The sequence below is a fragment of the Thermoleptolyngbya sp. C42_A2020_037 genome (assembly GCF_015272455.1).
Taxonomy (GTDB): Bacteria; Cyanobacteriota; Cyanobacteriia; order Elainellales; family Elainellaceae; genus Thermoleptolyngbya.
The window spans coordinates 114440-228514 of record NZ_JACYLP010000045.1 but is presented as its reverse complement, the minus strand read 5'-3'; the positions used below and the strand labels follow the sequence as shown (position 1 = coordinate 228514).

The window sequence follows — 114075 nt, the reverse complement described above, 5'->3', positions numbered from 1 at the left end:
GCACAGCGGGTTCTTCCACAACCTCAGCGCTGATGCTGGCCTGCGGCGCAATTGGCACAGCAGACCGGGCGGCTGGGCGCGGCGTAGCTGGGCGCGGCATAACAGCAGGGGCAGCAGTCGCAGCCATCGGGGTCACATCGCCCTGCGCGATTTGCCCCTGAATCACCACCCCCTCGCCGCCCGTGGTCGGGTCTGCCTGCACCGCCACCCCCGGCGGCAGCAAAATCGGAAACCGTTCCCCGTTGGCCGCTGCATAGGTTCCTGCCGCAAGCAGAATGACCGTATTGGGCGGCGCAAGTCGGGCAGCGTGGGTAATCGTACGGAAGGGCGATCGCGGCGATCCGTCTCCTGTGGCATCGCTGCCCAACACCGGATGCACAAAGATCAGTTGGGAAACGGCCGCTTGCACCACAGGTTCATTGGCCTGAGCAAATCGGCGAGGCACACCCTCCAGCGCTCCCAACGTCCCCAACAGCCCCAACATTAGAACGGCCAACTGGCTCCCCTGCTGGATGTGCAGCGTCACCGGAGATTGCCGAATCGACCGAATAGATTGCACTCGCATCCCGACTGGCGGCCGTACCCATCCCTTTAGAGTCATCGCTGCCCTCCCAAAAAAGCTGGAAATTTTTACGGGTTATGGTGTTTAGAAATTCAGCCATTCATACTAGCGAATCTCTCAAAATCTGCTCACTTTTTTATGTAAAAAAGTTCTGAAGCAAGTCGAATAAAGATAACTTCTGGCGATCGCCCCCATCATTTTTCCTGCTCCTTCTAGCGCCCTCCGCCTCAATTTCTCCCCTGCAACATTCACACTTCCCCTCCCGCCTTTGCCCCTGCTGCTCAAATTCGCTACGATCGCTCTCGGCTTTGTTTTGCTGCAACTTGCTCCCCGATTCAGCCCAACCCCTCCGCAGTCTAATCATCTTCACCCTCATCCCTTGTCGTATGCACCACCCAGCCGACCGCCCCCTCACTGCTATTTACCGCATTTTGGATGCCAACCTGGATCGGGCCCGCGAGGGACTGCGAATCGTAGAAGAATGGTGCCGCTTTGGGCTGAACGATGCCAGCCTGACCGCAGACTGCAAAGACCTGCGCCAGCGCCTCGCCCAGTGGCACACCGCCGACCTGCGAGCCGCCCGCGACACCCCTGGCGACCCCGGCACCGACCTGACCCACGCCGCCGAAATGGAGCGTCCCAGCCTCGATGCACTGCTACAAGCCAACCTGTGTCGAGTGCAGGAGGCACTGCGGGTGCTGGAGGAATATAGCAAAATTGACCGGCCCGAAATGGCCGCCGCCTGCAAACAACTCCGCTATCGGGTCTATGCGCTAGACAGCCAGCTCATGGGGCGATCGCACGATGGACGGATGCACAAACTGCGGCGATCGCCCCTCTACCTCGTCACCTCGCCCCACGAACACCTGCTGCCCATTGTGGAAGCCGCGCTCCAGGGCGGGCTGAGCCTGGTGCAATATCGCGACAAAACCGCCGACGACCCCACCCGGCTCCAGCTTGCTGAAAAGCTGTGTCACCTCTGCCGTCGCTACGATGCCCTGTTTTTGGTCAACGATCGAGTAGACATTGCCCTGGCCGTCGATGCCGACGGCGTGCATCTGGGTCAGCAGGACATTCCCATCGCCCTGGCCCGCCAAATCCTCGGCCCCAGCCGCATCATCGGCCGCTCCACCACCAACCCCGACGAAATGCAGCGGGCCCTCAGCGAAGGCGCAGACTACATCGGCGTGGGCCCCGTATACGAAACGCCAACCAAAGCAGGCAAAGCCGCCGCCGGCCTCGACTACGTGCGCTACGCCGTAGCCCATTCGCCTGTGCCCTGGTTTGCCATTGGCGGCATCGATGCCGAAAATCTGGGCGACGTAATCGCCGCTGGCGCAACCCAGGTTGCCGTCGTGCGAGCCATCATGCAATCCCAGCAGCCGACCCAGGCGACCCAAGCGCTGCTAACCAGGCTGGGGGTTAGGACATAAAGCTTAGGCGCTAGAACCGGGTTTTGCTGAAGAAATGCCCTTCTCAGTCGCCTCTATTTTTCAGGTTTTCAGGCACTTGGCCGGGCGGCAACTGGTCTGGATCAAAGCCGTGCGATCGCAAAAATGCCTCCAGTTGCTCTCGTCGCTGCCGTTCGGCTTCGGCTCGCTGCCGTTCGATTTCAGCTTCACTCAGGTAGCGATCGCCCTTCGCATCAAACCACGCCAACTGCTCCTGCGGCAGATTGCCAAACACAGCTTGATGCCGTCCAATGCCCAACCCCACTTCCGGCATCCAGTACGGTTCCCCACTCTGCAACTCGTACTGTCCGTTCGTTAATTTGTACACCTCAAACGGCTGATGCCCGTCCCGCTGCCAAAACTCTGGATTGTAGATGACATAGTAAAGCACCCCCAAGCGGGCGTAGAGGTTCATCTTTTCGTCATACTCCCCGCCATAGCTATGAGACACCAACTCCAGCGTCAAAATCGGCGGAATGTTGTTCTCTTCCCACAGCACATAGCTGAGCCGTCCTCGTCCCTTGCGGCTCGGCTTGCGACGGTCAACCCCCAAACTCAAAAATCCATCCGGAATCACAGGCACTCTCGGATTTTTGCCAGTCGTGTGATAAATGCCCATGTCCACGCCAAAATACCAATCGTTGCGGTTCGCCCAAATCGAATTGAGCAAAAACAGCAGGATATTGGGCAAAAGATTCTGGTCTTCATTGTCCACGGGCGTATCATCCGAGCAAGGTAGCTCTTCGCTGGAGGGCAAATGCTGTAGGTCGATCGGCAGCATAGCGAAACCTCAAACGTCCTTAGAATGTATCCATTGTAGGCGGGCAGGGGAATGAAGGCGGCTCGGGATGCAAGGTCACATGCAAGATCGCAATAATTGCCGGGTTTCAAGCAAACCTCGCAGCGCTAAATCGCTCAGCGGTCATATCAATCTTCTGGAATCTCGTTGATTCTGTGGCGATCGATCAAGTCTTGGTTATCTGGCCGAGCGAAATGCTCCTCTAGCGCAATTTGAACGGTTTCGCTAATACTCTGATTTTTAATTGCACTCAGAACCCTCAGAATTTTCTCGACATCAGAGGTTAAATATACTCTGAGCGTTTTTTTCTCTCCTGCCATAACCAGCGTCTTAAACAATACTCTCTCCATAGTCCTATGCGGGTATAGTCACTTGTGCCCAAGTGTCTATAGGTGTAAAATCGGTTTTGACGTACTAACAACGGAGTTTCAGCAAATGGTGGTCTTGTCTGACGATGAAGTGGCGCTGATTCGCGCCCTGCTGACGGCAGTGCGGACAATTAAAGTGCGGGAGATTGACAAAGCCCTGGTGATTTTAGCGAAAGGCGAAAAACGGGGAACACCGCCGAATCCAGGTCACGGCTAGACTAACGGGCTATGGCAACTCTGGTGACGGTCGTGTGGGATGATGCAAGGGCAAACGCTGTGGCGAACCTTGTGACGGGTAGATGGGAGTCAGGCAAAACGTGGGGGCGCGGCTGGGCAGGCAACTGAAGCAACAGTGGGCAGGCTTGCGGCGGCTGGGATGGGTTTGGGCGGTGGCGTTGCTGGTGCTGGTAAGCGGGCTGGGGTGGATGCATCCTGCTCAGGCCGCGGCTCCGCTGCAAGATCAGCAACCCCTGACGCTGGAACTGTTGCAGCAGCGGCTCAAAAAGCCCGTGACCCTGGACGACGGCGCAGCGATTGATCTGCGGAACGTAGCGATCGACCTGCGGCCAGAAAATATCGCCTTCCGCGACCAGTTTTATCGGCTGGTGCAGGCAACCTTGCGGCGATCGCCCACACCCCTCGGCCTCGACCTCAGCAGCAGCCTGATCCAGGGCAAGCTCGACATCGCCCAACTGGGCTTGCAGGCTCCGGTCTTTGGCGACGAGCTATCTGACCTGCTGACCGAAGACGAGCGCAACCAACTCAAGCGCGATCGCCGCCGGATTACCCAACTCAGCCAGTTATCCAGATCCCTGCTGACCCAGGACCCACCCCCAGTGCTAAAGCTGACCGTGCTGCGCGGGCCCCTGCTGCTGGCCCAGGCGCGAATCGAGGGCGTGGCGGATTTCAGCAACACGTTTTTCTTGGGTAAAGTAGACGCCGCCGGAGCCGATTTTAGCCAGGAAGCGGATTGGTCTGATGCCCGCTTTGGACAGCCCGCCAGCTTTGCCGATGCCCGCTTTCGTCAAGAGGCGCGGTTTCGCAGCGTCATCTTTTTTGAGCGAGCTACCTTTGGGCGATCGCGCTTTCAGGGTGGAGCCACGTTTCAGAGCAGCGAGTTTCAGGGCGCGGCAAACTTCAATCGGGCAAACTTTCAGCAGGTCGCCAATTTCAGCCGGGTACGCTGGCAGGGGAATGCCGACTTTGCCCAGACCCACTGGGAAGCAGCGGCAGTTTTCAACCAGAGCCAGTTTGCCCAGTCGCTATTTCTCTCGGATGCAGTGTTTGAGCAGGCAGCGACCTTCCGCGAGGTGCAGTTTGGGCAGCCCGTGAATCTTCGCGGTGCAGTCATTCAGGCGCAGACCGACTTTGGCGATGCCAGCTTTGCCCCAGGGGCCTACCTCAACGTTGCAGGGCTACAATTCAACCCCGATCGCGCCAAAATCTTGGGCAGTCCAGGACAGATCGGTCGAGCCATTTCTGTGCCCACCCTGCAAGGCAACGAAACAATCTTGCGAAACCTGGTGCGAAACTTCCGCTCCATCGAGCAAATTGCCGATGCCAACCAGATTGGCTACCTGGCGCAACGACTGCGATCGCGCCAAATCGAGCGCTCCCTCTGGGGCCTGAACCTCAACACGGCATCTCAAGCGCAACTCCAGCAGATTGGCTTTTCGGCAAAACAGGCCGAGGCGATCGCCCTTTCCCGCGCCCAGCATCCCTTTCGCAGTCTGGGCGACCTGCTCAAACTCGACAGCATCGACCTGGCCACCTATGTCAAAGTGCGCGATCGCGTCGTTGCCAGCGAACCCCGCTCTATCTTTGGCTGGCTGGGCACTGCGCTAAACTGGGTTGGGCTAGCGCTCCTGCTCACCCTGACCCGCTACGGCACCAGTTCCGGACTCACCTTCGGCGTGGGGCTAATTGCCGTCGCCTACTTTGCGCTCGTATTCTGGCTAGTAGACCGCGTGCGGCGGCTCCATCCCCAGCCCATCCTGCCGACCCCCAGCGAAGCCGTGTGGATGCTTAGCAGCACCGGGCTACTAGCCACCATCGGACTCTCCATCGTCTTTCGGCTCGCAGAATCACCCTGGCTCACCCTCGCCTGCCTCGGCGCAGTCATCATTCCCGTCCCGGCAACCCTGCTATTTTTGCTCTATCGCGGCGGGCGGTTCCATCCCAAAATGGACGTGAGCTACTTTGTCGAAGAGGGCACGCTGCGCCAGTTGCGGATTCTCATCGGGCGCTTGCCCACCATTCCCCGCTACCCCATGTTTCGGGAGCGTTATGCACCGCTACTGTGGGATCGCCGCTGGAACTGGCTCAACTATCTCGACCTCAGCGCCAACAACCTGCTGCGCTTTGGGTTCAACGACATCCGCCTGCGCGACGAGCACCTGCCGGGGCTAATCACCACCCTGGTCTGGTATCAGTGGGCCTTTGGACTGATCTACACCGGACTATTGCTGTGGACGCTCTCGCGCACCATTCCGGGGCTAAACCTGCTTATTTACTTCAAGTAAATTACCTCAGGTAAACTACTTTAAGTGAACTGCTTTAAGTAAGGTGCTTCAAGCAAACTACTTCAAGTAACTAATCTTCAAAGGATTCACAAACACCCTAAGGCAAGCAATCCAGATACATCTCCACATCCCAGTCCGAGGTCGTCGCCAGAAACTTCTCCCATTCATCCCGCTTATACCAAGTGTAGAGTTTGTACATCTCACCCGGCAGTGCAGACCGAATCACCTCATCCTCATCGAGACGGGCCAGCGCCTCCCCCAGCGACATCGGCAGCTTCTTCACCTGCTTTCCAGCCTCCATCGCTTCGTAGAGGTTTCGGCTTTCCGGCTCACCCGGATCGAGATTGCGCCGAATCCCATCATCAAACGCCTTCAGCAGAGCAGCCGCCATCAAGTACGGATTGACCATCGAATCCACCGCGCGATACTCAAACCGACCCGGTGCCGAGACTCTTAGCCCACAAGTGCGATTCTGAAAGCCCCAATCCGCATAGACCGGGGCCCACAACCCCTTGTCCCACAGGCGACGATAGGAGTTGACCGTAGAGCAGCCAATCGCCGTCAGCGCCCCCAAATGCTCAATCACGCCACCAATCGACTGTAGCCCGATCGGGCCGGGCTTGGTCTGGCTAAGACTCGGATCAGGCAGGAAGGTGTTTTCGCCGCCCTTGCGATAGCTAAACGTACCAGGCATTCCAGGCAGCGAATCCAGCCCCAGGGCGTTGACCTCATCCTGTCCGCCATACCACAGCGACAGGTTGTGGTGACAGCCATTGGCCGATAGCCCCATAAACGGCTTCGACATAAAGCAGGCAATGAGATTAAATTCACGGGCCACCTGGGCACAGATCTGGCGATAGGTCGTGAGGCGATCGCACGTCCGCAGCGCCTCATCAAACATGAAATTCAGCTCCAACTGCCCTGGCGCGTCCTCATGGTCGCCCTGAATCATATCCAGCCCCATCGCGTTTGCATACTCAATCACCCGCAACACCACCGGCCGCAGTTCCTCAAACTGGTGGATATGGTAGCAGTTGGGCTTCGTCACTCCGCCATCCGGCTTGCCATCTGGCCCCTTCTTCAGCCACATCATCTCCGGCTCTGTGCCGTGGCGCAGGTGCAACCCATCGTGATCCGCCTGAAACTGGGCGTGAATACGGCGCAAATTGCCGCGACAGTCAGCCGTTAGATAAGATCCGGGCGCTTCCGGCTCTTCGCGGTTGCGGAAACACGTACAAAAGACACGAGCCACCCGCTTATCCCACGGCAACTGACAAAAGGTATCCGGGTCAGGAATCGCCACCAGTTCCGACGCTTCGGGCCCGTAGCCGATGTAGTTACCGTAGCGGTCGAGAAACAGATTGGCCATCGCCCCATACACCAACTGGATGCCGCGCTCTGCAACGCTTTCCCAGTGAGCCGCAGGAACCCCCTTACCCGTAATCCGCCCCGTCACCGACACAAACTGGTAATAGATGTACTGGATACCCAGTTCATCAATCTTGGCGCGAACCTGGGCCACCAGTTCTGCACGTCCCGGCTGAGCGACGTAGGCTTCTAGGTGGGTCAGGGTTTCCGGCTTAGGAACGAGAGCAGTCACGGGTCAATCTCCTTATTGCAAAATTGCAAATTCCAGGTCAGTTCAAGTAAGCGTCAAGCAAGTCTCAAGTAAGTTCGATACAAGCGGCGAAGCAAAAAGAACTAGGGCTGCTACTTCCCTAAAAAGCTAGCCAGCGAGTCGTCCATCGCCTCAATCCACGGAGTATGATGTACCGTTGCTTCCGTCCCTGTGCAGGGAGATCGAAACGCCTGATCTCGATAGCCCAAAATGCTCTGTTCCTTATCGTGTTCCCATTCCTTGAATAGCTCCGTCGTCAGTTCCCAATCGCAAGGGGGATAGTCTACATGATCAGCCATCTCGACGATGTAATCCTTTTGAAAGTCAATCTGCTCGAAGGGATTGGCCAGACTCTCTTCCCGCGCCTGCCAGTGGGCAATGTCGGCAGCCATTTCCTCATAAGACGGCAAGGCAATGCGCCCCAGCATCACATCCCGGGCATACCACGCCTGCACATCAAACATGCTGAAGGTATAGAACTGATCCTGCATTCCCAGGTACATCAGCTTGGGATTAGGCAGCCAGAAAATACCTTTGTAGAGAGAGCCAGGATAGAGGCGGTTCTTGGTTCTTAGCCGCAGACTGTCTTCCAGAAACGGGAAGCTGTGCTGATAGCCCACACAGAATATGATTGCATCGACCTTTTTGCTGCTGCCATCCTGGAAATGCGCCACTTTGCCCTCCAGCTTGGTCAGCAGCGGCACTTCCTCAATCCCCTCCGGCCATTTGAACCCCATCGGCGCAGTGCGATAGCTAATTGTGACCGACTTTGCGCCGTACTTGTAGGTTTGCAGCGCAATATCCTCAGCCGAATAGCTGCTGCCCACCACCAATAGATCCTTACCTGCAAACTCACGGGCTTCCCGAAAGTCGTGACTGTGCAGAACGCGGCCGGGAAATTGCTCAATCCCCTCGAATTTGGGCAGGTTGGGGATTGAAAAGTGCCCCGTTGCAACCACCACAAAGTCGAAGGTTTCAACGCGCTCCTGGTCGGACACCAAGTCTTTAACGCGGACGCGAAACTGTCCCTCGCGAAACTCCACCTGCCGAACGACCGTACTGAACTGGATGTAGCGCTGGAGATTATTCTTCTTAGCCCGTCCTGTGATGTAGTCGTACAGCACTTCGCGCGGCGGGAACGAGGGAATTGGGCGCTGGAAGTGTTCGTCAAAGGTGTAGTCTGCAAATTCCAGGCATTCTTTGGGCCCATTCGACCACAGATAGCGATACATACTGCCGTGGACGGGTTCGCCGTATTCGTCCAGCCCGGTGCGCCAGGTATAGTTCCACAGTCCGCCCCAGTTGGACTGCTTTTCAAAGCACACAATTTCTGGAATGTCGGCCCCCTTCAGCCGAGCTTGCTCGAAGGCTTGAAGCTGAGAGAGTCCGCAGGGGCCAGCCCCAATGATCGCCACACGAGGAGTCATCGCTTGGTTTTACCTCTTTCGACTGATAGTTTTCGACGGATAGTTGGGTTTGGGGTCAGGGTTTGGAGGTTAGAGCGATCGCCCGCTCTAAATACTGGGGTTTATAGCTTGTTCCGACAAGTTGATTTTGCTAAAACGGATACTGAATGCCGTCGGGAGTCAGGGGACGGGATGGCGGCTGGGTCTGGGGTGCTTGCGGTGTAGGGCTTTGTGAATTTTGACCCGCTTTCAACGGGGGTTTGCTCAGGTTGGCTGAGATAATTTTGCTCTTGGCAGGATTATGGCACCTGGCTACGGGGCGATCGCCCGCCGTTCCTCTCCCAGCCCAGCCTTTGCAATGTGCGCCTGCACCAGAGGCAAATCAGCGGTGGCCATGTGAAGTTCTAGCCGAGGCTGGCCAAGCCATTCGTGATGCCAGACTAGCAGGGCAATGCCCTCCAGTCGGGCAGGAACCGCGCGATCGCCCAGCAGCGGTTGCAGCCTATAGAGGGGCTTGGTCGTGGCCCGCTGATAGAGCCAGCAGAGACCCGGCTCCACAGGCAGCGAGAGTGCAGTCAGGTAGGGCGATCGCGCCACCCAGACCCGCCAGCGCAGCGGACGAATCAGCCCATCGAGCGCCAACACCTGCGGCAAGGCAACCCGAAAGTTATTTTCACAGAGCCGCAGCACAGCGCAGGGATAGCCTTGCAGCGTAGTTGTGAGGGATTGGAACGGGCTGATATGGGCAATGGACTCGCCAAACAGGTGGCGGGCGACTTGCAGTCCGTCAATTCCAGCAAAGTCCCAGAGCGTGCGATCGGTGGAGGGGGCAAGGGGCATAGCGCATAGCGTAAATGGAATGGAGATAGAAGCCTTGCTGAACACCAGAAGTCGGAGTCTGATGGCTATGCTTTGACCCGGCTTTTGCTGGGGTCGTAGGGAGAGAGGGGACCGACCGTTGCGCGATCGCGCCGCTTGATGCCATCCAAAAAGCCAACCTCAACGACCGTGCCGAGTTGGGCATAGTCTGGCGCAATCTGGGCGATCGCAATGCTGCGGTTCAGCACGGGCGAAAACGTCCCGCTCGTCACCTGTCCAATCCGCCAGGGCTGCCCTTCGGCATAGACCCCCTGCCCGCCACAGGCGACCTCATTCCCCGCCAGAGTTAGCCCAACCGCGACAAAGGGGGGGCGCGATCGCAGCGCTTCTAGAGCCGCCCGACCGATAAAATCGCCCTTACTCTTCAGCGCCACGCTCCACCCAATGCCCGCCTGATAGGGCGAGATCAGGTCATTAAATTCCCGACCAGCCGCCAGCAGCCCAGCTTCGATGCGGGCACAGTCGATGGCCTGCATTCCCATTGGCAACAGCCCAAACGGTTTGCCCGCCTGCATCACTGCATCCCACAGCGCCAGTCCGTTGCGGGGGTCTACAAACAGTTCATAGCCTAGCTCACCCGTGTAGCCCGTGCGCGAAATGAACACCGGGATGCCCTCCAGCGTCCCCGTGGCAAAGCGAAAATAGCCCAGTTCCGCCAGCGTCGAGAGGCCCCACTGGGGGTCGAGCCGGATCAGCGGGGTCAGCAGGTCGCGAGAGTGAGGCCCCTGCACAGATAAATTATGGAGGCGATCGCTCGTTGGCGTAATCTCCACCGCAAAGCCCCGCTCCTGGGCAACGGTTCGCAGCCACAGTTCATCAGTGTCGCAGTTGCCCACATAGCGAAACGCCGCTTCCCCCAAGCGAAACACAATTCCATCGTCCACGATCCCCCCGTGGGGATTGAGCAAGCAGCCATAGGCAGACTGCCCCACCGCCAGTTGAGCCACATTGCGCGAAAACACCCACTGGAGCAGCGCCAGCGCATCGGTTCCCGTCAGGTCAAACTTTCGCAGCGCCGACAGATCCATCACTGCCACCCGCTCCCGCAGGGCCCAATAGTCCGCCGCCTTGCCCTGCTGAGGATAGGAGAGGGGAACCCAAAAGCCGTTGTAGTCTGCCAGATGCCGCGTCAGGTCTCGAATGCGCGGCGTAAAGGCGCTGTCTTGCGTCAGGCGCAGCGGCAGACTGGGCGCAGCGCGATGGCCCCTCAGCCTGGGGAACGAAGACTCCGCTCCATAGATGCGGACGTGAATAGGCGTGGGATGCCAGCCATTTACAGGGTCGATGTCGTCTGGACAAGCCGAACTCGCACAGAGCAAGTCTTGGTGCGCCCTCAGCAGCACATAATCCCCTGGACGCGACCAGGCTTCTCCGGCAAGAATCGCGCCCGTGCTATCCACCTCGGTATTGAAAAAGAAATTGATCGCAGGCCAGCCCAACCGGGGCGCAATGCCGTAGGGCCCAAGCACCTGATTAAAATTTTCGCTGCAACTGGGATGCCCTGGATAGCCCGCATCTTCGTAATAGCGGCGGGTGCAGGCCAGCATGAAGCTATCATGGCGACCGCAGGTATCTTGCACCACCTCCACCAACGGCCGCATCTGCTGAGAAAAATAGTGGCTGAACAAACCCACCTGGGGCATCGCCAAACCCAGCAGCGTCCGCGTTACGGTGCCGTCCAGTTCCTCTTCATAGCCCTCGCCCGCAAAGGCCAGAAAATCTGAACACTGGCTGCCGTCTACGTCAATAATCTGGATAAATTGACCCGCTTTGACCGAATAGGCGATCGCCGTTCCTGGGGCAATCCGATACTCCGCCACGACGGGCGCAAGAGGCGCGGGCAGGTCATCATAGCGGTCTGGCGCGGGCACCCAAGCTTGTTGCATCACACCCCCCACTACACAAACGGAAACGGTCGCCAGGGAATCCACTGGCCCCACAGCGCGGCCAGCGTGCCGTCGCTGAGCAGCGCCTCTAGGGTTTGATCCAGCGCTTGTCGTAAGGCTTCGTCAGTCGGTCGGAGGGCGATCGCAAACGGATGCCGCGTTTCCACCGTAAACGCCAGCCGCAGCGACGGGTCAGCCTCGGCCGCCGTGATCAGCACCAGTTCATCATCCACCAGCGCGTCAATTTCGCCCGCCCGCAGCGCCGCCAGCATCTCCGGCAACACCTGATCGCTCCCCGGAAACGGCACCAGCGTCACGTCGGCAAATTGCTCCCCCAGCGCCAGGTTCGTGCTATCCGCCAATCCTCCCAGTTTCCTTCCCCGAAGATCGTCCACCGCGTAGATAGGGCTATCGGCCCGCACAATCACCGCTTCGTTATAGATCCCGTAGGGCCGGGTAAAGCGGCTGTGGCTGAGGCGTTCTGCCGTCACCGCTTGGTTAAACCACACCACATCACACTGCCCCGCGTGCAGCGTGGAATAAAACTCAGACATGGGCAGATTTTGCCACACGGGCACCAGCCCCAGCTTGGCACACACGGCCCGGGCCACGGCGGGTTCATATCCCAGCCGCTCGCCGTTTTCAAGGTGGCTCATCGGGCGAGCATCAAAATCACTGGCGGCAATCGTGAGCTGCCCCGGCGTTAGCGTTGAAAATTCCATAATCCTGCACAAACGGACGCACCCCATTGTGCGGAACTTGGCCCTTGCAGACCGTAGCGAATTTCACAATATAGAGTGGGCAGGCAGCGCTACAGTGGCCATCGATACCGGGGCTGTATTCCGCTGGTGATCCAGACAGGCTCGATTCCCTCCACGTTTCATCACGTTTCATCGCGTTTCATTCGGATTTCTGCGATATGGCTTATTCTCCCCTTCAGATCACTGAGGACGACATTCAACGCTTCCAGACAGACGGATTTGTCATCCTGGAGCAATTTATTGATCTGGAGCTAGTGCAGCGGCTGCGCGATCGCATCGAGCCGCTGTTTCGGGGCGAATTTGAAACGACGGTCTACCCCGACGAGTGGCACTGGCGACCTGGGCTGAGCCTGCCAGACGTGACCCGCGAAATTTGCAATGCGTGGAAGAGCGATCGCACGATTGCCAGTGTCGCTCTATCAGCAGAGGTTGGCCGCATCAGCGCCCAACTGGCGGGCTGGCCCGGGGCACGCATCGGCCAGGATAGCCTTTGGTACAAACCACCCGGTGGCGGCAAGGAGATTGCCCTGCATCAGGACGGAGCCTACATTAACTATCTCACGCCCGCCGAAATGGTTACCTGCTGGATTGCGCTGGATGATGTGAGCCTGGAAACGGGCACGCTTCAGTATGTACGCGGGTCCCACCGCTGGCCCTTGCTTGAGGTTGCAGGAGAGTTTCATGCGCCCCAAAAAGATTATCGCTGGGCCATGCTAGAAACCGCAAAAGCAGCCGGGGTCAGCGAGCCAGACATCGTGCCCTTGACGATCCCCGCTGGGGGTTGCGCTTTCCACCACGGGCTGTTGTGGCACGGCTCTGGCAAAAACCTGAGTGAAACCACGCCGCGCCGCAGCCTGGGCATTCACACGATTAGTTCTGAAGCGCGGTTTAGCGACGTTCCCCCTGGCTATATCTACGGTCGCTACAAGCGGATTAACGACAACACCCTGGATGAATCCTTCTTCCCTATCCTGTGGACGCAGGAGGGCTACCGATCGCCCCATCTAGCCAGCTATTGCAGAGATGCGATCGCCCTACCAGCCCTGGTTTAACCCATCTCTAGCCCATCTCTAATCCAATCCCAAATCTGCCGAAATACCCCCGATCGGTCTGCGCTACAGGCAGTAGAAGTTGCGCTCCGCCAAACTGGAAGATCGCATCTTGATGATTCCGCTGGGCCCGCTGTCCCCTAGCTGTGTAAGGCATTTGGCGATAAATTCGATCGGTCAGGGCATCGTCAAAGTAAAGCTGGGAGGTGAACTCGTAGCGGATTGGGGCGATCGCCCCTGATGTAGAGACGGTACGAATCTTGAAGTGAATATGAACGGTTCTGCCAGGATACCAACCCGGATAGATAGTCATAAACTCTGCAACCCCGTCTTGATCAGTCACCTGGTAGCCCCGTAGAAATGCCTGACCTGTGGTGTCTGACTGGCGATCGCGCACGCCAGAGTAGATACCCGCCGCATCACAGTGCCACACATCCACGACGGCATTGGGCAGCGGCATACACATGCGGGGGCCTTCCGGCTGAATGTTCCCCACCTGAAAGATTTGAAAAGACAGCCCCAGAGGCACGCCTGAACTGATCCGCCCTGTGGCAGGGTCAGCGCGAAGGTCCGCCCGATTGAGTTGCGTATCCACAAAGAAGGGCCCTGCCGTCTGCTGAGGCCGCACAATGCAATCGAGCAGGTCATCTGCCTGCGCCGAGCCAGAAGACGCAACGGGCGGCAACCCCTCCGGCTGACGGGAACACCCAAACAGGGCCGTACCCGCAACGCCGCCTAAAAAGCCGAGGACTTCTCGCCGAGATCGCGCAAGCCTGCCGACTGGGGAGCGTGAAATTGCTGGCGATCGCAGGTGGTTCATGACGCTAGTTCTTTTGGATACAGGCTCAGTCATTTGTAGACAATCGCACTTAATCCATACACCTACCATGTTAAACCGCCTGCACGAAGACCTCTTTGAGGGTTTGAATCGTTGCGCGGCGCTACCACACAACGATTCATGCAGGAGAGCCTGAGTCGATCTCCCTTAAACCCTCCTTTTTAAGGGGGACTGCCAGAGCGGTTCGGCCCGGTTCCCCCTCTTTTCTGAGGGGGGCTAAGGGGGATCAAAGGGCTTTCAAGCACGCCCTAGGAGTGCTGCTTGAAAGAAGCCAGCCATTCGCGGAGCTGCTCTGCGGCAACCTCACGTCCGCCCAGCCCAAAGGCGATCGCCAGCGCCACGGCGATCGCCCCCAGCAGCAAACCAAACGCCAGCGCCACAATATTGGTCGCAATGCCCATCTGCTGGAGCGCCATCGCAGAAACCAGCGCAATAATCGCAATCCGAGCCGCCTGCGCCAAAATTCGCGCCTGCCGACCGCCCGATCCCGCAATGAGATTAAAGGCCAAATTCGCCAGGTATAACCCCACGCCAAAGACAATGACCCCCACCAGCACCCGCGCCGACACTGCCAAAATGCCATTCACAATAGCCGTTAACTGCTGGAATTGCAAAACCTCAGCCGCTGCCACGGCGGCAAACAGCATAATCCCCACCAGCGCCAGAATGCCAACGATTTCCGAAGGGGTGCGCCGAGGCAGCGTTGCAGCAGGCTGGACAACAGTAGGCTCTCCTCCCGGCGTTGCATCGTAGGGCGGGCTGGACGGCGGAGGGGAAACCGCAGCTACCGTTTGTCTAGGCAGCCCCATCCACTCAAACACATTGTTGAAGCCGAAGCTGGTCAACAGGTTCGTCACCAAGTCTGCAATAAATCGCCCAATGACGTAAAACACGATCAACAGCACTGCCGCCGTGAAGATGCGAGGCAACGCGGTCAGAATGTCGTTCAGCATGGCGATCGCCGGATCGGAAATCGCCCGAATTCCCAGCGCTTGCAGCGCGGCGATCGCCGTCGGGATCAAAATCAGCACATAGACCAGCGTGCCAATCAAGCTAGAGAGCGACAGCGCCCCCTGAGTCCGGGAAAGGCCAAACTGAGTACCCAGCCGATCGACCCGCGCCGCCCGCAGCAGGTTCGTAACGATATTCCGCACAACCTGGGCAATAAACCAGCCCGCCGCGCCAATGGCGATCGCGCTCAAAACTCGCGGCAAAATCACCAAAAAATCGTTGAGCAGGGTCTGCACAGGCTGCAACGGCCCCTGCAATTGCAGCACATCTAAAATCAGCGGCAAAAAGAACAAAAAGACAAACCAATACAGCACATTGCCCAGCGTTTCACTCAGGAGAAACGGGCTTTCGGCTACAGGCTGTTGGGATGGAGCAACCGCGCCTACCTCTGCGCTTCTTGCGGCCACGTAGGGATCAGCCACCCCCGCCTCTGATTCTCTTGGGGCGACATTTAGCTTTTCGTCTAATCCAAATCGCGCCAATCCGCGAGTCACCAAAACCTTGACTAGGCTAGCCAAAACCCAGGCCAGCGCCACCAGAATTGCAGCACCGCCCAGCCGAGGCAGATAGCTAAAAATCTGCTGGAGGAAATTATTCAAAGGTTGCGAGACTACATCCAGCCGCAGCGCATTCAGAAACGCCACGATAGCAAAGATCATGATCACCCAAAACACCAGCGCCGCGCCCCACTGCTCCACACGGGGACGAGCCGTTGATCCGGCGGGCAAAAAGGTAGATGCCAGTCGGTTGTCCAGGTTCGTTTGCAGCAGAATTCGCTTGGTAATAGAAGCCGCGATCGCCGCCAGAACCCAGCCGGCAATGAGAATTAGAATTGCACCCAGCAGACTGGGCAGAAAGCTCCCCAATTGAGTGTTGATATTCGTCAGAAAAGCAGGATCAAACGCCATAAGACCATTTGGATACAAGGAGAACTACAAAGAGAACAATCAAGCTACGCAAAAAAATCTCAGAGAACCCCCTCAAGAAGCTCCCAAAGATTGACAGTATTTCTAAAGCGAATGAAGAGTGTGAGGGGCAAATCTTGCAGCCCTGACCACGAACAGCCAGAGCGCAACTCAGCTAGAACCAGCTAGAAATACAAGCCTGTCAAGAGTAATGTTAATAGCTTCCCAAAGGAAATCCGTCATCCCATCGACAGACAAATCTTTAAGATAGGGAGAAAAAATAGACCAGATCAGCATATCGGTTTTGCTTCCTAGATCGGTGAGTGCTAGAACACATTCACGCACCGTTGCCATACCCTAAACAGCACCGTTGCCATACCCTAAAAGGGCTAATCCCTCTTCGGTCACTCTAAGCAGATGAAAAGACGAGTTGTAGGTTCAACCTGCACTAGTGGGCAGAAGAACCCACTCCTCTTATACGTCAATTGCTCAAATCCGGTTTGCAGTGAAGCGACAGGAAAGACTTGTAACCAACGTCTGAGCGCCCTGTTTGAAATTTTCGATTGGGGAGTTTGGATTTTGGATAGGCAAACTAAACCGCCAAAATCCAAAATCCAAAACCCAAAATCGCCCTTATCTGTTCTTACTCATTCGCGCCAGGGTTGCTCCGCATTTCGCGGTGCAGGCAGCGCAGCACTTCGCCGGGTTGCTCGGCATTGAGGACGATGCCGTTGGGCGGAAATTCCAGGGCGCGAGTCCACTCAAAGCGTTCGGCATAGCGGAGCAGGTGCAGCCGGTCAATCGCCATCTGTGCGTCTTCGGGCAGGCCGATGATGCAGTGGCGCAGGCGGCGACGGTGGGGCAGTTCGCAGGTGAGCGGGGGCAGCGAAAACTGGGTCGCCTCCGAGCGTGGGGACGACCAGGTGTATTGAACTGTCAGCATTTGGGGTTTCCTCCTTGGAAACGAGGTAGGGAAACCCCGAAAAGATGGCCGCCCAAACGACGCAAAGCAGGTTTCAAGGCGGCCATACAATAGGCAAAGCCCTGAGACAGCTCACTCTGTCCTGGGGTCAGGCGTTGGTAGGTGTTGGCGCATCTACCAATGCCGTAATCGACGAACCGGCCAAATTTTCGGGGAGTGGAATAAGCTGCGTGTTGGAAAAATTACAGCTTGATGGACGATTGTAGTGGATACCCCTGATCGACGCAAGCAAAATTTTGCTACGGAATGTGAAGGGGTTTGTGGCAGCTTTGGAGGCAAGATTACCCTGCCGAAGCTTGCACGCCGAAACTTGCACCTCAACGGCGACACTAACTTACCCGCAGCCCGTCTGATCGGCGCAGCACCGCTAGGTCTTCCTCATCCAGTTCTGCGGGGATGCCGCTGCGGATTAGTTCGGCAAAGTCTTCATTAGGCACCATGATGCACAGGGCATACAGCCGCCCCGGCCCGGTGTTTTCAATTTCATGCGTGCCCGTTGCGGGAACCAGAATGCTATCTCCTGCGGAAATATCCACCGTCTTGCCGTCGCAAGTGGCTCTCCCCTCGCCCTTCAAGACAAAAAACATTTCCACAGCAAGCTGATGCCGATTGGGCGGCGTTTTTCCACCCACGTCAAAAATTTCTACGCAATAGGTCAGCGACATATTTGCACTGATCGGGTCAAATACGATCGCCAGTCGATTTGTATCCTGTGGACTAATGCGAAACGCCTGATAGTCCTTGGGCGTTTTGATCACCGGAATGACACAGGTTTCGGTAGTCATGGGTAGGCAGGAGGGATAGGGTATAGAGTGACAGGATAAGGAGTGACCGGGAAAGATAAGAAAGCTTGTTCCCACCCTCCAAAAACTTACTTCACGGCATCCAGAATTGCGTGAGAGTGAGTAACGAAGCCAAAGCACTGATTCACGTTGTAGACTGTGGCTTGCCAGCAGTATTCGGGCGACGTGGTGGCAGTGCAATCGCTAACCAAAATGCAATCGTAGCCAAGAAAGTTGGCATCTTGCAGCGTGGTCATGACGCACTGATCAGCATTGACCCCGCCAAAGAACAGGGTCGTCCGCCCCAGGTTTCGCAAAATGCTGTCGAGCGGCGTGTCCCAAAAGCCGCTCATGCGATACTTATCGACTTTGATATCTTGCGGCAGTTGCTCCAGTTCGTCTACGACGGCAGCGGCCCAGCTATCTTTTTGCAGGACGGGTGCGCCGTTTTTGGGCAGGGGGTCGCCCAGCCCCACGCCATCGCCAGAACTGTTGTAGACGTGGCGCAGTCCGGCGCTGATGTTGAGCAGGTCGGGTCGGTTGCCCCAGTTGACCCAAAGGATAGGCACGTCGAACCCACGCAGCACGGGCAGTAGACCTTGCAGCGGGCCAATGGGGGCGCGGGCGGGGGTCACATCTACGCCGATATGTGCCAGCCAGCCGTCGGGATGGCAAAAGTCGTTTTGCATATCGATGACCAGCATGGCCGCTTTGGCCAGATCCACCCGCAGCGTTTTGGTGTCTGCTTTGAGCGAGATCGGGCGGGGCGACAGTGGTGGGCGCGTTAGATCAGCATTGTGGGCATCGACAAGCCAAGCGTTGGGCGGCGTGCCAAGCGATCGCATAGGGAAACCTCGTCCAAAGTTGTTATGACAAGCCAGTATCGACTAGTCCTACGATAAAAGGCGATCGCCTTCAGTATTCACCGACACTTCTGCGATTGGCAGATTTGCACCACAAAGCTTAATGTGCCGCGCTGATTTTAGATTTCTAGATTGCCGGTTTTAGATATGGAATTGGGGATTTTGCACTGCAAAACCAGGGACAGGCTCTCTTGGCTTTGTTCCCAGAGCCGATCCCCGCTCCTCAACCCCTCAAGCCTACTCCCCGCAGTAGGCAATCAAATCAATTTCGACATCGCCAAAATCTGCCAGCGCCGACACGCCGACTGTGGTGCGTCCTGGCAGTCGTCCTGCTTCAAAGTACGACTTGTAGATATCATTCACTGCATCGTAGAAGCGAAAATCGGTGACAAAAATCCGCGCCATCACGACCTGGCTAAAGCTGCTACCCGAAGCCTCCAGCACCATCTTCAGATTTTCCATCACCCGCACTGTCTGCTCCTCAATGGGGCCGCGCACGACCTCGCCAGTCTTGGGGTCTTCTGCGAGTTGCCCCGTCACAAACAGAAAATCGCCTGCCCGCACGGCATGGCAATAGGGCGCAACACAGGGTAGACCGTCGAGGGTGATGTACTGAAGCATAGTTGGGAACGGGTAGATGAGAAGACAAACAGAATATAGTTTTGTAGGCAGTAATCCAGAGAATTTATTAAATCTGACTTAAATCCGACTTAAATCTGACCTGGATCTAGTTTTAATCACCAATTACTCAAAGCACTGGATATTTTGAACGGTTTATACCCATTTGCAACTTGAAAGTTTGCGCTTGAACGCTGGAACTTACAAAGTTGGAACTCAAAAGTAACTGCATTCTCCTACAAACATCCGGTCACTCTATCGCAAAACGAGCATCCCTTGAAATAGGTACTTTACGGAACTCGCGTGCGTGCCGCAGGCAAGAAATGTCATAATCCTGCTGTGCAAAGGTCAGCATTTTTGAAAAGTTTTGGATGCTTTTGCGAATGCTGTTCCAATCTCCTCTGTAATAACCCCAAGGAGGATTGAGGCAGTTGGCGAATTTTTGATACGGTGTTTTTGCAGCGCGTGAGATATGCAAGTGGTTACGAAGTCTCGTCCTGTTCAGGACAGGACAATCTCACCCTGCAAGAAAAGGCAGTATGCCATCTGCCAAGCCGAGGGACGAAATTTTCTATACAGCGATTCTGAGGGTTAAACCATTGACAGGCTATACGATTCGGCAGGCATGGATTGCAAGTGAAACGGGTTACGACACAGTAGACGTACAAATTGAGGGCGGGCAAATTGCGAAGATTGCTCCCCAGCTTGACCCCGTGGGAACCGTTGTGGATGGACGCGACAAGCTCTTGTTGCCAGGGTTTGTCAATGCCCATACCCACTCCTCGGAACTGTGGCAGCGGGGGGCAATTTTGCCTTATCCCTTGGAGCTATGGCTGGCGGAACTCTACGACTTTGCGCCTGCCGATCCGGAGCAAGTCTACCTGAGCGCTATTGGTACGGCGGTGGAAACCTTGCTCTCTGGGGGCACCACCGTTGTCGATCACCTGACCATCATGCCGGGTCAAGAACTGGAAACCATTGGCGCGGCGGTGAAGGGCTATCGCGAGGCGGGCATTCGCGCGTTTGTCGCGCCGCTGATTCAGGATCAGTCGCTGCCCTCCAGCATTCCCACGGGAGGAACTGCCCAGGTCTACGAGCCGTATGCCCGCACAGCCCAAGAAACGCTAGAGATGATGAGCGAGGCGATCGCCCAGTTTCATCGTCCCGACGACGGTATCTATATTGTGATGGCTCCGACTGGGCCCCAGCTTTGCTCTGACGAACTATTTGTTGGGTGCAATGAACTGAGCGATCGCCACGGACTCTGCCGCCACACCCACCTGCTAGAGAGCAAAGCCCAGAAGCTCCTGGCCGAGGAGAAATATGGCTGCACCGCCGTGGAATATCTGAAACGGCTGGAGTTCCTGGGGCCACGCACCTCCCTGGCTCACTGCATCTGGCTTAACGACCAAGACATCCAGCTTCTCGCCGCCACAAACTCCACCGTCGTCCACAATCCCCTCAGCAACCTGCGCCTGGGCAGCGGCATCGCGCCAATCTTGAAATATCGGCAGGCCGGGGTGAACGTCACTTTTGGCTGCGATGGCTCCGCCAGCAATGACTCCCAGGACTTGCTCGAAGCGATCAAAATCGGCTCTATTTTGCACAACGTCACCGACTTTGACTATCGCCACTGGATCACCCCTCGTCAGGCCGTCACGATGGCCTCCCTTGGCGGCGCAACCGGGCTGGGAATGCAAGACCAGATCGGCTCCCTAGACGTCGGAAAGCTGGCAGATCTGGTGCTGTATGACCTCACCAACCTATCACTGCTGCCGCGCACCGACCCCATCGGGCTGCTGGTGCTGGGTCGCCCGGTGCAGGCTGTTCATAGCGCCTGGGTGGGCGGCCGCCAGGTCATTGCCGAGGGCAACATGACGACGGTAGATGTCCACCATCTGCGTCAGGAACTCTTTGCCCGGAGCCAGTGGGATTTTAATCGAGAATCGCCAACTCGGAATGCGCTGGAGTCCCGGTATCGCGACGTAATGGGATTGCAGGGGGGATAGGCTGGCAGGGCGATGGAGCCTGGGGCAGGCTGATAGAACCTGATTCAACACTTCATCACTCCCGCCTGCCGATCACAGAACTTGACACGTCATCCCACGTTTGTTGCGCTAAAGTTTCTGAATCGGAGTTTGTGCAACATCCTGGGATTTCGTCATGCTAGGCTTTTTCACCAAATCGGATTATCTACTGCGAGAAACGCTGCTGGGGCTACGGCGGGGCGGCTGGATGAACTGGGCCGCCATCAGCACCATGACCGTGTTGCTGTTCCTATTTGGCATCAGCTTGCAGGCATCCTGGCAACTGGAAGGGTTGCTCAATCAGTTTGGCAGCCAGCTTCAGGTGTCCGTATTCCTCCAGTCGGGAGTGCAGGCCAACATGCTTGCGCCCCAGGTGCAGGCAATGCCGGAGGTGGCAGAGGTGGTCGCTGTGTCTAAGGAGGAAGCCTGGGAGCAATTGGTGAAGGAGTTGGGCATCTCCGATATTCGCGGCGCGACGCAGCAGCTCAATGGCAACCCGCTGGTGGACGAGCTAAAGGTGCGGGCGCGGAGTTCTGAGAGCGTGGCAGTCTTGGCGCAGCGGCTCGAAAAAACGCCAGGCGTGGATGCGGTGCAGTATGTCGATGAGGCAGTGCGCCGGATTGCTCAACTGCATCAGGGCTTGGGCTGGATCAGCGCGGGGATTATTACCGTGCTAACGCTGACGGCGATCGCCGTTCTCACCACCACTATTCGTCTTATCGTCATGGCCCGCCGCCGCGAGATTGAGGTCATGCAGTTGGTCGGCGCAACCTCTGCCTGGATTTATCTGCCGTTTATTTTGCAGGGCTTGGCGTTTGGCGTGGTGGGGGCGATCGCCTCCTGGGGCCTCATTTCGGGCGTTCAGGGCTTTATCCATGAACTGCTCAGCCAGCAGGCAGACTTCATTCAGTTTTTGACCGAAGGACTCCGCCTCAGCCCAGAAAAAGCGCTTATCTTGCCGCTAGCATTGCTGGCTCTAGGTAGCTCCGTTGGGCTGCTCGGCAGCCTGTTTGCAGTGCGCCGTTTCGCCACCCGTTAGAAGCCCATTCGCCAGCAAGTAGAGCCTTTACTTCATCGCTATTCTATAGAGCAATCCAGATTTCCGTATCGCCTGAAGCAGCAATTGCCACACAGGCTCAAACTCGCGACGGATTTTTGTTTTTGAACGGGCTTTATGATTGCTTCAGAATGACGGCTTCAGGCTAGAATGCTATGTGGGTCATGACTTAACACTTAAATTTTCGAGGTCACCATGAAGTTGATTGCTCAAATTTCACGGAGTCTAAGTCTTGCCCTCTTCGCGCTTGTGCTGATGGTTGGCAGCTTCGTGGCAGTGGTTTCTCCCGCCGCAGCTGAGACCTTCACCGTCAAGATGGGAGCCGATAGCGGCTTGCTCCAGTTTGAGCCTGCCAATATCACTGTTCATCCTGGCGATACCGTGAAGTGGGTGAATAACAAGCTCCCTCCCCATAACATTCTGTTTGATGACAAGCAAGTTCCCGGCGCTAGCAAAGATTTGGCCGATAAACTGAGCCACAATCAACTGATGTTTTCTCCTGGCGAGTCCTACGAGATTACCTTCTCCAGCGATTTCCCTGCCGGAACCTACACCTACTACTGCGCTCCTCACCGGGGGGCTGGCATGGTGGGCAAGATCACGGTTGAAGGCTAGTTTCCCTTGCCGTAGCTCTAAAATGTGTGGCGCTTGACGCACGTCTACACATGGCTTGCTCTAGTCAAACGCTAGTCAAAGTCTAGTCAAACTTGATTCAGAATTAGGGCTTGTGAGTCCAGTTGGGTTGATGGTTGTCATCGACCTTTCTTGGAGCACAAGCCTTAATTGTTCTTTAACTGTTGGAGAGAATACTCCGGCAAGTTTTGATGCACCTTAAGCAATATCGTTCGCAATAGATATTCCCCCCTGAGCGTCCCCATAGTAGAGTACTCGGTATGAGTTAGCCGGAAAATTTCTTGTGGTTCCCTTAAACGACGACAATCCAACCCGAATCACCCCCTATGTCACCTACGGGTTGATTATTGCGAACGTTCTGGTCTTTTTGTATGAGATTTCGCTGTCGCAGCCAGAGCTAGAGCGGTTTCTGCAAACCTGGGCAGTCGTGCCTCGCCAGCTTACGGCAAGCTTCGGAGATGGCACAGCAGCCATCTCTCCGACTCCTGTTCCAGAGTGGGTGACGCTGTTTACCTCCCAGTTTCTCCACGGCGGCTTTTTGCACCTGGCGGGCAATATGCTCTACCTGTGGATCTTCGGTAACAATATCGAAGACAAGCTGGGGCATGGCAAGTTCTTGGTTTTTTATCTGGCCTGCGGGGCACTGGCGGCGTTGTGCCAATGGTTTGTTGCGTCGGGATCAGAGATTCCGTCGCTGGGCGCGAGTGGGGCGATCGCCGGAGTGATGGGAGCCTACATCTTGAGATTTCCTAAGGCGCGAATTCTAACGCTGGTGCCGCTGGGAATTATTTTGATTCCCTTCCGAATCCCGGCACTGCTGTTCCTGGGTTTTTGGTTTGTGATGCAGGCGTTCTCGGGTCTGGCCAGCCTAAACGTGACCACTGCGGCGGAAACAGGCGGCATTGCCTACTGGGCCCACGCGGGCGGCTTTATTTTTGGCATGATTTTGGGGCCGCTGCTGGGGCTGTTTAGTGATGGCACTCGCGAGTTTCGTTGAGGCGCGTGTGGGTCGAGCTAGGATAGGGAGAGAAGGGAAAGAACGAAGAACGAAGAGGGAAGAACGAAGAGGGGAGAGCAAAGAGGGAAGAACGAAGAGGGGAGAGCGAGGTTTTTGGGGGTGCTTAGTCGCCTGATTGAAGTTCGGAGATCCGGCTATGTATTTGGAGCGGGCGATCGCTATACTGCATGAAAGTACCTTTACGAGGGTGCTGTTTTAGAATTGCGGAGAACAGGGTGACGGCAGATTCGTGGCGTACTTGGCGATTCCCGGTTTTCCTGTAGACAAAACTAGACCATATTTTTAGACCATACTCCTTAGACAAGTCCAGACAAGTCCTATGACCTCTTACGCAACTGCTTCTGCCAGGGCCGATTTGAGCGAACTGCGCCGACTGAAATCGCTGCTGCCGCCTGAGTTGCGGAGCTGGGTAACGATCGAAGCGTCGCCTGGAGTCAATCCGCCGCTGATCACCAGTGAGGAGATTGGCAAAGATCAGGTCGAGGTTCAAGTCGATCTGGCCAAGTGGGATGCGCTGGCGCTGGATCAGCGAAACCTGCTGTTCTGGCATGAGGTGGCCCGCATCCAAAACGACACCATTCCTAAGGATGGCTGGGAAATGGCGGCTCTGGCCATCGGCTTGGGCGGCGCGGTCGGCGAACTGTGGGTTCAAGATGGGCTGCTGCTGCTTTTGGCGCTGGGGTTGTGCGGCGTGTCGGGTTGGCGGCTCTATGCCCGAAACAATGGCGAGAAGACGCTGCGAGAGGCAATTGAAGCGGATGAAAAGGCGATCGCCCTGGCCACGCGCTTTGGCTATTCTCTGCCCAATGCCTACAAGAGCCTGGGCAGTGCGCTCAAGATTCTGGTGGAGCAAAGCAAGAACAAGAAGGAGCGCCGCCGCTATGAACTGCGTCTGGACGCGCTGAAGAAGAGCGCTGCTAAGGCAAAAGCTCGCTCGAAGGGAGAAGCGTACTAAGGCTTTGCGACGCTTGACGGCTTCGGTTTGACCCGTGAGAAACTTGTTAAAAAGCTTGTAAAAAATGCGATCGCCTTTCATGAGTGCGATCGCATTTTTTTGCTTTCTCTTTTTGGCAGACCTTTCTGAGTGCTTAACGGCAGCCTTACTTGTTAGAAGCCGTTTCAGAAAGCTGGTAGGCATTTTCCAAGTCTGCAATGGACTTAGCCGGCGTGCCGCCCCACATTGCCGTCAGCCAGCCCGACAGCAGCGCATCCACCGAAAACAAGCCCGCACCGTTGATGGTGAAGAACAGGAACACGGCTGCATAGAGCGTCGAGAGTTCCAGGTAGGGAATGCTCAAGCCCGCCACCTTAACATGGTGATACATGGCAACCAGCATCGTCGAGAACAGGCCCAGCGCAGCGGGGCGAGTGAACAGGCCTAGCGCCACCAGCGGCGATGCCAGCAATTCGGTGTAGGCAGCGAGGTAGCTAAAGAAAATCGGGAACGGCAGCCCAATCACTTTGACGTAGGCTTCCGCGAAGCTGGGAATGTCGGACAGCTTATCAAGTCCGTTATGAATCATCACCACACCAGCAATCACACGAAGCACTGTCCAGGCAAGTTGTGAGGGATAGTTCGGCGTGAGGTTTGGACGGAGGACGGCGGACAATAGCCCGGTGGCACGCTGGATTGTATTCATAGGGGGTGCGACTGGAGGTAAACGAGATTAAAGTGGATACATATCTTCATTAAGTAATATAACGAAAATTAATAGTCAAGACCAGTTCCCAAATGCAAATTCTTAGTGAGATTTCCCCACCTCGAATCTGCATCTTGCATGAACTCTATTGCAAGGCGGCATTGCAAGGCGGCATTGCAAGGCGGCCCTATTGAACGGCAGACTGACTCAACGGCGGCCCTACTGAACGGCAGCCCTTAAGCTTCAAGCACCCAGCCCAAATTCCAGCCCTTTGGCACAGTCGCGGCCTTGGCGTTTTGCGTCCTGCAAGGCTTTCTCGGCGCGTTGCAGAACGCTGCGGGCGTTGCGATCGCCCCTGGGGTCTTGCTGCGCCACCCCAAAACTAACGGTGACCGAAACCGGCCCCGCCGATGTGTCAAACGGGTGGCCATGAATCGCATTCAGCAGACGCTCGGCCACGTCTAGCGCGGCAGTCAACGAGGTGCGCGGCAGGATAATGGCAAATTCTTCGCCACCATAGCGGTAGGCTAGCGTGCCCTGACGCAACTGGCGACGCAAGCGCTGAGCCAACTGGCTCAAGATTTGGTCGCCGACGCTGTAGCTGTAGGTCTCGTTAATCAGCTTGAAATAGTCAATATCGCAAATAATCAGGCTAAAGGGCGGCTGCACTGTCCACAGCGCTGGACGACTAAGCTGCTGAAGCTCCTGGTCGAAGGCTTCGGCATTGAGCAACTGCGTCAGCGAGTCGCGCAGGGACGTTTGGGGAACCATGACTTGCAGCCGCAGCGCCGTGGTTTGCCGATGGGAATCATGGTGGTGTTGGGCGCTGGCGAGGGCGATCGCCGTATGATCTGCCACCTGTCGCACGGTTTGCACCTCATCCAGGGCATACCACCGCACTTTGAAATAGTCGAGCAGGCAAATCGCGCCAAAGAAATCGGACTGAATCAAAACTGGAATCAGCAGGGCAGACGTTGCGCCCATTTGTTGCAGCCAGTGTTGGAGAGCGCCAGAAGTCGCATCGGGGCGAACCGTCAAATAAGACGCACCACCGTCTAAGAAGGTGTCGATGACGGGCTGCCAGACCTCGCTGCGCTCCAGATGTTCTAGCGCAGGCAACGCAACCTGCGATCGCTCCCAGTGAGCCACTGGCGCAACGCCTGTCGCCTGGAGACGCATCACCAAGCAGCGATCGCCCATCAGCCCCTGGCCTAACTCAGCGGCAATTTGCTGCAAAATGTCATCTGTTTCCAAACCAGAATTCAGCAGGTGGGCAATCCGGCCCATCAGGGCGATCTGTCGCTGCGATCGCTCAAACTTTTCTCGCCACAGCAGCGAACTGTAGGTCAACCCAAGCTCATTGGCTAGCCGCTTGATCAAGCTAACGTCGTGAGCCGTCCAGCCCTCTAGTTGATTGACATCGGGAGAGGCTCCCGTCGGCGGCACAATCGCAGCAGGATTGCTGAGTTCCAAATCTGCGGCTGGGTCAGAAGTGGTCGAGTCTTGAGGCGATCGCCGGACTTGCAGCAGTAGTTGCAGATTGCCGCGAGTCCCGCTGTAGGTTTCTGGGGTGAATCCATCCACATCAAACGCCTGCGCCAAAATTGGCACGATCAGGTCACCTGGCTCTAGCTGGGTCAGCCGGGGCGCGTCGAGTTGGTCAATCAGCCATGCCGGAAAGTCCCTCGGCACGTAGCAGGCGATCGCCCCCTCATCCTGCGCGGGCTGATCAATATCAGAATCGGCATCCGAATCGGCGAGGTTAGGGACAGCAGGCTCTACCCCAGTAGGCTGAACCTCCACATCATGGAGCATGGCCCCTGCACCCGGTGAACCATACACGCGGGACTCACCCGGTTCGCCCTCCAGAGCCGTCCACAGCAAACACTCAACCTGGAAGTAGGAGGCGATCGCCTGAACGGCCCTTCGCAGCAGCAAGTCGGTGGGGCTTCGGAGAGCGATCGCCCGCTCCTCAAGGCTGACCAGTTGTTTTAAGGGTTTCACTTTTTCACCAAACGGTCTGCGCCGCTCAAAGCGCAGAGGACAAGGAAAAACGCCCAAACTCAAACCCGAAACCTCAAACTGCGTCCAAGCACTCGCTCACAAGGTCACTGAGCTAACTACCTGGCTAATCGCCAAACCGGAACCTGTGTACAGCATTTTTGAAGCTAGTGAGGCACACGGATGGTCAATAAGCCCTTGCCTCATGAGGGCAGCGTGTGCCTCACCCCGCAAGAAAATGCTGTAGCACTTAAAGCCTAGCCTCAATCGCAATTCTGCGGCATCCTTCGATGAGGGGGTATCAGTATCCTCCCAAAGGATGCAGTCCTGTGCATGTGCCGTGCCACCTATTCGTCTTTAATCGTTGGATCTTGTTTGCTTTTTGGTTTCATATTGTTAAGCGAAACAGCCGCCGCTTGCGACAAAATTTTGTGAATTTCATCTGGTGTGAGATCACGCGGCGGAGGTGCAGCTTTTTGGGGCTGTGCGGCGGCCTGGCGCGGCTTATCCGACCAGCCACATTTCATGCAAACCTGACGACCCGAAGACTTCAGCGGCGGCCCCAACCGATGCTGGCATTTTGGGCAATTGTCGAGTGGCATAGGCAATTGACAGCAAATCAACGAAACACATCAGTCAGAGCAACCAGGATTAACGGCGAGGGTAAACCAGCCTGCCCAGTCCAGTCTGCTAAGACTATCCTTGCTTAAATCATAGAATAGCCTCCCGACGCGGCAGGCTGCTTGAAATTTAGAATGCTCCAATACCCCATAACCCACTGCCCCATAAAAGGAGAAGGCTCGTCTCAGTTGGCTAGGAGCCGCAAGACGAGCCTCACACTTGTAGTTTTCACACGGATCTCAAAACAATTGAATAGTTGGGATTGATCTTGGGATTCGTCGTTGAACATACCTGCTGAGAATTGCGTTTGAGAAAGGATTGAGAGAACGCCGTTTCGCCTTCTCTCAGTTAACTTTCTCTCAGGCAAGCTTTCAGGCAAGCCTTGCTCAATCAACCCAGAGGACTTATTGCTCGGCGCTGCCCACCAATTCCAGGCTGTCGGGATCTACGTAGTGACAAGTCGCGTCATCCACGCAGATCAGCGCCCAACCCGATTGGTCAATGCCCATGAACTTGTATTGACCTTCCTGGATGAAAAAGCCCTTGTGATTGCGAGTATCCGGCTTTACTTCGACATTGTCATGCGACATAGCTGCCAACTCCTTGAATATGAATATGCTTTGTAGGCGATAAGTCATAGCCGAAACTTATCACCGATTTCATGAAATCTTATCATCCGCCTCGCTGAATCATAGTTAAAAGTCTTGAGGAAAGATTGCGTCTTCTAAATAATTAAATGATTGTGTAAGTGCCCCAATTCAAAATGGCAAAACCTCCATCCTCTATCGGGTTGAGCAATATTAACCCGGCAGAAAATGGAGGCAGTACAGCAGTTCAAACTATTAAGCGTTGTAACTCAGCTCTCGAACAACCACGACTGGACGCGCTTTAGGCTCTTCCAGTCGGGGCGGCGGCTTAACCCTTCTTTAAAGTTGCCTTCGACTTCTTCCTTGAGTTCGGGAGCGATCGCCACGATTTGCCCCGCGATTTCCACATGCTCCCGCACGCCCTTGCTGGCGGTTTCCAGCATGGCGATCGCCAGATTGACTCGCGCCTGTGGGTCTTGGGGGTTTAGCTTGACGGCTTTTTGAGCAGCCTTCTGGGCAGGCGTGGGCTTGCTGTCTAGCAGGTATAGCCACGAGAGGCAGGTCCAGGCGGCGCTACTCTTGGGCGAGCGATCGCACACTTCCTTGAACAGCGGAATCAGAACGTCTGGACTTTCACCAGCCTGATAGCGCTGCACCCCCTGCTCAAACAATTCTTCGACGGTCAGTTCGGTCATGGTTTAACGGATAGTTGCTAACTTAGGAGTTCTAGCTTAGGAGTTCTAACTTAGGAGAACGACTTCCCACAGCCGCAGGTTTGGTTGGCGTTGGGATTGGTGAACTGGAAGCCGCCGCCAATCATCGCGTCGCTATAGTCCAGCACCAGTCCGTAGAGATACAGCATACTCTTGGGGTCGCAGACGACCTTAAACCCGTCATAGTCAAACACTTCGTCGGTGGGCTGGATGTTGTTGGGATCTTCAAAATCCATCATGTAGGACATGCCAGAGCAGCCGCCCTGGCGCACGCCCACCCGCAGACAAAGATCCTTGCCCTGCTTTTCGCGCAGTTGCAGCACATGCTGAAGCGCTGCGTCGGTCATCAAGATACCGCGCTGTTGGGATTGTGGTGCTTGAGTGGTCATGGGCTTGAAGCTCTCCTTGGCGAGGTAAATGAACTTCTCAAACGTTTCCAGAAAGACTTGAGGTAAAGACACGCAAACGGCTCACAGGTCGGTTTTAGCGCTGCGAGCGTGAATTTATGCTAACAAAACCTGGGTTCTTCGGTCTGCCGAATCATCTAGGATTAGTATCATTTAGCATCTAGATATGCCGTATATGCCGTTGAGCAGGCTTTCAATAGCTAAGTTTTCAAAGACGGTGTATTCAGTTTGCAGAATCGCTATATCTACCCAGCCCCACTGGGCTTGCTCTGGTTAGACTATGACACCATTGACTCCTTCCACTCGGCGACGGCTGCAACAATTGCCCCAGCTTTCTAGCGTGTGGGAGGGCGATCGCCGGACGCTGATGCCAGAGATTGCCGAAACCCTTGATGCCGGCGATATGCAAGGGGACTGTATTCTCTGGGTGGATGGGGTGGAAGAAGTCGTGCGGGCAATGGATGTTGTCCCTAGTGAAACTGGCTCGGAAGCCATCGTGCGGGCCCTGCTGCGGGCGATGGAAAATCCCCACAGCGGCAGCGCCCGGCCCGGGCGACCCCAGCGCATTTTGGTGCGCGATCGCGAGCTTCAGTTTTTTCTGCGCGGCGTGCTGCAAGGCCTAGATATCGCCGTGGAATATGTCGCTGAGTTGCCGATTATCGACGAAATCTTCCACGGCTTGCAGGATGCTGCCCGCCAGCGCCCGCCGTCGCTGCCCCCGGACTATGCCAGTGCTGTGCTAAAAGCAGCCGCAGAAATCTGGCAGGATGCCCCGTGGGAAAACCTAGATGAGGAGAAGATTTTTGCGGTCGAGCTGAACTACGGCGATGTGGGCACGCTCTACATTTCCATCTTGGGGCTGATGGGCATGGAGTTTGGCGTGTTGATGTATCGCTCTATCGAATCGCTCAAACAGTTTCGCCAGCAGGTGCTTGCTGCCGAAGATTCGCCCCGCGACTTGCAGCAGGCCTTTTTGCAGCAGGACTGCCTTTTCCTCACCTTTGACCCAGCAGACGAGGAATTTTTGGACAACGGGGATGGCCCCGAGTTGCACCCGGAGGAGTTGGGAGAGTTGCGCCTGGAAGCGTTGGGGGAGATGAGCGAAATGATTCCGACCTTCGGCAATCTGCACCCGCTGGAGGGAATGCGGTCGGTGCTGTATGAGGAGGAGGCGATCGCCGTTTTGCTCACCCTCCAAGCACTCCACAAGTTTTTTGGGCAGCACCTCGATCGGCTCAGCCCAGAAACCTTTCCGGCGTTGACCAAGAACTATCGCCTGCCCGATCCCAAAAATCCCAAAGCAAAAGTCTCGGTCAAAGTGTCTACCCTGCCCGATGTAGCCGCAGAACTGGCAGAAATGTCGGGCAGTGACCCTTCCGACTATATGAACTATCTCAACTCGCTGGGGGTCTTGGAGGATGAGTCGGAGCCAGTGCCCGTCTTGCTGGACGACCTAGTGCCCAAAGATGCGATGTACAGTCTGGGGGCAATCCCAACTACGCTGGTCGAAACGCTGCGCCTGAGCGTGTCCCATCACCAGCCTGGCCCCGCCCCACTCCCTGCCAAAGCCAGCGAGTTTCCCGTTATCATGATCCAAACTTCGCGCCCCAAAGCGAATGAACTGCTGGCTGAAATTCAAGCGTTTGGCGGCGTGAAAGGCATTTCCTTCAATCCTGGCGAAGACCCGTCTAGCCAGAGTCACTTCGACCTCGCCATTTTGCACACCAACGATGGCAAGATGCATCTGCTGGGCGAGTTTCGTGACCGAGATCCGGTTCACCTTGCAGCGCGGCGCAAGTGGGATCAGCGCTGCAAAAAAACCAAGGGACAGTGTGGGCTAATTGTGGCAATGGGGCTGACGGGCAAATCTCGCGGCAACCCGGCTCTGCAACACATGCTGGGCTTTTTTGAAGCGCGATCGCTCTCCTCCGAAGAAGTTGGACTGGGGACGCTCCAGCTTCTACCAAGACCACTTGACGAGTTTTAGCCCACCAACCTTTAGCCCACCAAGTCTGTCGCTTAACAGGCAATCAACAGGCTTGACAGGCGTGCCCCTGTTGCCTCTGAATTTCCACCTATGGATGGGGGCATCGCCTCGGAATCCCTTCTGCCTAAAGAACTGTAACAGTTCCTCAAGAATTTGATTCGGGGGTTCAAACCCAGTGATACGATGCGTAAAAACTGTTCAGGGAAATACTTTTCATGACAGAGACGCTTACTGGACAAACGCCCAAATTCGGCGGCAGCACCGGCGGCCTGCTGAGCAAAGCTGATACTGAAGAAAAATACGCCATCACGTGGACCAGCCCCAAGGAGCAGGTCTTTGAAATGCCCACGGGCGGCGCGGCCATCATGAACCAGGGTGAAAACCTGCTCTATCTGGCCCGCAAGGAGCAGTGCATCGCGCTGGGTGGACAACTTCGCACGAAGTTCAAGCCCAGGATTGAGGACTACAAGATCTATCGTGTTTATCCCAACGGTGAGATCCAGTACCTCCATCCGGCCGATGGCGTGTTCCCCGAAAAGGTGAACCAAGGCCGCCAGCAGGTGGGCACGGTGATGCGAAACATTGGCAGCAACCCCGACCCTGCCACGGTCAAGTTCAGTGGACGGAATACCTTCGATCCTTAGGCGATCGCCCTTGGTCTGTCCTCATTTCTGGTCTAAACTTCTTAGTTTATTTCTGTCTAATCTCTATAGGTTTTCGCGACGGGGCAGGCTCAGGTCTGCCCTCTTTTTTTGCGGGTTTCCTCTTAGAATGGGGGGTCAGAGGTTAGGGAGTGGTCGGCAGGGGGAAGTTCCGCCTTCACCCCAACCCTTGCTCTCTCACCGGTTTCTAATCTCCTCACCCAACCCCTTATTACTCCTTTCCCAATGATCCTCCCTGATTTTCAGCTCTTCACCGAACTCGCCGCTCAGGGCAACTTTGTCCCGGTGTATCAGGAGTGGGTCGCCGATCTGGATACGCCGGTGTCGGCGTGGTTTAAGGTGTGCGCGGGGCAGCCCTACAGTTTCTTGCTGGAGTCGGTGGAAGGGGGCGATCGCGTCGGGCGCTATAGCTTTGTCGGCTGCGACCCGCAGTGGGTGCTGGAGGCGCGGGGGTCTCGTACCGTGCAAACTCATCGGGATGGCGCTCAGGTCGCCTTTGAGGGCGATCCCTTTGAAGCGCTGTCGGCCTGTCTGGAACCCTATTGCCCCGTGACGCTGCCGCAGCTTCCGCCAGGAATTGGCGGGTTGTTTGGTTTTTGGGGCTACGAGCTGATCCACTGGATCGAGCCACGAGTGCCTGTGTTTGCTGCCCAGGAGGACGACACACCGGACGGGCTGTGGATGCAGATCGATCACCTGCTGGTGTTTGACCAGGTGCAGCGCAAGATCTGGGCGATCGCCTATGCCGATTTGCGCGACCCGGCAACTGATTTGCAAGCGGCCTATGAGCAGGCGGGCGATCGCGTTCGGCAGATGGTAGACAAGCTGCAACTGCCGCTGGCAGGCAAAGACACGATCTTGGAATGGACCCCACCGAGAAAAGATGCGGGCGCAAAGGTAGACGCAGGAGCTTTGCCACCCGACTACCGCAGCAACACGACGAAGGAGCAATTCTGCGCCAATGTGGTCAAAGCAAAGGACTACATCCGCGCGGGAGACATCTTTCAGGTGGTGATTTCCCAGCGGCTTTCAACGCAATATCGCGGCGATTCCTTCTCGCTCTATCGCTCGCTGCGGCTGATCAACCCTTCGCCCTACATGGCCTATTTCCACTTCCCCACCTGGCAGATTATTGGCTCTAGCCCAGAGGTGATGGTGAAGGCAGAAAACGGCGAGGGCGGAAGAATTGCCACGGTGCGCCCCATTGCGGGAACCCGGCCGCGCGGCAAAACCCCCGCCGAAGACAATGCCTTTGCCGAAGATTTGCTGCAAGACCCCAAGGAAATTGCCGAACACGTCATGCTGGTAGACCTAGGGCGCAACGACCTAGGGCGTGTGTGCAGCAGCGGCACGGTGCGCGTGGATGAACTCATGGTGATCGAGCGCTATTCCCACGTCATGCATATTGTCAGCAACGTGGTAGGCTGCCTCGCGCCCGGAAAAACCGCGTGGGAACTGCTGAAGGCCTGCTTTCCCGCAGGCACCGTCAGCGGCGCACCCAAGATCCGCGCAATGGAAATTATCCATGAACTGGAGGGCAACCGTCGCGGGGTCTACTCTGGAGCCTATGGCTATTATGACTTTGAGGGGCAACTGAATACGGCAATCGCCATCCGTACAATGGTTGTTCGCAATCAGCCCGACGGCTCCTCGATTGTCAGCGTGCAGGCAGGCGCAGGCCTCGTCGCCGACTCTGACCCCGAAAAGGAATATCAGGAAACCCTGAACAAGGCGCGGGGAATGCTAGAGGCAATCCGCTGCTTGCGACAGAGCTAGGCAATCGGGACTGGGCCAGGAGTCAGGGGTGAGGCCGATATCGATTTTGGATTTGCGGTTTTGGATTTGTGATTTTGGATTGTTGGTCAAGCCTCTGAAAGCTTCCAGCAATTCTGTTCGGCTCGCCACCTCAGACCATTAATCTAGTTAATCACCTGCGCCTGGGTGCTGATGGGTTCGGCAGCAGGGGCGGCCAAGGGTGTGGGCAGCGCGACGGGCTGCGCGGTGGCGGAGGGCAGATGTTTGGCGGCTTGCTGCACCAGGGTTTGCAAAAAGTCTGTGCGCTGGTTGTTTTGAAAGACGGCTTTGATGGACTGAATCAGGCGATCGCGCTTCAGGACAAATTCGCCCGCCGGGGTCGCCGTTGGGCTTTGTTCTTCAAAGTAGGCAACTAAGCTGAGGCCAGCGACGCGGGTCAAATACGCCGCACTTACACCTTGCAGCGCCCCGCCCACAGCAAAGGTGGCCAGATGGCTCTTCAGCAAGGGGGCGATCGCCTGGGTAGACACTTCCACTAGCCCTAGCTTCAGCATCACTTCGGCCATGGTGGTGGCGATCGCCTTGGCTTGCTCCATTGAGAAAGCCTGCTGATACACCGTTCCCAAGTCCATCACCATCTGCGCGTTGATGGCTCCGGTCGCTACCAAGTCGAGGCTGGGCATCGGCGTGGCAAAGGCAGCCGCGCCCGCAAGCCACTGCGCCTGCTCGATCATCGGCATCGCGCGATCGCGCCGCAATTGATTGAGCGCGGCCAGGATCTCGGCTTTCAGTGCAGTGGCGCGGCGCAGGGTCGTATTCAGCACCAACTGCGGCCCCGCAACGGAGACGATTCCCGTCAATCGCTCGGTCAGCGCGGACAGATCCGGCGCGGGCTGCTCCAGTGTTTCTTGAATCGTGCCATCGGGCTGATGCTGGCGCACTTTTAATGGTGCAGGCGCAGCGGCAATGGCGACGACTTCCTGCACCGGAACCTGACCCAGCAGCCGCTCTCGAATTTGCTGAAGAATCAGCGGGCGATCGCCCGGTAGGTACTGATCCTGCTTATTAAACGCCAGCACAATTCGCTGCTGCTGGCGCGACAGTTCCTTCAGCACTTGAAATTCCGAATCGGTGATGTCACCCGCTGTCACAAAGACCACCAAATCAGCCGCCGCAGCCAGGGCGACTTCTGATGCGGCATCTAGCTCATCGAACAGCGCAGGCGTATCGGTCAGCGTCACTGTTTGGGCAATATGGGGCAACCAATCGGCAGTGAGGCGCTCGGCAAGCGTGGTTTTGCCAACGGACTTGCCGCCGATCAGGGCAACATTCAGCGCGTCACGGTCTAGCTCGGTTCTCAGGAGGGCGAGGCGGTCGCGCCAGCGTTGTGGAGTAATCTCGCGCAGACTGGGTTGCAGCGACAGCATAACAGTGCTACGGGTCGGGCTGTTGGAGGTTGTCGCCGATTCTCGCTCTAGCTGATCCAGCAGCGGCTCTAGCGCCTTCAGCGCTTGCTCAACTGTAGTGCGGTCTAGCGGAGCCGTGGTGTCCAACTCTGGCGCGGGCTGCTGTTGCCGAAACCACCACAGGCCGCCGCCGAGGGCGATCGCCCCCCAAACAATCGTTTCGCCCCAATGCGCTCCGGTAGGATGCCCTAATTGCAGCAACCAGGCGCTTGCCGTCAACCCCACACTCCCCACCACCAACGGTCGCCGAATCTTAGGAACCATGCTCGTTTCACCGCTTTCGCATCACCTGTTCTATTCTACCGGGCTGGCTGAACGCGCTGGGAGTGTGGAGTCCTCTACAAAATCAGGCAGCTTTCCCCTGAAAATCGCAAAAAGCGGGGAAACTGAGTCATACAAAATGGGTCATAGAAACAGATTGTTTTTTAGTCCGAAAAATTAAAAAGAGAAGCCAGCCTTGATGCTGACTCCTCTTAACCTAGAAACCCATTACAGGGATCAATTTGGTGGCGGGAAGTGGATTTGAACCACTGACCTTCGGGTTATGAGCCCGACGAGCTACCAGGCTGCTCTATCCCGCGTCGCCTTTTCAAGTATAGCGAAAGATTGGCGGGCGTGGCCAGGTTTTTCAGAAAACTCTTGGAAACCTCTTAGAAAACTCGCTGCGACTCCTAATTAACCTAGTCAGGGTGGGGCTTTTGTTGAACAATGTGGGAGTGTGACGGAGAGGGCGATCGCATCTGATTCGACCAGCCCACTCGTCTTGTTGGTTTTCACCTGTTGATGTTTATAAGCAAGGAGGACAAAGGCAATGACCCAAGCCGCCAACCCGACCTCCAGCAGCGAGCTGCGTGACATTGTTCGCGATCAGCTTCAACTACTGCTGGAGCAAAAAAACTACGAAGGCGCAAAGATGCTGCTGGTTCCGGTTCCTCCTGTCGATATTGCCGAAGCGATTCAGGGATTGTCGAAGCCAATGCAAATGCTTGCGTTTCGCCTGTTGAGCAAGGCGGAGGCGATCGCCGTTTATGAATATCTCGACAGCGATGTTCAGCAATCTCTTCTCGAAGAGTTTCGCGATCAGGAAGCGCTCGACATCGTAGAGAGCATGGCTCCAGACGATCGGGCCAACCTGTTCGACGAAATGCCCGCGAACCTGGTGCGGCGAGTACTGGCCCAACTCGACCCCAGCGAACGCCAGGCCACGGCACTGCTGTTGGGCTATAAGCCCGACACCGCTGGCCGCGTCATGACTCCCGAATTCATTTCAGTGCGGGCCGATATGACCATCAGCCAGGCCCAAGAGCGCATTCGAGAACTGGCCCGTGACAAAGAAGTGGCTTACTACGTCTACGTCACCGATCCAGTCAAGCGGCTGTTGGGCACTGTGTCGCTGCGCGATCTGATTTTGGCATCGCCCGATCAGCGGGTAGAAGACGTGATGGAGCGCGACGTGATCTTTGCACGAGCCGATGTAGACCAGGAAGAAGTGGCGCGGCTGATTCAGCGCTATGACCTGCTGGCACTGCCGATTGTGGATCAGGAGGGCATTCTGCTGGGCGTGGTAACCGTGGACGATGTGATCGACATCTTAGAAGAGGAAGCGACGGAAGATATTTACGCTATCGGCGGCGTGCGGGCTGAAGGCGAAAGCTACTTCGACAGCGGCTTTTTGTCAATCTTGAAAAAGCGATCGCCCTGGCTACTGGTGCTGGTGGTGACAAACATTGCCACCGTGTTCATCATGTCGCAGTACGAAGAGGTGCTGGACAGCGTGGTGGAACTCGCCTTCTTTACGCCGCTGCTAATCGACACGGGCGGCAATATCGGGGCGCAATCTTCTACGGTGCTAATTCGCGGGCTGAGTACCGATGAGCTGCGAAACAAGAAGCCTACACGGGTGATTTTGCGAGAACTGTTTGCTGGGGCCGCGCTGGGGCTGGTGTTGGCAGTACTGGTGTTAGGCATTGCGATGGTATTTGTCGGCAAGATCGAGATTGGGTTGACCGTGGGACTGAGTTTGATTGCGATCGCCGCATTGGCTGCTACTGTCGGTACACTTCTGCCCTACCTGTTCCACAAAATGGGCTTTGATCCGGCATTCATGGCATCGCCCTTTATCACCACAGTCGCCGACATCCTAGGCATTTTAATCTACCTCAACATCGCCAGACTCCTGCTCAACATTGGCTAGCTCTCTCCGGCTGGATATCTCTAACTAGCTATCCCCAGCTAGCGCTCTCCGGCTAGTAACTCTGGCTAGCGCTCTCCAGCTAGACAGCTTCAGCCACGCTTCTACGCCCTTGCAAAAAGTTCATATCCTCAAACACAGCGAACTAATCATAGTATGATTGCTATCAATGGGTATTTGATGATTGAATTAAGTCTATAGTTTTGGCTCGCTCCAGACAGCATGGGTTGAAGCCATTGCCGCAGGGATTGGGCTGCGGCGGGGCTAAAGGGGTCAGGCTTGATTTGGACAAGGAGGATGCTGTGTTAGAGGCCTTTGTAATTGCCACCATTTTGTGTGGGTTCTTTGGCATCGTCTTCAAAAAGAATCTGGTGATGAAAATCATCTCGATGGATGTGATGAGTACGGGCGTGATCGCCTACTACGTGCTGATTGCTTCGCGAGAGGGCTTGAAAACGCCAATTCTGACCGAGGGACTGGACAGCGCAGCAGGAACAGCCTATGCCGACCCCGTGCCCCAAGCCGTGATTTTGACCGCAATCGTGATTGGATTCTCGATCCAAGCGCTGATGCTGGTTGGCATCATGAAACTGGCGAGAGACAACCCCATTTTGGAGGCCAACGAGATTGAAAGGGGGAACACGCCATGAACCATCTCGCCGGCCTCTTGGAGGGGTTCAATGGGTGGATGAGCGGGTTTTCGTTTAGCAGCCCGATTGCCACAGATCTGAGCATTAGCAACGCCACGATGAGTCGTTTGACCATTGGCTGGGTGGCGTTGCCGCTGTTTGCTGGATTTGTGGTGTACCTGATACCCCGTCTGGCTCGCCCTCTGGCGCTGGCAGCAGCACTCGCCTCTGCGGTTTACGCCACACTGCTGTTTTTGCGCGAAGTGCCGCTCAGCTTTGGGCTGCTGGATCGGTTTGGCGTGACGCTGCTGCTCGACCCGCTCAGCGGATTTTTCATTTTCACCAACGCGCTGGTGACCGCAGCCGTGATTCTCTACTGCTGGGATACAGGCAAGTCGGCGTTTTTTTATACTCAGCTCACGATTTTGCACGGCAGCGTCAACGCAGCGTTTGCCTGTGCTGATTTTATGAGCCTCTACGTGGCGCTGGAGGTAATCAGCATTGCAGCATTTCTGCTGATTGCCTATCCCCGGAGCGATCGCTCGATTTGGGTGGGCTTGCGCTATCTCTTTGTCAGCAATACAGCAATGCTGTTTTACCTGATGGGGGCGGTGCTGGTCTACCAAGCGAATCACTCCTTTGCCTACAGCGGGCTGAGCCGTGCGCCACTAGAGGCGATCGCCCTGATTTTTCTGGGGCTGCTGGTCAAGGGCGGTGTGTTTGTGGCAGGGCTGTGGCTGCCACTCACGCATTCCGAATCAGAATCGCCTGTGTCGGCGCTGCTGTCGGGCGTGGTGGTGAAGGCAGGGATTTACCCGCTGATGCGCTGCGCCCTGCTGCTGCCGGAAATCGACCCAATGGTGCGGGTGTTTGGCGTGGGGACGGCGCTATTAGGCGTGGCCTACGCCGTGTTTGAAAAAGACACCAAGCGCCTGCTGGCGTTTAGCACTGTCTCGCAGTTGGGTTTTGTGCTGGCGGCACCGGAGGTGGGCGGCTTCTATGCGCTGACGCACGGACTGGTGAAGTCGTCCTTATTCTTGCTGGCAGGCAACCTGCCCAGTCGCAGTTTCAAGGAGCTACACCAGGTGCCGATTCGCAGGTCGCTGTGGATTGCGCTGGCGATCGCCAGTTTCTCAATTTCTGGGTTTCCGCTGCTGTCGGGCTTTGGCGCAAAAGTGCTGACGATGAAAAGTCTGCTGCCGTGGCAGGTCGTTGGCATGAATCTGGCAGCCGTCGGAACGGCGATCGCCTTTGCAAAGTTTATCTTTCTGCCCCATCGCTCATTTCCACCAGACTCCCAGAGCCAGCCGCTCAAGCCCGGATTTTGGGCGGCGATGCTGGTGCTATTGGGTGGATTGGTGCTGGCTAATGCGGTCTACTACGAAGCGTATACGGTCGAAAATATCCTGAAGCCGCTGCTCATTATTGGAATTGCCTGGATTGCCCACAAGCTGATCTTCCGGCAAGCCAATGTCAAACTTCCCCGCACGGCTGAAAAGTTCGAGCATTTAATCGGCGGCATGAGCTTAATGTTAATCCTCGTATTCTGGATGGTCTTTGCATGGGTGGCAAACTAGCTCGGCAGCTTATCTTAAGGCTCACAATTTGGTTTTTGCTCACCGCAAATTTGAGCTTGGCAAATATCGTGATCGGCGTGACTGTGGCGCTGCTGCTGCCCCGGGGTGATACCGGCCGAAACGACCGCCTCAGCGAATGGCTGCGGGTGTTGTTCAAGGTTTTCGCATCTATTCCTCAAGCCTATGCCGAAGCCTTCGAGATGATTCTTCGTCCCCACAAACGGGAGGAAATTGTCTTGCAGCATGTGCAGCCTCGGCGATCGCCCCATCTTCTGTTTCTAGACATTTTTCTGATTACCTTCACACCCAAAACCATTGTGTTGAAATATCACGAAGCGGGCTGGTTTGAAGTGCATCGTGTAACGCGAGGAGGGCAATCATGAAGCTCATTCTCCTAATTATGCTGGTGGCGTTGCTGATTCCACTTTATGAAGCATGGCAAGACGATAATATCTGGCAAAAAATGTTAGCTTTTGCCAGCATCGCCACCAAAACCTCAATCATGATTTTGATTGTGTCGATCTTGCAAGACGACTGGATGATTGGTGTAGTGGGTGTGCTAATTCTCAGTGTAGGAAATGCGGGCTTGATGCTGCTAGCTCACGTCATCAAGCGGCTGAATGATTTGTCACAAACCCTCTAGAAAATCTCCAGAAAATCTGTCTAAACGTCTGCCTAAAATTGCCTTGCCGCTGATTGGAAGCCTGCCATGACCAACATTCCAGTTGTGAGTACATTGATAGACCTTTTGAGCTATGGCTGCATCGCGCTGGGGCTGGTGTTTTGGTTTTGGGGAACCTGGCCGCTGGTGGGCGATCGCTCAGTTCTCTACAAACTGCACAGCCTCTCGATCGCCGATACGCTGGGATCGCTCAGCATCGTCTTTGGGCTGCTGCTAAAAATTCCCCGCGAGTGGCCGCTGTTGCTGCTGGCCATCTTCTCATTGGCGCTATGGAACACCATGCTGGGCTATGTTCTGGCCTATTGCGCCAGCGACCTGCCCGCCGAAGAACGCTGGGGAGAAGCTGTAGAGCCGTTTAGCAGCATTACGAGTAGCTTGACGAACGAGCCGCAGACTGATCGGGGGGACGCATGATGCCACACAGCATATTCGGACCCCACGACGAATACGTGTACGCAATTACGGCGCTTCTGCCTCTGTCCGCTGCCATGCTGGTGTTTCAGGTGAATCCCTACCATGCGCTGGTGATTCGCGGCATCCTGGGCGCAGTGGCGGCGCTGGTATACACGCTGCTGGGCGCAGCAGATGTGGCGCTGACGGAGGCAATGGTGGGCACGATGCTGGCGGTAACGCTTTACGCGGTGGCCGTCCGTTCCTCAATGGTGCTGCGGCTGGGCGTGCTAAAGGATGAGGCGATCGCCCTTCGCCTGTTTCCAGAAGCATCTGACCAACCCTCCAATCCATCATCGCCATTGCCGATTGAATCTCCCCTCAAGTCGCTCATCGATGACCTCCGGATCACATTTGGTAAATACCACCTGCGACTGGAGCTAATTCCCTATCTCAGCCCGGAAGATTTGCAGCAGGCGCTCCTCGAAAAGGAGGTGCATCTCACCTGCACCCAGCTTGAGGCAGACGACCCATCTACCCCGCACGATGTCGCGGTCAAGACGGCCTACCAGACGGCCACGCGCCTCCGCCGCATCTACGACATCTTGCAAGCCGAGTTGCCGTCCTCCCCAGCGATCGCCTACGTTGGCCCACCCACTCCCGGAGCAAAGCAGCCATGATCTGGATTTATCTGCTGGCAGGCGTTGCCATTTTTTTGAAAATCCTGCTGATGCCCCAGCCTGCCCCTAGTGAACTGGAGTTCTCCATCGTTGAAGCCATCGTGCAAGATAGCGGCGTGCCCAACGCCGTCACGGGCATCATCTTTCGCAATCGGCTCTACGACACCATCTTTGAAGTCGTGGTGTTCACCATTGCCATCATGGGAGCCTACTTTTTGCTGGCAAACGAAAAGCCTTCGGCCAAGTTTCGCCGCTTTACCGACGAACCCTCCATCGTGCTGGCACGGTTGGGCGCGACGATCGCTGCCCTAGTGGGCATTGAACTGGCGATTCGCGGACACCTCAGCCCCGGCGGCGGCTTTGCGGCTGGTGTAGCAGGCGGCACGGCCATCGGACTGGTGGCGATCACATCCTCTTCCGAACTGATGCAGGGCATCTATCAGCGCTGGCACACTGCCCGCTGGGAAAAAGTCTCGGTGATGATTTTCATCGTGCTAGCTGTGATGACGCTGGTGGGACTCGAACTGCCGCACGGCGAACTGGGCAGCCTGGTTAGCGGCGGCGTGATTCCCATTCTGAATATTTTGGTGGCGCTGAAAGTGGCGCTGGGTTCCTGGGCAGTCATCTTAGTATTTATCCGCTATCGAGGTTTGCTGTAGCAAGGCTGAACAATCAAGGCTTTGAGAGTCAAGTTCTTGTAATACAAGCAAAGAGCCGATTCCAAGTTGAGAATCGACTCTCTGCAACAACTCTAGCCTGAATTTTTATCTCGAAGCCTCACCCTTCGCTCTCGATTGCTGGGAAAAAACTTAATTGTGAAGGGCGATCGCCTGTTTCTAGAACAGACGCTTTCAGTAGCAACGACGAGAAGATGAAATCTTAGTCGATGGACACTGCTTGCACATCGACAGGCGTGTCCGCAGACGCAACCTGCTCAGAATCCACCACTTCTTTCTTGTTTTTCACGCGCTCGATCAGCAGTTGAGAAACTTCTGTGAACAGCAGCGTGATAATGATCGCATCATCAATTTGACCGATGATGGGAATGAAATCGGGCGCGATGTCAAACGGCATAACGATATATGCAATCGTGCCTAAGATAATCCACCAGCGGTATTTGGGATTGCGAATGACATCGCGATACCAGTCGTAGAGACTTTGCAGGGAGAACGCCATCGGGAATGTCCTTTACTCAACATCTTCATTCTGCGAGATTGTGCCTGCGCTGTAGAGTGGGAAAAACCGTCTGCGTTGGGATAGGAACCCCACCCACTCTCGGTCTAGCTCCGCAGGAGGATGCGTTCCAAGCTTCTGTAGCTTACGATACAAAATGGAAGTTTATTCGATATGATTAGAGGTGAGCCAATTTTTCAGCCTGTTTGAACGCTGAAACGGCTGCCCCCCAAGGCACAAAAAAAGATTCGCACATGCCCCTGCTGCCCAAGTTCGCCATACTTGGCTGCATCAAGCATGGTGACAGGTTTGGATGTGCCTCCTGATCGTTGATTTACCAGGAGGTTCGCAATGCGAAATCTAAAATCTGACTGCTCCAGTTTGCTTGCTTCTGATGCTTCACTTCGAGATCGCCTGCCCGTGACCGCGGGCGATCGCCATGAACTAGGCTCCATCCGCCATCCTGCCCTGCCGCGCCATCTGCATCCCAACTATCAGCACTGGCATTGGCTCAGCCGCTGAGCCTGATTCGCAAATCAGGGCCGTAAGCTGAACAATGCTAGTGGGCGATCGCCCTATTCCAGTCCTTCCAGTAGCTCCGTCGGGTCGATGCCGCGCCGCCGCAGTTGCTCCAGGAGGAGCTGGGTGCGCTGGCGCTCGGCAGCGAGTTCTGCTTCTGCCTGGGCTGCGCGTTCTTCAGGCGTGGGGTAGCGATCGCCCGCTTCAGAATACCAGTACAGCCATTCCCGCGTGATGCCTAGGTACGTGCCGCGATCGCGCCCCAGCCCCAGCCCAATTTCCGGCATCCACAGTGGATTGTCGCGCTGAAGCGTGTACACACCGTCTTGCAGGCGGTAGATTTCTAGCGGCGGTTTGCGGCGGCGGCGCGTGGAATAAACGGCGTAGTATTTCACGCCCATCTCAGCATAAAAGGCTTTTTTGCTGCTGTATTCGCCCCGATACTTGCGCGAGACAACCTCCAGCACCAGCACTGGAACGATGTTCTGCTCCTCCCACAGCACATAGCTAAGGCGCAATTCTTCGTCTACAATCCGCTCTACGCCCAGGCTCAAAAAGCCGTCGGGGACGATGGCTGGCTCCTCTGGGTCGTAGTAGATGCCCATGTCTACGCCAAAAAACCAGTCCTGCCGATCGGCCCAGATCTGGGCCAGGATTGCTTTCAACAAACCGGGCATCAGGTCTTGGAGTTCGTTATCCACGGGCGTTTCGTCGGAGTCGGGCAGTTCTTCGGACGAGGGCAGGCAGAGGCGCGGATCGTAGAACTTAAGCATGGTAGCTGGAGTGAGAGCAACAGCGCGAGGGGCTTGAGAGTCGGTGACTTGATTCTAGCGGCTGAGAAACGGTCGCTCAATGATAGAATGCTTCTCAAGCTAGGGGTGCCTGCCTTGTCTGAATCAAGACATGAATCAAGACAGAGCGGGCTGAGATTACACCCTTGGAACCTGAGACTGGGTTATGCCAGCGGAGGGAAGCGAGGTTTGCATCGACGACATCCGAAGGGTTGGCAGAATTAGGTGAGTGAAATGGGTGGGGGCGATCGCCCTCTACCCTACCCCAAGCTGCCCTCCAATCCATTCACGTCACCGTTCGCGATCGCGTCTTCAACGTCAGTCTATCCGATTCGCACAAGCATCCGAGTTGCATTCACGAGGGCTTGCGTAAATCCTGGCAAAAACCTGCAAGGACAGACTAGATTCAGCGACACTCGCTTGCAACAAGCTGCGACAATCCCCAAGACCAAACCAGCCTCTAGCGACTTTACCGAACAATTCCCAGAGGAGGGTTTGAGCATGTCGGTTCAATCTGTGGCGCTGCTGGTGACGCTGGCAACGGCGGGCGGGTTTGCCCTGCTGGGGCTGGTGCGGGCCAGCCAGCAGACAATGAATTTGGAAGATTACATGGTCAGCCGCAATCGGTTTGGCCCCTGGATGTCCTTTGCCACCGTCGTTGCGTCGGCGCTGGGTGTGTGGATTTTGTTTAGCCCGCCCCAGGTGGGAGCCAGCAGCGGCATTGCGGGCATTGTGGGCTACTGTCTGGGGTCGGCGGCTCCCTTGGCGCTGTTCACCCAAATTGGCCCGCGCCTGCGCCAGATTTTGCCGCAGGGACATTCGCTCAACGAGTTTGTGCTGTATCGCTTCGGCAATGCGATGTATCTGCTGGCGCTGGGCGTAATTGTGTTTTATATGTTCATCTACCTGGCGGCAGAACTGACGGCGATCGCCAAAGCGGTGCAAATCCTGGCAGATGTGCCCCTCGGTTGGACGGCGCTGGTGGTCATCGCCGCAACGTTCGTCTACACCACCTACGGCGGCTTGGGCGCGACCATCTTCACCGACGCGATCCAGTTTGCGGTGATGGTGCCGCTGCTGCTAGTCAGCTTTCTCGTAGCGCTGGCGGCAATGGGCGGATGGGAAGCGGCGCTGCAACCCTTGCGGCTGAATGCGCCCCAGTTACTCTCGCTGGGCAATGTGGACGGCATCAAGTTTGGCGCAACCCTGGTGCTGGCAATTGTTGCTGCTGAGGTGTTTAACCAGGCAAACTGGCAGCGGGTCTACGCCAGCCGCACCGACAAGACCGTACAGCAGGCGTTTTTGGGGTCTGCGGTGATTACGCTGCCGCTGCTGATGGTAGCGGGGGCGCTGGGGCTGCTGGCGGCCAGCTTGGGCTTCACGGACGATCGCGCCTTCTTCTCCCTATTGCAGCAGTTGTCCCTGCCGCTAGGGTTCACGGTACTGGTGCTGGTGTTGGCGTTGGCGCTGGTCATGAGTACGCTGTCTTCGCTGCTGAATGGCATTGCCAGCGTGTTTACCATTGACCTGATCCGCCTGTTTCCGCAAATGCGAACCAGCGGACTGCTGCGGGCCTCGCGGCTGCTGACGGTGGCGGTGGGGCTTCCGGCGATCGCCATCGCAGCGCGGGGCTTCGACGTGCTGTACCTGTTTCTGCTGGCGGATTTGGTCTGCGCTGGAGCCGTGTTCCCAGTGCTTTGGGGTCTCTATTCCCGTCGGCTGACGGGGCAAACCTCCTTCCTGAGCGCCCTCGCAGGCATTGGCTCAGGGGCCCTGTTCTTCCCCAAGCCTAACTTTTCGCCCTGGAACAGTCTGCCTTTCGCGGGCGATTTGCTGGTTAGCTTTGCCGTGGCGATCGCCGTTTCTGCTGGAATAGCCCTCCTTGGAAGTGCGATCGCCGACCGCCGCCAGCAATTTGACTTCGCAACCCTGGGCGATCGTAGCCGCGCCTACGCCACTCCCGCGCCCGATCAGATTAGCATCGGGAAGTAAGGGGTTGGGTAACAGAACGCAAACTCCAACCCCCAACCCCTCCTGATCCCCATCCCCCTTCCCCAACATGGACTGGAACCTGATTATTGACCTCTGCATCGGCATTGGCCTCAGCGCGGCGGCTGGCTTTCGGCTGCTGGTTCCGTTTTTGGTGCTGAGCATGGCGGCGCTATTTGGGCATTTCCCCGTCGCGCCCGATTTGCAGTGGGTGGATTCGTTCCCAGCCCTCCTGACGCTGGGCGTGGCGGTGCTGGTGGAGGTGATCGCCTACTTTGTGCCCTGGCTGGATACGCTGCTGGATTTGGTTGCCTTTCCCGCGTCGATTATTGCGGGGACACTGCTGACGGCGGCGTTTTCCAGCGGGCTAGACCCGTTTTTGCGGTGGAGTTTGGCGATTTTGGCGGGGGGCGGTGCGGCCGGCGCAATGCGGGGGCTGTCGGGGTTTTCGCGGCAGTTAACCACGATCTTCACAGGCGGACTGGCGAATTTTTTGATTACGTCGCTGGAAATCCTGATTGCGGTGGTGCTGTCGGTGCTGGCGATCGCCCTTCCGGGCGCAGCGATCGGCTTGCTCCTAGGACTGTTGGGGCTATTGGGGCGGCTATGGCTGCGAGTGCGGACAGGGCTGCTGGGACAGCCCGCGACGGAATCGCCTGCGCCTGATTCCGACATGCCGCCCCCGTCCACCTGAAGCGACTGCTAAAACACGCTGCTAAATCACCAGGATATTCGTCGCCGCTAGCGCCGCGCCAATGGGGAGTTGAGCAATCTGCACCTGGGGAGCGCTGCCGCTGCCGTCGGGGTCAAAGAACAGGTTGCCCGTGCTGCGGTCGTAAATGAAGCGATCGCCCTCTCGCACGGCCCGCGTGCCTTGGCGTAGAAGCGTTGTGGGCAATGTCCCTGCTAAATCTGCGAGATTAAACTCGGCGGCGGGAACCAGCAGCACATCTTCACCGGGTCGAAAGTCAATCAGCGTGTCCAGTCCGTCGCTGCGCGTGGTAGATAGGTCAAAGGAGTCGCGACCTGTGCCGCCAGTCAGCGTGTCACGTCCTACGCCACCCACCAGCAGGTCGTTCCCCCCATTGCCGATCAGCACGTCATTTCCGGCTTCCCCTTTGAGCGTGTCATTCCCGCCCTCGCCGCGCAGGGTGTCGCCGCCGCCACCCCCCCAGAGCAGGTTATCGGCTCCATTGCCAATGATCAGATTGCTCATCTCATTGCCGCGCCCCGTGAGGGCATCGCCGCTGAGGGTGAGGTTTTCTACAGGATCGCCCAGCACCCAACTCACTAGAGCGATGATCGTATCAGCTCCCGCCCTGAGCAGTTCGATGACCCCATCGCCGAGGCTGGCTACGACATAGGTATCGTTGCCGCGACCGCCCTCCAGCGTGTCGTTGCCGCTGCCCCCATCCATCCAGTCGTGTCCGTCGAAGCCGCGCATCCGGTCGTGGCCGCCCATGCCCCTCAGCATGTTGCTGCGGCTGTTGCCCAAAATCACGTTCCGGAGCGCGTTGCCGCTGCCCTCTAGCGCTGTGCCCTTCAGCGTCAGGTTCTCTACAGGGTCGGGCAGGGTGTAGCTGATGCTGGCTTCCACAGTGTCGATGCCGCCGTCGGCTTGCTCAATCACGCGATCGCCCGCATGATCCACCCTGTAGGTATCGTTGCCCTTGCCGCCGACTAGCTCATCGGCCCCAGGGCCCCCGTCGAGGCGATCGCCCCCATCGTGCCCCATCAGCGTATCGTCGCCCGCACCACCCATCAGCGTGTCGCTGCCTGCGCCGCCGATTAACCGATCGTTGCCGTCGGTTCCCGCTAGGTTCAGCGGGTCAGACGGGCGGGGTGGTTCTGGCGACACAGTGCCCAAGTCTGGTTCTGCCCACCAGCGGGGATTGGCGCTCATGAAGGCTTGCAGGGCGGTATATTTGGGCGCATCGGTCTGATAGAGGCTCTCCATCATGCCCCAACTGCCCCATTTGCTGGGGCGGGCAATATCGACGAAATGATTGAACAGCGTGCCGCCTGACTCTTTCCAGCCGTCGAGCAGTTGTTGATAGAGTTCACCCATTTCGGGGCGACGGTTGAGCGCAATGAAAAACTCGGTCAACTGCGCGTCGTTTTCGATACCCGACGTGCCGACGATGTGCTGCCCGCCTTCGTAGGCCACCAGTTGCAAATTGTGGCGCTTGGCCACGTCGGCATGGTACTTAAATAGGGCGATCGTGTCTTTGACGGAATCTTTGCTGTCGCCCAGCAGGCCGCCCTCGCGGAGGTGCTGAAAGGCTTTGGCAAAGCCGCCGTCGGGTTCCGAGAGCCAGGAGCGCACCGTGTTGGCATGGGTGGGGCTGCCCAGGTTGTTGCCAAAGTAGCCCGTAACGGCGTAGGCATCGACGGCTTTCCAGGCGGGTTCGTTGCCCTCGGCAACCCAGGCGGGCGTGTTTAGCGCATAGGTTTCTAGCCCTTTCCAGCCCGTTTGCGTAGCCAGCACAGCGATGACGCGATCTTGCGCTGCAAGGCGATTGCCACTGCTCTTTTCTGCAAAGGTGTCCTTCCAGATCTTGGCGGTCTGCGCCGCCCTCATGCCATACCACTGCATCCAGCCGCCCTGCACGTCTTTGCCCCAGCGGGCTTCGGCCTGCGCCTGGGCATAGTGGGCCTGCTCAAACTGCCAGTTCCACACCTCGTTGGAAAATTCCACATACACTCGCAGGTTGGGGTCGAGATGGTCGCGCACGTAGGCAGCAAAGTTGGCAATGTATTCATCCGTCGCCTGGTGCGGCATGTTGAACCAGGGCGACACCTGCATTTCATTCGCCAGGGCCACCATTGTTTCCACCGATGCGCCCTTCCAGGCCCAGCTTGCGTCGGTCGGTTTGGGGCGATCGCGCCACTCGCGCTGGGTGGAATCGTTGGTCTCCATCCAGTCCATAAACCGCAGCGTGCCAAAGTTGCGAATCCGCTCCTGAAACGTGGGGTTAAAAATCAAACCCTGCGCCACCAAGGGCAGGTCATCTTCGTGATAAACGCGGATGTTTCGCAGGTAGTCGCCTGTTTTCTGCGGGTCGGTCGCGGTGATCGAGAGCAGAATGCCCGCGTCTTTGGTGGGATCGACCTGGATTACGTCGCGGCCGGGCCGGGACAGGTTCTCTAGTTTTGCGGCGTTAAAACCGTATTCCAGCGTGCCCTGCCCGTCATACATCACCACATAGCGACCGGGGCGATAGGCTCCGGGGATGTCGCGCAGCAGCAGCGTGCTGAGCTTGGTGTAGGTCGTGCCGTTGGGGGCGGTGGGCAGGCGGGTGGGCCAGCCGTGGGCATCCAGATTTTGCACCGCCTCGCCGGTATTCCAGACCTGGCTGGTTTGCGGAATCCAGGCGCGGGCTGTTTTGAACAGATCCAGAAACGGAAGCTGGGGCGAAAAGTCGTTGATGCTGGTTAGACCGATGCCGAGCGATCGCCCTATAGATCGCCCTGTGATTGACCGCTCCTCCTCCAAACGTGCTGTTGGCATGAATGCAATCCTCCCAGACTGTCGTAAAGCTGGCTGCAAGCGGATGCGACAAGGCACTGGACTGACCGTTGTCCCTGTCTAACCGCGAACCCCTGAGAGCCAATCTCTAGTACTGACCCCCTTGCCGAAATCCGGGCAGACGACCGGAGAACTGCATAAATTCGGCAAAATACCGGAGATGAGAACCCCTGACAATACAAAGTGTGCGGTGCTGCTTTAGACAAAAACCTCCGAAAACTTTGGGAACTGGATTTTTCACCGGAAATGCTGGAGGCGATCGCCCAACTCCCTTCTAGAAAATGGTTTCAACACTCTGCGCGACACTTCAAGCAGGCTTCATACCTGTTAATCTCCGTGTCTGTAGGTTGCTAACCTCATCCGTGCTTTACCTTTTGAACCCGGTGAACCTACAGAACCGCATTACTCTTTGGCGAAGGCATCCCATTCTCTGCGTCAAACCACGCAGACGAGAGCGATCGCCCAAATGCGGATTTGCTCGATTTCTCAAAAATTTCCTGAATTATTCGCAAAATTATCCCAGCTTGATGAAGCCGAGTCTGCTGATTGCAGCGGGTCACAAAGATTACGGAGGAGCCTGATGGGGAAAATGCGATCCAAAACTGCGACTTGCAAAATCCGAATCAGGGCGCGGGCGTGGGCGAGGGAGTTCTAGTAGGCGCGGCTTCTGTGGGTGAAACGCTGGCGGCAGGAGCTTCGGGAGTGGCTGGTGAATTGGGAGGGAACGGATCGAGGGGAACGGGGCAATCATCGTGGGCGATCGCCCCATCGGGCATCGTCGTGCGGCAAAGAATCGCCCCGTCCAGCTTTGCGCCGTTCAAGCTTGCCCCCGTTAGATTTGCGTCGGTCAGGTTCGCCCCCGTCAGGTCAGAGCGCCGCAGGTTGGCCGATTGCAGGTTTGCCCGTTGCAGGGTCGCCCCTGGCAGTTGGGCCCGCCCCAGGTTGGCCCGCAGCAGACTGGCGGCCGTCAGGTTTGCCTCACTCAAGTTGGCTGCCGTCAGGTCAGTATCATTGAGTGCAGTCTGTTGCAGCCTGGCGCGGCGCATGTCGGTGCGGGTCAGGTTGGCCCGCGACAGGTTGGCATTGCGAAGCCGCGCATCCTTGAGTCGTGCATTGCCCAAGTAAGCCCGCCGCATATCGGCATTTCGCGCATCCACGCCGGTCAAGTTGGCCTCGCCCAAGTTGGCCCCAACCAAGTAGGCTCGGTTGAGCGTGGCTGCCCGCAAATTTGCCCGACTAAAGATCGCTTCCCCCAGATAGGCCGCATTGAGCCGGGTCCGCTCTAGGTCGGCATCCCCTAGATAAGCCCGCCGCAGGTCGGCTTCTTCTAGTCGCGCGTCCATCAACACGGCTCCACCCAGCGTCGCATCCGTCAGCAGCCCCTTCCGCAGATCGGCTCTGTCCAGGGCGGCTCTGGTCAGGTTGGCACTACTCAGGTTTGCCCGCTTCAAGTCAGCCCCGCGCATCAGGACATCCTGGAGGTTGGCATATTGCAGGTCTACTTCATCGAGTTCTGCATTATTCAGCCTGACGCGCTCTAGGTCGCAACTGACGCAGGCTTTCGTCCGCAAGAGCTGGTTCACTCGCCCGGCCTTTGCGGCATTGCCCATACGAACCAATCCTACGGCGGTGAGCAGCGATCCCAAAAAGACGGCGACCGTTAGCAGCGCCATGATATCTTTTCGATCCATAGCAGGAAAAAGGGAAGAAATCGGCTTTAGCACGGAACTCCAGGCCCCTAGCAATCGATCAAACACCTCCAGCCTAACCGATGAGGGATTGCCCGCTTGCGCCTCTTGCGGGAATCATTCACGCTAGAACACGAACGGGGGGCTATTCATATTACATCCCCCATCACACCACCCATTACAACACTATGGCCGACTATCACGAGCGTCGCAGGCTGATTCGCGAAAGCTTGAAAATTCAGCCCCTCAGCCACGGACAGGTCTATACCTACACGGTGGGCGTGCGATCGCAGCCAGAGATTTCTCCTGAACGCTATGCGGAGTTGCGGTGGAGCCTGGAGAATCACAAGAGTAATTTGATCCCCATTGTGGTGCGCCGCACCGATAGCCTCGGCGATGAGAAGGAATACGAAGCGATTTACGGAGCCGATTGGGTTAAGGTTGCGGAGGAGATGGGCATTGAGACGCTGTGGGCGTGGGTGTTTGACTTGAGCGATGAAGAGGTGAAGGTGACGCAAGCTGAATTCGCCATGTTGCTAGACACTTCTGCCGATAAACCTGCCTCGCCCCTTCAAGCAGCGGCTGAACCTCAAGAATCTGCTCCCATGCAGCCTAGTTCTACGCCCCAGCCAATCGGATCGGTGCCTAAAGGATTGGTGTCTGAAGGATTGGTGTCTGAAGGATTAGTGTCCGAGCTAATGCTGGAAACGTTGACGCGATCGCTCAGTTCTATGCTCGATCAAAAGCTAAATCAAACGCTGGATCAAACGCTGGATCAAACGCTGGCGCGGCTGTCGAGTTTGGTGGGCGCTGGGAATGGGGGCGGAGGGGCGATCGCCCTCCTAGAAAACAAGCTAGACCTCTTGGAAAGACGGCTCAACCACCTCACCGATGCGATTTCCAACCTCACCCACAGCGTAGAAAGCCTCAAGCAACGTCCCGCTGCCTCGCGCTCTACGGGTAGAAAGACCGTCGATCTCAGCGAACTTGCAGCTAGGCTTAAACAATTCCGCCAAGACCCCAGTTCTGTGCCCGCGGCCCAGCTAAAAGCCGACCTAAATCAAAAGCAGGTGACAAAAAATTGTCTTCTCGCCTGGGCAAACGAATTGGGAATAGGAGTCCCTAAAAGAATAACCAAAGTGCCCCTAATTGATCGCCTTTTGACTTTCTAGGATTTAGATACAGCGTTTTTGAAGCTAGTGAGGCACACGGATGGTCAATAAGCCCTTGCCTCGTGAGGGCAGCATGTGCCTCACCCCGCAAGAAAATGCTGTATCGGTTCGATATTTCGACGCTTTCCTGTCGTTTTTGTTGTTATGAGTTGGCTGACGCAAAAAACCTCAGCACGCTTCTAAAAACAGCCCCTAAGAACCCTTAGAGAACCCTTAGAGAACTCTTAGAGAACCTCTATAGAACCCTCTCCATCGGTTAACCTGAAACGTAGACACCCTGCTCATTGCTGCTCTAGAGACTCCCATGACCCTTGGCCAACCTCATGCCTATTTCACCCCGGAAGAATATCTAGAAATTGAGCGGATTAGCCCAATCAAGCATGAATACTTTCGGGGACAATTAGTTGCGATGGCAGGGGCTAGCAAGGCTCATGTGATTATTGTTGGAAATCTTTCTGCTCTTTTGGTTAATCATCTGCGGGGAACTGGATGTATTTCCTACGCGAATGACATGAAGGTGCGTTTGCCCAAATTGAATATCTTCTACTATTCAGACTTAGCCGTCACCTGTGATGAGCGAGATCGAGCGTCCAATGAGGACTTTATTTTGCATCCAAAACTCATTGTTGAGGTTTTGTCAGAGTCTACAGAAGCATTTGACCGGGGAAATAAGTTTGCCGACTATAAAACCATCCCAGAATTTGAGGAATATGTCTTGATTCATCAAAAGCAGGTATTGGTGGAACGGTTTCAGCGCCAGACAGATAGCCTTTGGATACCCAGTGTTTATCACAATGGAGATGCCGTCGAGTTTGGCAGCATTGGATTTTCTTGTGCGATCGCAGATCTTTACGAAAATATCAGTCAGTTGTTATGACCCACAGACGACTGTAGCGATTAGCCATTCAAGGGCCAATTGCTGCATAGAATGCTGCCAGGGATTTTCGCTTTTATTCGTTCATCCTTGTGAACTGGAGATAAACCAGCAGCAGCGTGACGAGCAGCAGCAGGGTCGCCGCCGCCGCCGCATAGCCAAAATCAAACTGGGCGAAGGCTTCGGTGTAGACGTAATAGACCAGTAGGTTCGTGGTATTCAGCGGGCCGCCACCTGTGATTACGTAGGGCTGCTCGAAGCTGCGGAGCGTGAAGAGGGTCGTTGTGACGATCGCGAAAACCAGGGTGGGCCGCAGTCCGGGGAGTGTAATGTGCCAAAACTGCTGCCAGTCATTGGCTCCGTCTAGCTCGGCGGCTTCGTAGCGGCTTTGGGGAATGGTTTGCAGCCCTGCTAAAAAAACGACGAGGTTAAATCCAAGCTGCTTCCAAATGCTGAACAAAATTAGCACAGGCATGGCCCAAGTGGTGCTGCCCAGCCACGGAATTGGCGCAATCCCCAGCCAGCCCAGCGCCGCATTGACGGGGCCGTCGGTCTGAAATAGCCAGCGCCAGCCCAGACCCACGGCGACTAGAGACGTAATCGAAGGGATGAAATATGCCGCTCGCAGCCAATCCCGAAACTTCACGGCTCGATTTAGCAACACAGCCAATCCAAGCGGCAAGATCAGGCTGGGCAGGACGGTTGCCACGGTGAAGTAAACCGTATTGCCCAAGACCTGCCAGAAATCGGGCGTAGCCAGCAAGCGTTCGTAGTTTCCTAAACCCACCCAATGCACGCCGCTGCGCGTGAAACTGCCCTGGGTCAGGCTGAGATAGGCGAGATAGGCAATTGGAAAAAATACAAAAACGCCTAAAAACGTCAGCGCTGGGGCGAGAAACAGCCATGCAGTGAGGGTATCCTGCGAAGGGCGATCGCCCCCACCGGGCCTTTGAAACCTTGGGGACATCAGAAGCCGTCGTGGTCTATTAAATGCTTCACAATGCCAGAGATCACCTGCTTCACAGCGGGTTCGCTGGCGGTGTAGTTGATGGCGACCGAAATGACGTAGCGTTTGCCCTTGATGTTCACGCCGACGGTCGTGCCCAGTACGCTGGAGTTTTGCCCCGTTTTTTCGCCAATCCACACGGCGGGTCGCCGAATGGCCTCATAGCCCAATTCCCAGTCGTACTGGTTTACGAGTCCTTCCAAAATCAGGTCTGCACCGGGGACTTCATTGTTATAGATGCTCACCATCATGTCGGTGAGTTCGTCCATGTTGATTTCGTTGGGCACGCCGCCGACATTATCCGTAGGACTGATAGAGTTTCCTGTAAGCTTGGTGCTGATGCGAGTGTACTGATAGCCGCGATCGCGCAGGGTTTGTTCAATGCTTTGCCAGCCTACGTAGTCAATCAGTTGATTCGTGGCGATGTTGCTGCTGTGGGTAATCATTTGCAGCAGCACTTTGCGGATGGGATATTCGGTGCCGACCCAAATCTTGGCTGCGTCTTCGGTGTAGTTGCTAGGATCGATGAAAATCGGCGTGTCGGGGTCGATCTTTTCGCGGGTCAGCTTGTCCATTGTGGCGATCGCCAGCGGCACTTTGATCAGGCTGGCGGGGCTGGCGGGTGGTTCTTTGCCCTGATAGCGGCGACACTCGCGCTCTAGCGTGCAGACTGTGACGTGAACTTGACTGCCCATGCCCGTACTGTCGGCGATCGCCTTCAGGAATCCAGAGCGGACAGTGTCGTATTCGTAGGCGACCACGCTCAAGATGCCCTCATATTCCTTCAGCTTCTTGGCAGCCTGTTCCCCCACAAACGAATCGGCGGACACTTCTCGCAGCGAATCAGTTGCCGATTTCCAGAGCGCATAGCGCTTGGCAATGGTTTCCTCGGTTTGGTCTGGCTGTTGCTTCAGTGCAACCGCCTGGTTTGCCGTGCGGATGGCTTGCTCCCAGCTTGCTTTGGCAGATTCTTCGACCCCAATGCGAATTTCGACCGCTTGCAGCGTTTCCAGCAGCGCAGTTGGGACAGAATTTGCTCTAGTGGCCACAGAGACCAGGGTCGGCGGCTGGTTCTCAATGTCTTGCTGGAGGCGATCGCGGATTTCGTATAGCTCTGCCAGCGACTTGGCTTCAGAAATGAGAGATTCCCCCTCTTCGGAGGGACGCTCCAGCACTGGTGTCAGGGCTGGATAAGAATGAACCAGGACAGATCCTGCCATTACTCCGACTGCGCTGATGGGTGCAACAAGGGCATACCACCACCAGCGATGCGCCACTGATTTCATGATTGCGACCACGGATTCACTCCTCACCACGCAAGACCAGATGCGTATCCATCAGTGAAACTTTGAAGTTCGACGAAGGAAGTTCGACGAAGTTCGACTTTGAACGAGCAACTCTGTAACTGAACTTAATTAAAGTTAAATAATAAGACCATTCTCCGTATTTAAATGGTGCAGTGTGACGCAATCTGGCAAGAAGTTGTGGCGGAAGCAGCTGCCCAGGGCATTGCGGTCAGACCACTAGACCAGTTCAAGTATATGGCTTGCGGATTAAACCGGAACGCTCCAGTAGATAGACGTTGGGGCACTGGGGAATAGAGGGCGCAAAGCCATAGGAGGTCAGGGTGGCTCGGCTTGGGTGGGGCGATCGCCAAAAAGCGTCTGGAAATCGTCTAGAGTGAGGGTTGGAGTTTTTTGCCATCTGCTCCGATTGCCGTCTACGCATCGTGTTTCCGTTTCATTTTGAGGTTCTCCAATGGCATCCATCCGTGAGTTGCACCAACAGCTCGTCCGCAAAGAGCGCTCGGCCGTCGAAATTGCCACCGAAGCCCTAGAGCGGGTTCAAGCCCTGGAACCCAAACTGCACAGCTTTATCAGCGTGACGGCCGACCGGGCGATCGCCCAGGCGCAGCAGGTGGATGCCAAAATCGCCGCCGGGGAAGCAATCGGGCCGCTGGCGGGCATTCCCATCGGCATCAAGGACAATCTGTGTACCCAGGGCATCCGCACCACCTGCGGCTCCCGCATTCTGGAAAACTTTGTGCCGCCCTACGAGTCCACCGTGACGCAGCGCTTGTTCGATGCAGGCGCGGTGATGGTGGGCAAAACGAATATGGACGAGTTTGCGATGGGCAGTTCGACGGAAACCTCTGCCTATCAGGTGACGGCGAATCCGTGGGATTTGGAGCGCGTACCGGGTGGATCTTCGGGCGGTTCTGCCGCAGCGGTGGCCGCGGGGCAGTGCGTTGTGGCGCTGGGATCAGATACGGGTGGTTCGATCCGTCAACCTGCGTCTCTCTGTGGCGTGGTGGGCATGAAGCCGACCTACGGGCTGGTGTCGCGCTATGGGCTGGTGGCCTACGCCTCGTCGCTGGATCAGATTGGTCCCTTTGCTCGCACGGTGGAAGACGCGGCAATCTTGCTGGGGGCGATCGCCGGCCATGACCCGCAGGACTCCACCAGCCTTAAGGTCGAAATCCCTGACTACGCCGCTGCCCTCAAGCCCGACTTCAAGCCGCGAGGCAAACTGCGGATTGGCGTAATTCAAGAAACCTTTGGCGAAGGGCTGGACTCTACCGTAGAAGCGGCCGTCACCAAAGCCGTTGAAACCTTGCAAGCACTCGGTGCTGAAATCCAGGTGATCAACTGTCCTAAGTTTCGCTATGGGCTGCCTACGTACTACATCATCGCCCCATCTGAAGCCTCGGCCAACCTGGCCCGCTACGACGGCGTGAAGTATGGCTTTCGCGCCGACGACCCCGAAAACCTGCTAGATATGTACGCCAAGACCCGCGCTAAGGGCTTTGGCGCAGAGGTGAAGCGGCGCATCATGATTGGCACCTACGCGCTGTCAGCGGGCTATTACGACGCCTACTACCTCAAGGCGCAAAAGGTGCGGACGCTGATCAAGCAAGACTTTGAGATTGCCTTCCAAAAAGTGGACGTGCTGGTGTGCCCAACCTCGCCGACAACGGCCTTCAAGGCGGGCGAAAAGACCGATGACCCACTCAGCATGTACCTGTCTGACCTGATGACGATTCCGGTGAACCTGGCGGGATTGCCTGCCCTCAGTCTGCCCTGCGGTTTTGACGAACAGGGCTTGCCGATTGGCTTGCAGATGATTGGCAACGTGCTGCGGGAAGATCTGCTGCTGAGCGTAGCCCACGCCTATGAGCAGGCGACGGAGTGGCACAAGAAAGCGCCTGTAGTCTAGGACTGGCGCGGGCGGGCTGTCCCATTGGCTGAGGCTGATCGGTGTTAATCCTGCTTTCGGGTCAACCCTGCCAGAGAACCCAGGTGGTGGCGATCGCCAGGGTCGCCAGCGTCAGCGGCAGCCCAAACCGCAGGTGCGTCCAAAACGACAGCGAATATCCCTGGCTGGCGGCGGCTTCGGCGGTAATCAGGTTGGCCACCGCGCCAAACAGCGTCAGATTGCCTGCCAGCGTGGAGCTAACCGCCAGCAGCAGCCAGGATTGGGTATCTCCCCGGTCAATCAGCGATTGCAGCAGCAGCACCGCAGGCACATTGGAAATCAGGTTTGACAAGAGCGTTGTGATGCTGACTAGCCCCACGGGATGGGCAATCCAGGGGAGCAGTCCCGACAGCAGGTTGAAGGATTGCAGGCTGCGCGTCAGCACGAACAGGCCCGAAAAGATCACCAGCAGGCCCCAGTCCACATCCTGCAACACGCGCTGGGGCTTGATGCGGCGCGTAATCAACAGCGCGCCCGCCGCCGCCAAAGCCGACTCGGCCAGCGGCAATCCCACCACAAAGGCAGCCAGCATTAAGCTACTCACAAGCAGCGTTTTTCGCAGCAGCGGGCCATAGGCGCGGGGGCGAAAGGTGGGCACGTAGGGGCGCGGTTTGAGCGATCGCACGTCTGGATACATCCACCCCAGCAGCCCAATTTGCAGCAGCAGCCCCATCAGGGCAATGGGGATCATCACCCGCGCAAACTCGGCGTAGGCAATGCCCGAAAAGGAACCGACCAGGATATTTTGCGGATTGCCGTTGAGCGTAGCGACGGAGCCGATGTTGGTGGCGGCTGCCAGCGCCAGCAGGTAGGGAACCGGATTAAGCGACAGGGTTTGGGCCAGGCTGACCGTGAGCGGCGTAAACACCAGGGCAATCGTGTCGTTCAGGAACACCGCCGAGAGTGCCCCGCAGCCCAGCGTCAGCGCTACCAGCAGCCCAAAGGGGCTACTTGTGAGGCGGATGAGATATAGCAGCGCCAGCTGAAAAAATCCGGCATAGCTGAGGTAGGCGTTGACAATCATCGTGCTGAGCAGAAACACAATGGTCGTTGGGTCAATGGCCTGCCAGGCCTCCTTGAGGGACAGCGTGCCCAGGGCAATGAGGGCGGCCGTTCCGGCGATCGCCATCGTGGCCCGATTCATCCGCAGCCCTGGCACCGACCCCAATGCCAGTCCCACATAGGTCAGCCCGATCACCACCGCCTGGGCAACGGGAAGCCATTGGGCGAGGGCGCGAAACGCGATGCCAAAATATAGCACTGGTTTTGATGCCCAAAGTTCAGGTGATACAATAGTAAACCCCAGGGTGACTAGCGCAACGGTAGCGCATCGGACTCTTAATCCGCTGGTTCTGGGTTCGAATCCCAGGTCACCCATCACTTTGAGAGGTTGAATTGAGAAGCTGAGTTGTGTCGGTTAGGGAGGGCAATCCCTCGCCCAATTGCTCCCCTTCGCGATCGCCAGCCTAGCGGGTCGCCACCCCGTCGGCGCGGGCAGCCCGCTGAACCGCAGCAGAGACGGCAGTCGCCACGCGCTCGTCAAACACCGATGGCACGATGTACTCCCGGTTGAGGTCGGCGGCGGTAATGAGCGAGGCGATCGCCCCTGCTGCCTCCAGGAACATGGTCGTGGTCATGGTCTTTGCGCCACAGTCCAACGCGCCGCGAAAGATGCCAGGAAACGCCAGCACATTGTTGATCTGGTTGGGATAGTCGCTGCGGCCTGTCGCCATCACCGCCACGTCATCGGTCACCAGTTCCGGCTGAATTTCAGGAATTGGATTGGCCATGGCAAACACAATCGGGTCTTTTGCCATCGACTTCACCATGTCCACCGTTACCACCCCCGGCGCACTCACGCCCATGAATACATCCGCGCCCACCATCGCATCCGCCAGGGAGCCGCTCTGGTCTACGGCAAATTCTTTCTTTTGGTCGGTCAGGTCGCTGCGGCTGTGGCTGAGGATGCCCCGCGAGTCGCAGATTACAATCTGGGTGGCTCCGGCTTTTTGCAACAGTCGGGCGATCGCCAGCCCCGCTGCGCCCGCGCCGTTAATCACAATCTGCACCGACTCCATCGATTTATTCACCAGCTTCAGCGCGTTGTAGAGCGCTGCCAGCGAGACGATTGCCGTGCCATGCTGGTCATCGTGAAAAATGGGAATATCCAGTTCCCGCTGGAGCCGCGCCTCGATTTCAAAGCAGCGAGGGGCGCTGATGTCTTCCAGGTTCACGCCGCCAAACACCGGCGCGATATTTTTCACCGTCTGCACAATTTCGTCGGTGTCTTGGGTGGCCAGGCAAATCGGGAAAGCATCAATGCCGCCAAATTCCTTAAACAGCATGGCTTTGCCCTCCATCACGGGCAGCGCTCCGGCGGGGCCAAGATTGCCCAAGCCCAGCACGGCGCTACCGTCGGTGACGATCGCCACAGTGTTGCTTTTAATCGTCAGGGAATAGACCTTGGACGGATCTTCGGCGATCGCCGTGCAGATGCGCCCCACCCCCGGCGTGTAGGCCATCGCCAGGTCGCTCTGGTTTTTCAGAGAAATCTTGCTCTGGACGCTGATCTTGCCGCCCCGATGCAGGTTAAACGTGCGATCCGACACGTTCAGCACCTTGATATGCTCCAGTCCCTTCAGCGCGGTGACGATTGCCTCGGCATGTTCCACGCTCGACGCTTCAATCGTGATGTCGCGGATGATGGTTTTCAGCGTCCGCTCGATCACCTCGATCTGGTCAATATTGCCACCCGCCTCGCCAATGGCCATGGTGACGTAGGCCAGCATTCCCGCCTGGTTGGGCAACTGCACGCGCACCATGAGGCTGAAGCTGGGATTGGGAGTGAGGCTGACCATAGGATTCTCGATTTTGGATTTTGGGTTTTGGATTTTGGGGACGCTGAATGTCTTCCCTATCCGCAGTGCAGTGATCATCTTACCGCTACGGATCGTCCCTAGCGTAAGGGAGTTGCCGGACTGCAATTGTGCCAGAGTGAACAATCGATTAGGGTTCGGGTTCTGGTGGGCAAGGCGGCCAACCGTTGGTGCTAATGGTGCTGGGGCTAATGGTGCTAAAGACTGAAACCTGAAACCCACTTCTAATAAGCTTTAACTCTTAACCTCTAATTCCTGCTTCGGGGGGGCAACTAGGGCGATCGCCCGTTGCAGCGCAGACAGGCGCGTAGGAAACACATGATTTTCGTCCATGGCGTTCAGCAAGTTGAGCCGCTGGAGGCGATCGCGCACGCTGCCCTCCACGCCTACCAAAAGCACCTCCCGCCGCTGCCGACAGGCCTCCTGCACCATCGCCTCGATCGCCAGCGCCGCCGTCACCCCCAGTCGCGGCACTTCCGTCAGATCCAGAATCAGCACGTCATACTCTTGCACCAGGGTCATTTGCTGCGAAATTGCCTTTGCCGCGCCAAAGCTCATGGGCCCGCTGAGTTGAAACAGCATGATCCGACCCTGGCCAGCTTCCAACAAGGCCTGTTCTTCTGGAGCCAGCGCTTCGTCTGTCGGGTGAATAATGGCGCGGACACGCTTGCTCTGCAAGTCACTCAGGCTTTTTACAGTCAGCAAATTGGCGAAAAACACGCCCACCGCCACCGCCGTAATCAGGTCCACAAACACGGTTAGAAACAGCACGCCATACATCAGCCCCGTTGCCTTCAGCGACAGCCGATGCGCTCGCCGCAAAAAGCTCCAGTCGATGATGTCAATCCCGACTTTGATCAAGATCCCCGCCAGCACTGCGTTGGGAATCGGCTCCGTCAGCCTGCCCAGCCCCAGCATCACCAGCAGCAGCAAAACACCGTGAATCATACCCGATAGCCGCGTTTTGCCGCCCGCCTGCACATTCACAACCGTCCGCATCGTCGCCCCGGCCCCCGGCAATCCCCAAAAAATGCCCGACAGCAAATTGCCGATGCCCTGGCCAATCAATTCCTGGTTGGAATCGTGCTGTGTCCGGGTGATGTTGTCGGCAACGAGAGAAGTCAGCAGCGAGTCGATCGATCCCAGCGTCGCCAGCATCAGCCCATAGCCCGTCATCACGCGCAGCGCCTCCCACTCAAACGCTGGCCAGTGCGGCTGTGGCAATGCTGTGGGAATGGCCCCAATCCGCGTCAGGTTTGCACCCTCGCCAAAAGCCAGCGATACGAGTGTCCCGACCACCAACGCTAGCAGCGGCGAAGGAATGATGCGATTCAGCCGACGCGGCCAGGTAAACACAATCGCCAGCGTCATCAGCCCCAGCCCCAGCGCGAACCCGTTGGGATGCGTCAGATACGTCGGCAGGTTCCGCAGAGATTCCACGACTCCACTCGACCCTTTGTAGCCAAACAATGGCCCAATCTGGAGGGAGATAATAATGACCCCGATGCCCGACATAAAGCCAGAAATGACCGTGTAGGGCATGAGCGTGATGTACGTTCCCAGACGCAGCACCCCAAACAGAATCTGGAACAGCCCCCCCAGCGCAATGACGGTAAATGAAAGCGCCAGGCCGGTTTCGGGATACCGGCCAATCAGTACCGTGAAAATCGTTGCCACTACCACCGTCATTGGCCCAGTTGGGCCAGACACCTGAGCGGGCGTGCCGCCAAACAATGCCGCGAAAATGCCGACGAAGATTGCGCCGTATAGTCCCGTCACCGCGCCCGCCCCAGACGATACGCCAAACGCCAGCGCCAGCGGCAACGCCACGATTGCTGCGGTGAGTCCGCCCCAAAAGTCATCTCGAAAATTACGAAAATGGAGGTCTGGGGGTTTCAGAACATGAGTAAACTGTTTTAGCCAGGAGTTGATCGCAGTCACAATGGCAAGCCTCCAGCATATGGCCGAGATGTTGCGGTAGGCCCTAGCCTCGCAGGATACGGCTGGAAATCTGGTTTGGGCGTTTCTTTCAAGATGTCTTTACTTCATTCACCTATTCGACATGCATCCACTGATTCGACGCAGGCACTATGGCAGACTCTCAAGACTTTAGGGATAACCGGGATCAGATTATTGTGCCGCTGGATGCACCAACGCTAGAAGAGGCGATCGCCCTCGTAGACCAGATCCCCGCAGTCCGCTTTTGGAAAGTCGGGTTAGAACTCTTCGTCAGCACGGGCGCAACCATTCTGGCAGAACTGAAGGCGCGGCAGAAGCGAATTTTTCTCGACCTCAAATTTCACGACATTCCCAACACCATGGCCGGAGCCTGTCGCGCCGCCGGACGCTATGGCGTAGACCTGCTTACCGTTCATGCCACAGCAGGCAAAGAGGCCCTCGTCGCCGCCAACGCCGCCGCCCAGGAGGGTGCCGCTGCTGCGGGCAGCCCGCCCCCCAAGGTCATCGCCGTAACGGTGCTGACCAGCATTTTGCCCCGCACCCTCGCCTTCGAGCTAAAAGTTCCTCTAGAACTGCCCGACTTTGCCCTCCAGATGGCGCTGCTGGCGCAAGACAGCGGGCTATCCGGCGTGGTCTGCTCGCCCCAGGAGGCTGCCCACCTGCGCCAGGTCTGTGGCGATCGCTTCCTGCTGGTCTGCCCCGGCGTGCGTCCTACCTGGGCCAGCGCCAACGACCAGCGCCGCGTCATGACTCCTGCCGAAGCGCTCCGGGCGGGCGCAAACTATCTAGTGATCGGTCGCCCAATCACCGCTGCCCCCGACCCAGCAGAGGCATTTGCGCGGATGTGTGAGGAAGCGGCAGGCTGACAAAGCCGCTTGCCCCAGTTCTCCTGAGTGGCGCTTAAGTAGCGCTATTGACCAGCAATCCAAAATCTAAAATCCAAAACCCAAAATCGGTACTATGCTATCCCTGTCACTTTCTAACCCTCTCCCCCTCATGCCTGCCGAGCGCGGCAAATGCCAAACACCGACGTATAGCCATGCAAAAACGTCGTGCTGCCAACGGGGCCAATTTCGCCATTGCAGAAGAAGCCGCTGACGGGCGCGTGGGCGATGTAGCGCCGGAACAGGGCGGAGTCGAAATTGGGTTTGCCATACAGCCCTTCGCCGCGCCCCAGGCAAGAAAACATCAGCGCTCCGGCGGCAGAGGCTTGTCCCGATTGGGCCTGATAGCGGCGCAGCAAGGTTTCCAGGTCTGTCGCCGAGGCATCGGCATCGCGCAGGTGAAACTGGATGCGCTGGCCTGGCCGGACGCGATCGCCAATGGCCACTGCCCCAGCGCGGGGATCAACCCCCAGCAAATTGCGAATCAGAAAATCGCCCTGCTCGAGCTGCTGCTTGAACTCACTCTGGGCAATGCCGACAAACAGCGAATGCTGGGCCAGCTCCCGGTCTTCTTCGCTAAGGTCTTGCAGTAGCTCTTGCAGCGCCTCTAATGGCGTGCGGTCGGGGGTGGAACCCGGTTGAGCGGTTTCTGGTGCGATCTTGATCATGATGTTGCGATCGCCCTCCACTACGCGAAACGGCTGACCAATGGGGCGACAGCCCTGCGCCACAATGGTTTCCATCACCAGGTTGCCACTCAGCGCCACGCCCACCACGCCGTCTCGGTAGAGCTTGCCGTTGCAAAACAGGTTGCCGTGGCCCATCCCGCTGCCGTCCGTCAGCCCACCCACTTTGATTGCGCCCGGATAGGCATAGTCCAACCCTTGCAGCAGGTCGTTGATGCTAGAAAAGACAGGCTCCGCCATCAGGATGAAATTAGGCTGCTCCGCCGGGTCAACGCCGACCAACTCAGCCCAGGCATCGGGAGGGCTGTCCAAATCAGGCAGATCCTCCGCAGACAGGTGAAAGGCGTGGAGCTTTACCCCTGGCAGACGAGCGAGGGTGAGGCTGAGGGCGGTTTCGCCTTCGATTTCCTGAATGCGGTTGGGGCTTTCCATCCCCACAATGCCACCACCTCCGCAGCCCACCAGCACAGGCAAATCCAGCGCCTCGCTGAGCAGGGGCAGCAGGCGGGGATATTCGCTGGCAAAGGTGGAGGAGATAAAAACCAGCCCCAAGTCGGCAGGGGACTCGAGCTGCGCCTGCGATCGCTCTACGACCTCTCGCACCGCCGCTTCTAAAGACGGGCGCGTGGATAATGCATTGACCCATCGCATCGTGTCAGCCACGGGCAGTTCTCCCTCGTATCAGTGACAACCAGCTACTCATAGAAAAATGGTAGTGCCGAATGGGACACTCGGGATATCTCGACCCACGGGAAAGGGCGATCGCTTGCTAGCATAGAGACGACAACAAAAACCTGATTGATTCCCGCTTTAGGTAGACAGACCCCTTGCCTTAAGACCTTAAGACATTCCCGCCATTCTCTTGACGGCTCCCGTCCTCAGGGTACTCTAAGAAAAAGGATACCGGCCTGCTACCGAGAGGTTCCTCGCACGATCTGTCTGGAAGCTTTCTACCGAGATGCCTGTTCTGAACGCTGCTGTTCAGATATATCTCAGATGAGATGTCTCTCAGATTAGATGTTTCCTATTCTCCCTAGTAGAGCTTGAAGCTCGAACCTTAGAATCAAATTTGCAACTTTAGAGCCACTGAAATCTATGAGCGATATCCAAGCCAAAATTCAACAAGAGCGCCAAGAAGCTCGCGAAGTCTGTGAACTCAAGGGTGACGGATCTGCCGAGTGCGCTGCCGCCTGGGATGCTGTGGAGGAACTTCAGGCAGAAGCCGCCCACCAGCGCGACAAGGAAATAGAGAAGACTTCGCTGGAGCAATACTGCGACGACAACCCAGAAGCCGCAGAGTGCCGCGTCTACGACAACTAAAGCGATTGGCAGCCCTTTGGGGCAAGTGACAAGTTACTGCGGGCGAGAGTGGCTGCGGGCTAGCTCGTTCTCAGCAGCGACTTCCAGCAGTTAGTTTAGGTGATGGGCAGTGAGAGGAGAGCGATCGCCCGCTCGATTCTCCCTGCCCATTGCTGTTTCTGCCCTCTGCCTTTTGCCCCATCTGGCATTAGCATGAAGAAAACTCGGTTCTACCACTCGGTTTTTTCAAACGCTGTGCTGTGATGGTTGCGCTGCTTATTTTAATGATTGGACTCACGCCTTCGCTAGTATCGCTATGGATTATGCGCCAGGCCGATGCCCAAGCTCAGGAGCGACTGCGCCATGTGCTAGAGGCGATCGCCCATCGAGGACTCCCCTCCCTCCAGCCCACGCCAGACCTGCGCTACATCGAAGGCATTGGGCTGCTGATTGGAGATTTTACCTGTCGCTACAACGCGCGATCGCGATACCTCCGCTGCGCCATCAACCCATCGGGCCCCTGCGAAGGCTGCCGACAATACGACCCGGTGATTCCCGATGAATCGGTGATGCTCGATTCCTGAGCAACGCGCACAATTTCCTAAGGCGAATTGCTCTATAGTGCAGAGGTCAAACGTAAGGTTCAGGCAGGCAGCAGGCGGTCGAGCAACTTTGAGTAACGCAGAGCAAAATCTGGAGCCGCCAATGACCGATTTGGCGGCAAGTTCGGCAGCCGGTTCGACGGATCTAGAATGGCAGGCAGCGACAGATTCTCCGGTAGGACGGGCCGATCCTACAGACTGGCAGGCGGCCGCAGCGCTGGGATTGGCGCTGTTCGGCATTTCCATTGGCTCCATCTTTTTTGTGGCGGCGGGGCGCGAGATGAGTCCCAATGCGATCGCCCTCAATCGCTTAGCCATTGCGGCGATCGTCTTTGCTGCGCTAAACGGCATTCAGGCATTGCGCCAGCCCGATTTGATTCCGGAGCTTCGTAAGACCAATCCACCAAAAGTTTCGGACTGGCTGCTGCTGCTGGCAGCGGGCGTTTGCTTTGCGCTGTCGCTGGTGCTGCTGGCCTGGTCGTTTACCCAGACGAGCGTTGCCAAAGCCTCGCTGTTTACCCACATGATGCCGCTGTTCACCACGCTGGGCGCGTGGCTGGTGCTGGGGCGGCAGTTTAGCAGGCGATTTTTGATCGGCATGATGGTGGCGGTGGTCGGGGCGATCGCCATTGGCATCGACGACTTTGGCGGCGGCGACAACAGCCTGTGGGGGGATGCAGCGGCCCTAGGCGTGGCGCTGCTGTTTGCCACCGAAATTTTGATTATGGAACAGTTGCGATCGCGCTTTGCAGTGTCCCTGCTGGCGATGATTGAATGCGCGATCGGCAGTCTGCTGCTGCTGCCCACCGTCCTGCTGCAAGGTGAATCGCCCCTGCCCCCCAGCGGAACGAGCGCAGCGGCCGTCGTGGGGCTGGCGCTAGTAACGCAGATGGGCGGCCACGGGCTGATTACCTACAGCCTCAAGCGGTTTTCGGCGGGTGTGGTGTCGGTGGTGCTGCTGGCGGTGCCGATAATCTCCGCAGGGCTGGCGCTGGTGGCATTTTCGCAGACCATTAGCCTGATGGATGCGATCGCCTTTGCGGTCGTGCTGACAGGCATTTATCTGTCAATTACTAAGTAAGATCGCGGAATGTAAGATCGCGGAATCTCTCTATAATTAGCGTCAAAAGAAAAACATAAGTTACGATTTAGAAAATTGACTAAAGCCATCGCTATACTTTCGCTTGAAGACTGCAAGAATCAACCCTGAAGAATCAACCCGGAAAAGCTAAGTGAGCAGCATTTTACCGTCCAATCTGTATGACACACTGGTCTATGTCATTCCAGGATTTCTAATCGGCATTTCTTTGCTGTTTCTATTCTCACCAGAATCCCTAAGCCTAGATAACGACAAGATTGGACTTGGAATGCTGACCCTTTTTTTGATTCTGTCCTATGTATTGGGCATCATCGTTCATCGGCTCTCAGGAGCGGTCATCTATCCGCTGTACTACCTGTTTGGAGAGGGAGTCCTAGAGGGGATTATTAGAGACTTTCCAGATATAAAAACGGTTCGAGCGCTGATCGACAGCAGCCTGGAAATTACTCCCCTGGGCGATGTTGACTACTATCGATATGCATCGCTCATTGTCTATGAAAAGCTGCCTAAAACCGCCGAAATCGCTGAAAAGATGATGGCTATGAGTACGATGTCCAGGAGCCTTCTCATCTGCTTCCCCATTTTTGCCCTATCTGCAACAAAGGCGTTTACCCGAAAGTTTTCCAAGAGGATGGAACTCTCAATTTTCTTGTTTTTGGGTGTTGTTTTGCTATTTATCGAGGTTGTCTTGCTGAGGAGTTTTTTGTCCTATTGGTCTTCTTCTGTATGGGAAGTTTTGAGGGGATATATCGTCTATAGTAAGCTGGAGAATTAGGATAAAGCTGTCCTGAAGATTGATTCAAGTCCCAATCCGAAATTAAGCCCCGATTCATCATCAGGTTGACTCACTATGCCCCTCCAGACACCACTCTTCTCTAGCCCGACGCAGTGGGTGCAGGTGCCCAACGGCGATTTGCAAATTGATGCTTATCTGGCGATGCCTGCGGGTGACGGGCCGTTTCCGGCGGTGGTGGTGATTCAGGAAATTTTTGGGGTAAACGAGCATATCCGCGACGTGACAGAGCGCATCGCAGGACTGGGCTACGTGGCGATCGCCCCCGCCATCTATCAGCGACTTGCGCCGGGGTTTGAGGCGGGCTATACGCCAGAAGACGTGAAGCAGGGACGGGTTTACAAAGAGCAGACGAAGCGAGAAGACCTGCTGAGTGATATCCAGGCGGCGATCGCCTTTTTGCACACGCTGCCCCAGGTCAAACCCGGCGGTGTTGGCTGCATCGGCTTTTGCTTTGGCGGGCATGTGGCGTATCTGGCGGCGACGCTGCCAGAAGTTCTGGCTACTGCATCTTTCTACGGGGCGGGCATCACCACTTGGTGTCCTGGCAACGGCATTCCCACCGTCAGCTACACGCCGGATATCAACGGCACGATCTATCTATTCTTTGGCAAAGAGGATGCCAGCATTCCCCAAGAGCAGGTAGATCAAATCGAATCGACCCTCCAGGAAAACTACATCGCGCATCGCATCTTTCGCTACGACGGTGCGGGGCACGGCTTCTTCTGCGATCGCCGGCTCGACTATCGGCCCGAAGCGGCTGCTGATGCCTGGGAAAAAGTCCAGCAGCTTTTTCAACAGCTTCAGACCGACAGCGAGACCGACAGCGAGACTGACAGCGACACCGACAGCGAGTAGTAGGCTGCGATTCCGAACCGCTACTCTGGATCGAGTCATCGGAAACGCCAGCGCTTCTGCTGCTAAAGGCTGAAGTTGGCAGCTGCTTCTCCGGGCATGACCAGCGGCAGCGTTTCAATAAACTCCACCAAATCGTTCATCTGGCTGTAGGGACGACCAATAAAGTATCGACTTTCGACCCAGTACAGAAGGCGATTGTCCATCATGCTGATGCGGAGGGTGCAGCCCCGGTCTTCCGCGAGGCGAAACACGTCTGCAATATTCACGGTACTACCAATCATGTGAGTCTTGACTCCATCTAGGCTTGGACTAAGTTTGGATGAACCTACGGCTGAGGGGATATGCGAACGACTCAGCGTTCCATGTCAGTGAGATTTGGCAACTGTTGCGGGGTCTTAGAACAAAAAAGGTTCTTTGGATTTTGCATGTCCGTGGTTTTGCGGCAGGCGTTCCGAGAACCTGAGCAGAGACATTCCTGAATGATCCTATTTTTTATATTTTTTTAATCTTTAGGACTCCGTAGTTTCAACGATTTTTTCTTTGCAGACAAGCTTTTCTCCGTGGAATACGCAGGTATCAGTATTTGGAGTGAAAGATTTTAATCAGTAGCTACGCAATTACGACGAATTTCTGGGGTTTTGGATTATTTTCTATCAACTTCCATAGACTGAATCCACTAGAAATCATTGAACCTTGCCGAGCCTGAATGGTGTGAGGGACTGCTAAAGTAGCGACCTGAAGTCGCGATTTGAGACTAGTATCTAGGTATTACTCAGTTCAATCCCCGCAGGTTCGCTATGACGCTCAAGCCTTCCCAGATTTTGCAACTGCTGGATGCTCGACGAGAGCAGTTCACCGCGTTTGACCAGTCGGCGGTGCAGCAGTTTCAGCGCTATCGGGCGGCACTGTGCCAGTTTTGCCAGCTTTCTGACGAAGGGCGATCGCACTTGCTGGCCCAATATCCGGGCAATGACCTGGGCGCACGGCCGATCGAAAGCCTGTCCGACGCGCCGCAGTGTGTCGTGCCCTGGCCGTTTCAGTGGGATAACCGAGAGCAGAGTTTGGCCTGGGCCCGCGATCGCCTGCTGAATGTCACCACCTTTGCTGTCGATGGGTCGCAGATTTACCCCGGCAAAGACCTGTCGATTCCTGTGGCGCTGGTGCAAATTGGCTGGTATGAAAATCGCCACAGTCCCAGTGGAGCCTACGAAAAGGACGTGGCGGTAGACCTGATGACCCCACAGGATTTGCGCGAGGGTGGCCAGGGCAACCCGGTGGATCGGCGGGTGAATATGCGGCGATTTCAGCTTGAGACGCAGCGGCTGACGGAGTACATCCAGAGCCGCAAAGCGCAATCACAGAGCCTCTCCGAGAAAACGCTGGTGTTTCTAGATGGGTCGATGGTGGCCAGCTTTGCGGAGCCGTTTGACGAGGCAAACCAGCAGTTTTACGTAGACTGCCTGCTGCCGCTGCTGCACGCCAGCGAAGCCCAGCGAGTGCCCTTGGTAGCCTACATCGACACGTCCTATGCCGATGACCTGGTGCGGATGCTGCGACTGTTGTATGACCTGGAGCCAGCCGACGCGATTCACGACGCGCAGATTTTGAACGCGCTGATGCGCTGGGGCGATCGCACGCCGCTGTTTCTCTGCGAGCGGCCGGGCATTTTAAGCCGCTATGGCCACCATCGCCGCCGGATTGCCTTTACGTATTTGAAAACCACCCGCGACACCTATCCGGCTCGGCTGGAACTCCCGCTGTGGGTGGTGGAGGCGGGTCTGGCGGACACCGTGATCGACTGGGTGCGGGCGGAGGTGATCGCAGGGGGCGGCTACCCCTACGCCATCGAAACGGCGGATCAGACTGCGGTGCTGCAAGTGGGCGATCGCCAGTTGTTCTTTCGCCTGCTGCAAGAATGGGCTGACCAGCAGGGGCTAGACCTGCGCTTTTCTCGCAAGATGGTGAGCAAGGCCCGGCGGCGCTAGCTCCACCAGCCCGTAGCCGATTCGAGGAATTCAGGATCAATAAAATTTTCTAGAGATTATCCCCAAACGGCCCGCAATGACGCTATCTATGAGGTCGGGACTCTCCAGCGTACACCCTGGTGGAGAGCTACCGTGAGGAGAGCCATTCATGCAAAAGATTGGGCAGACCATTGCCGCTGCTGGCGTTTGGGTGCTGCTGGGGTTCCGGTGGGGCGAGATGCCAGGCGGGGCGATCGCCCTGGCCCAGGCGGTTTCGCCTCAGCTTGCGCCGACCCAGCCAGAGCGCGATTCGCAAAGCGATCCCTACAGGGATCGCCTGCCCGCGCCGACCCTACCCGCCGTTCCCCTGTCGCCCGAAGAGCAGTCGCCCATTCTGTCGCCTCCCGATGGATTTCCCCAGCCGCTGCCGACGGATGAAACCGTGCAGATTCCCATCCGGCGGATTGAGGTGCGGGGCAGCACGGTGTTTACCGAACCAGACTTTGCGCCGATTGTGCAGCCCTACGAAGGGCGATCGCTCACGCTGCGGGAACTGCGCGACATTGCCGACCAGCTCACCCAGCTCTATCTTGACCAAGGCTACCTAACCTCGCGGGCCATTCTGGGCGACCAACTCGTGGCCGATGGTGTGGTGCAATACCGCATTGTAGAGGGCAGCCTGGAGCGCATCGAGGTGGAAGGAACCAATCGTCTCCATCCCGACTATGTGCGGAGCCGCATCTTGCTGGGCGCAACCACGCCGCTGAATCAGGCGCGACTAGAAGACCAACTGCGGCTGCTGCGGCTGAATCCGCTGTTTGAAACCGTAGAAGCCAGCCTGCGGGCGGGCAGCGGGCTGGGGCAGAGTATCCTGGTGGTGCGCGTGACGGAGGCGCGTCCCGTCAGCGGCTTTGTCAGTGTGGATAACTATTCGCCTCCCGGTGTCGGCTCCGAGCGGCTGGGCGCGGAGCTGGTGGCTCGCAACCTGACGGGCTGGGGCGACGAGCTTTCGGGGACGTACTATCGCAGCACTACGGGCGGGTCGAGCAGCTTCGACTTTGCCTATCGCCTGTCGCTCAACCCGATGGATGGCACGGTGCAACTGCGCTACGCCCCCAGCGAATATCGCATCACTGACCCGGAATTTGTAGACCTCGACCTCAGCGGCAGTGCCGATGAATACGAACTCAGCTTTCGCCAGCCCTTGTTCAAAACGCCCCGCGAAGAATTTGCCCTGTCGCTGAGTCTGCTGCACCGCGACGGCAGCTCGTTTTTTAGTGACAATCGCTTTTTTGAGGATTTTTTGCTGAAGAGCGAATCTACCAGCCTGATTGCCTTTGGGCAGGATTTTGTGCGGCGAGATGCGTCAGGGGCCTGGGCGCTGCAATCGACGCTGAATGTGGGCGTGGGGCTGCTGGATGCGGATGTGGGGGGCGATCGCGACAGTTTGTTTGTCTATTGGCTGGGACGGGCGCAGCGGGTGCAGATTTTGCAGCCGGGGAACGTGCTGATCGTGCAGGCGGATGTGCAGCTTTCGGGCGATCGCCTCCCGGCCTCGCAACAGTTGGCGATCGGCGGCGGACAATCCCTGCGGGGCTATCGGCAAAATGCGCTGCTGGGCGACAGCGGCTTTCGCGTCTCGGTGGAAGATCGCATCACGCTGGGGCGCAACGAAGCGGGGGAATCGGTGTTTCAGGTTGCGCCGTTTGTGGATGCGGGAGCCGTCTGGCTGAACGGCGAAGACGACGATAGCCCGTTTCTCATCGGGGCGGGCGTGGGGCTGCTGTGGGAAGCGCTGCCCCGGCTCAACCTGCGGCTAGACTTTGCCATTCCCATCACCGAGTTTGACGGCGCAGGCAAAAACGCCCAGGATCGAGGGTTCTATTTTTCCGTAGACTATCGGTTCTAATGGGTGGTTTTAATGAGTCTGCTGCGCGTTCACGAAGTGTCTCGCAGAGAATCACACCCTTAATGTTTCCGATGAGAAATTATGAGAATAGGTATGGGAGATGGGTTGGTTTCCGTGCCCTACTCTTCCAAGACTTCCACCAAATCTTCAATCGGAATTTCAAAAGCGCGGGCAAGTTTCAGAAGCGCGGTGTAGTCGATCGTTGAAAGGCTAGGAGCGGAGGCATAATTTGTGACCGTGCTATAGGGAATTCCGGTTCTATGCGAAACTTCTTTCAGCGTCCACTGCTTCTCAGACGCTAACTCTCGGATTTTTAGCCTGATCCGCCCCATCCGCTTGACAGAAACTACGATCGTAGTTTTGAATAGTCTGAACATCAAAAAGCGATCGCACTCAAGTTTTCGAGGCTAGAAGTGCGATCGCTGTACCTTATTACAGGTGACACCATGATAACCCCAAAGTCCGTACCCGATTTACTGCGGGTGCCCGTTCCGATTGCGCCCGATCAGCAGCCCGTCCGCATCTTGCTCTGCGGCGTGTTGCCAGGAGTGAATCACATCGTTCATCAACTTCATGTCCGCCGCTTTGCCGAAGCGGGCGAGTGGTCGCCGCCGCTGCCCTCGCCTGTGCAGGGTGAAGTCATTCGCATTTTGGTGCGCTATTGGCGGAGCGCAGACTGACGTAGCCCTCGCCCCTCTGTCTCTCTCAGCAAAGGCGAGGGGCGAGTCCAGGTGGCGATCGCCCTTACTGACGCACCGGAATCTGAATCATAAACTCAGTGCCCTGGCCCACTTCTGAGCAGCAGCGCAGCGTACCCTGATGCCGCTCTGTGATGATTTGGTAGCTGATCGAGAGGCCCATGCCCGTTCCTTTGCCGACGGGTTTGGTCGTAAAGAATGGGTCAAATAGCCGCTGTTGGACGGCAGCAGACATGCCGATGCCGTTGTCGGCAATGCGAATTGCAATCGAACTGGGGTCAACCTGTTCGGTCTGGATCGTGATCATCGGCCCGCCAGAAGAGTCTGCGGGGCGATCGCCCAAGTTGGGCAGCATGTTTGGGTTCCAGCGGCCGAGCGCGTAGGATTCCTCTAGCGCATCGATGGCATTTGCCAGAATGTTCATAAACACCTGATTCAGTTGGCCGGCGTAGCATTCCACCAAAGGTAAGATGCCATAGTGCTTATTGACCTGAATTTCTGGGCGATCGCCCTTGGCTTTCAGGCGATTTTGCAAAATCATCAGCGTGCTGTCGATGCCCTCGTGAATGTCCACTGCCTTGCACTCCGCCTCGTCCATGCGAGAAAACGTCCGCAGCGAAGCCACAATCTTCTGAATCCGCTCGGCCCCCACCCGCATCGACGACAGCAGCTTGGGCAAATCTGCGAGTAGGAAATCTAAATCGACGTGCTGAATCTCTTGCTGAACCGCAGGCACTGGGTTGGGATAGTGCTGCTGATACAGCCGAACCAAGTTCAGCAAATCCTGTGTGTAGGCGTTGGCGTGGGCCAGGTTCCCGTAGATAAAATTCACGGGATTGTTAATTTCATGCGCCACACCGGCCACCAATTGCCCCAAGGATGACATTTTCTCGCTCTGCACCAGTTGCGATTGGGTGCGCTGTAGCTCTCGCAGTGCTTCTTCTAGCTCCTGGGTTCGCTGTCGCAGTTGAGCTTCCGACTGGCGCAGCGCCGCTTCCGATTTTCGCCGCTCGGTGATATCGTGCATCGCCACCACTGCGCCAATCTTGTGCCCGCTTGCGTCAAATAGCGGGTCACCGCTGGCCAGAATGTAGCGCGTTTCCTGGCCCTGAGCGGCGATCGCCATGCCCGCCTGCCGCACCGACTCGCCCTGAAATGCCCGCAGCAGCGGAATCCGTTCGGTCGCCAGCGGCGTTACGCCATCTGCTTCGTAGAGGTCATATAGCGTCGCCCACAATTCTGGCGGCACCTCTCGCGGGTCGCAGCCATGCCACTCGCGGGCCGCCCGGTTAAACAACTTTAGCCGCCCCTCGGCATCGCAGGCCACCACGCCATCCGACACGTTTTCCACGACTACCTGGGTAAATTCCTGCTCTCGCTGGAGTTGCAGCACCGTCGCCTGGAGTTCCAGCGTGCGTTCCTTGACGACTGATTCCAGCGCGGCTTTTGCCTTCCGCAACTGCGCCTCAGACTGTTTGCGATCGCGGATATCCACAATCGTAGAGCGGCTCATCACGTAGTTGCCGTCTGCGTCGTAGACCGCAGTGCTATTCAGCAGCACAGGTAAGATAGAGCCATCGGCACACACCAGGTCAAATTCCACATCTTTCGCTTCGCCTCGCCGCTTAAACTCTTCAAATCCCGCCTGAAACTGGGCAATCCCTTCTGGAGTCAGCAACTCTGTGACATGCATCTTACCCACCACTTGCTCGCGGGTATAGCCCAGCCACGCCAGTTCTGTGTCGTTGATCTGGATAATCATGCCGTCTGGATCGATCGAGTGATAGCCGCAGGGCGCGTGATTGTACAAATCGGCAATTTCATTCGCGTATTGCTGGAGAGACGCTTCGACCTGCCGATGGTGAGCTTCTGCCTGCCTGAGCTGCTCAACTTCCTGGATAAGGGCACGATTGGCCTGCGTCAGGTGTTGCAGCTTCTGCTCTAGCGCCTGATTCTGCCGCTGCAAGGTTTCCCATTCCAAGGCTTGATCGGTTTGCTCAGGCATATTCACGGGTAGATTCACCATCGATGCTAATCAGAGATTGAAATTGGCTTTCATGACTGATCTAAAATTTCCCTATTCGAGGGAATTCTGAACACCGAGGACAGTTATAGGGTTGCAATTTATACAATCTAAATTTCTCTGTACGTTCTCTATAAGCGTCCTTTACTAAAGCGGCTTTGTCCCAGCGCAGTTAGAGATTCTCGCTTGCTGTGACTGGGGCAGCAGTTCACCCAGCCGTCGCCCCAAGAACGGCGGCTAACCCAAGTTACCTTGCTAGAATGACCGTGAATTAACGATGACCGTAAATCCCAGAGACAGCCTGATCTCTCCAGTATGACGGCGGAACGACTCATCAAAATTCCTCCTTTAGAGAGCGGCGATCGCCTGACCCGTGATGAGTTCGAGCGGCGCTATCGGGCCATGCCAAACCTCAAAAAAGCTGAACTGATCGAAGGAGTGGTTTACGTGGCATCCCCACTGCGTGCCGAAGCTCATGGCAAGCCGCACGGCGACATCATGGGCTGGCTGTGGACGTATAAAGCCGCTACTCCGGGCATTGAGCTTTACGATAATCCCACGGTGCGCCTAGATGCAGACAATGAACCCCAGCCTGATGCAATATTGCGGCTCAAGGAAGGGGGAGGCTCCTGGATTCATGAAGAGGACTATATCGAAGGTTCCCCCGAATTAGTTGTTGAAGTTGCCGCCAGTAGCGCATCCTACGACCTGCACGACAAGCTTCGAGTCTATCGCCGCAATGGGATTCAAGAGTACATTGTCTGGCGCACCTACAGCCAGCAGATTGATTGGTTCTGCCTGGAGGCTGGAGAATATCGATTGCTCGCCGCCAATGCGTCGGGTATTCTGTGCAGCCGGGAGTTTCCGGGCCTGTGGTTAGCAAGTGAAGCTCTAATATCTGGCGATCTCAGCCTGGTGCTTCAGGTTCTTCAAGCTGGCATTGGCAGCCCAGAACACCAGGCGTTTTTGAGTGCGCTTCGTTGACACTCAGATCTGACTAGAACTGACGCAATTGGCGGATGGTTTGCGGGCCGAGTTTGCAGGGGGGCTTAGCTGCTAGGAAGATTGACGATCGCCATCGACACAGCGCGATATTGGCGGGCGATCGCCTCTGGAGTCACGCCCAGTGTCGGCTGGCCAAAGGCATAGGGCCGCGTTTCGTGCAGCACCACCAGCAGATCGTTTGGGTCAAGAATATAGGACAAGCTGCGAACGATGTCGCCGTGCAGCGGATAGACCGAATCCTTCAGTTCGCTTTTGAGGGAATCGAGGTGATTGGTGGCGATCGCCTCGTCTGACATGGCCAGCCCCAGCACAAAGGTCGCCTTTAGCCCCGTCGCCAGCCCCTTCACCAGCGCCAGCGCATCGGCAAACTGCGGCGAGGCAAAGTCTTCCGCCGTCACCACCAGCAGCACCCGCTTCACCGTGTTCATCGGCTGCATCAGTCGCGTCACCAAAACGGGAATGCCTGCCCGCCGCACCACGTTGTCGATCACGCTGCCAAACAGGTGATCCCGGTAAGTAGAAAACCCCTTCCAGCCGCAGACGATCAGGTTCGCATCCCGCTCCTGCGCCGTTCGCAAGATGCCCCGGTCGATCGCGTCATCGATGCGTCCGATGGGTTCCACCTTTGCAGCGGCAGCGTTGGCCAAGGTTTCTGCTGCGCCCAACAGCATGGCTTGCTGGCTGCGATCTGCCGCTGTCACCCAGTCTTGCGAATCGGGCAGGACGTGCAGCGGCAGCAGCGTCCCCTCCGTCGAGCAGACCAAAATCAGCGCCAGTTGCAGCAGGTTTGCTTCCGTATCGGGATTCGCCACGGGCACCAGCACCCGCAGCGGCACAGTTTTCAGTTCTTTCTGAGAATCGGCCACCAGCGTTGAGGCGGGTTCGGCAGCCATGTCGGAGGCAACGGGGATGCGATCGCCCCAGCGCGAGGTAATCCACGGCGACGCGATGCAAGTCACCAAAATCATCATGATCGTGCCATTCACGGTCGGCTGATCCACGAGTTCGATATTGTAGGCAACGGTGATTGCCGCCAGGGTGGAAGCCGCCTGCGCCACCGACAGCCCAAACATGACCATCATGCTGGGGGGGCTGAGGCGAAACCACTTGGCTGTCATCCAGGCAGGCAGATACTTCGCCACAATCGCCACGCCCACCATCACCGCCGCCACCGCAATCGACTTGGGTTCCTGAAGCAGAATCAGCGGATTCACCAGCATCCCCACTGAAATCAGAAAAAACGGCACAAATAGGCTGTTGCCGATGAACTGAATCCGGTTCATTAGTGGGCTGAACTGGGGGATCAGGGGGGCGATCGCCACGCCCGCCAAAAACGCGCCGATAATCGGCTCAATCTCGATTAGCCGAGCCACGTAGGACACCAAAAACAGCGCCGCCACCACAAAGGTAAATTCGGCCCCTTCGTCGTGTCCAAACCGCTGAAAAAACCAGCGCCCGATGCGCGGCACGCCCCACAGCGTCGCAAAGGTATACAGCGCCAGCGACGGGATTAGAAATAGCCAAAAGCTGAGCGTTAGGTCGCCCTGGTGCGCCTTTACCACCACCGCCAGCACCAGCAGCGCCAGTACGTTGGTAATCAGCGTGCCACCCAGCGTAATCGTGACGGTCTGCGTCCGCATGATGCCCAGCTTGCTAGCAATGGGCAGAGACAGCAGCGTGTGCGAGGCAAAACAGGATGCAACCAGGATTGCCGCCAAAAACGAGTAGCCCAACAGCAACATCGCCACCGTGCCCATGATCATGGGAATCAGAAACGTGGCCATGCCAAAGGAAACGGCCCCTTTCGCATTGGTCTTCAGGTCATCCAGGCTGGTTTCCAGCCCCGCCATAAACATCAGAAACAGCAGCCCTACGGTTCCCAGCAGAACGATTGTGCTGTCGCGCTCCAAAATGTTCAGCCCGTAGGGCCCCACAATCAGCCCTGCCAAAATCAGCCCCACGATTCCCGGTAGCCGAATCCGCTCAAACACCAGCGGCGATATCAGCATGATGGCGATAATCACCAAAAACACTGCCACCGGGTCGGTAATCGGCCGGAAAATGAACGCCACGAGGGCAGGTTGAAGAACCACAGGCAACCCTTGGATGTGCAAACGTGTCAGCCTCATCCTAATCTGCCTGTTGGAATTCTTCACCCTCCTCTCAGGAGGAAATTCCCCCTGTCAGCCAGAGCGCCAGCACGATGCCCAGTTCTACGCACAGAAACCCCGCCAGTGGACTGCCTAGCCAAAAGAGTAGCGCCGGGGCGATCGCCCGCCGCCGAAACAGGGAATACACATCCAACGCATAGGTGGAAAAGGTCGTGTAGGAGCCGAAAAAACCAACCATCAACAGGTGATCCAGATTGGGCAGCGCAAAGCGAATGCGAAACAGCCCCGCCGCCACGCCCATCAGCAGTGACCCAGACAGGTTCACCAGCAGCGTCCCCACGGGAAAGTCCAGCCCAAACCGCTGGGTGCAAAATCGGGTGACATAGTAGCGGCTCCATGCGCCCAGCACCGCGCCCAGGGAAATGAGCAGCACAGTTAGCGGTAGCGAATCTGATCCAGCAGACATGATGAGGGAGGGGTAGTTTGGATCAATCTTTGGGTCAATCTAGGCTGACAGGCGGAGCGATCGCCCTGGCGACCCACACCCCCAGCAGCAGGCTCCCGAACCCCAGCAGGGTACTCGCGCCCCAATATAGCCCGTCGGCCAACAGTTCTCGCCGATAGGCCAGCCGCGCCAGGTCTAGCTCATAGCTGGAAAAGGTGGTGTAGGAGCCGAGAAACCCGGTCGTCAGCATGAGCTGAAGTTCGGGCGCATGACCCAGCACCCGCTGGCTAAACAGCGTCGCCAATAGCCCCATGCCAAAACAGCCCGTCAGGTTGACCAGCAGCGTACCCAAGGGCAAGTCAGACCCGCCCCAGTGGGAAATCCAACTGCTGAGAAAGTAGCGGCTGAGGGCACCGAGGATAGCACCCAGGGCGATCGCCATTGGGGTTCGGAACGCGAGATTTTGCAGCATGGGTTTGCAGAAGGAGAGAGGGGCGATCGCCCCAGCACAGGTTGCTGGATCGAGGCTGCTTGATGAGAAGCAACCAGGAAGCATCATAGATCTTTTACAGATTTCTATAGATCCTTGCTGCTGACTTTGCTGCTGACTTTACTGCCCGATTTGCTGTTGGGGAGGGGGCGATCGCCGTTTGAATCCACTGTTTGTGCGACTGGCTCCTCGTCTGGATCTCCTAGATTAAACAAAAACGGCACACTCCCGGCATCCTTACCCATTACCAGCACGCGAGGCATCTGGGCACCCCCCTCTCGCCACGCCTCGATCGCCTCCTTTTGCAGCACCAGTTGCCCGCCTGCGCTTTTCAGCGTTTCTGCCAAAAGCCGCTGTGCTTCTGCCTTGCCCTTGGCGCGGTTGATTTCTGCCTGGGCCTCTTGCTGCGCCTGTTGGGCAATGTAAACCGCTCGCTGGGCCTGCTGTTCGGCAATTTGCTTGTCTTCTACCGCATGGGCAAATTCGTCTGAAAATTTGACATCCACCACGCTGGTATCCAGCAGCAAAATACCGTATTTCTCTAGCCGCTGGCTGAGGGCAATGTCAAAATCCTGCCTCAACTCCTCTCGCTGGGTAATGGATTCTTCGGCCGTGCGGCGGGCGGCGGCAATTTTGAAGGCTTCTTGAGTCTGAGGTGCAATGACTTTTGTGACAATGTTGGCTAATGTGCCCTGTTTGCGGCGAATTTCCACAATTCGCATGGGGTCAAGCCGGAAGTTAATCGCAAAACTGGCGGAAAGATACTGCAAATCCTTGGTGGAACTCTGGGCAGGCACTTCAAACTTTTGCACCGTGACATCGTAAATATCCACTTTAGAGACGAACGGCGGCTTCAGGTGGATGCCCTCCAGCAGCGTGCCGTCCTGGGCCTTGCCGAGAATGCTCAGCACGCCGGCCTGACCGGGATTAATCACCACGAAGGAATTGAATGCCAAAAAGAGGGCGATCGCCCCCGCCGCCAGCAAGCCCCAGGCTGTATTGGTCGGTGCAGATTTCATCATCCGTCAATGCTCCAAAACTTTCCTATACCTTGTTTCCACTATGCGCCAGGCAGATTCCAGATGGCAGTGTGAAATTAGGCTGAAATCAAGGGCAGGTAGCTCCTCAAGATACTCTGAGGCAGAAGTTTTGCCCCTAGTTTGTAGTGCAGACTTTAGTCTGCCTCCGAAAAGCCTTGAATCGGGCGACTGAAGTCGCCACTACGAACGAGTCACCACTACGAACCCTTGAATCGGGCGACTGAAGTCGCCACTACGAACGAGTCGCCACTACGAACGACCTTGCACTAGGTAGACCATCAAAGACAACCCGCCAGCTTGGGTAAGCTTGAATCAGTGCTGCAAAAATTGGGGACGATTCCTCACCCCAGCATCCCTCACTCCCTCTTTATCCATTCTCATGCCCACTCCCGAAGAAGCCCTCAAATTCTACTTCGGCTATGATGCCTTTCGCCCCGGACAGCGGGAGATCGTCGAAGCGGCGATCGCCCGACGCGACCAGCTTGTAATCATGCCAACGGGCGGCGGCAAGTCGATTTGCTACCAGCTTCCGGCGCTGCTGATGAACGGCGTGACGATTGTGGTGTCGCCGCTGATTGCGCTGATGCAGGATCAGGTGCAGGCGTTGCAAGACAACGGCATTGGCGCGGCGTTTTTGAATAGCAGCCTGGGGCTGGCGGAACTGCGATCGACGGAACAGGCGGTGCTGGCGGGCAAAATCAAGCTGCTGTATGTCGCGCCAGAGCGATTAATGGGCGATCGCTTCTTGCCGTTTTTGGAACGCATCGAAGCCGAAGTGGGCATTGCCGCCTTTGCCATCGACGAAGCCCACTGTTTGTCAGAATGGGGGCACGACTTTCGCCCGGAATATCGCCAGCTCAAAACCCTGCGCCAGCGCTATCCCGCCGTGCCAATGACAGCGCTGACGGCCACCGCCACCCGCCGCGTCCAGGAAGACATCGTTGCTCAACTCACCCTGCGGAACCCACGCATCCACGTCGCCAGCTTCAACCGCACCAACCTGTATTACGAAGTGCGCCCCAAGCGGCGCGATGTGTATCGCGACCTACTGCAACTGATTCGCCAAACCCCCGGCGCTGGAATCGTCTATTGCCTCAGCCGCAAAAAGGTAGACGAACTTGCCTTCCGGCTCCAGCAAGACGGCATCGAGGCGCTGCCCTATCATGCGATGCTGGAGAGCGAAACTCGCGCTGCGAATCAAACCCGCTTTATCCGCGATGATGTGCGCGTGATGGTGGCGACGGTCGCCTTTGGCATGGGCATCAACAAGCCCGACGTGCGGTTTGTGATTCACTACGACCTGCCGCGCAGCCTGGAAAATTATTATCAGGAAGCTGGCCGGGCGGGGCGCGATGGCGATCCGGCGAAATGCACGCTGTTCTTTGGCTATGGCGATTTGAACACAGTCGATTTTATGATTTCTCAGAAGGTCGATCCGATTACCGGAGCGCCCCTCGAAGACGAGCAGCGCATCGCCCGCCAGCAGTTGCGCCGCGTGGTGGACTATGCCGAAGGGACAGATTGCCGCCGCAAGATCCAGCTAGCGTACTTTGGCGAAAGCTTTGCGGGGCAGTGCGGCAACTGCGATAACTGCCTGCATCCGCAGCCAGTGGAAGATTGGACAATCGACGCACAAAAGTTTCTCTCCTGCGTAGCGCGGTGCAAAGAACGCTTTGGCATGAACCACCTGATCGACGTGCTGCGGGGCGCTCGCAGCCAAAAAGTGCTGCAATATGGGCATGACAAGCTTTCCACCTATGGCATTGGCAAAGACCGCAGCGCCGAAGCCTGGAAACACCTGGGGCGATCGCTCTTACACCAGGGCTTGATGGATGAAAGCAGCGACGGCTATTCCATCCCCAAGCTGAATGCCCAGAGTTGGGAAGTGATGCGCGGTCAGCGGACGGTAATGATTGCCCTGCCAGCGCGATCGCTCGACGAACCTGCCCCCGTGGGCGATCGCTTCTTGAAACAAACCGGGCCCAAAGCCGACAGCCTGTTTGAGCGCCTGCGCCAGTTGCGAAAGCGCCTCGCCGACGCGCAAAACGTTCCGCCCTACGTGGTCTTTTCGGATGTCAGCCTACGGCAAATGGCAGAGAAACAGCCGCACACGCTGCGTGAATTTTCGCGGATCTCTGGCGTGGGCAGCCGCAAGCTAGAGCAATACGGTGAAACGTTCGTCACCGAAATCCGTGACTTTTGCACAGAGCATGACATCCCGCTGCGATCGCCCAGCATCGGCACAATCCCCAGTGATTCTGAGGAAGATTCGTTTGACCCTGTACTTACCTATGCAAAACCGCCGCGCGATCGTAGTGAATCTCGTTCGGCACTGCGTCTTAAATCTGTGTCTCGCACGGTGTTTTATACGCTGGAGCTGCATCAGCAAGGTTTATCACCCGCAGAGATTGCCGAAAAACGCGGCTGCGGCATCCACACGATTTACAACCACCTGGATAAGTTACTGGAGGCGGGGCAGGCGGTGGATTTAGGTAAGCTAGTGGCGAGCGATCGCCAAGCAAAAATTGAACGGGCGATCGAAGCCGTGGGCACTGCGTCGCTCAAGGCGATTCACGAACACCTCCAAAATACGCTGGGCGAAACGATTGATTACGACTCGATTCGCCTCGTCCGTGCCACATGGCGACATACCAATCGCCAAGATAGCTAGAAACCAGCGAACATTTAGCCTCTATTTAACTTTCAGAAAACTCAATATTTTCGTAGAGGTTTGCAATCTGAACTTGCAAATCTAATGTGCGAAGTGAAAGGTTAAATTCTGGATCGTTATATTCAGAAAAAAGCCATTGATTTTCCGCAACTTTTACATGATGCTCAACGTGGATTTTATCCTGATCAATGAGCAGGTATTCCTGAAAGCTAGAGATGGTGCGATAAGCTGCAAATTTATCACCCCGATCATAGCTGCGGGTTGATTTGGACAACACCTCAGCAATAAGACAGGGATTCATCACCGTGTCTTTTTGCCCAGCTTGCAACTCTAGCGGCTTTGGCAAAACCATCACATCAGGATATGTATAGAAACTTGCGCCGGGAATCCAGAGCCGCTGATCAGCATAGAAGATCCGATGGTCTTTTCCTTTGAGGGCAGATTTAAGCAGAATATATAAGTTTCCTGCGATGTCATTGTGGTTTGGGGTGCCGCCCGTCATAGGAACAATTTCTCCATCGCGATATTCGTTGCGGGTTTCCGACGCAACTTCAAGTTCCAAATATTCTTCAGCGGTATAGCGTTTTGTCTCAGTTTGAGCCATCATGACAGGCTTACCTCCAAGATTTGAAATGGTTAGTTACCGGAAGCATCTGATAGACAATGCCAAATGGTACGAGACGGTGCGCCAGATGCGCTGAAAATCGGGTGTTGGCTGCCCCAAGTGTAACAGTGAGAGCGTGATCAAATGGGGCAAAGGGCGATCGCCCAGGTGCGGGTGCTTGCAGAAAAGGGCAATCGCCTTAATGAATGGCGATCGCCCGACGCTCGTTTCCCAGAAATCACGGTTCACCTGGCCAATCTGCTGGGTCAAGGGCAATTTCGCAGATCGGCAGCAGCAGGGAAGAGACAGGCGGGAGATCGAGTCGATGCGATCTCCCACTCCCCTAAACCTACGCCAGGTCAAACAGCAGCACTTCCGCATCGCTGACAGCTTGCACCTCCAGCAGCGTTTCGTCGCTGATGGCCGCGCCGTCGCCCGCTTCCAGCGACACTCCGTTGAGGCTGATCTTGCCCTGCGCCACCTGCACCCAGGCATATCGGCCAGGACGCAATTCGAGCGATCGCCCTTCACCAGCCTTCAGCACCGTGGCATACAGTTCCACATCCTGATGAATTTGCACCGCGCCATCGGCCCCCGTGCGGCTGGCAATGCGTCGCCACTGCCCCTGCTTGGCCTCAGGAGGAAACACCTTCTCTTCGTAATTGGGCGTTAATCCTGCTTCCTCTGGCAAAATCCAGATTTGCAGAAAATGCACGCCTTCCGTTTGCGACGGGTTGAACTCGCTGTGGGCAATGCCCGTACCCGCCGTAATTTTTTGCACTTCGCCCGCGCCAATCGTGGCGGCGTTGCCCATGCTGTCTTTGTGCGCCAGCGACCCCGACAGCACGTAGGAAATAATTTCCATGTCGCGGTGCGGATGCGTGCCAAAGCCGCGACCCGGCGCAACCCGGTCTTCGTTGATCACGCGCAGGGCGCGAAAGCCCATGTGGTCAGGATCATAGTAGTTGGCAAAGGAAAACGTATGGTAGCTATCCAGCCAGCCGTGGTTAGCGTGGCCGCGTTCTTCAGACGGACGGACAATAATCATGGAGAGTCTCCTTGAGTGAAAACTAGTGAAAACTTGAGTACAAAGACGGATATGCAGTCGAGTAAGAAAGGCGAAATGGCGGGTTATCGGCGCGATAGGTTGGTAGCGCGGCTCTGCTCCAAGGCCCCATCACGCCGGCCCTCATCACTTCAACCTGGCGTGCGACCCGTCACAGAAGGGTTCATTACCTGTGTGCTTGCAGAGGCAGAGCGCCACTTTCTGGGTTTCGGTTACTTCAAAGGCGAGGGGCGTAAAGTCCGTGCCCTGGTGGGAACCGTCGCAAAACGGCTGCCCTTGCGATCGCCCACAGCGACACCAGTAGTAGGTGCCCGGTTCTAGCTCCATCACCACGGGTTTCGTATCTGCAATCACGGGTTCGCTCATTGGTGTTCTCCCTATATACGAGCTATGTACGAGTTGACCTATGTACGAGTTGACCTATGTACGAGTCAACTGGCGTGCTAGTCGGCGCTCGCGTGTTCTCAAAGTGCTTGCGAAACGTTCGAGCAGACTTGAATCAAAGTGTTGAGTGGTTTAAATCAAAGTCGTACTCGGAACTACTTTGAGTTTATAGTAGATACAATGAGTTTGGGAAGTATGCACTTTTTGGTAAGGTACTTCCCAAAAGGAAACTGTCAGAGGCTGAAGGTATGACTATAAAAGATATCCCTACATTGGAACCTAGTCAGGCAATGTCACTCCACAATGCTGACCCCAAAACCCTTCAACCTGCCCCATCGCCCACCGTTTTGGAGCGCCCAAGCTGCGCGGTAGAAACCACCATCGCCATCATCGGCGGCCGCTGGAAGGTGCTGATCTTGCGGGAACTGCTCGGCGGCGTGAAGCGGTTTAACGAACTGCATCGGTCACTCACGGGCATTACCCAAAAGATGCTGACGCAGCAACTCCGCGAAATGGAAGACGACGGCATCGTGCATCGCGAGGTCTATCAGCAGGTGCCGCCCAAGGTGGAATATTCCCTAACGCCCCTGGGTCAAAGCCTGGAGCCAATCCTGGCAGTCATGCACGAGTGGGGCGAGCGGTATTTGGCAGAGCAAGGAGAGCGGTAGGGTTGGCGATTTTGGATTTTGGATTGGGGACTTTTTGCTGCACAATAAACCGGATGATCGCCCCATGTTTGCCAGTTCCCAGACTCATGGGCGCTAGTTCTCCATCGACCAATTCATAGCGGGTATCAGTGCCATCGCTGTAGGTTAGGTACTCCTCAAAGGTAAGTTTTTGCGTTGCGATCGCCATCAAACTCCCTCCCCGTCACGAGTTCCCATCCAAAGCAGGGCCTTCAGTATTGCTGTATGTATTAGCTCCTACAAAATTGGCAAGCGGGTCAAAGGGAGCATTGGCGAACTAAGGAAGCGGTTTAGCAGAAAAAGCTTGAATGAATTGCAGAATCAGCAGAATCTGACGATTGCTGAGAGGGGCGATCGCCTCTAGGAGTTGCTGACGAGGGGTTGCAGGATTCATGCTCAAAAATTGCAATCTAGCTCTATCCTATCGCCATCCTTCACGATGAATCAGATTCTGGGATGCCAAACTGATCGGGCAATTCGTCTGAGGAAATTTGCAGCACCGCCAGCAGAATCTTGAACTGAGCCGGGGTGAGTTTGGGAATCGATCGTCCCGCCTCCCAGTTGCGGACGGTGGTTTCCGTCACGCCCAGCGCCTCCGCCAACTGTTTTTGGGTCAAAAATCGTTGAACCCGGAGCCTCATTAGGGGCGATCGCGCTGCTTTGTCGGACATTTACGCAAATTAATTGACGGTAAGCGTAATTTGATTTACGCTTTTGGTGGATATCTACAAGGGCAGTCCGACATTAGGAGTTTGCCCCATCTCGATCTTACGAAGTCTTTGACGCTACTAAGCCATTGAGCCGTTGCCTAGGCGCGGCGGCTTTGTGCTGCTCAATTATCCCACCTCTACCGCCATGTCCATGCCGACATCGCCGACTTTGCCATGTCCAATCATCTCAATCCCGACTCTCGCTATCGCACGCGCCTCCATCCTTGGTGCCTCATCCGCTGCTTGCCTCGCGCTCAAACGCTTATCGTCGGCCGCTTTCGCCAGCGCAACGAAGCCGAAGCTCACCGCAACGTCCTGCGACAACTCATCCCTGGCGCAGTGTTTCAGGTGATGTTCGACCCGGCAGTGCCCGATCCCAGCCCTCCCGCACCGCGCCGTGCTTCTACTCCTCCTGCCCCTGCGCCGCCTGAATCCGCTGAATCAAGTCCTGCGTCAGCGGATGGTCAGACAACTCGCCCGCCCGCCCCGCCTGCACTGCCGCGATCAGCAGCCCTACAAAGTTTTGCCAAACGGTTTGAGCGGTGGGATGGTCTTGCCCCAGGCGGCTGAACAAAATCGGTAGCGCCCTCAGATACAACGGTTCCGCCTCACTGTAGCGTCCCATTGCACGATACAACCCCGCCAAATTGTTCAAACTCGTGGCGGTGTCGGGATGGTCTGCGCCGAGCTGCGCTTCGATGATGGCAAGCGATCGCCCATACAACGGTTCCGCCTCACTGTAGCGTCCCATTGATTCATACAAACCCGCCAAATTGTTCAAACTCGTGGCGGTGGAGGGATGGTCTGCGCCCAAGCGATTTTCCACCTGTTCTTTGCATCGCTCTGCCCAGCGCACGCCTTCAGCATACAAGCCCTGTCCACTGTAGAACTTCACCAACCCATTGGCAGGAGAAGGCACCGCCTCATCGCTGACCACCTGCATGTGGTGGTTCACCACTTCCACCAGATGCGGCACCACCGGAGCAAGAGCCAAATAGGTTGCCTGTGCAGCCGTCCAGGGAATCGCTTTGGCAACTTGCACCAGCACCGCGCAGTGGGTTTTCGTCAGGTCGTCGGCATCGGTCGCCTGCTCTCGCTTTGCCGCAAAAAATTCGCGAATCAGGCTGTGCAGTTGATAGCTGCCCTCGCCCACGCGGTTCAGAAGGTTGCGGTTCGCCAGCGTGCCGCAATCGTCTTCCAGGTCTTCGGCCTCGGCTTCAGGCTGCATGGCGGCCACCAGTGCCCACGGAATCGGGGCCAGCGCAAACAGGCTCAGCCGCTCTCCCAGTTGGCGCTGCGCTTCTGTCAAATCATTCCAGCTCAGTTCAAAGGCGGCGGCCACGCTCTCGTGGGTGGCGGTCATCGCCTCTTGGCAAGACAGCGCCCGCGCCGCCAACTTCTGCTGCTCCAGCCGCCGCTGCATCTCTGCCAGCGTCAGGTCTGGCTTGCTGGCCAAATATCGCCCCACCAGTTCCAGCCCCAGCGGCAAATAGCCCAGCCATGCACAGAGCCGCTTTGCGTCTGCAAGCTGTCCATCAATGCGGCTGGCTCCCGCCAAATCTCGCAGCACGTCCAGCGCCGCATCCTCCCCCAGCACGCCCAGCGGCACCCGACGAAAGCTGGCTCCCAGGTCTTGGCGCGTCGTCACCACCACCCGAAAGCGTGGGTCGGTGGGCAGGTAGGGTTTGACCTTCGCTTCGTATTCCGCCACCCGCTGATAGGCCACGTCGTCCACCACCACCAGCACCTCGCCCTCGCGCCAGTGCCGCCAGCAATAGCCCACCTGTGCGGCCAAGTCGTCTAGTCCGTCGGGCAGCGTCAGCCCCAGTTGCGCCTGAAAGTATTGCGTAATCTGTGTGCCGATCTCTTGCTCTCGCGCCCCCAGCCAGCACACGCCACCGGGATACGCGCCCTCCCGCAGCTTGGCCGTGGCATATTGCAGCGCCAGCTCCGTTTTGCCGACACCGCCCATGCCTTGCAGCGCGGTGATGGCGACGCGCTCCGTCTGCTGCAAGGCATCATGCAGCTTCGCCCAGTCGTCCTCTCGCCCGCGAAAGCTTTGGTTAGGGTACTGGGGCAGGTTGCTGGGAATGCCCGTCGGCGGGGGCGGCGGCAGCGGTTCGTTAATAATGATCGTTTTGGCAACATTTGCATTGCCGCCTGTCACCTCAACCTGAATTCCCGTGCCCTGGTCGTGAATGTGCTGGTCGCTCATGGGGAGGATTGCGTCAGGAGTTTGCGGGCGGTTGGGTTTGGTGAATGGTGATATCGCCGATGTAGGCCATGCCGCCTTCGACCTTGGTTTGCCAGCCTTTGGCATGGTCGCCAATGATGTTTTGCGTCATGTGGCTCTGGTCGATTAGCTTGCCGGCGTTGATCTCTTCTGCCAAAAGCCGAATCTCGTTGGCAAACTGCGGATCTTCGTCCATTGCCACCTGAAGATAGGCCGCAATTTGATTCACCTGCTCTGCGGTGATTTTGTGGGTCTTTTCGATCGAGGCTTTCACTTCTTCCACACGCGGCCGTCCGCGCAGCTTGGTCCAGATGCGCTTTAAGAGATCATCCATGCGGGCGATCGCCATTTCCGAAAACTTTTCCGCCAGTTTCCCAGCGCTCGTTTCCATAAACTTTTGGAAGGCAAGAGTGGCGATCGCGCCTGCGGTCAGCGTTGCCGGGTCAACCATTTACCGATCTCCAAAGTCGAAGGGCTGACTCCGTTCTAACCCAAATATTCAAGAGATTCGAGCATTTCTTTTGCAAAAAGCGAATCAAGACCCCGGCGCAGGCTGCTAAGCCAACACCAACGCCCCGCCAAAATCTAAAACCCAAAATCCAAAACCTCTAAGATGGAAACAGGCGGGCGATTCCCGCAGGGAAAGTGCGCCGCACTGCTTGTGCGAACGCTTCGCGAATCGCCCCTTCAGTTCTATCTGGACACACGCCGATGGTCATGACCGCGCAGCAGTTGGCAGACCTGATGCCAGATGCCACCCAAATCGAGAGCGACGAGCCGGAAATAGAAAGTTCGCTGCACTATGCCCAACTGGCGCTGCTGGTGGCGTGTTTGGAGTGGTTGTGGCGCGATCGCACCGATTTCTTTATCGGCGCGAATTTGACGATTTACTTCAGCCGTCAGCAGCTTAAGCATCGAGACTGTCGCGGGCCCGACTTTTTCCTGGTCAAAAAGACGCAGAAGCATCCGCGCAAATCGTGGGTGGTCTGGGAAGAGGACGGCAAATATCCCGACCTGACTATTGAGCTGCTGTCGGAGTCCACGGCTGAGGTCGATCAGACGCTGAAAAAGGAGCTATACCAGGATCGCTTTCGGACGTATGAATATTTCTGGTTTTCGCCCGACACGCTGGAGCTAGAAGGCTTCCGGCTGGTCAACCAGGTGTACGAGGCGATCGCCGCGAATGAAGCAGGATGGCTGTGGAGCGACGGCCTCAGCCTGTATCTGGGCGTAGAAGACGGAAAACTGCGCTATTTTCAGCCCGACGGACAGCGCGTGCCCACGCCCGAAGAAGCTGCATGGCAGGCGCAACACCGCGTCGATCAGCTTGCGGCTCAGATCCAAGCAATGGGCATTGAGCCAGAAGCATAAGGTTGATTCACCCGCTATGAAAGTCCTCCTCCTCGGACTCATCCACTCCTACCGCATCCTGATCTCGCCGCTGTTTCCGCCGAGCTGCCGCTTTCACCCCACCTGCTCGCAATACGGACTGGAGGCGATCGCCCGCTACGGCTCTATCAAAGGCGGCTGGCTAACGGCAAAGCGCATCGCCCGCTGCCACCCCTGGAGCGAAGGCGGCTATGACCCCGTGCCGACGGAAGAAAAGTGACAAATGGAAAAGAGAAGAACGAAGAACGAAAATCGAAAATCGAAAATCGAAAAAAACACCTATTCTTCCCTCTTCGTTCTTTCCCTCTTCCCTCTTCGTTCTTCCCTCTTCCCTCTTCCCTCTTCCTTCTTCGTTCTTCCCTCTTCGTTCTTCCTTCTTCGTTCTTCCCTCTTCCCCCTTCCCTCCTCACTCCCCTGGCGACGGACTCGGTGAGGCGGCGGGAGATGGCTGGAGCCATGCATCGGGCGATCGCCCCGTAGCGGTTTCAAAATCGAGCGAGACGAGAGAAACGGTGAGGTTCTGCGGATTTTCCGGTGCGTCAATCAGGGCGTAGATGGCGCTCTGGTTAAAGTTTTTGTTGCCGAGGGCGAGGGTGTGGGGTTTGCCGTCGGCGGTGGTGAATTCGATCGTGGTGGTGGGCTGGTCGAGTCCGTAGGTGGCGAGGTCGGCCGGGGGAATGGAAAAAGTGCGATCGCTCGTCCCAGTCGCCAGCAAGTTCGCCAAAAACGCTACGGCGGCATCGTTGGCCACGCCTTGCTGGGGCTGCTTCATTTGCCACACGCCATTTTCGTCTTTTTCAAACACCAGCGTTTGATCCGGCTTTTTCACCGTCAGCGACTGGATCTGGCTCTCCTCTATTGCAAACAGCTTTTGCGGAGTGGTTTGTCCTGCCTCTTCGGTGCGAGGGGGCTGCTGCAACGACCATAGGCTGACGCTGCCGAGAATCAGCGCCGCGAATAGGAGCCAGAAGGTGGTGGGTTTGAGCTTCATAGCAAGCAATAGTATTGATTCTCGATTTTGGGTTTGCGATTTTGGGTTTGCGATTTTGGATTGCTAGTCAGGCATTCCCTACCGCCGCCGCCACCACACCCCCACGGCCAGCGCCAGCCCTGCCAGCGGCAAAAAGACCAGCGAAGTGAGGATCAGCCCGACCTGCTGCGAAGGCGAGAACAGTACGCGGCGATTGGTGGGTTCGGCGGCGCGGACGGTGAAGGTGGGGTCGGCTTCCTGACTGAGCCAGCCAATGGCGTTGAGGAAGAGGTCGCGGTTGAGCTGCTGGTCGATCAGGCCGTTGGTGGCAAACGTGGAGTTGCCGATCGCCACCATTCGCGCTTCGTCCTGAACAGGCGGCTCCTCTGCATCGGGCGAGGGGCTGGGGGCGGGCGCGTTTGACAGGCGACGGCTAAAGGCAGCGCCCAGAACGAGATTGCCCTCCGGCGCTTCGGGATCAAGCTGGAGCTGGCCGTCTTCGCCAATCTGCTGCGCCTGGGTGCGAACGTTGGTAAACAGCAGCGGAGTCGTCTCTACGCCCTCGACTTCGCCCAGTTCCAGCGGCCGCGCCAGGGGAAAGAAGGTGATGCCGTTGTTGAGTCCGTCGGTGATGGGGTGCGGGCCATATTCCGTGATGATGGTGACTGCGCCATCGCGGCCGGCGGCGGGGTCTACCAGGATGCGATCGCTAAAGGCAACGCCCCAGCCTTCCAGCAAGCCATCCAGTTCGGGATTGGTCTGCGGATCGACTAGCAGCAGCAGGCCGCCCTTGCGGGTCTGAAAGTCCTTGAGGCGAGAGATTTCTTCTGCCAAAAGCGGCCGCTGGGGGCCAGCCACCACAATCACCGCAGCGTCGGCGGGAATTTCGGCAGTGTTTGCCAGGTTCAGCGGTTCTGCCTGAAAGGTTTCGTCCGTTAGGCTGGTGAGGGCTTGGGCCAGCCCGCCTTGACCGGGGTTCAGTTCTCGCTCGCCGTGCCCTTGTAGGAAGTAGACCTTGGTCTGGCGATCGCTCGTGATCTTCACCAGCGCAGTGGTCAGCCGTCGCTCCGAGAGGCGCTGGGAGGGGCTGATGGTCTGCACCAACTGACGGCGATTCCCAGAGGGATCGCTTCGCGAATCGCCCTTCTCTACATACACTTCGCCAAAGTTCTGCACGCCAAAGCGCTCGGCAAGTCCGGGCTGCACCTGCGGATCGACATATTCATAGGCGAACCCGTCAGGATTTTGGCGGCGATAGTTTTCCAGCAGATCGCGATCGGCAGGATTCGGTGCCAGGTCAAAGATCCACACTTTGACGGGATCTTCCAGCGACTTCACCACTTCCTGCGACTGGGGTGCAAGGGTGAACAGGCGATTTTCCGTCAGGTCTAGGCGCGTGTTGTAGCGCGTCGCCAAAAAGTTTGTGAGCAGGAAAATAGCCAGCACTGCCAGCGTTGCCAGCACCGCATTCGTGCCCGCCTGGGTCGAGCGTTTGCCCCATAGTCCCTGAAATCCGCTGGCCTGCGACCCCAGCCACACCACCAATAGCCCAATGCCCGCGCTCAGCAGCCCAGCGGGTATGGGGCCCCAAGTTCCTGCCACCAGACCTGCCGTTAGCCCCATGAGAATCAGGAACAGGCCGGGCCAGATTAGGTGTTTGAGTTTGAGGTAGGGACGGAGGGGTTTCATGAGAAAAATGAAGAACGAAGAGAGAAGAGGGAAGAGGGAAGAGGGAAGAACGAAGAGGGAAGAGGGAAGAACGAAGAAATAGGTGTTTTTTTTCGCTTTTCGTTTTTCGTTCTTCTTTCTTCTTTTTTCCCTGTCTAGGATTCGCCTTGGGGTACTGGCCCTGGTTGCTTAGGAGCGCTGGAATCGGAGGGCTTCGATGGATTGGGCGGTGAGGAAGATGCCCAGCAGGATGTAGCTGAGGTAGAGGACGAGGCTGCTGGTGTTGAAGATGCCTCGGCTGAGGTCGTTGTAGTGCTTGATTAGCGAGAGGTGGGCGATCGCCTCTCCGGTGGAACCGCCGACCCCGTTGGCGATTAGGTCTGTGACCCAGAGCAGCAGCATCAGCCCAAAGGTCAGCACGGCGGCGAGGATGGTGCTGTCGGTGAGGGAGGAGATGAACATGCCCAGGGACAGCACGGCGGCGGCCATCAGAATCAGTCCCAGATGCCCCATAAACAGCACATTTAGACTGGCGGCGGGGTTGGACGCAATAAACAGGCTGCTCTCATACAGCAAGATGGGCAGCAGCATGGTGATGAAGAAGGTCAACACGCCCAGCAGTTTGCCGACGGCGACGGCCCAGTTGGTAATGGGCGAGGTGGCCAGCAGTTCTAGCGTGCCGCGCTTGCGCTCTTCGGAATAGAGTCCCATCGACAGCATCGGCAGCAAGAACAGCGCCAGGGAACCCAGTAGCCCCAGAAACACGTTCAGGAACTGGTAGGGCACGTCTACGGGTGGGTCGGTGATGCCGGCCTGGTCGCGCTGGGCAACGGCGGCGAGCAATCCCTCTGGGCCAAACAGAATGACCACGAAGAAAAAGCCGCTCAGCAGCCAAAACACAGCGGCGATCGCATAGGCAAAGGGCGAGGCAAAGTAGCTCTGGAGTTCTCGCCGATAAATTGCCAGAATATTGCTCAAAATGACGCGCATCTAGGCTGCTTCCTCCTGAGATGGGGACTGGTTTTGGGGTTCATTGGAAAGACTGGGGTCGGGGTCGGCGGGTGCGTCGGCCATGGTGAGTTCCAAAAACACCTGCTCCAGGTCGGCCTGCACGCGCCGCATTTCGTATAGCCCCAGCCCTGCATTGATGACCGTGGCGGCAATATTGCGGCCGGGGTCGGTTCCTGGATTGGAGATGACGCGCAGTTTGTAGCGGTGGGGCGGCAGCCCTTCGACGGTTAGTGCGGTGACGGACTTTACGCCTGCGAGGTATTGCAGCCGCTCCTGAGCCACCAGCAGTTCGCCCTCCACTTCTAGCTCATAGCCCGCGCCGCCCGCCAGTTCTTCCATCAGGCGATCGGGCGTGTTGGTGGCGACGACGCGGCCGCGGTTGATAATGGCGACGCGGCTACAGGTCATGCTGACTTCCGGCAGAATGTGGGTCGAAAGAATGATGGTGTGGTCGCCGGCCAGACTTTTAATTAGGTTCCGCACGTCGATGATTTGGCGCGGGTCGAGGCCGACGGTCGGTTCGTCCAGCACGATCACGGGCGGGTCGTGGACGATTGCCTGGGCAATGCCGACCCGCTGCCGAAAGCCCTTAGACAGTTTGCGAATCAGGGTGTCGCGCCGTTCCAACAGGTTGCAGCGTTCCAGAGAAGACTGGACTCGTTGGGGGCGATCGCCCGCTGCCACGCCCTTCAGCCGCGCCACAAAATGCAGAAACCCTTCCACCGTCATGTCGGGATAGAGGGGCGGCGTTTCCGGCAAATAGCCAATCCGCTGCCGCACTGCCATCGAGTCTTCATGCACGTCGAACCCGGCTACGGTGGCCGTGCCGCTGGTGGCGGGCAAATATCCGGTCAAAATCCGCATTGTCGTCGTTTTGCCTGCGCCGTTTGGCCCCAAAAAGCCCAGAATCTCCCCCGACTCTACCGAGAACGTCACGTCCGTAATTGCAGGGGTAGAGCCGTAGACTTTGCTGAGGTGTTCGACGGTAATCATGAGGGACTAGTCAGGGTTAAGGGCTAGGTCGTGTTGGCGTAATGGAACGAGCAGGGTTCGAAAAAATCTGCGGTTTAGGGGAGATCTCAATTTCTCTCAATTTCTAGGTGGCGAGGTGGCGCTGTAAACGCAACTGTTGGAGTCTATTTGGAGTTTATGAAGACGCTGGACTGCCAATCTAAAATCACCAATCCAAAATCGAGAATCGACATAGGGGGATCAAAAGCGCTGCGAAACAACATCCCTGACCTCTGAATTCCGCAACTCCCAACAACGGCAAATTGTAGCCAAAATTGCGAATTTTCGATCTGACGGAGATGTGTCAAGCATGTGACGGCGCATCGAATCTTTGCGGTGCGGCTTAGGCTTTGCGACTCATGCTTTGCGGCTCAGGTTCCAATTTCTGACCCTGAGCTTAACCCTTGGCTCAACCTTGAGTTCAGTTTTGACCAACTACGCTCCACCAGACGAGGAGGGCGATCGCCCCCAGTCCGACCTGCTGCGGCAGCAGGTTTTGCAAGGGCTGGCGGGCAATTTTCTGCGTCAGAAAAACGCTGAGGGCAAGGGTGCTGAGCAGCGTCACGCCCTGTAGAAACGCAATCACGGCGGGATGGGCGACGACGACGGGCAGCCCTGCGCCGCTCAGTCCAAACGTGGCGAGGGTAACGGGCACGATGCGGCCGGCTTCGGTCAGTCCCAGATGCAGATAGTGCGCCAGGTTGCAGCCGAGGGTCAGCGGCAAATAGCCGTAGGCCAGTTCGACGAAGGGTTTGGATTTGGGGTTGAAGAGTTTCAGCAGGCTGTGGCAGACGAGGGCGATCGCCCCCGGCAGCACCAGCGCGATCGCCGCCAGTCCGGCATGAAGCGCAAAGGAACCGAGCGGTGCAGCATCATATTGCAGCAGCGTGGCCAGCAGATCACGGTCGCCAAACCCCAGCAGCGTCAGAATCGTCGGCAGCCGATGCAGCACCACCGCCCCCGTCAGCAAAAACAGCAGGCACACCTCCGGCCGCGTGGGCTTGTGGGTGGTCCAAAGTTCAATGCCGGGGGGACGCAGGTTTAGCTCGACGGAGCGGTGTGGGCAAGCCTTCAAGCAGGTCATACACAGCACGCAGTCGCGATTGTCCTGAAGCTGCGCCGGGTGCGAATAAATTGGACAGCCACCGGTTTCCTGGCCTTCGCCCTTTTGGGGCCCGCCCTTATAGCACTGGTAGGTCGTGCAACTGGCAGAGCAAATCCCCTGCTGCGCCCGCAGTTCAATCATCGACAGCTTGGCGAACAGGCCGTTCATGCCGCCAATGGGGCAGAGATAGCGACACCAAAAGCGCCGCTCAAACAGGAACGAAAAAATTACGGCTCCGGCGGTAATCAGCAGCAGCAGGCAGGCAGAGAGATAGGCTGTGTTCTCCAGATGCCACAGTTCTTCCCAGAGCAAAATCAGCGCAAATAGCCCAAACAGAAACCAGCCGCCCCATTTTTCCGCCTCTGGGCGCGACCAGGGCAGCAGCGTGCGTCCCAACACGCTAGTTGAGACTTTTTGCGAAATTTCACCGTAGATCATAAACGGGCACACGGCGCACCACAGCCGTCCTATAAATGGGAAGCCGACTAGCACCAGCGGCCACCACCAGGCCCAAAAGAAATTCAGCGCAAAGTTGCGATCGCGGGTCTGCGGGCCCAGCCAGAGGACGGCGATCACCAGCGGAAAAAACCAGACCGTGAAGCCGTAGTTTATCCGGTCGGGCCACCACGGGCTGCGGAGAAACTGGCGCAGCTTGGGATAGGCGTTGAGCAGGTTGACCCGAAAGCGGCGGGTCTTGCTGCCCGTTGCCCAAAACACCTCTTCCGTCAGCACGGGTGCGCCGCTGGACTGGATGATGGCACGGCCGACCATGCCCTCTAGCTCCGTCAGGTTGCCCGGAAAGTCGTAGCCCTGGAGCCGCCGCAGCGCCTCTGGCGCAACCTTGGGGCGGGCCAAACCGCGCGAGGAACAGTAGAGGCTGATGTAGTAATTTACCTGGGTTTCGAGGTCGGCCTTTCGCACGCGCAGGGGCGGCACTTTGATGGCATGACCCACAAGGCGATCGAGTTCGGGGAGCGATCGCTCTGAGGTGAAGATAATTCGCGCATTCGACTGGCGCGGCTCTGGTTCTGGGTCACCTTCGCGAGCGACGGGTCGGTAGGTTCCCGTTTCCAGCAGTTCCGCCAGCTTGGGCTGGAGCGCCTGGGGCACGTCCTGCACGTTGTTGATCAGCAGCGTGCCATTGCCCAACCAGTTGAGTAAACCGGGCTTGCCATTCACCCGACCAAACAGGTCTGCGCCGCTGGGTTGTAGCATGTCGCCGTTGAGCTTGATCATGGGCTGCTTGCGATCGCCACTGCCAAAGTGGATCAGCGCCGCTGCATTGTCTTTGCCCAGCCCCGGCTCGCCAAAGATCAGGACCGGACGGCGATCGCCCGCTGCTTTTTTGATTGCCTGCCGCAGCCGCACCGCGTAGCGACTCGCACCCACAATACCCCGTCGCACCTTCGGCACCAGGTAGGGACGCAGGGCCGCCTGTCGCTCTTGCTCAAAGACAAGCTGGGAACTCAGTTCCGTCACCTCGTCTGCCAACTGCCGCGACACGGTTCGGTTTAGCTCCGGAAACTGTGCCACCAAGTCGCGGAAGGCTTCGCGGGGCACTATCCAAATTTCGCAATCGCTGAGGGTGATGACGGTATGTTCCGCAGGCGTTTCGAGCAGCAGTTCCTTTAGATACAGCACCGAACCGGGCAGCAGGCTAACGGTGTCTGCCATGCTGTCGGGTCGGGTGCGATAGCGCTCCAGTCGCCCCGATTTCAGAATGTAAAGCGCTTCGGGTTCGGTGTCTTCCAGCACCAGCCGATGGTTTTCGGGAACGCGGATCTCGCGCACCTGCTGGGCGATCGCCCTCACCGCTGCTTCCGATAGCTCCCCAAATTGGGTCTGCTGCTGTATCCACTGCACCCGCTCAGCAATTTGCATGGGCTAACCTCATTGCGTGGTTATCCAGGGTCAATCATTCTTGCTTTTGGGCGTTCCTGCTTTTGGGCATTCCTGCTTTTGGGCATGGGGGCAACTCCGGAGAGGCCAGCCTTGTGAATTTAAAGTTCTGATGTGTAATCTACTACTCTATTTTCAATTCTAAATAGATTGTTAATATTTTGGGATTAAGCCTTTTTGAAACGACCCGCATGAAAACGGTAGATCCGGTCTCAGTTGAGATTATGCAGCAGGTGGCGGAGTATTTCAGCGTCCTCAGCGAGCCGACTCGCCTCCGTATTCTCAGCGTCCTCCGCAACGGCGAACGCTGCGTTCAGGAGCTGGTCGAAGCGACCGCCACCAGCCAGGCCAACGTCTCCAAGCACTTGAAAGTGATGCTGCAAGCGGGTATCCTCTCGCGCCGCACCGAGGGCACCTCTGCATACTACAGCGTGCAGGATGACTTGACGTTTGAGCTGTGTAACCTGGTGTGCGATCGCCTTGCCAGCCGCATTGAACTCCAGGCCCGGCGATTTCGGGCATTTGGGCTGACCAGTGGGCAGGTGTTGAAGCGGTCGGTGTGATGGGTTGAGGAGGCAGTAACCCAGCGAGCGTCGAGTCTCTAGTACGGATAAATGCCCGGCGAGAGGAGCAGCCGCCGCTGAGGTTCGGTGAGGTTAGGAAACTCGTCAGGATTGTAGAGCGATCGCGCCCAGGCATTCGATCGCGGCGAGTATTTATAGAACAGGGTGCGCCGCTCTCCCTGGCCGCGCCAAGGCAGCGTGCCGTGGGTCAGCGCTTCGGTAAACAGAATGGCGCTGCCTGCGGAGAGGGCGATCGGCCGCATACAAGCCGGTGGATTTTCCAAATCGCGCCATTCGTCAGGGAAAGGGGCATTACTTTTGTGGCTACCGGGAATGCAGGCAAAACCGCCCTCGCTGGGGCGCACGTCCCGCAGTTCGTAGGCCACCGCCGTCAGCCCGTTATACATGCGCCCGTGGTGGACGTGGTAATACTGGCAGGGGTCGTAGGGTGTGCCGCCGCCGTGGAGCCGCGTGCCGATGGGTCCCTTGCCCTGGCGAATGACGTGCGTGTAGTCGTGATCCAGCCGAAAGCCCTCGCCCAGCAGGGTCTTTAAGTAGGGCATCAGCGGCGCAGGGTCGATCAGGTCTTGAAACGGTTTTCCCCAGGGCAGCAGCCCGTCCCAGCGAAACCAGGGGCGATCGGGGTCGTTGACGGTGGCAATCTGGCGATCGAGTTCGGCATTGAGCGCATCTAGTTGCGCTGCCGTCAGCACGTTTTCCACCACCAGATAGCCCTGCAAGTCGAATAAATACCATTCTTGTGCGTTCAAGATTGTCTCCTGAATCGGGAATCGTTGGGAATTAGCTGCGGAATAGTCGGGTGTAAAGCGTTTCGTGGGCCATGCAGGCGATCGCCTGTCCCCAACTGCACGCGCCAAAGTCGTCTGTGGGTAAGACTAGCGCTTCGTCGGTTGTGCGGGCGATCGCCGGAGCAAGACTCAGCAGCAGCCGTTGCCCGGCCGTTTGTCCCAGCGGAATCAGCTTCACGCCTGCATTGACCAAATTGCTGGCCCAACTGTGCAAATAGCCAAGGATGGCAGCCTGCGAGTCGATCTGCCAGTGGGCAGCGGCGATCGCATACGCGACGGCAAAATTCACCGCAAAACTTTCGGCTGCGTTGCTGGTTTCCCCGCAGGCTTGCAGCAGCGGAGCAAGGCTGGGGTCAAGTTCGAGCAGCAGCCGGTAGAGCGATCGCCCCATTTGCCAGCTTTGTAGCCGCAGTTCCTCTGCCTCGCGCAGCGCCGACAGCCATTGGTTCCAGTGGCGCAAAGCAGGAAGATCGGGGGCGATCGCCGCCTCATAGACCCGCGCCATCACCGCCGCCTCCAGCCGCATCGCTCCAGCCGCCAACTCCTGCTCAATCCAGTGCTGCAAGCTGGATACATCTGGCAATTGCCCCCGCCCCACCAGCGTCTCCAGCCCTTCGGAGTAGCTGTAAGCCCCCACAGGCAGCGCCGGACTCGCCAACTGCAAAAGCCGCAGCAGACGCTCCCCGCTTATCGCCGCTTCACACGTCATGAGAAGACTCCTGCGAATCCTCAGATGTAGACTTGTGAGAATGCTGAAGAGAACCTACTTGAGAACTCGTTTCAGAATGCTGACGTAAAGGCTCAGGGTGATGTATATCCTCATCAGAATGGTCGCGCCCGGGATCATGTTCGTGATCATGATCATGAGAATGGCGATGCGAATGGCGATGCGAATGGTGGCACGAATCTTGATTTGAATCGTGTTGCGAATCGTGATGCAAATGTCCTAGCTCTTGACCACCAAACCCCAACCCTTCATAGGCTCCCGTCTCTGGCTGAAAGGGCTGTTCTTCCAACTGCACATGCAACCCCATTTTTTCCACCATGTCTTGCAAAACCGAGTCGGGCGAAAAGCGCAGATAGGTTTCTGTGACCTCCAGCGGCACATGGCGATTGCCCAGATGATAGGCGGCTCGCAGCAGCGCCAGCGGCGTGTGGGCGGTGACGGTGACGACGGGTTCTGGCCTGGCCACCACGCGCACTCGCTCCCCCGAAGCCGCCAGCAGCACGTCTCCATCTCGCAGCACAGTTCCCCTGGGCAATTGCAGCGAACAGGGGATGCCCTCCACAGATTCAAAATAATGGCGCGATCGCACTCGTTCTTCTGCCGTCAGCAGCAGCGTCAACTCAGCAGGTTCAGGGCAGACTTCGGGGCGATCGCCCGGAGCAGAGAGCCGTTGGGTGAGGACAAGCATGGCAATGGTCTAAGATTTTGGGTTTGTGTTCTAAGAGATTCCCCAGGGATTCGTCAGGGCTGTGCGATCGCCCCCAGGGCCTAAAAAGCGCTATGGAAGTAGATTACACCCGAATCCGGAGTCGTCTACAGCGCCAACCCTGATTACACATCGGCGAAAACCAGCGCGTCAAATGCCAAACCTGTCAACCGTTACAACCCCAGCCCTCGCAAGTGCGTCAGTCTTGCCCTCATCCGCCGCTAAATATTGGCATTTCATAACCAGAAAGCGATCGCCTCACCCGATCAGGCATAGCCCCCAGCCCAAAAACTACCCTAAGATGGGGCTTAAACTAATGATTCGATAGCCACTTGAGAATCGTTCGATAATCATTCGATGATTACTTTTCGATGATTACTTGATGCAGCCTCTAGCCCTGGACAACCTGCTGCATAAAGTGTCAGGTGCATAAAGTGTCAGGTGCGCTGCGGAGTCAACTTCATTTTTAGATTGAGCCACTTCACATCATCAAGGAGCCGCTTGTGAGTCCAGAAACCCTTATCTCACCGCCGATTGCCGCCGCAAGTCCCTACTCTCCCACCGAGTTCGATGCCTACGTCATCAATAGCTATGCTCGTTTTCCCATCGTGCTAGAGCGAGGCGAAGGTTGCCGCGTGTGGGACAGTGAGGGACGCGATTATCTGGACTTTGTGGCGGGTATTGCCACCTGCACGCTGGGCCACGCCCATCCGGCTATGGTGAACGCAGTCAATCGCCAGATTCAAAAGCTGCACCACGTTTCCAACCTGTTCTATATCCCAGAGCAGGGCGACCTGGCAAAATGGCTGGTCGAGCATTCCTGTGCCGATCGCGTATTTTTCTGCAACTCTGGCGCAGAGGCGAACGAAGGCGCAATTAAACTGGCGCGGAAGTATGCCCACACGGTGCGCGGCATCGCCAACCCGATCGTGCTGACGGCTCATGCCAGCTTCCACGGGCGCACTCTGGCTACCATCACTGCCACCGGTCAGCCAAAGTATCAGAAGAACTTTGACCCGCTGATGCCAGGATTTCACTACGTTCCCTACAACGATATTGCAGCCCTAGAAGCGGCGATCGCCCAACTGGATGCCAACCAGCCTCAGGTGGCGGCCATTCTGCTGGAGGCGCTCCAGGGCGAAGGCGGCGTGCGGCCGGGCGATCGCGCTTATTTCCAGCGGATTCGCGAAATCTGCGATGAAAAGGGAATTTTGCTCATTCTGGACGAAGTGCAGGTCGGCATGGGCCGCAGCGGGCAACTTTGGGGCTACGAGAATCTGGGCATCGAACCCGACATTTTCACCTCGGCTAAAGGACTGGGCGGCGGCATCCCCATTGGCGCGATGCTCTGCAAGTCGTTTTGCGACATCTTTCAGCCCGGCGACCACGCCAGCACCTTCGGCGGCAACCCCTTTGCCTGCGGCGTGGCGCTAGAGGTGTGCAAAACTCTGGAGCGCGACAACTTGCTGCACAATGTGCGAGAGCGCGGCGAACAACTGCGGAACGGGCTGCGGGCGATCGCCCAGCAATATCCTGCACTCGTCGCAGAAGTGCGCGGCTGGGGGCTAATCAACGGTCTGGTGCTGAAGGAAGAAGCTGCTACGGTGTCGGCAGATATCGTGAAGGCGGCGATCGCCCAAGGGCTGCTGCTTGTTCCTGCTGGCCCGAAGGTGGTGCGCTTTGTGCCCCCGCTGATCGTCACTGCTGCGGAAATCGAGCAAGCCCTCGGACGGCTAAACCAGGCCCTCAGCAACTTGTCTCTTTAGGGCTGAGGCGTTGGTTTTGAGCAGGCAGACAACCTTGTTTCGGGTTAGCACCACTAGTCCGAAGCACGGTTCCAGCCGCTCTAGGACTTTTCTGGAAAATCTTTTGAGAAATCTGTAGAAGAGTCCCCTCTTCCCGTGCTACGATTATTAATCGTGGGATGGACGGGTCGGTGCCCGAGTGGTTAATGGGGGCGGACTGTAAATCCGCTGGCTACGCCTACGCTGGTTCGAATCCAGCCCGGCCCATCCCCCGATTGCCCGTGTAGCTCAGTGGTAGAGCACACCCTTGGTAAGGGTGAGGTCATGAGTTCAATCCTCATCACGGGCTTTATCGCTTCATACCCTGGCTGCAAGGAGCTGAGAAACCAGTGTCGTGAGCGTTGCCACACTCTGCGCCTGCTGCTCCGCTAGGCGAATATGCCCTTCTAGCGCCCGGTTCTGGCTTTCCAGCGTAATCGCAATGCGGTCAAGTCTGTCGTCAATGGCAACAGTTCGCTGCTGGGTCTGGTCAACAAACGTGGCGATCGCCTCAGTCAATCGATCCAGCTTGGCATTCAGCGACGCATCCCGCTGGGCCGCCTCTTCGGATAATCGATCCAGCTTGGCATTCAGCGACGCATCCCGTTGGGCTGCCTCTTCAGATAATCGATCCAGCTTGGCACTCAGCGACGCATCCCGCTGGGCCGCCTCTTCAGATAATCGGTCCAGCTTGGCATTCAGCGACGCATCCCGCTGGGCCGCCTCTTCGGATAATCGATCCAGCTTGGCATTCAGCGACGCATCCCGCTGGGCCGCCTCTTCGGATAATCGATCCAGCTTGGCATTCAGCGACGCATCCCGTTGGGCTGCCTCTTCAGATAATCGATCCAGCTTGGCATTCAGCGACGCATCCCGCTGGGCCGCCTGTTGTCCATTAGTAACAATTAGCTCTGACAGATAGGCGATTTGCTGGGTCGAGGTTTCTAGCAACACCGCTACACGGTCAAGGCGTTCATCGATAGTCGGTTGGTTCTCACTCATGGCGCTATTCTGTTGTGAATAGTTGAATAATATTCCCACAGCGCAACTCATCGCGGGATTCTGAAAATTCGGGCAGCCACTTAACGAACTCGTCAAACGTCGTGTGGGGGACTGGAGCGCTGAATCATGGCGATTCCCAACATGATTGAAGACCCACTGATTGAAGACTTACTGGAGTAACATTTCGACCGGGATGCTCAGGTCTGGAAATGCCAGATCGAGTCCTGGCTCTGACCCATCCCTCAGCGTAATGGGAACGCAGGGCGCACCTGAGCGCGATTCCCGTAGGGATCGCTTCGCGAATGCCCAACCGCTTTTGCAAGCGTCCGCCCCCCTGAATGCGCTTGTTAGCCTGGGGAATTCCTTCAGGCGACATCAAGACGATCTCTCCTCTGCAAGTCCTGAGTTTATCTTGCCACTCATACCGCTATGCCATTGGCAGAACGGTCTGCTGCAATAGGCACACTGATGTCTCCAGAACCCAATCAGGACTGCCGCGCCATGTCCATGAGAATTTGTTGGGCACTTTGCACCGCGTCTGGGGAGACAGGATGGCGCTGTCGATAGCTGCCGTCGGGCTGAAGCTCCCATGCCTGGCGGTTGTCGGCCAGCAAGATGCCGAGAATTTCCTGCAAATCTTTGGCGATCGCCCTGTCATCCACTGGCGTAACGGCCTCCACGCGCCGATCCAGATTGCGCGGCATCCAGTCGGCACTACCGATGTATACGTCCTCCGCGCCGCCATTGTGAAAATAAAAAATGCGGGAATGTTCCAAAAACCGCCCCACGATGCTAATCACTCGAATGCGATCGCTCACGCCTGACAGCGCCGGCCGCAGACAGCAAATGCCCCGCACGATGAGATCAATTTGCACGCCGGCCTGCGACGCTTCATAGAGTGCAGCAATCAGCGGCGGATCAACCAGCGCGTTCATCTTGGCGACAATGCGGGCATGGCGACCCGCACGGGCAATCTCGCGCTCTCGGTGAATCAGGTCAAGCAGGCGATCGCGCAAATTGGTCGGAGCCACCAGAAGCTTGCGATAGGTTTGCTGCCGCGAGTAGCCCGTCAGCGCGTTAAACAACTCCGTCACGTCTGCACCCAAATCCTCCCGACAGGTCAGCAAGCCCAGATCGGTGTAGAGCCGTGCCGTTTTGGGGTTGTAATTACCCGTGCCAATGTGGACATAGCGACGCAGGCGATCGCCCTCCTGCCGCACCACCAGCATCAGCTTAGTATGCGTTTTTAGCCCCACCAGCCCATAGACTACATGAACGCCCACCTGCTCTAGCTTCCGCGCCCACTGAATATTATTCTCTTCGTCAAAGCGTGCCTTTAGCTCCACCAGCACCGCCACCTGTTTGCCGTTCTCGGCGGCGGCGATCAGCGCCTCCACAACTGGCGAATCGCCCGACGTGCGATACAGCGTCATCTTAATCGTCAGCACGTCGGAATCTTGGGCTGCCCGCTGAAGAAACGCCTGCACCGACGACGAAAACGACTGATATGGATGATGCACCAGCAAATCCTGCTTACGAATCAGGGCAAAAAAATCCTCATCCGTGGAATAATCAGACTCCATGAGTCGGCGCAGTCGGGGATGAGTCACGGGTTTCCAGGGTGCATCCTTGAGCTGGGGCAACGGCAGATCCACCAGTGCCATCAGGTCGCGCCCGCCCAACAGCCCCACCACCGGATACACATCTGCGTTGCTCAGCCCCATCTCCGCCATCAGCGTTTGGCGAATTTCATCCGGCATGGATTCGTGAACTTCTAGCCGCACCACAGACCCCGCAAACCGCCGCTTACGAAGCTCCTGCTCGATTGCCTGGAGCAGGTCATCGGCTTCGTCCTCCTGCACTTCCAGGTCAGCATTGCGCGTCACTCGAAACACATGGCAGGCGACGACCTCCATGCCTGGAAACAGCTTGTCCAGATTGTGGGTAATGATTTGCTCAATTGGCACGCCCATCCACACAGGCATCTGCTTGCGACGTTGCAGTTCCAGCGGCAACAGGACGAATCGGGGCAGTGAACTGGGCACTTTGAGGCGGGCAAAATGGCTGGTTCCTTCGGGCGATCGCACCACCACCGCCAGATTCAAGCTGAGGTTAGAAATATGCGGAAAGGGATGCCCCGGATCGACCGCCAGCGGCGTTAGCACAGGGAAAATCCGCTCTTCAAAATACTCCCGCAAATAGCGCTGCTGGGCCTGGTTGAGCGCTGCATAGTCCAGCAGGAAAATGCCGTGGCTGGCAAGCTGCGGCCGCAAGACCGACTGCACATGCTGATGCTGCTTTGTCACCAGGGGCAAAAGCTTTTGGCAGATGGCTTCGAGCTGTTCCTGTGGCGTGCGCCCGTCGAGCGATCGCCGATCCACCTGTGCCTGGATCTGGCGCTTGATGCCCGCCACTCGCACCATAAAAAACTCATCCAGATTGCTGCTAAAAATCGCCGCAAACTTTACCCGCTCCAGCAAGGGCGTGCGATCGTCCATCGCCTCATGCAACACCCGCGAATTAAACTCGATCCAGCTCAGTTCGCGGCTGAAGTAGTATTGCGGATCTGACCAGTTGGGTTGGGGCGGCTGGGTAGAAGACACGATAGGAAAGGCGGGGGGCTGAAGCTAGGAAATCTGAAGCGAACGCTGGGCAGCCGATCATATCAGATTATTATCCCCCTATTCTCGAACTGAAGATACTCAAAACACCTCATCCTCGCGGCCGACCCACCATTCCCCAAGCTGCATCAGGTCGTGATGCACATCCGCCAACGCCCGGAGATACTCCTCGCTAGAAAGGCTTTCTCGCTGCTCCTGCAATTTTTTGAGCCGCAGTTGTGCCAGGAGCCACGGCTGATGGAGGCGATCGCTCTCGGCCATGTAACGCGCCAAGTCTTCACTATTCATAGAAACCACCCATAGGAACTATCCGCAGGAACTATAGGAACTATCCATAGGAAACTGCTCAGAAAGCAAGAGTGGATAAAGCGATTTTGCACTCTATCCACTCACGGCAGTTTCATAACTTGCAAAACTGAACCATGCGCTTTATCAAGCTAGAAAAAACCTCAGAAAAAGCGCCAGCGTCAGCCGAAACCAGATTGTACCTAGGCAGCAGCCAGGTTCTCAGCGACAAAATCCCAGTTCACCAGCTTATCCAAAAAGTTCTGGATAAAGGCAGGGCGGGCATTGCGGAAGTCGATGTAGTAGGCATGTTCCCACACATCGAGGGTCAGCAGCGCTTTTTGCCCATGTGCTAGGGGGTTTTCGGCGTTGGGAGTCTTGGTCACTTTCAGCGTGCCGTTGTCATCAATCAGCCAGGCCCAACCGCTGCCAAATTGGGTCGCAGCCGCGTTGGCGAAGGCCTCACGGAACTTGTCGTAGCTGCCGAAAGAAGCGTCGATTTTGGCGGCCAGGTCGCCCGTCGGCGCACCGCCACCACCGGGCTTCAGGCTGTTCCAGAAGAAGGTGTGATTCCAGACCTGAGCAGCGTTGTTGAACACGCCAGCCTTGGCAGAGTCGCCAAAAGTCGCCACGATGATTTCTTCCAGAGACTTGCCCGCCAGGGAAGAATCACTCTCGATCGCTTTGTTCAGGTTATCGACATAAGCTTTGTGATGCTTGCCGTAGTGATATTCAAACGTCTCAGCCTTCATGCCATAGGGTTCTAGAGCATCCATCGCAAAAGGCAGGGGCGGCTGTTCGATAGGCATAGTGTTCATCCTCTATTAACTGCGCTGTATTCAGTTTGAGTCTAGAAGAGCCAGTTGCCCTTACGCATGATCCGCCAGACGTAGCTAAGGCAGAGCGCGTCCTCAAACTATTGATAGAATTTTATATCAAAAATCGGCCCGGCCGTGTCTTACACAGCACCGAACGTAGCCCGACTGCCGAGGCTTTGTTTTAGCTGCGCGGCTCGCTCTTGCACGATCGCCCATTCGCCATTTTTCACAGCCGCCTTGGGAAACAACTGCCCTGCCAGCCCAACGGCGATCGCCCCTGCCTCCAGCATGGTTTGCGCATTCTCCAGCGTGACCCCGCCCGTGGGCACTAGCGGAATCTCGCCCAGCGGTTCTCGCACGGCCCGCAAATAGTCTGCGCCGCCGACACACTGAATCGGGAACACCTTCACCGCTGCTGCGCCCGCCTGCCATGCGGTCACGATTTCTGTCGGCGTGAGGGCCCCCGCCACAAAGGGAATCTCGAACTCGGCCGCCTGCTGAATCAGCGCTCGATGCGTATGGGGGCTAAACAGAAACTGGGCCCCGCTGGCGATCGCCGCGCTGACCTGTTGGGGAGTGGTAATCGTGCCCGCGCCAATCAGACAGTCGGGCAAGCGCTGCCGCAGGTGACGCACCAGGGTTTCAGGGCGATCGCTATTCCAGGTGACTTCGATCAGCCGCATTCCGCCCGCCGCCACTGCCCGCGCCATGGCCTCGCCGGTCGCCAGATTGGGCGCACGAATGACGGCGATCGCCCGTTCGGTTTGCAGCCAATGCAGCCATCGATCTTTGAATGAAACAGCCTGAGAGTGTGAGGAAATCACGATTTTTTAGCGGACTTTCAGGAGGGCGGGTGACGGAGCAGACGCATTGCCATAAAATGAAAAGAATATGAAAAGCATTGGTGACTGCCCGTGAGCCTGGTTTCCCCCGACTCGATTCTATCTTCACCCGTTTTGACCGCTGAGCGCCCCGCCCCCCCTTCGATTCAGCCACCTGCTGCGTCGTCTGACAGGGCTGTCGATTCGACCCAGCCTGCGCCGACGGCTCAGCCGCTCAGTCTGCGAGACGAATTCGGCATTTTCTTCTCGACGTTCATCACGATTTTCCTGGCAGAAATCGGCGACAAAACCCAGATGACGGTGCTGCTCATGAGTGCCCAGTCCCAAGCGCCGTGGGTGGTGTTTCTGGGAGCAGGTTCAGCGCTAGTCGCCACGAGTCTTTGTGGGGTGCTGCTGGGCAAGTGGCTCTCGACCCGCATTTCGCCCCGACTGCTCGACAAAGCAGCGGCCGTGTTGCTGCTGGTGGTGGCGGGAATGCTGGTGTGGGATGTCATTCAGGGATAGAGCGAAATGGACTGGAGCTTGCTGGGACTGGCGTTTGTCACGGTGTTTGTGTCGGAACTGGGCGACAAAAGCCAGCTTGCGGCGATCGCCCTCGGCAGCAGCGGCAAGTCTGTTCGGGCTGTGTTTTTGGGAACGGCATTAGCGCTGGTGCTGGCCAGTTTTTTGGGCGTGATGCTGGGCGGCGGCGTGGCTCAGGTCGTGCCGACCCGCTGGATCAAGGCGATCGCTGCCATTGGGTTTGTCGTCATGGCCATCCGTTTGCTGCTGCCGGACGCGGCGGATGAGTTGCCAGATGAGCCGCTGGATGGGTCGCTGGATGGTAACGAACCTGCCTAGCGTCCCGCTTCTAGCCGATCGCCCGAAAACCGCAAACCCACCGCGACCAGCAGTGCTGCACTCAGCCCCAGCTTAACCAGTTCCAAAACCCAGTAAATTCCGTGCATTTGCGCCATGCTGCCAGGAATACTGGCTTCGCTCGTCAGCCAGTTCAGCGGCATCGCCAGCCCGCTCATCACGGGAGTCATGACGTAGGTTAGCGCAAAGGTTACCCCCAGCAGAAGCCAGACTGCGGCGATCGCCCAGCCCGCGACTTTGTGCTGCCGCAAAAGCGAGAGAAGCCCCACGAAGGCGATCGCCACACACAGCAGCCCCAGACGGTTGAAAATCCAGAACATACTGTAGCCAGCGCTGGCAAAACCGGGCTGCGTCATCATGCCGCTGACATATAGGGCAGGCATCACGACCAGATCCAGCAGTAGGCTACCGCTGAGCCAAAACCCTACCGCCAGTAAAACCGCCGACTGCCAGACAGAGCGACCCGGCAGCAGATTAACTTTAGTAGAAGTAATCATGGATATAAGACATTCTTAACTCTTACCTCCAGCCTATCGGATCTGGCTCAATCCAGTCATGAACAATCGTTTCGAGTCGTAACTAGATTTGTCTGAATCGAGCTTCAACAAATCCTTAATGAATTCTTGCTGACTTAACGTAAGTAATTACGCTGGTTCGCGCTATTCTCAGATCAGGAAAATTCAGTATATTCTCGGATAGTTCCTTTAATTTGGATTGCTCGGTTCTGCTGGTTTTCCGGAGCGTTCAGGAAATTCTTGGTTTTAGTTTGTCTCATGTAGCCGTCTGGGGCGATCGCTCTCGATCCTACGGAGAAATTCTCTCAGCGCAGCTTGATACCGCTCAGCACGCTCGGCAGTACGGGTCGCTGATGAGCGTTGTAAGGCATTAAGGCTTGACTAGCCAGGTTGGCGCAAGCTGCCAGAGCATTCCGGCACTTGCTTTCGTCCTTTTGCTTCAGGTCTTGGTGCTACTGAATCAAATTCGGTGCCTCGTAGCGTACGCGGACTCGAATAATCTCAACGAATTCCCAACGAATATAGAAAAACCAGTCACCTGTATGAATAGTGCTTGCTTAACAGACTTTTATCGCGGTTGGATGATTGAGGTTGTGCCTCAAGGAATCGGTTATACCAGCGTTTGCTATTCCCCCTCTCGGCAGCGGATCGATGACGACGTAATCTACTCGCGCGACTTTCTGGCGCTAAACGCAGGCAAGGCGCTGGTTGATCTTTATCTCGCCTGCCAGCAGTTTTCCGGCGTGCTGCGCGAAATGTACGAATCGGACAAGCTGGAGTACGAAGAGTGGCGATCGCTCAGCCAGTCCATCACCGATACCATCGGCGTGTCTCGCTAGTAAGTTCGATATACCGTTTCGTCTAAGCATTCCTTAGGGAATGATTTGGGGCGATCGCGCCCGATGCTTACCCCTTCTCACAGTTCGCCATCCAAAGGTTCCCGGCTCGTTCGCTATTAATCGCAATTAATATAGATTCTGGATCAATCCGAGGGCCCGCAAGCGCTCGGCGAGCCGTTCTGCGCGGCGCTCTGCCTGCTCAGCTCGCTGCTGTGCCTGTTCAGCCCGCTGCTCTGCCTGTTCGGCTTGCTGCTGGGCCTGAAGTCGTAGCGTTTCCAGTTCTACAAACGTCAGAAAAGGCTGCCCATCTGGGCGGAAAATCTGCAAGCTCGACTCGCTGGGTTCAAACCGAATCTGCAAGCGCGGACTGACCCAGCCGTCCATCTCCTCGATCACGTCGAGCCGTCCAGCGGGCGATCGCAGCCATCCGCTTAGGTCAATCTTGTCCGGGTCGTAGAGGTAATACTCCTCCACGCCATATTGCTCGTAAAAGCGAAACTTTTTCGCCATTTCTTTGAGCGTATTCCCCAGCGACAAAATTTCAAAGACCACCTGAGGCGGGATGTTTGCCTCGCGCCACTGAAGATAGGAGCCGCGCCGTCCTTTGGGCCGCCCAAACACCACCATCGCATCAGGAGCTTGACGTAGTGTGTTGTCGCCCTCGACGGGATACCACAGCAGGTCGCCCACCACAAACACGTCAGGATCGTCGGCAAACAGCAGTTCCAGGTTTTCCTTGATGGTAACAATCCAAGTGAACTGCTCGGTGTTGTTTGCCATCGGTTCCCCATCGGTTTCGGGATAGATGACGGTCGATTTTTCAGGAATTTGAACCATCGTTGTCCTCCCGATGGAGCGCTGCTGATTTTGGATTTTAGACTTTGGATTTTGAATTGAAGATCTTGGGCGAGCTATCCAAGGATAGTGACATCTGTAGATTTGCGAAGTAGCGTTACCAATGAGATTGCTAAAGATGAGGCTGCTGGAAGCTCTGTAGACGTTTGGCTGGCAATAGACGTTTGGCTGACAATCCAAAATTGCAAATCCAAAATCGAAAACCCAAAATCGCAAATCGATCTAAACTACTGGGTTCTATTTTAAGGGCGGCTTGGTTGGGGGAGAAGGTGGGCGATCGCGCTCCAAGAGCACCAGGGTTGCCCAAACTGCTCCGAAATGTTCCGCTCAGGTGGCCAAATGGCGCTTCATGATGCGTCCAAGGATTGCCATCCCCCGCTCAATTACCTCTGCATCAAAGGAAAAATTCAGCCGCATCGCCGGGTAGCCCTGCAAATTTGGGAAAAACGTGGAGCCGGGCGTGACCAAGATGCCCTCGGCCGCCGCCTCGCTGCACACCAACTGCATCGGCAAAGAGTCCGGCAGCTTTACCCAGAGAAACAGCCCCCCAGTGGGCACTGTCCACGATGCCTCAGCGGGAAAGTGACGCTCCAATGCCTTCAGCATCACGCCGCGCCCCTGAAGATTGCGCGTACACAACTGCGCCAGATGACGGCGATAGTAGCCCGTCGCCAGATACTCGCTGACAATCGCCTGCGAAGCCGTAGACACACACAGGTCATTCAGCAGCTTGCGTTCCAGTAGCCGCCCATAGTCGTTCCCCGTCGCGACCAGATAGCCTACCCGCAGACCGGGCATCAGCGTCTTGGTAAACGTCCCTGCGTAAATCACCAGGTTGTCCTGATCCAGCGCCCTGATGGGTGGCGGCACGGGGTCAAAGTTCAGCCCTTCGTAGGCGTTGTCTTCTAGAATGCGGCAATCGTAGCGGCGAGCGAGGTCGAGCAACTGCTGGCGATGGGCGAGGTCGGTGGTGATGCCCGTTGGGTTGTGCAGCGTGCTGATGGTGTAAATCAGCCGGGGGCGGTGACTATGGAGATATTGCGCCAGCAGGTCGAGGTTCATGCCGTCGCGGGTCATAGGAATGCCAATCACTCGTGCGCCAAGCTGCTGCAAAATTGCCAGTGTGCCGTGATAGGTGGGGCTTTCTACAATCACCCAGTCGCCCGGACGCACGAATTCTTGCATGACCAACGATAGCCCCTGCATCGAACCATTGGTGACAATCAACTGGTCGGGCGAGGCATCTAGCCCCTTTTGCACCAGCAGTTGAGCAATTTGCTTTCGCAAGGGATATTGTCCCTGCGGCAGGTCATAGTTAAACAGCAGCGCCCCCATCTCCTTAAAGGCGCGACGAGCCACCCGCTGGAGAATGTCTGTGTCGTGGGGGTGGGGAAAGCCGGAACTGAAGACCGTCACGCCATCCTGATGCAGCGCCGACACGGAGGCCATGTAAATGTCGAAGTAAGACATTTCGCCCTGGTCAGGAATAATGACCTCCTGAGAGGGGGCAAAGCGGGACGGCGGAATCGGCGAGGTGACGGACGGTTCGCTAACGAAATAGCCAGAGCCAGGGCGGGCGTAGATCAGTCCGTCTGCTTCTAGCACGCTGTAGGCTTCGATAACCGTGAGCTTGTTGACCTGGGCTGCTTCGGCCAGGCTGCGGATGGAGGGCAGGCGATCGCCCGGTTGCAGCGTTCCCGACTGAATCAGGCGATGGATGCGCTGGCGAATTTGCAGGTAGACGGGCTGGGGCGATCGCCGATCGAGGGGAATTTTCACAGGCGCAGAGCGGCGCAAAACAACCGCTACGAAAGCACTATACAGCGTTTTTGAAGCTAGGGAGGCACGCAGACACCCAAGAAGCTCTCGCTTCGTCAGAGCAGCGCGTGCCTCACCCTACAAGAAAATGCTGTTAGATGCACTATAGGCGATCGCCCCCGTTTTTACCCGGTACAGTTTGGCTCAAAACAGGTAGTACGGTTTTCGGCCTCCAATAACTGTACCAGTTAAAGTTTGAAAATCTGTACCTTATCAAATGACTTTGAATTAGCGAAGCTTGGAACTGTGAACCCCTTTCCCTTCTCCAAGCCGTATGAATATTTCTGAAGTTTCTCCCACCTTTTCATCCCAGACTTCTTCGGTTAGCAACGCATCTCATCTCGAAAATCCGAATCATTCAACTCAAAGCCGCTGGTTAGAACTGGTTTCAAGTTGGGTCAATCACCTCTCAGGAAACTCAGAGCCAATCATCCGAGAAATTCCGCAAAAGACTGGCTCAAGCCTCTGGCAAATCTACGATCCACACACCCAGTCTAAAATCACTTGCACCTCTGAAAGCGAAGTCAGAGTTTGGATAGAGCAGCACTATTCTGCAAAATAGCTGCCAGCTAACAACAAACCGCAGCTCATGGCAACCCTACGAAGAGAAGACTGACCTGTAAGCTCTTCTTCGAGTCTCCTAGAAGACTCCATTCCAGGCATCTAGGATGCTGAGCATTCGCTTTTCGCCCAACTTCTCTACCCGTTTGACCACATCCACAAATGAGGTAAAGGGCGCTTTGGCACGAGCTTTTTCCATGTTTTTGATGAGTGTTTCAGCCGTTTTACCCCGAATTCCGGCGATCGCCAGCTTCTGCATCAGGGTTTCTGGAGCGGCGGTATTAAAGATTTCCAGCGGCTCTACC

General features: G+C 56.8%; 106 protein-coding genes, 4 tRNA genes, 2 pseudogenes and 1 riboswitch (2 of these 113 only partly in view). Of the genes and pseudogenes, 49 read left to right on the top strand and 63 right to left on the bottom strand.

Annotated features, from left to right (window positions below; translation table 11 throughout):
• Positions 1-601, bottom strand: partial view of a DUF1565 domain-containing protein gene (locus IGS16_RS15000; protein WP_297086742.1) — the 5' portion only. The gene continues 983 nt to the left of window position 1, outside the view; only the first 601 of its 1584 coding nucleotides appear in the window; the start codon lies at positions 599-601; its stop codon lies beyond the left edge, outside the window.
• A 347-nt stretch (positions 602-948) separates the two neighbouring features.
• Here IGS16_RS15000 and IGS16_RS14995 point away from each other — a divergent pair, with 347 nt between their 5' ends.
• Entirely contained in the window at positions 949-1995 is a 1047-nt protein-coding gene (locus tag IGS16_RS14995; RefSeq protein WP_297086740.1) for a thiamine phosphate synthase, read from the top strand.
• 43 nt (positions 1996-2038) lie between these two features.
• Here the strand turns inward: IGS16_RS14995 and IGS16_RS14990 are convergent, their stop codons facing one another.
• Both IGS16_RS14990 and IGS16_RS14985 read right to left on the bottom strand, forming a co-directional pair.
• Complete coding sequence (locus tag IGS16_RS14990) at positions 2039-2794, bottom strand: Uma2 family endonuclease (protein WP_297086735.1); 756 nt, start codon at positions 2792-2794, stop codon at positions 2039-2041.
• 146 nt (positions 2795-2940) lie between these two features.
• Complete coding sequence (locus tag IGS16_RS14985) at positions 2941-3162, bottom strand: hypothetical protein (RefSeq protein ID WP_297086734.1); 222 nt, start codon at positions 3160-3162, stop codon at positions 2941-2943.
• A gap of 85 nt (positions 3163-3247) precedes the next feature.
• On the opposite strand from IGS16_RS14985, the gene IGS16_RS14980 reads away from it, so the two are divergent.
• Positions 3248-3397: a hypothetical protein gene (locus IGS16_RS14980; RefSeq protein WP_297086733.1), complete on the top strand. Its 150-nt coding sequence runs from the start codon at positions 3248-3250 to the stop codon at positions 3395-3397.
• Between the two features lie 82 nt (positions 3398-3479).
• Entirely contained in the window at positions 3480-5702 is a 2223-nt protein-coding gene (locus tag IGS16_RS14975; protein ID WP_297086732.1) for a pentapeptide repeat-containing protein, read from the top strand.
• Positions 5703-5799: 97 nt separating this feature from the next.
• Here the strand turns inward: IGS16_RS14975 and IGS16_RS14970 are convergent, their stop codons facing one another.
• From IGS16_RS14970 to IGS16_RS14950, 5 genes are all read right to left on the bottom strand, one after another.
• Positions 5800-7272 (bottom strand): glutamine synthetase family protein, encoded by a 1473-nt coding sequence (locus IGS16_RS14970; protein ID WP_068516867.1) that lies wholly within the window; start codon positions 7270-7272, stop codon positions 5800-5802.
• A gap of 140 nt (positions 7273-7412) precedes the next feature.
• Complete coding sequence (locus tag IGS16_RS14965; RefSeq protein ID WP_297086730.1) at positions 7413-8747, bottom strand: NAD(P)/FAD-dependent oxidoreductase; 1335 nt, start codon at positions 8745-8747, stop codon at positions 7413-7415.
• 291 nt (positions 8748-9038) lie between these two features.
• Positions 9039-9566, bottom strand: coding sequence for a hypothetical protein (locus IGS16_RS14960; RefSeq protein ID WP_297086728.1), 528 nt, complete (start codon positions 9564-9566; stop codon positions 9039-9041).
• A 65-nt stretch (positions 9567-9631) separates the two neighbouring features.
• A complete protein-coding gene (locus IGS16_RS14955; protein ID WP_297086726.1) occupies positions 9632-11491 on the bottom strand; it encodes a DUF1989 domain-containing protein in 1860 nt (619 codons plus the stop codon).
• A gap of 11 nt (positions 11492-11502) precedes the next feature.
• Positions 11503-12213, bottom strand: a complete 711-nt coding sequence (locus IGS16_RS14950) for an ABC transporter substrate-binding protein (RefSeq protein ID WP_297086724.1) — start codon at positions 12211-12213, stop codon at positions 11503-11505.
• A gap of 197 nt (positions 12214-12410) precedes the next feature.
• Between IGS16_RS14950 and IGS16_RS14945 the strand changes: the two genes are divergently transcribed.
• Entirely contained in the window at positions 12411-13304 is an 894-nt protein-coding gene (locus IGS16_RS14945; RefSeq protein WP_297086723.1) for a phytanoyl-CoA dioxygenase family protein, read from the top strand.
• 7 nt (positions 13305-13311) lie between these two features.
• Here the strand turns inward: IGS16_RS14945 and IGS16_RS14940 are convergent, their stop codons facing one another.
• From IGS16_RS14940 to IGS16_RS14915, 6 genes are all read right to left on the bottom strand, one after another.
• Positions 13312-14154: an intradiol ring-cleavage dioxygenase gene (locus tag IGS16_RS14940; RefSeq protein ID WP_297086720.1), complete on the bottom strand. Its 843-nt coding sequence runs from the start codon at positions 14152-14154 to the stop codon at positions 13312-13314.
• A 233-nt stretch (positions 14155-14387) separates the two neighbouring features.
• Entirely contained in the window at positions 14388-16058 is a 1671-nt protein-coding gene (locus IGS16_RS14935) for a mechanosensitive ion channel (RefSeq protein WP_297086717.1), read from the bottom strand.
• Positions 16059-16698: 640 nt separating this feature from the next.
• The gene (locus tag IGS16_RS14930; RefSeq protein WP_297086715.1) at positions 16699-16998 is read right to left on the bottom strand and encodes a hypothetical protein; all 300 of its coding nucleotides are present in this window, start codon (positions 16996-16998) and stop codon (positions 16699-16701) included.
• 368 nt (positions 16999-17366) lie between these two features.
• Positions 17367-17822 (bottom strand): cupin domain-containing protein, encoded by a 456-nt coding sequence (locus IGS16_RS14925; RefSeq protein ID WP_068514764.1) that lies wholly within the window; start codon positions 17820-17822, stop codon positions 17367-17369.
• Between the two features lie 86 nt (positions 17823-17908).
• Complete coding sequence (locus IGS16_RS14920) at positions 17909-18664, bottom strand: cysteine hydrolase family protein (protein ID WP_297086712.1); 756 nt, start codon at positions 18662-18664, stop codon at positions 17909-17911.
• Positions 18665-18919: 255 nt separating this feature from the next.
• Positions 18920-19303 carry a RidA family protein gene (locus IGS16_RS14915; protein ID WP_297086709.1) on the bottom strand — a complete coding sequence of 128 codons (384 nt, stop codon included), beginning with the start codon at positions 19301-19303 and terminating at the stop codon, positions 18920-18922.
• Between the two features lie 536 nt (positions 19304-19839).
• On the opposite strand from IGS16_RS14915, the gene IGS16_RS14910 reads away from it, so the two are divergent.
• From IGS16_RS14910 to IGS16_RS14890, 5 genes are all read left to right on the top strand, one after another.
• Complete coding sequence (locus IGS16_RS14910; RefSeq protein ID WP_297086708.1) at positions 19840-21309, top strand: amidohydrolase; 1470 nt, start codon at positions 19840-19842, stop codon at positions 21307-21309.
• A 154-nt stretch (positions 21310-21463) separates the two neighbouring features.
• On the top strand, positions 21464-22366 hold the full coding sequence (locus IGS16_RS14905; protein WP_297086706.1) for an ABC transporter permease: 903 nt from the start codon (positions 21464-21466) through the stop codon (positions 22364-22366).
• A gap of 213 nt (positions 22367-22579) precedes the next feature.
• Positions 22580-22999: a plastocyanin gene (gene petE / locus IGS16_RS14900; RefSeq protein WP_297086704.1), complete on the top strand. Its 420-nt coding sequence runs from the start codon at positions 22580-22582 to the stop codon at positions 22997-22999.
• Positions 23000-23300: 301 nt separating this feature from the next.
• Positions 23301-24014, top strand: a complete 714-nt coding sequence (locus IGS16_RS14895) for a rhomboid family intramembrane serine protease (RefSeq protein WP_297086702.1) — start codon at positions 23301-23303, stop codon at positions 24012-24014.
• A gap of 340 nt (positions 24015-24354) precedes the next feature.
• Positions 24355-24990, top strand: coding sequence for a DUF3318 domain-containing protein (locus IGS16_RS14890; protein WP_172355067.1), 636 nt, complete (start codon positions 24355-24357; stop codon positions 24988-24990).
• 145 nt (positions 24991-25135) lie between these two features.
• Here the strand turns inward: IGS16_RS14890 and IGS16_RS14885 are convergent, their stop codons facing one another.
• From IGS16_RS14885 to IGS16_RS14860, 6 genes are all read right to left on the bottom strand, one after another.
• Positions 25136-25675 carry a DoxX family protein gene (locus IGS16_RS14885; protein WP_297076726.1) on the bottom strand — a complete coding sequence of 180 codons (540 nt, stop codon included), beginning with the start codon at positions 25673-25675 and terminating at the stop codon, positions 25136-25138.
• Between the two features lie 243 nt (positions 25676-25918).
• Positions 25919-27679: a diguanylate cyclase gene (locus IGS16_RS14880; RefSeq protein WP_297086700.1), complete on the bottom strand. Its 1761-nt coding sequence runs from the start codon at positions 27677-27679 to the stop codon at positions 25919-25921.
• A gap of 344 nt (positions 27680-28023) precedes the next feature.
• Positions 28024-28203, bottom strand: coding sequence for a hypothetical protein (locus IGS16_RS14875; RefSeq protein WP_068514734.1), 180 nt, complete (start codon positions 28201-28203; stop codon positions 28024-28026).
• Between the two features lie 498 nt (positions 28204-28701).
• A complete protein-coding gene (locus tag IGS16_RS14870; RefSeq protein ID WP_172355073.1) occupies positions 28702-28887 on the bottom strand; it encodes a hypothetical protein in 186 nt (61 codons plus the stop codon).
• Positions 28888-29153: 266 nt separating this feature from the next.
• Positions 29154-29579, bottom strand: a complete 426-nt coding sequence (locus IGS16_RS14865; RefSeq protein WP_068514727.1) for a M48 family metallopeptidase — start codon at positions 29577-29579, stop codon at positions 29154-29156.
• Positions 29580-29629: 50 nt separating this feature from the next.
• Positions 29630-29986: an iron-sulfur cluster assembly accessory protein gene (locus IGS16_RS14860; protein WP_068516864.1), complete on the bottom strand. Its 357-nt coding sequence runs from the start codon at positions 29984-29986 to the stop codon at positions 29630-29632.
• Positions 29987-30284: 298 nt separating this feature from the next.
• Between IGS16_RS14860 and IGS16_RS14855 the strand changes: the two genes are divergently transcribed.
• From IGS16_RS14855 to IGS16_RS14845, 3 genes are all read left to right on the top strand, one after another.
• Entirely contained in the window at positions 30285-31991 is a 1707-nt protein-coding gene (locus tag IGS16_RS14855) for a hypothetical protein (protein ID WP_297086696.1), read from the top strand.
• Between the two features lie 215 nt (positions 31992-32206).
• Positions 32207-32635: a photosystem I reaction center subunit II PsaD gene (locus IGS16_RS14850; protein ID WP_297086694.1), complete on the top strand. Its 429-nt coding sequence runs from the start codon at positions 32207-32209 to the stop codon at positions 32633-32635.
• A gap of 243 nt (positions 32636-32878) precedes the next feature.
• Complete coding sequence (locus IGS16_RS14845) at positions 32879-34429, top strand: anthranilate synthase component I family protein (RefSeq protein WP_297086691.1); 1551 nt, start codon at positions 32879-32881, stop codon at positions 34427-34429.
• A 143-nt stretch (positions 34430-34572) separates the two neighbouring features.
• Here IGS16_RS14845 and IGS16_RS14840 read toward each other — a convergent pair whose 3' ends face one another.
• Positions 34573-36138 carry a DUF697 domain-containing protein gene (locus IGS16_RS14840; RefSeq protein ID WP_297086689.1) on the bottom strand — a complete coding sequence of 522 codons (1566 nt, stop codon included), beginning with the start codon at positions 36136-36138 and terminating at the stop codon, positions 34573-34575.
• Between the two features lie 240 nt (positions 36139-36378).
• Positions 36379-36455 (bottom strand) — tRNA-Met (locus IGS16_RS14835).
• A 230-nt stretch (positions 36456-36685) separates the two neighbouring features.
• Between IGS16_RS14835 and mgtE the strand changes: the two genes are divergently transcribed.
• The 8 genes and pseudogenes from mgtE (at position 36686) to IGS16_RS14795 (ending at position 42682) form a co-directional block, all read left to right on the top strand.
• Positions 36686-38068 carry a magnesium transporter gene (mgtE, locus tag IGS16_RS14830; RefSeq protein WP_297086687.1) on the top strand — a complete coding sequence of 461 codons (1383 nt, stop codon included), beginning with the start codon at positions 36686-36688 and terminating at the stop codon, positions 38066-38068.
• 299 nt (positions 38069-38367) lie between these two features.
• Complete coding sequence (locus IGS16_RS14825; RefSeq protein ID WP_297086685.1) at positions 38368-38715, top strand: cation:proton antiporter subunit C; 348 nt, start codon at positions 38368-38370, stop codon at positions 38713-38715.
• Positions 38716-38813: 98 nt separating this feature from the next.
• Positions 38814-40271 carry a cation:proton antiporter gene (locus IGS16_RS14820; protein ID WP_297086903.1) on the top strand — a complete coding sequence of 486 codons (1458 nt, stop codon included), beginning with the start codon at positions 38814-38816 and terminating at the stop codon, positions 40269-40271.
• Complete coding sequence (locus IGS16_RS14815) at positions 40256-40654, top strand: Na+/H+ antiporter subunit E (protein ID WP_297086683.1); 399 nt, start codon at positions 40256-40258, stop codon at positions 40652-40654. Before IGS16_RS14820 ends, IGS16_RS14815 begins: the two co-directional genes overlap by 16 nt.
• Positions 40651-40914 (top strand): hypothetical protein, encoded by a 264-nt coding sequence (locus tag IGS16_RS14810; RefSeq protein WP_172355091.1) that lies wholly within the window; start codon positions 40651-40653, stop codon positions 40912-40914. The genes IGS16_RS14815 and IGS16_RS14810 overlap by 4 nt, the downstream gene beginning before the upstream one ends.
• A 93-nt stretch (positions 40915-41007) precedes the next feature.
• Positions 41008-41265, top strand: a pseudogene (locus IGS16_RS14805) (monovalent cation/H(+) antiporter subunit G); the annotation flags it as partial.
• A 101-nt stretch (positions 41266-41366) separates the two neighbouring features.
• On the top strand, positions 41367-42023 hold the full coding sequence (locus tag IGS16_RS14800; RefSeq protein WP_367185798.1) for a DUF4040 domain-containing protein: 657 nt from the start codon (positions 41367-41369) through the stop codon (positions 42021-42023).
• A complete protein-coding gene (locus IGS16_RS14795; RefSeq protein ID WP_297086680.1) occupies positions 42020-42682 on the top strand; it encodes a Na(+)/H(+) antiporter subunit B in 663 nt (220 codons plus the stop codon). Before IGS16_RS14800 ends, IGS16_RS14795 begins: the two co-directional genes overlap by 4 nt.
• A gap of 220 nt (positions 42683-42902) precedes the next feature.
• On the opposite strand, the gene IGS16_RS14790 is transcribed toward IGS16_RS14795, so the two are convergent.
• Complete coding sequence (locus IGS16_RS14790) at positions 42903-43199, bottom strand: YkvA family protein (RefSeq protein ID WP_068514707.1); 297 nt, start codon at positions 43197-43199, stop codon at positions 42903-42905.
• Positions 43200-43547: 348 nt separating this feature from the next.
• On the opposite strand from IGS16_RS14790, the gene IGS16_RS14785 reads away from it, so the two are divergent.
• Positions 43548-43718 (top strand): hypothetical protein, encoded by a 171-nt coding sequence (locus IGS16_RS14785; RefSeq protein ID WP_297086678.1) that lies wholly within the window; start codon positions 43548-43550, stop codon positions 43716-43718.
• 53 nt (positions 43719-43771) lie between these two features.
• Here the strand turns inward: IGS16_RS14785 and IGS16_RS14780 are convergent, their stop codons facing one another.
• Positions 43772-44488: a Uma2 family endonuclease gene (locus tag IGS16_RS14780; RefSeq protein ID WP_068514703.1), complete on the bottom strand. Its 717-nt coding sequence runs from the start codon at positions 44486-44488 to the stop codon at positions 43772-43774.
• A gap of 91 nt (positions 44489-44579) precedes the next feature.
• Positions 44580-44704, top strand: a riboswitch (TPP riboswitch).
• A gap of 303 nt (positions 44705-45007) precedes the next feature.
• Between IGS16_RS14780 and IGS16_RS14775 the strand changes: the two genes are divergently transcribed.
• Together IGS16_RS14775 and IGS16_RS14770 are read left to right on the top strand one after the other, a co-directional pair.
• Positions 45008-46498, top strand: coding sequence for a Na+/proline symporter (locus IGS16_RS14775; RefSeq protein ID WP_297086675.1), 1491 nt, complete (start codon positions 45008-45010; stop codon positions 46496-46498).
• A 67-nt stretch (positions 46499-46565) separates the two neighbouring features.
• On the top strand, positions 46566-47189 hold the full coding sequence (locus IGS16_RS14770) for a DUF4126 domain-containing protein (protein ID WP_297086674.1): 624 nt from the start codon (positions 46566-46568) through the stop codon (positions 47187-47189).
• A gap of 21 nt (positions 47190-47210) precedes the next feature.
• Here the strand turns inward: IGS16_RS14770 and IGS16_RS14765 are convergent, their stop codons facing one another.
• Positions 47211-50006 carry a calcium-binding protein gene (locus IGS16_RS14765; protein ID WP_297086672.1) on the bottom strand — a complete coding sequence of 932 codons (2796 nt, stop codon included), beginning with the start codon at positions 50004-50006 and terminating at the stop codon, positions 47211-47213.
• A 641-nt stretch (positions 50007-50647) separates the two neighbouring features.
• On the bottom strand, positions 50648-51715 hold the full coding sequence (locus IGS16_RS14760; RefSeq protein ID WP_297086670.1) for a pentapeptide repeat-containing protein: 1068 nt from the start codon (positions 51713-51715) through the stop codon (positions 50648-50650).
• A 185-nt stretch (positions 51716-51900) separates the two neighbouring features.
• Between IGS16_RS14760 and IGS16_RS14755 the strand changes: the two genes are divergently transcribed.
• Both IGS16_RS14755 and IGS16_RS14750 read left to right on the top strand, forming a co-directional pair.
• On the top strand, positions 51901-52884 hold the full coding sequence (locus IGS16_RS14755; RefSeq protein ID WP_297086668.1) for a hypothetical protein: 984 nt from the start codon (positions 51901-51903) through the stop codon (positions 52882-52884).
• Positions 52885-53188: 304 nt separating this feature from the next.
• A complete protein-coding gene (locus IGS16_RS14750) occupies positions 53189-53761 on the top strand; it encodes a Uma2 family endonuclease (protein ID WP_297086665.1) in 573 nt (190 codons plus the stop codon).
• Positions 53762-53834: 73 nt separating this feature from the next.
• On the opposite strand, the gene IGS16_RS14745 is transcribed toward IGS16_RS14750, so the two are convergent.
• Positions 53835-54725, bottom strand: a complete 891-nt coding sequence (locus tag IGS16_RS14745) for a carbohydrate ABC transporter permease (RefSeq protein WP_297086663.1) — start codon at positions 54723-54725, stop codon at positions 53835-53837.
• Positions 54725-55984 (bottom strand): serine hydrolase, encoded by a 1260-nt coding sequence (locus IGS16_RS14740; RefSeq protein WP_297086661.1) that lies wholly within the window; start codon positions 55982-55984, stop codon positions 54725-54727. Before IGS16_RS14740 ends, IGS16_RS14745 begins: the two co-directional genes overlap by 1 nt.
• 538 nt (positions 55985-56522) lie before the next feature.
• Between IGS16_RS14740 and gatA the strand changes: the two genes are divergently transcribed.
• The gene (gene gatA / locus IGS16_RS14735) at positions 56523-57980 is read left to right on the top strand and encodes an Asp-tRNA(Asn)/Glu-tRNA(Gln) amidotransferase subunit GatA (RefSeq protein ID WP_297086660.1); all 1458 of its coding nucleotides are present in this window, start codon (positions 56523-56525) and stop codon (positions 57978-57980) included.
• Positions 57981-58041: 61 nt separating this feature from the next.
• On the opposite strand, the gene IGS16_RS14730 is transcribed toward gatA, so the two are convergent.
• Positions 58042-59265, bottom strand: a complete 1224-nt coding sequence (locus IGS16_RS14730) for an anion transporter (RefSeq protein ID WP_367185800.1) — start codon at positions 59263-59265, stop codon at positions 58042-58044.
• A 59-nt stretch (positions 59266-59324) separates the two neighbouring features.
• Here IGS16_RS14730 and IGS16_RS14725 point away from each other — a divergent pair.
• A tRNA-Lys gene (locus IGS16_RS14725) sits at positions 59325-59396 on the top strand.
• Between the two features lie 89 nt (positions 59397-59485).
• On the opposite strand, the gene IGS16_RS14720 is transcribed toward IGS16_RS14725, so the two are convergent.
• On the bottom strand, positions 59486-60877 hold the full coding sequence (locus IGS16_RS14720) for a malic enzyme-like NAD(P)-binding protein (RefSeq protein ID WP_297086656.1): 1392 nt from the start codon (positions 60875-60877) through the stop codon (positions 59486-59488).
• Positions 60878-61129: 252 nt separating this feature from the next.
• Positions 61130-62827: a SulP family inorganic anion transporter gene (locus IGS16_RS14715; protein ID WP_367185799.1), complete on the bottom strand. Its 1698-nt coding sequence runs from the start codon at positions 62825-62827 to the stop codon at positions 61130-61132.
• 158 nt (positions 62828-62985) lie between these two features.
• On the opposite strand from IGS16_RS14715, the gene pyrF reads away from it, so the two are divergent.
• Positions 62986-63720: an orotidine-5'-phosphate decarboxylase gene (gene pyrF / locus IGS16_RS14710; RefSeq protein WP_297086652.1), complete on the top strand. Its 735-nt coding sequence runs from the start codon at positions 62986-62988 to the stop codon at positions 63718-63720.
• Positions 63721-63848: 128 nt separating this feature from the next.
• Here the strand turns inward: pyrF and IGS16_RS14705 are convergent, their stop codons facing one another.
• Complete coding sequence (locus IGS16_RS14705; RefSeq protein WP_297086901.1) at positions 63849-65075, bottom strand: FIST C-terminal domain-containing protein; 1227 nt, start codon at positions 65073-65075, stop codon at positions 63849-63851.
• A gap of 444 nt (positions 65076-65519) precedes the next feature.
• Between IGS16_RS14705 and IGS16_RS14700 the strand changes: the two genes are divergently transcribed.
• The 5 genes from IGS16_RS14700 to IGS16_RS14680 all read left to right on the top strand — a co-directional run bounded on the left by IGS16_RS14700 (position 65520) and on the right by IGS16_RS14680 (position 69075).
• A complete protein-coding gene (locus IGS16_RS14700) occupies positions 65520-65744 on the top strand; it encodes a Calvin cycle protein CP12 (RefSeq protein ID WP_068514662.1) in 225 nt (74 codons plus the stop codon).
• Positions 65745-65986: 242 nt separating this feature from the next.
• Positions 65987-66307, top strand: coding sequence for a DUF6464 family protein (locus IGS16_RS14695; protein WP_068514656.1), 321 nt, complete (start codon positions 65987-65989; stop codon positions 66305-66307).
• Between the two features lie 88 nt (positions 66308-66395).
• Complete coding sequence (locus tag IGS16_RS14690; RefSeq protein WP_297086650.1) at positions 66396-67406, top strand: DMT family transporter; 1011 nt, start codon at positions 66396-66398, stop codon at positions 67404-67406.
• Between the two features lie 151 nt (positions 67407-67557).
• The gene (locus IGS16_RS14685) at positions 67558-68199 is read left to right on the top strand and encodes a hypothetical protein (protein ID WP_297086649.1); all 642 of its coding nucleotides are present in this window, start codon (positions 67558-67560) and stop codon (positions 68197-68199) included.
• A gap of 75 nt (positions 68200-68274) precedes the next feature.
• Entirely contained in the window at positions 68275-69075 is an 801-nt protein-coding gene (locus IGS16_RS14680; RefSeq protein ID WP_297086647.1) for a dienelactone hydrolase family protein, read from the top strand.
• Between the two features lie 62 nt (positions 69076-69137).
• Here the strand turns inward: IGS16_RS14680 and IGS16_RS14675 are convergent, their stop codons facing one another.
• Positions 69138-69356 carry a hypothetical protein gene (locus IGS16_RS14675; RefSeq protein WP_068514648.1) on the bottom strand — a complete coding sequence of 73 codons (219 nt, stop codon included), beginning with the start codon at positions 69354-69356 and terminating at the stop codon, positions 69138-69140.
• Positions 69357-69872: 516 nt separating this feature from the next.
• Between IGS16_RS14675 and IGS16_RS14670 the strand changes: the two genes are divergently transcribed.
• Both IGS16_RS14670 and IGS16_RS14665 read left to right on the top strand, forming a co-directional pair.
• A complete protein-coding gene (locus IGS16_RS14670) occupies positions 69873-71060 on the top strand; it encodes a DNA double-strand break repair nuclease NurA (protein WP_297086645.1) in 1188 nt (395 codons plus the stop codon).
• 148 nt (positions 71061-71208) lie between these two features.
• Positions 71209-72948 (top strand): ShlB/FhaC/HecB family hemolysin secretion/activation protein, encoded by a 1740-nt coding sequence (locus IGS16_RS14665; RefSeq protein WP_297086643.1) that lies wholly within the window; start codon positions 71209-71211, stop codon positions 72946-72948.
• Between the two features lie 119 nt (positions 72949-73067).
• Here the strand turns inward: IGS16_RS14665 and IGS16_RS14660 are convergent, their stop codons facing one another.
• A complete protein-coding gene (locus tag IGS16_RS14660) occupies positions 73068-73280 on the bottom strand; it encodes a helix-turn-helix transcriptional regulator (protein ID WP_297086899.1) in 213 nt (70 codons plus the stop codon).
• 114 nt (positions 73281-73394) lie between these two features.
• On the opposite strand from IGS16_RS14660, the gene IGS16_RS14655 reads away from it, so the two are divergent.
• Complete coding sequence (locus IGS16_RS14655) at positions 73395-73628, top strand: hypothetical protein (RefSeq protein ID WP_297086641.1); 234 nt, start codon at positions 73395-73397, stop codon at positions 73626-73628.
• Positions 73629-73692: 64 nt separating this feature from the next.
• Here IGS16_RS14655 and IGS16_RS14650 read toward each other — a convergent pair whose 3' ends face one another.
• The gene (locus IGS16_RS14650; protein ID WP_297086639.1) at positions 73693-75672 is read right to left on the bottom strand and encodes a PAS domain S-box protein; all 1980 of its coding nucleotides are present in this window, start codon (positions 75670-75672) and stop codon (positions 73693-73695) included.
• Positions 75673-75984: 312 nt separating this feature from the next.
• Here IGS16_RS14650 and IGS16_RS14645 point away from each other — a divergent pair, with 312 nt between their 5' ends.
• Entirely contained in the window at positions 75985-76653 is a 669-nt protein-coding gene (locus IGS16_RS14645; RefSeq protein ID WP_297086638.1) for a Uma2 family endonuclease, read from the top strand.
• A 65-nt stretch (positions 76654-76718) separates the two neighbouring features.
• Here IGS16_RS14645 and IGS16_RS14640 read toward each other — a convergent pair whose 3' ends face one another.
• The 4 genes from IGS16_RS14640 to IGS16_RS14625 form a co-directional block, all read right to left on the bottom strand.
• On the bottom strand, positions 76719-78803 hold the full coding sequence (locus IGS16_RS14640) for a cation:proton antiporter (RefSeq protein ID WP_367185797.1): 2085 nt from the start codon (positions 78801-78803) through the stop codon (positions 76719-76721).
• A gap of 34 nt (positions 78804-78837) precedes the next feature.
• On the bottom strand, positions 78838-79251 hold the full coding sequence (gene crcB, locus IGS16_RS14635) for a fluoride efflux transporter CrcB (protein ID WP_297086634.1): 414 nt from the start codon (positions 79249-79251) through the stop codon (positions 78838-78840).
• A 34-nt stretch (positions 79252-79285) separates the two neighbouring features.
• Entirely contained in the window at positions 79286-79702 is a 417-nt protein-coding gene (crcB, locus tag IGS16_RS14630; protein WP_297086632.1) for a fluoride efflux transporter CrcB, read from the bottom strand.
• A gap of 104 nt (positions 79703-79806) precedes the next feature.
• On the bottom strand, positions 79807-80739 hold the full coding sequence (locus tag IGS16_RS14625; RefSeq protein ID WP_297086897.1) for a prohibitin family protein: 933 nt from the start codon (positions 80737-80739) through the stop codon (positions 79807-79809).
• A 400-nt stretch (positions 80740-81139) separates the two neighbouring features.
• Between IGS16_RS14625 and recQ the strand changes: the two genes are divergently transcribed.
• A complete protein-coding gene (gene recQ / locus IGS16_RS14620; RefSeq protein WP_297086630.1) occupies positions 81140-83431 on the top strand; it encodes a DNA helicase RecQ in 2292 nt (763 codons plus the stop codon).
• A gap of 25 nt (positions 83432-83456) precedes the next feature.
• Here the strand turns inward: recQ and IGS16_RS14615 are convergent, their stop codons facing one another.
• From IGS16_RS14615 to IGS16_RS14605, 3 genes are all read right to left on the bottom strand, one after another.
• A complete protein-coding gene (locus IGS16_RS14615) occupies positions 83457-84038 on the bottom strand; it encodes a Uma2 family endonuclease (RefSeq protein ID WP_297086628.1) in 582 nt (193 codons plus the stop codon).
• Between the two features lie 346 nt (positions 84039-84384).
• Positions 84385-85083 (bottom strand): pirin family protein, encoded by a 699-nt coding sequence (locus tag IGS16_RS14610; RefSeq protein WP_297086626.1) that lies wholly within the window; start codon positions 85081-85083, stop codon positions 84385-84387.
• 144 nt (positions 85084-85227) lie between these two features.
• On the bottom strand, positions 85228-85467 hold the full coding sequence (locus IGS16_RS14605; protein WP_297086624.1) for a CDGSH iron-sulfur domain-containing protein: 240 nt from the start codon (positions 85465-85467) through the stop codon (positions 85228-85230).
• Between the two features lie 308 nt (positions 85468-85775).
• Between IGS16_RS14605 and IGS16_RS14600 the strand changes: the two genes are divergently transcribed.
• Positions 85776-86153, top strand: coding sequence for a helix-turn-helix domain-containing protein (locus IGS16_RS14600; protein ID WP_297086621.1), 378 nt, complete (start codon positions 85776-85778; stop codon positions 86151-86153).
• A 37-nt stretch (positions 86154-86190) separates the two neighbouring features.
• On the opposite strand, the pseudogene IGS16_RS22365 reads toward IGS16_RS14600, so the two are convergent.
• From IGS16_RS22365 to IGS16_RS14580, 4 genes and pseudogenes are all read right to left on the bottom strand, one after another.
• Positions 86191-86340 (bottom strand): annotated as a pseudogene (locus tag IGS16_RS22365) (Uma2 family endonuclease); the annotation flags it as partial.
• Positions 86341-86605: 265 nt separating this feature from the next.
• Positions 86606-86842, bottom strand: coding sequence for a helix-turn-helix transcriptional regulator (locus IGS16_RS14590; RefSeq protein ID WP_297086617.1), 237 nt, complete (start codon positions 86840-86842; stop codon positions 86606-86608).
• A gap of 442 nt (positions 86843-87284) precedes the next feature.
• The gene (locus tag IGS16_RS14585; RefSeq protein ID WP_297086615.1) at positions 87285-89096 is read right to left on the bottom strand and encodes a tetratricopeptide repeat protein; all 1812 of its coding nucleotides are present in this window, start codon (positions 89094-89096) and stop codon (positions 87285-87287) included.
• Between the two features lie 13 nt (positions 89097-89109).
• On the bottom strand, positions 89110-89565 hold the full coding sequence (locus IGS16_RS14580) for a hypothetical protein (protein WP_297086613.1): 456 nt from the start codon (positions 89563-89565) through the stop codon (positions 89110-89112).
• Positions 89566-89825: 260 nt separating this feature from the next.
• Here IGS16_RS14580 and IGS16_RS14575 point away from each other — a divergent pair, with 260 nt between their 5' ends.
• Complete coding sequence (locus IGS16_RS14575) at positions 89826-90485, top strand: Uma2 family endonuclease (RefSeq protein WP_297086612.1); 660 nt, start codon at positions 89826-89828, stop codon at positions 90483-90485.
• A 16-nt stretch (positions 90486-90501) separates the two neighbouring features.
• Complete coding sequence (gene yidD / locus IGS16_RS14570) at positions 90502-90723, top strand: membrane protein insertion efficiency factor YidD (protein WP_297086610.1); 222 nt, start codon at positions 90502-90504, stop codon at positions 90721-90723.
• Positions 90724-90909: 186 nt separating this feature from the next.
• Here yidD and IGS16_RS14565 read toward each other — a convergent pair whose 3' ends face one another.
• From IGS16_RS14565 to IGS16_RS14545, 5 genes are all read right to left on the bottom strand, one after another.
• Complete coding sequence (locus IGS16_RS14565) at positions 90910-91494, bottom strand: DUF4340 domain-containing protein (RefSeq protein ID WP_297086608.1); 585 nt, start codon at positions 91492-91494, stop codon at positions 90910-90912.
• 78 nt (positions 91495-91572) lie between these two features.
• Positions 91573-93162, bottom strand: coding sequence for a Gldg family protein (locus IGS16_RS14560; protein ID WP_297086606.1), 1590 nt, complete (start codon positions 93160-93162; stop codon positions 91573-91575).
• 168 nt (positions 93163-93330) lie between these two features.
• Positions 93331-94131 carry an ABC transporter permease gene (locus IGS16_RS14555; protein ID WP_297086604.1) on the bottom strand — a complete coding sequence of 267 codons (801 nt, stop codon included), beginning with the start codon at positions 94129-94131 and terminating at the stop codon, positions 93331-93333.
• Positions 94132-95145, bottom strand: a complete 1014-nt coding sequence (locus tag IGS16_RS14550) for an ABC transporter ATP-binding protein (RefSeq protein WP_297086602.1) — start codon at positions 95143-95145, stop codon at positions 94132-94134.
• A 439-nt stretch (positions 95146-95584) separates the two neighbouring features.
• Positions 95585-98149, bottom strand: coding sequence for a sigma 54-interacting transcriptional regulator (locus IGS16_RS14545; RefSeq protein ID WP_297086600.1), 2565 nt, complete (start codon positions 98147-98149; stop codon positions 95585-95587).
• A gap of 209 nt (positions 98150-98358) precedes the next feature.
• Between IGS16_RS14545 and IGS16_RS14540 the strand changes: the two genes are divergently transcribed.
• A complete protein-coding gene (locus tag IGS16_RS14540) occupies positions 98359-98730 on the top strand; it encodes a helix-turn-helix transcriptional regulator (protein ID WP_297086598.1) in 372 nt (123 codons plus the stop codon).
• Between the two features lie 38 nt (positions 98731-98768).
• On the opposite strand, the gene IGS16_RS14535 is transcribed toward IGS16_RS14540, so the two are convergent.
• The 3 genes from IGS16_RS14535 to ureE are packed head-to-tail and all read right to left on the bottom strand — an operon-like array spanning position 98769 to position 100954.
• On the bottom strand, positions 98769-99500 hold the full coding sequence (locus IGS16_RS14535; RefSeq protein WP_297086596.1) for a phytanoyl-CoA dioxygenase family protein: 732 nt from the start codon (positions 99498-99500) through the stop codon (positions 98769-98771).
• Positions 99501-99531: 31 nt separating this feature from the next.
• On the bottom strand, positions 99532-100248 hold the full coding sequence (locus IGS16_RS14530; RefSeq protein ID WP_297086594.1) for an urease accessory protein UreF: 717 nt from the start codon (positions 100246-100248) through the stop codon (positions 99532-99534).
• Positions 100238-100954 (bottom strand): urease accessory protein UreE, encoded by a 717-nt coding sequence (ureE, locus tag IGS16_RS14525; RefSeq protein ID WP_297086592.1) that lies wholly within the window; start codon positions 100952-100954, stop codon positions 100238-100240. The genes IGS16_RS14530 and ureE overlap by 11 nt, the downstream gene beginning before the upstream one ends.
• A gap of 521 nt (positions 100955-101475) precedes the next feature.
• Between ureE and IGS16_RS14520 the strand changes: the two genes are divergently transcribed.
• From IGS16_RS14520 to IGS16_RS14510, 3 genes are all read left to right on the top strand, one after another.
• The gene (locus tag IGS16_RS14520) at positions 101476-102738 is read left to right on the top strand and encodes an aspartate aminotransferase family protein (protein WP_297086590.1); all 1263 of its coding nucleotides are present in this window, start codon (positions 101476-101478) and stop codon (positions 102736-102738) included.
• 164 nt (positions 102739-102902) lie between these two features.
• Positions 102903-102984, top strand: a tRNA-Tyr gene (locus IGS16_RS14515).
• Positions 102985-102994: 10 nt separating this feature from the next.
• Positions 102995-103066 (top strand) — tRNA-Thr (locus tag IGS16_RS14510).
• Between the two features lie 8 nt (positions 103067-103074).
• On the opposite strand, the gene IGS16_RS14505 is transcribed toward IGS16_RS14510, so the two are convergent.
• The 5 genes from IGS16_RS14505 to IGS16_RS14485 all read right to left on the bottom strand — a co-directional run bounded on the left by IGS16_RS14505 (position 103075) and on the right by IGS16_RS14485 (position 108306).
• Complete coding sequence (locus IGS16_RS14505; protein WP_297086587.1) at positions 103075-103758, bottom strand: hypothetical protein; 684 nt, start codon at positions 103756-103758, stop codon at positions 103075-103077.
• Positions 103759-104243: 485 nt separating this feature from the next.
• Positions 104244-106361: a polyphosphate kinase 1 gene (ppk1, locus tag IGS16_RS14500; RefSeq protein WP_297086585.1), complete on the bottom strand. Its 2118-nt coding sequence runs from the start codon at positions 106359-106361 to the stop codon at positions 104244-104246.
• A gap of 99 nt (positions 106362-106460) precedes the next feature.
• A complete protein-coding gene (locus tag IGS16_RS14495) occupies positions 106461-106667 on the bottom strand; it encodes a hypothetical protein (protein ID WP_068514529.1) in 207 nt (68 codons plus the stop codon).
• 200 nt (positions 106668-106867) lie between these two features.
• Positions 106868-107473, bottom strand: a complete 606-nt coding sequence (locus tag IGS16_RS14490) for a superoxide dismutase (RefSeq protein WP_172358316.1) — start codon at positions 107471-107473, stop codon at positions 106868-106870.
• Between the two features lie 149 nt (positions 107474-107622).
• Entirely contained in the window at positions 107623-108306 is a 684-nt protein-coding gene (locus IGS16_RS14485) for a bifunctional 4-hydroxy-2-oxoglutarate aldolase/2-dehydro-3-deoxy-phosphogluconate aldolase (RefSeq protein WP_297086582.1), read from the bottom strand.
• Between the two features lie 90 nt (positions 108307-108396).
• Between IGS16_RS14485 and IGS16_RS14480 the strand changes: the two genes are divergently transcribed.
• Together IGS16_RS14480 and IGS16_RS14475 are read left to right on the top strand one after the other, a co-directional pair.
• The gene (locus IGS16_RS14480; protein ID WP_297086580.1) at positions 108397-108828 is read left to right on the top strand and encodes a TMEM165/GDT1 family protein; all 432 of its coding nucleotides are present in this window, start codon (positions 108397-108399) and stop codon (positions 108826-108828) included.
• 6 nt (positions 108829-108834) lie between these two features.
• Entirely contained in the window at positions 108835-109164 is a 330-nt protein-coding gene (locus tag IGS16_RS14475) for a TMEM165/GDT1 family protein (RefSeq protein ID WP_297086578.1), read from the top strand.
• Here IGS16_RS14475 and IGS16_RS14470 read toward each other — a convergent pair.
• The gene (locus tag IGS16_RS14470; protein ID WP_297086577.1) at positions 109161-109679 is read right to left on the bottom strand and encodes a hypothetical protein; all 519 of its coding nucleotides are present in this window, start codon (positions 109677-109679) and stop codon (positions 109161-109163) included. The two genes, IGS16_RS14475 and IGS16_RS14470, sit on opposite strands and share 4 nt — an antisense overlap.
• 611 nt (positions 109680-110290) lie before the next feature.
• Between IGS16_RS14470 and IGS16_RS14465 the strand changes: the two genes are divergently transcribed.
• On the top strand, positions 110291-110536 hold the full coding sequence (locus IGS16_RS14465) for a hypothetical protein (RefSeq protein WP_297086575.1): 246 nt from the start codon (positions 110291-110293) through the stop codon (positions 110534-110536).
• A gap of 126 nt (positions 110537-110662) precedes the next feature.
• Here the strand turns inward: IGS16_RS14465 and IGS16_RS14460 are convergent, their stop codons facing one another.
• On the bottom strand, positions 110663-111373 hold the full coding sequence (locus tag IGS16_RS14460; protein ID WP_297086573.1) for a Uma2 family endonuclease: 711 nt from the start codon (positions 111371-111373) through the stop codon (positions 110663-110665).
• A gap of 345 nt (positions 111374-111718) precedes the next feature.
• Positions 111719-113170: a PLP-dependent aminotransferase family protein gene (locus IGS16_RS14455; protein WP_297086572.1), complete on the bottom strand. Its 1452-nt coding sequence runs from the start codon at positions 113168-113170 to the stop codon at positions 111719-111721.
• A gap of 313 nt (positions 113171-113483) precedes the next feature.
• On the opposite strand from IGS16_RS14455, the gene IGS16_RS14450 reads away from it, so the two are divergent.
• Entirely contained in the window at positions 113484-113771 is a 288-nt protein-coding gene (locus tag IGS16_RS14450; protein ID WP_297086567.1) for a hypothetical protein, read from the top strand.
• Between the two features lie 78 nt (positions 113772-113849).
• On the opposite strand, the gene IGS16_RS14445 is transcribed toward IGS16_RS14450, so the two are convergent.
• On the bottom strand, positions 113850-114075 hold the final stretch of the coding sequence (locus tag IGS16_RS14445; protein WP_297086565.1) for a ParB N-terminal domain-containing protein. 503 nt of this gene lie beyond the right edge of the window; only the last 226 of its 729 coding nucleotides appear in the window; its start codon lies beyond the right edge, outside the window; its stop codon occupies positions 113850-113852.

Coding starts and splice junctions, on each gene's coding strand:
- IGS16_RS14655 (WP_297086641.1), top strand. CDS start 73,395: ATGATAACCCCAAAGTCCGTACCCGATTTACTGCGGGTGCCCGTTCCG.
- IGS16_RS14530 (WP_297086594.1), bottom strand. CDS start 100,248: ATGACGTGTGAAGCGGCGATAAGCGGGGAGCGTCTGCTGCGGCTTTTG.
- IGS16_RS14490 (WP_172358316.1), bottom strand. CDS start 107,473: ATGCCTATCGAACAGCCGCCCCTGCCTTTTGCGATGGATGCTCTAGAA.
- IGS16_RS14580 (WP_297086613.1), bottom strand. CDS start 89,565: ATGGTTGACCCGGCAACGCTGACCGCAGGCGCGATCGCCACTCTTGCC.
- IGS16_RS14745 (WP_297086663.1), bottom strand. CDS start 54,725: ATGTCCCCAAGGTTTCAAAGGCCCGGTGGGGGCGATCGCCCTTCGCAG.
- IGS16_RS14925 (WP_068514764.1), bottom strand. CDS start 17,822: ATGACTACCGAAACCTGTGTCATTCCGGTGATCAAAACGCCCAAGGAC.
- IGS16_RS14660 (WP_297086899.1), bottom strand. CDS start 73,280: ATGGGGCGGATCAGGCTAAAAATCCGAGAGTTAGCGTCTGAGAAGCAG.
- IGS16_RS14555 (WP_297086604.1), bottom strand. CDS start 94,131: ATGCGCGTCATTTTGAGCAATATTCTGGCAATTTATCGGCGAGAACTC.
- IGS16_RS14590 (WP_297086617.1), bottom strand. CDS start 86,842: ATGTCCGACAAAGCAGCGCGATCGCCCCTAATGAGGCTCCGGGTTCAA.
- IGS16_RS14585 (WP_297086615.1), bottom strand. CDS start 89,096: ATGAGCGACCAGCACATTCACGACCAGGGCACGGGAATTCAGGTTGAG.
- IGS16_RS14810 (WP_172355091.1), top strand. CDS start 40,651: ATGAAGCTCATTCTCCTAATTATGCTGGTGGCGTTGCTGATTCCACTT.
- IGS16_RS14885 (WP_297076726.1), bottom strand. CDS start 25,675: ATGAATACAATCCAGCGTGCCACCGGGCTATTGTCCGCCGTCCTCCGT.
- IGS16_RS14850 (WP_297086694.1), top strand. CDS start 32,207: ATGACAGAGACGCTTACTGGACAAACGCCCAAATTCGGCGGCAGCACC.
- IGS16_RS14985 (WP_297086734.1), bottom strand. CDS start 3,162: ATGGAGAGAGTATTGTTTAAGACGCTGGTTATGGCAGGAGAGAAAAAA.
- crcB (WP_297086632.1), bottom strand. CDS start 79,702: ATGCTGCAAAATCTCGCGTTCCGAACCCCAATGGCGATCGCCCTGGGT.
- IGS16_RS14540 (WP_297086598.1), top strand. CDS start 98,359: ATGAAAACGGTAGATCCGGTCTCAGTTGAGATTATGCAGCAGGTGGCG.
- IGS16_RS14955 (WP_297086726.1), bottom strand. CDS start 11,491: ATGCAACAAGCTTGGGTGCCCGCGCCAGACCGCTATGATGACCTGCCC.
- IGS16_RS14840 (WP_297086689.1), bottom strand. CDS start 36,138: ATGGTTCCTAAGATTCGGCGACCGTTGGTGGTGGGGAGTGTGGGGTTG.
- IGS16_RS14700 (WP_068514662.1), top strand. CDS start 65,520: ATGAGCGATATCCAAGCCAAAATTCAACAAGAGCGCCAAGAAGCTCGC.
- IGS16_RS14855 (WP_297086696.1), top strand. CDS start 30,285: ATGACACCATTGACTCCTTCCACTCGGCGACGGCTGCAACAATTGCCC.
- IGS16_RS14645 (WP_297086638.1), top strand. CDS start 75,985: ATGACGGCGGAACGACTCATCAAAATTCCTCCTTTAGAGAGCGGCGAT.
- IGS16_RS14995 (WP_297086740.1), top strand. CDS start 949: ATGCACCACCCAGCCGACCGCCCCCTCACTGCTATTTACCGCATTTTG.
- IGS16_RS14865 (WP_068514727.1), bottom strand. CDS start 29,579: ATGACCGAACTGACCGTCGAAGAATTGTTTGAGCAGGGGGTGCAGCGC.
- IGS16_RS14565 (WP_297086608.1), bottom strand. CDS start 91,494: ATGAAGCTCAAACCCACCACCTTCTGGCTCCTATTCGCGGCGCTGATT.
- IGS16_RS14605 (WP_297086624.1), bottom strand. CDS start 85,467: ATGAGCGAACCCGTGATTGCAGATACGAAACCCGTGGTGATGGAGCTA.
- IGS16_RS14920 (WP_297086712.1), bottom strand. CDS start 18,664: ATGCGATCGCTTGGCACGCCGCCCAACGCTTGGCTTGTCGATGCCCAC.
- IGS16_RS14640 (WP_367185797.1), bottom strand. CDS start 78,803: ATGAGGCTGACACGTTTGCACATCCAAGGGTTGCCTGTGGTTCTTCAA.
- IGS16_RS14930 (WP_297086715.1), bottom strand. CDS start 16,998: ATGCTGACAGTTCAATACACCTGGTCGTCCCCACGCTCGGAGGCGACC.
- IGS16_RS14720 (WP_297086656.1), bottom strand. CDS start 60,877: ATGGTCAGCCTCACTCCCAATCCCAGCTTCAGCCTCATGGTGCGCGTG.
- IGS16_RS14450 (WP_297086567.1), top strand. CDS start 113,484: ATGAATATTTCTGAAGTTTCTCCCACCTTTTCATCCCAGACTTCTTCG.
- IGS16_RS14940 (WP_297086720.1), bottom strand. CDS start 14,154: ATGACTGAGCCTGTATCCAAAAGAACTAGCGTCATGAACCACCTGCGA.
- IGS16_RS14775 (WP_297086675.1), top strand. CDS start 45,008: ATGTCGGTTCAATCTGTGGCGCTGCTGGTGACGCTGGCAACGGCGGGC.
- IGS16_RS14600 (WP_297086621.1), top strand. CDS start 85,776: ATGTCACTCCACAATGCTGACCCCAAAACCCTTCAACCTGCCCCATCG.
- IGS16_RS14575 (WP_297086612.1), top strand. CDS start 89,826: ATGGTCATGACCGCGCAGCAGTTGGCAGACCTGATGCCAGATGCCACC.
- IGS16_RS14625 (WP_297086897.1), bottom strand. CDS start 80,739: ATGAAATCTGCACCGACCAATACAGCCTGGGGCTTGCTGGCGGCGGGG.
- IGS16_RS14670 (WP_297086645.1), top strand. CDS start 69,873: ATGACGCTCAAGCCTTCCCAGATTTTGCAACTGCTGGATGCTCGACGA.
- ureE (WP_297086592.1), bottom strand. CDS start 100,954: ATGCTTGTCCTCACCCAACGGCTCTCTGCTCCGGGCGATCGCCCCGAA.
- petE (WP_297086704.1), top strand. CDS start 22,580: ATGAAGTTGATTGCTCAAATTTCACGGAGTCTAAGTCTTGCCCTCTTC.
- IGS16_RS14650 (WP_297086639.1), bottom strand. CDS start 75,672: ATGGTGAATCTACCCGTGAATATGCCTGAGCAAACCGATCAAGCCTTG.
- IGS16_RS14980 (WP_297086733.1), top strand. CDS start 3,248: ATGGTGGTCTTGTCTGACGATGAAGTGGCGCTGATTCGCGCCCTGCTG.
- IGS16_RS14975 (WP_297086732.1), top strand. CDS start 3,480: ATGGGAGTCAGGCAAAACGTGGGGGCGCGGCTGGGCAGGCAACTGAAG.
- IGS16_RS14945 (WP_297086723.1), top strand. CDS start 12,411: ATGGCTTATTCTCCCCTTCAGATCACTGAGGACGACATTCAACGCTTC.
- IGS16_RS14505 (WP_297086587.1), bottom strand. CDS start 103,758: ATGAGTGAGAACCAACCGACTATCGATGAACGCCTTGACCGTGTAGCG.
- IGS16_RS14675 (WP_068514648.1), bottom strand. CDS start 69,356: ATGATTGGTAGTACCGTGAATATTGCAGACGTGTTTCGCCTCGCGGAA.
- IGS16_RS14800 (WP_367185798.1), top strand. CDS start 41,367: ATGCCACACAGCATATTCGGACCCCACGACGAATACGTGTACGCAATT.
- IGS16_RS14935 (WP_297086717.1), bottom strand. CDS start 16,058: ATGGCGTTTGATCCTGCTTTTCTGACGAATATCAACACTCAATTGGGG.
- IGS16_RS14990 (WP_297086735.1), bottom strand. CDS start 2,794: ATGCTGCCGATCGACCTACAGCATTTGCCCTCCAGCGAAGAGCTACCT.
- gatA (WP_297086660.1), top strand. CDS start 56,523: ATGGCATCCATCCGTGAGTTGCACCAACAGCTCGTCCGCAAAGAGCGC.
- IGS16_RS14495 (WP_068514529.1), bottom strand. CDS start 106,667: ATGAATAGTGAAGACTTGGCGCGTTACATGGCCGAGAGCGATCGCCTC.
- IGS16_RS14795 (WP_297086680.1), top strand. CDS start 42,020: ATGATCTGGATTTATCTGCTGGCAGGCGTTGCCATTTTTTTGAAAATC.
- IGS16_RS14860 (WP_068516864.1), bottom strand. CDS start 29,986: ATGACCACTCAAGCACCACAATCCCAACAGCGCGGTATCTTGATGACC.
- IGS16_RS14615 (WP_297086628.1), bottom strand. CDS start 84,038: ATGATGGCTCAAACTGAGACAAAACGCTATACCGCTGAAGAATATTTG.
- IGS16_RS14760 (WP_297086670.1), bottom strand. CDS start 51,715: ATGGATCGAAAAGATATCATGGCGCTGCTAACGGTCGCCGTCTTTTTG.
- IGS16_RS14815 (WP_297086683.1), top strand. CDS start 40,256: ATGGGTGGCAAACTAGCTCGGCAGCTTATCTTAAGGCTCACAATTTGG.
- IGS16_RS14770 (WP_297086674.1), top strand. CDS start 46,566: ATGGACTGGAACCTGATTATTGACCTCTGCATCGGCATTGGCCTCAGC.
- IGS16_RS14695 (WP_068514656.1), top strand. CDS start 65,987: ATGGTTGCGCTGCTTATTTTAATGATTGGACTCACGCCTTCGCTAGTA.
- recQ (WP_297086630.1), top strand. CDS start 81,140: ATGCCCACTCCCGAAGAAGCCCTCAAATTCTACTTCGGCTATGATGCC.
- IGS16_RS14740 (WP_297086661.1), bottom strand. CDS start 55,984: ATGGCAGGATCTGTCCTGGTTCATTCTTATCCAGCCCTGACACCAGTG.
- IGS16_RS14610 (WP_297086626.1), bottom strand. CDS start 85,083: ATGATTATTGTCCGTCCGTCTGAAGAACGCGGCCACGCTAACCACGGC.
- IGS16_RS14705 (WP_297086901.1), bottom strand. CDS start 65,075: ATGCGATGGGTCAATGCATTATCCACGCGCCCGTCTTTAGAAGCGGCG.
- IGS16_RS14915 (WP_297086709.1), bottom strand. CDS start 19,303: ATGCTTCAGTACATCACCCTCGACGGTCTACCCTGTGTTGCGCCCTAT.
- IGS16_RS14475 (WP_297086578.1), top strand. CDS start 108,835: ATGGACTGGAGCTTGCTGGGACTGGCGTTTGTCACGGTGTTTGTGTCG.
- IGS16_RS14680 (WP_297086647.1), top strand. CDS start 68,275: ATGCCCCTCCAGACACCACTCTTCTCTAGCCCGACGCAGTGGGTGCAG.
- IGS16_RS14950 (WP_297086724.1), bottom strand. CDS start 12,213: ATGGAATTTTCAACGCTAACGCCGGGGCAGCTCACGATTGCCGCCAGT.
- IGS16_RS14870 (WP_172355073.1), bottom strand. CDS start 28,887: ATGTCGCATGACAATGTCGAAGTAAAGCCGGATACTCGCAATCACAAG.
- IGS16_RS14890 (WP_172355067.1), top strand. CDS start 24,355: ATGACCTCTTACGCAACTGCTTCTGCCAGGGCCGATTTGAGCGAACTG.
- IGS16_RS14765 (WP_297086672.1), bottom strand. CDS start 50,006: ATGCCAACAGCACGTTTGGAGGAGGAGCGGTCAATCACAGGGCGATCT.
- IGS16_RS14820 (WP_297086903.1), top strand. CDS start 38,814: ATGAGTCGTTTGACCATTGGCTGGGTGGCGTTGCCGCTGTTTGCTGGA.
- IGS16_RS14470 (WP_297086577.1), bottom strand. CDS start 109,679: ATGATTACTTCTACTAAAGTTAATCTGCTGCCGGGTCGCTCTGTCTGG.
- IGS16_RS14960 (WP_297086728.1), bottom strand. CDS start 9,566: ATGCCCCTTGCCCCCTCCACCGATCGCACGCTCTGGGACTTTGCTGGA.
- IGS16_RS14460 (WP_297086573.1), bottom strand. CDS start 111,373: ATGGTTCAAATTCCTGAAAAATCGACCGTCATCTATCCCGAAACCGAT.
- IGS16_RS14910 (WP_297086708.1), top strand. CDS start 19,840: ATGCCATCTGCCAAGCCGAGGGACGAAATTTTCTATACAGCGATTCTG.
- IGS16_RS14750 (WP_297086665.1), top strand. CDS start 53,189: ATGACCCTTGGCCAACCTCATGCCTATTTCACCCCGGAAGAATATCTA.
- crcB (WP_297086634.1), bottom strand. CDS start 79,251: ATGTCTGCTGGATCAGATTCGCTACCGCTAACTGTGCTGCTCATTTCC.
- pyrF (WP_297086652.1), top strand. CDS start 62,986: ATGGCAGACTCTCAAGACTTTAGGGATAACCGGGATCAGATTATTGTG.
- IGS16_RS14845 (WP_297086691.1), top strand. CDS start 32,879: ATGATCCTCCCTGATTTTCAGCTCTTCACCGAACTCGCCGCTCAGGGC.
- IGS16_RS14550 (WP_297086602.1), bottom strand. CDS start 95,145: ATGATTACCGTCGAACACCTCAGCAAAGTCTACGGCTCTACCCCTGCA.
- IGS16_RS14785 (WP_297086678.1), top strand. CDS start 43,548: ATGCGAAATCTAAAATCTGACTGCTCCAGTTTGCTTGCTTCTGATGCT.
- IGS16_RS14545 (WP_297086600.1), bottom strand. CDS start 98,149: ATGCAAATTGCTGAGCGGGTGCAGTGGATACAGCAGCAGACCCAATTT.
- IGS16_RS14965 (WP_297086730.1), bottom strand. CDS start 8,747: ATGACTCCTCGTGTGGCGATCATTGGGGCTGGCCCCTGCGGACTCTCT.
- IGS16_RS14875 (WP_068514734.1), bottom strand. CDS start 28,203: ATGAAATGTGGCTGGTCGGATAAGCCGCGCCAGGCCGCCGCACAGCCC.
- IGS16_RS14665 (WP_297086643.1), top strand. CDS start 71,209: ATGCAAAAGATTGGGCAGACCATTGCCGCTGCTGGCGTTTGGGTGCTG.
- IGS16_RS14755 (WP_297086668.1), top strand. CDS start 51,901: ATGGCCGACTATCACGAGCGTCGCAGGCTGATTCGCGAAAGCTTGAAA.
- IGS16_RS14905 (WP_297086706.1), top strand. CDS start 21,464: ATGCTAGGCTTTTTCACCAAATCGGATTATCTACTGCGAGAAACGCTG.
- IGS16_RS14790 (WP_068514707.1), bottom strand. CDS start 43,199: ATGGCGTTCTCCCTGCAAAGTCTCTACGACTGGTATCGCGATGTCATT.
- yidD (WP_297086610.1), top strand. CDS start 90,502: ATGAAAGTCCTCCTCCTCGGACTCATCCACTCCTACCGCATCCTGATC.
- IGS16_RS14780 (WP_068514703.1), bottom strand. CDS start 44,488: ATGCTTAAGTTCTACGATCCGCGCCTCTGCCTGCCCTCGTCCGAAGAA.
- mgtE (WP_297086687.1), top strand. CDS start 36,686: ATGACCCAAGCCGCCAACCCGACCTCCAGCAGCGAGCTGCGTGACATT.
- IGS16_RS14560 (WP_297086606.1), bottom strand. CDS start 93,162: ATGAAACCCCTCCGTCCCTACCTCAAACTCAAACACCTAATCTGGCCC.